The 109593-nt window shown below is 64.7% G+C and carries 113 protein-coding genes and 2 pseudogenes (2 of these 115 only partly in view); 58 read left to right on the top strand and 57 right to left on the bottom strand.

What is annotated here, in order from left to right:
* The 5 genes from nosZ to ACJ7IV_RS15790 form a co-directional block, all read right to left on the bottom strand.
* Positions 1-128: the 5' end (the start) of a TAT-dependent nitrous-oxide reductase gene (gene nosZ / locus ACJ7IV_RS15810; RefSeq protein WP_483865181.1), read on the bottom strand. 1768 nt of this gene lie to the left of the window's left edge; 128 of the gene's 1896 nt are visible here — the first part of the coding sequence; it begins with the start codon at positions 126-128; its stop codon lies off the left edge, out of view.
* Positions 129-131: 3 nt separating this feature from the next.
* Entirely contained in the window at positions 132-2261 is a 2130-nt protein-coding gene (nosR, locus tag ACJ7IV_RS15805) for a transcriptional regulator NosR (protein WP_483865180.1), read from the bottom strand.
* 112 nt (positions 2262-2373) lie between these two features.
* Entirely contained in the window at positions 2374-2688 is a 315-nt protein-coding gene (locus ACJ7IV_RS15800; protein ID WP_483865179.1) for a c-type cytochrome, read from the bottom strand.
* A 241-nt stretch (positions 2689-2929) separates the two neighbouring features.
* Positions 2930-3382, bottom strand: coding sequence for an Rrf2 family transcriptional regulator (locus ACJ7IV_RS15795; RefSeq protein WP_483865178.1), 453 nt, complete (start codon positions 3380-3382; stop codon positions 2930-2932).
* A gap of 36 nt (positions 3383-3418) precedes the next feature.
* Positions 3419-3832, bottom strand: coding sequence for a YbaN family protein (locus ACJ7IV_RS15790; RefSeq protein ID WP_483865177.1), 414 nt, complete (start codon positions 3830-3832; stop codon positions 3419-3421).
* 88 nt (positions 3833-3920) lie between these two features.
* On the opposite strand from ACJ7IV_RS15790, the gene ACJ7IV_RS15785 reads away from it, so the two are divergent.
* Positions 3921-5063 carry an NnrS family protein gene (locus ACJ7IV_RS15785; protein ID WP_483865176.1) on the top strand — a complete coding sequence of 381 codons (1143 nt, stop codon included), beginning with the start codon at positions 3921-3923 and terminating at the stop codon, positions 5061-5063.
* Between the two features lie 113 nt (positions 5064-5176).
* Positions 5177-6562, top strand: a complete 1386-nt coding sequence (hemN, locus tag ACJ7IV_RS15780) for an oxygen-independent coproporphyrinogen III oxidase (RefSeq protein WP_161431850.1) — start codon at positions 5177-5179, stop codon at positions 6560-6562.
* A gap of 188 nt (positions 6563-6750) precedes the next feature.
* On the opposite strand, the gene ACJ7IV_RS15775 is transcribed toward hemN, so the two are convergent.
* On the bottom strand, positions 6751-7668 hold the full coding sequence (locus ACJ7IV_RS15775; RefSeq protein ID WP_483865175.1) for an AEC family transporter: 918 nt from the start codon (positions 7666-7668) through the stop codon (positions 6751-6753).
* Positions 7669-7775: 107 nt separating this feature from the next.
* Here ACJ7IV_RS15775 and ACJ7IV_RS15770 point away from each other — a divergent pair, with 107 nt between their 5' ends.
* On the top strand, positions 7776-8288 hold the full coding sequence (locus ACJ7IV_RS15770; RefSeq protein WP_483865174.1) for a hypothetical protein: 513 nt from the start codon (positions 7776-7778) through the stop codon (positions 8286-8288).
* Complete coding sequence (locus tag ACJ7IV_RS15765) at positions 8285-8875, top strand: SCO family protein (RefSeq protein ID WP_023004186.1); 591 nt, start codon at positions 8285-8287, stop codon at positions 8873-8875. Before ACJ7IV_RS15770 ends, ACJ7IV_RS15765 begins: the two co-directional genes overlap by 4 nt.
* Before the next feature lie 26 nt (positions 8876-8901).
* Here ACJ7IV_RS15765 and ACJ7IV_RS15760 read toward each other — a convergent pair whose 3' ends face one another.
* The 7 genes from ACJ7IV_RS15760 to ACJ7IV_RS15730 all read right to left on the bottom strand — a co-directional run bounded on the left by ACJ7IV_RS15760 (position 8902) and on the right by ACJ7IV_RS15730 (position 15162).
* Positions 8902-9978, bottom strand: coding sequence for a poly(3-hydroxybutyrate) depolymerase (locus ACJ7IV_RS15760; RefSeq protein WP_483865173.1), 1077 nt, complete (start codon positions 9976-9978; stop codon positions 8902-8904).
* Positions 9971-10690, bottom strand: coding sequence for a BamJ family beta-barrel-assembly machinery protein (gene bamJ / locus ACJ7IV_RS15755; RefSeq protein WP_483865172.1), 720 nt, complete (start codon positions 10688-10690; stop codon positions 9971-9973). Before bamJ ends, ACJ7IV_RS15760 begins: the two co-directional genes overlap by 8 nt.
* Before the next feature lie 300 nt (positions 10691-10990).
* On the bottom strand, positions 10991-11434 hold the full coding sequence (locus ACJ7IV_RS15750; RefSeq protein ID WP_483865171.1) for a universal stress protein: 444 nt from the start codon (positions 11432-11434) through the stop codon (positions 10991-10993).
* 17 nt (positions 11435-11451) lie between these two features.
* Positions 11452-12735, bottom strand: a complete 1284-nt coding sequence (locus tag ACJ7IV_RS15745; RefSeq protein ID WP_483865170.1) for a TRAP transporter large permease — start codon at positions 12733-12735, stop codon at positions 11452-11454.
* Between the two features lie 30 nt (positions 12736-12765).
* Positions 12766-13344 (bottom strand): TRAP transporter small permease, encoded by a 579-nt coding sequence (locus tag ACJ7IV_RS15740; RefSeq protein WP_483865169.1) that lies wholly within the window; start codon positions 13342-13344, stop codon positions 12766-12768.
* Between the two features lie 164 nt (positions 13345-13508).
* Positions 13509-14531, bottom strand: coding sequence for a TRAP transporter substrate-binding protein (locus ACJ7IV_RS15735; RefSeq protein ID WP_483865168.1), 1023 nt, complete (start codon positions 14529-14531; stop codon positions 13509-13511).
* Between the two features lie 94 nt (positions 14532-14625).
* A complete protein-coding gene (locus ACJ7IV_RS15730; protein ID WP_483865167.1) occupies positions 14626-15162 on the bottom strand; it encodes a TIGR02444 family protein in 537 nt (178 codons plus the stop codon).
* Positions 15163-15212: 50 nt separating this feature from the next.
* Here ACJ7IV_RS15730 and ACJ7IV_RS15725 point away from each other — a divergent pair, with 50 nt between their 5' ends.
* Positions 15213-17156, top strand: coding sequence for an ATP-binding cassette domain-containing protein (locus ACJ7IV_RS15725; RefSeq protein WP_483865166.1), 1944 nt, complete (start codon positions 15213-15215; stop codon positions 17154-17156).
* On the opposite strand, the gene dtd is transcribed toward ACJ7IV_RS15725, so the two are convergent.
* The 4 genes from dtd to thiD form a co-directional block, all read right to left on the bottom strand.
* Positions 17153-17590, bottom strand: coding sequence for a D-aminoacyl-tRNA deacylase (gene dtd / locus ACJ7IV_RS15720; RefSeq protein WP_483865165.1), 438 nt, complete (start codon positions 17588-17590; stop codon positions 17153-17155). The two genes, ACJ7IV_RS15725 and dtd, sit on opposite strands and share 4 nt — an antisense overlap.
* Positions 17591-17641: 51 nt before the next feature.
* The gene (locus ACJ7IV_RS15715) at positions 17642-18211 is read right to left on the bottom strand and encodes a chalcone isomerase family protein (RefSeq protein ID WP_483865164.1); all 570 of its coding nucleotides are present in this window, start codon (positions 18209-18211) and stop codon (positions 17642-17644) included.
* A 78-nt stretch (positions 18212-18289) separates the two neighbouring features.
* Entirely contained in the window at positions 18290-19135 is an 846-nt protein-coding gene (locus ACJ7IV_RS15710) for a universal stress protein (protein WP_483865163.1), read from the bottom strand.
* 90 nt (positions 19136-19225) lie between these two features.
* Positions 19226-20038, bottom strand: a complete 813-nt coding sequence (gene thiD, locus ACJ7IV_RS15705; protein ID WP_483865162.1) for a bifunctional hydroxymethylpyrimidine kinase/phosphomethylpyrimidine kinase — start codon at positions 20036-20038, stop codon at positions 19226-19228.
* 66 nt (positions 20039-20104) lie between these two features.
* On the opposite strand from thiD, the gene ACJ7IV_RS15700 reads away from it, so the two are divergent.
* Positions 20105-20536 carry a YqaA family protein gene (locus ACJ7IV_RS15700; protein ID WP_483865161.1) on the top strand — a complete coding sequence of 144 codons (432 nt, stop codon included), beginning with the start codon at positions 20105-20107 and terminating at the stop codon, positions 20534-20536.
* Between the two features lie 14 nt (positions 20537-20550).
* On the opposite strand, the gene ACJ7IV_RS15695 is transcribed toward ACJ7IV_RS15700, so the two are convergent.
* The 5 genes from ACJ7IV_RS15695 to ACJ7IV_RS15675 form a co-directional block, all read right to left on the bottom strand.
* Positions 20551-21966, bottom strand: coding sequence for a TRAP transporter large permease (locus tag ACJ7IV_RS15695; protein ID WP_483865160.1), 1416 nt, complete (start codon positions 21964-21966; stop codon positions 20551-20553).
* Positions 21966-22511: a TRAP transporter small permease subunit gene (locus ACJ7IV_RS15690; RefSeq protein ID WP_483865159.1), complete on the bottom strand. Its 546-nt coding sequence runs from the start codon at positions 22509-22511 to the stop codon at positions 21966-21968. The genes ACJ7IV_RS15695 and ACJ7IV_RS15690 overlap by 1 nt, the downstream gene beginning before the upstream one ends.
* Before the next feature lie 80 nt (positions 22512-22591).
* Complete coding sequence (locus ACJ7IV_RS15685) at positions 22592-23392, bottom strand: endonuclease/exonuclease/phosphatase family protein (protein ID WP_483865158.1); 801 nt, start codon at positions 23390-23392, stop codon at positions 22592-22594.
* A 25-nt stretch (positions 23393-23417) separates the two neighbouring features.
* A complete protein-coding gene (locus ACJ7IV_RS15680) occupies positions 23418-24050 on the bottom strand; it encodes a thiol:disulfide interchange protein DsbA/DsbL (protein ID WP_483865157.1) in 633 nt (210 codons plus the stop codon).
* Positions 24051-24212: 162 nt separating this feature from the next.
* A complete protein-coding gene (locus tag ACJ7IV_RS15675; protein ID WP_282040572.1) occupies positions 24213-24833 on the bottom strand; it encodes a c-type cytochrome in 621 nt (206 codons plus the stop codon).
* 233 nt (positions 24834-25066) lie between these two features.
* On the opposite strand from ACJ7IV_RS15675, the gene yihA reads away from it, so the two are divergent.
* Positions 25067-25687 (top strand): ribosome biogenesis GTP-binding protein YihA/YsxC, encoded by a 621-nt coding sequence (yihA, locus tag ACJ7IV_RS15670; protein ID WP_483865156.1) that lies wholly within the window; start codon positions 25067-25069, stop codon positions 25685-25687.
* On the opposite strand, the gene ACJ7IV_RS15665 is transcribed toward yihA, so the two are convergent.
* The 7 genes and pseudogenes from ACJ7IV_RS15665 to argH form a co-directional block, all read right to left on the bottom strand.
* Positions 25670-26428, bottom strand: coding sequence for an HAD family hydrolase (locus tag ACJ7IV_RS15665; RefSeq protein WP_483865155.1), 759 nt, complete (start codon positions 26426-26428; stop codon positions 25670-25672). The two genes, yihA and ACJ7IV_RS15665, sit on opposite strands and share 18 nt — an antisense overlap.
* Complete coding sequence (locus ACJ7IV_RS15660; protein ID WP_483865154.1) at positions 26425-27342, bottom strand: tyrosine recombinase XerC; 918 nt, start codon at positions 27340-27342, stop codon at positions 26425-26427. Before ACJ7IV_RS15660 ends, ACJ7IV_RS15665 begins: the two co-directional genes overlap by 4 nt.
* Complete coding sequence (locus tag ACJ7IV_RS15655) at positions 27335-28051, bottom strand: DUF484 family protein (RefSeq protein ID WP_232912162.1); 717 nt, start codon at positions 28049-28051, stop codon at positions 27335-27337. The genes ACJ7IV_RS15660 and ACJ7IV_RS15655 overlap by 8 nt, the downstream gene beginning before the upstream one ends.
* Before the next feature lie 39 nt (positions 28052-28090).
* A complete protein-coding gene (gene dapF, locus ACJ7IV_RS15650) occupies positions 28091-28924 on the bottom strand; it encodes a diaminopimelate epimerase (protein ID WP_483865153.1) in 834 nt (277 codons plus the stop codon).
* Positions 28924-30210, bottom strand: coding sequence for a diaminopimelate decarboxylase (gene lysA, locus ACJ7IV_RS15645; RefSeq protein ID WP_483865152.1), 1287 nt, complete (start codon positions 30208-30210; stop codon positions 28924-28926). Before lysA ends, dapF begins: the two co-directional genes overlap by 1 nt.
* Positions 30211-30308: 98 nt before the next feature.
* Positions 30309-30425: pseudogene (gene lptM, locus ACJ7IV_RS15640) on the bottom strand (LPS translocon maturation chaperone LptM); the annotation flags it as partial.
* Positions 30425-31843 carry an argininosuccinate lyase gene (argH, locus tag ACJ7IV_RS15635; protein WP_161431822.1) on the bottom strand — a complete coding sequence of 473 codons (1419 nt, stop codon included), beginning with the start codon at positions 31841-31843 and terminating at the stop codon, positions 30425-30427. The gene argH and the pseudogene lptM, both read right to left, overlap by 1 nt.
* Before the next feature lie 266 nt (positions 31844-32109).
* Between argH and hemC the strand changes: the two genes are divergently transcribed.
* Genes hemC through ACJ7IV_RS15615 form a run of 4 tightly spaced genes read left to right on the top strand, consistent with a single transcriptional unit; the run spans position 32110 to position 36554 of the window.
* Positions 32110-33051, top strand: a complete 942-nt coding sequence (gene hemC, locus ACJ7IV_RS15630) for a hydroxymethylbilane synthase (RefSeq protein WP_161431821.1) — start codon at positions 32110-32112, stop codon at positions 33049-33051.
* A gap of 5 nt (positions 33052-33056) precedes the next feature.
* Entirely contained in the window at positions 33057-33848 is a 792-nt protein-coding gene (locus ACJ7IV_RS15625) for a uroporphyrinogen-III synthase (protein WP_483866604.1), read from the top strand.
* 7 nt (positions 33849-33855) lie between these two features.
* Entirely contained in the window at positions 33856-35298 is a 1443-nt protein-coding gene (locus ACJ7IV_RS15620) for a uroporphyrinogen-III C-methyltransferase (RefSeq protein ID WP_483865151.1), read from the top strand.
* Positions 35295-36554: a heme biosynthesis HemY N-terminal domain-containing protein gene (locus tag ACJ7IV_RS15615; protein WP_161431819.1), complete on the top strand. Its 1260-nt coding sequence runs from the start codon at positions 35295-35297 to the stop codon at positions 36552-36554. Before ACJ7IV_RS15620 ends, ACJ7IV_RS15615 begins: the two co-directional genes overlap by 4 nt.
* A gap of 147 nt (positions 36555-36701) precedes the next feature.
* Here ACJ7IV_RS15615 and ybiO read toward each other — a convergent pair whose 3' ends face one another.
* Positions 36702-39074, bottom strand: coding sequence for a mechanosensitive channel protein (ybiO, locus tag ACJ7IV_RS15610; RefSeq protein ID WP_483865150.1), 2373 nt, complete (start codon positions 39072-39074; stop codon positions 36702-36704).
* A gap of 244 nt (positions 39075-39318) precedes the next feature.
* On the opposite strand from ybiO, the gene ACJ7IV_RS15605 reads away from it, so the two are divergent.
* Entirely contained in the window at positions 39319-39699 is a 381-nt protein-coding gene (locus ACJ7IV_RS15605) for a fluoride efflux transporter FluC (RefSeq protein ID WP_483865149.1), read from the top strand.
* A complete protein-coding gene (locus tag ACJ7IV_RS15600) occupies positions 39696-40088 on the top strand; it encodes a fluoride efflux transporter FluC (RefSeq protein WP_483865148.1) in 393 nt (130 codons plus the stop codon). The genes ACJ7IV_RS15605 and ACJ7IV_RS15600 overlap by 4 nt, the downstream gene beginning before the upstream one ends.
* On the opposite strand, the gene ACJ7IV_RS15595 is transcribed toward ACJ7IV_RS15600, so the two are convergent.
* A complete protein-coding gene (locus ACJ7IV_RS15595; RefSeq protein WP_483865147.1) occupies positions 40085-40603 on the bottom strand; it encodes a hypothetical protein in 519 nt (172 codons plus the stop codon). The genes ACJ7IV_RS15600 and ACJ7IV_RS15595 overlap by 4 nt on opposite strands.
* 197 nt (positions 40604-40800) lie before the next feature.
* Here ACJ7IV_RS15595 and ACJ7IV_RS15590 point away from each other — a divergent pair, with 197 nt between their 5' ends.
* Positions 40801-42132 (top strand): IS200/IS605 family accessory protein TnpB-related protein, encoded by a 1332-nt coding sequence (locus tag ACJ7IV_RS15590; RefSeq protein WP_483865146.1) that lies wholly within the window; start codon positions 40801-40803, stop codon positions 42130-42132.
* Here the strand turns inward: ACJ7IV_RS15590 and ACJ7IV_RS15585 are convergent.
* The 9 genes and pseudogenes from ACJ7IV_RS15585 to ACJ7IV_RS15545 form a co-directional block, all read right to left on the bottom strand.
* Entirely contained in the window at positions 42078-42866 is a 789-nt protein-coding gene (locus tag ACJ7IV_RS15585; RefSeq protein WP_483865145.1) for an amino acid kinase family protein, read from the bottom strand. The two genes, ACJ7IV_RS15590 and ACJ7IV_RS15585, sit on opposite strands and share 55 nt — an antisense overlap.
* 147 nt (positions 42867-43013) lie before the next feature.
* Positions 43014-44180, bottom strand: a complete 1167-nt coding sequence (gene nspC / locus ACJ7IV_RS15580; RefSeq protein ID WP_483865144.1) for a carboxynorspermidine decarboxylase — start codon at positions 44178-44180, stop codon at positions 43014-43016.
* Between the two features lie 3 nt (positions 44181-44183).
* On the bottom strand, positions 44184-45383 hold the full coding sequence (locus ACJ7IV_RS15575; protein ID WP_232912151.1) for a saccharopine dehydrogenase family protein: 1200 nt from the start codon (positions 45381-45383) through the stop codon (positions 44184-44186).
* Between the two features lie 319 nt (positions 45384-45702).
* Positions 45703-46872, bottom strand: a complete 1170-nt coding sequence (locus ACJ7IV_RS15570) for a M20 aminoacylase family protein (RefSeq protein ID WP_483865143.1) — start codon at positions 46870-46872, stop codon at positions 45703-45705.
* An 85-nt stretch (positions 46873-46957) separates the two neighbouring features.
* Entirely contained in the window at positions 46958-47620 is a 663-nt protein-coding gene (locus ACJ7IV_RS15565; protein WP_483865142.1) for an MFS transporter, read from the bottom strand.
* A gap of 19 nt (positions 47621-47639) precedes the next feature.
* A pseudogene (locus ACJ7IV_RS15560) lies at positions 47640-48784 on the bottom strand (IS3 family transposase).
* 120 nt (positions 48785-48904) lie between these two features.
* Positions 48905-49345, bottom strand: a complete 441-nt coding sequence (locus ACJ7IV_RS15555; protein ID WP_483865141.1) for a DUF411 domain-containing protein — start codon at positions 49343-49345, stop codon at positions 48905-48907.
* Positions 49342-49494, bottom strand: coding sequence for a hypothetical protein (locus ACJ7IV_RS15550; RefSeq protein WP_172977657.1), 153 nt, complete (start codon positions 49492-49494; stop codon positions 49342-49344). The genes ACJ7IV_RS15555 and ACJ7IV_RS15550 overlap by 4 nt, the downstream gene beginning before the upstream one ends.
* Before the next feature lie 73 nt (positions 49495-49567).
* Entirely contained in the window at positions 49568-49870 is a 303-nt protein-coding gene (locus ACJ7IV_RS15545) for a hypothetical protein (RefSeq protein ID WP_152478298.1), read from the bottom strand.
* Positions 49871-50078: 208 nt separating this feature from the next.
* On the opposite strand from ACJ7IV_RS15545, the gene ACJ7IV_RS15540 reads away from it, so the two are divergent.
* The 11 genes from ACJ7IV_RS15540 (at position 50079) to ACJ7IV_RS15490 (ending at position 61131) form a co-directional block, all read left to right on the top strand.
* Complete coding sequence (locus ACJ7IV_RS15540; RefSeq protein ID WP_483865140.1) at positions 50079-50579, top strand: cupredoxin domain-containing protein; 501 nt, start codon at positions 50079-50081, stop codon at positions 50577-50579.
* 8 nt (positions 50580-50587) lie between these two features.
* Positions 50588-51253, top strand: a complete 666-nt coding sequence (locus ACJ7IV_RS15535; RefSeq protein ID WP_483865139.1) for a response regulator transcription factor — start codon at positions 50588-50590, stop codon at positions 51251-51253.
* Positions 51234-52565, top strand: coding sequence for a sensor histidine kinase (locus ACJ7IV_RS15530; RefSeq protein WP_483865138.1), 1332 nt, complete (start codon positions 51234-51236; stop codon positions 52563-52565). The genes ACJ7IV_RS15535 and ACJ7IV_RS15530 overlap by 20 nt, the downstream gene beginning before the upstream one ends.
* 71 nt (positions 52566-52636) lie before the next feature.
* Complete coding sequence (locus ACJ7IV_RS15525; RefSeq protein WP_483865137.1) at positions 52637-54406, top strand: copper resistance system multicopper oxidase; 1770 nt, start codon at positions 52637-52639, stop codon at positions 54404-54406.
* A 27-nt stretch (positions 54407-54433) separates the two neighbouring features.
* Positions 54434-55186: a copper resistance protein B gene (locus ACJ7IV_RS15520; RefSeq protein ID WP_483866603.1), complete on the top strand. Its 753-nt coding sequence runs from the start codon at positions 54434-54436 to the stop codon at positions 55184-55186.
* Between the two features lie 200 nt (positions 55187-55386).
* Positions 55387-56208 carry a prolipoprotein diacylglyceryl transferase gene (gene lgt / locus ACJ7IV_RS15515; RefSeq protein WP_483865136.1) on the top strand — a complete coding sequence of 274 codons (822 nt, stop codon included), beginning with the start codon at positions 55387-55389 and terminating at the stop codon, positions 56206-56208.
* A gap of 45 nt (positions 56209-56253) precedes the next feature.
* Positions 56254-56451, top strand: a complete 198-nt coding sequence (locus ACJ7IV_RS15510; protein ID WP_483865135.1) for a DUF2933 domain-containing protein — start codon at positions 56254-56256, stop codon at positions 56449-56451.
* Positions 56452-56481: 30 nt separating this feature from the next.
* Positions 56482-56820 (top strand): cation transporter, encoded by a 339-nt coding sequence (locus ACJ7IV_RS15505; RefSeq protein WP_483865134.1) that lies wholly within the window; start codon positions 56482-56484, stop codon positions 56818-56820.
* Between the two features lie 87 nt (positions 56821-56907).
* A complete protein-coding gene (locus tag ACJ7IV_RS15500) occupies positions 56908-57342 on the top strand; it encodes a hypothetical protein (RefSeq protein ID WP_483865133.1) in 435 nt (144 codons plus the stop codon).
* A 109-nt stretch (positions 57343-57451) separates the two neighbouring features.
* A complete protein-coding gene (locus ACJ7IV_RS15495; protein ID WP_483865132.1) occupies positions 57452-58816 on the top strand; it encodes an APC family permease in 1365 nt (454 codons plus the stop codon).
* Positions 58813-61131, top strand: coding sequence for a heavy metal translocating P-type ATPase (locus ACJ7IV_RS15490; protein WP_483865131.1), 2319 nt, complete (start codon positions 58813-58815; stop codon positions 61129-61131). The genes ACJ7IV_RS15495 and ACJ7IV_RS15490 overlap by 4 nt, the downstream gene beginning before the upstream one ends.
* A gap of 141 nt (positions 61132-61272) precedes the next feature.
* Here the strand turns inward: ACJ7IV_RS15490 and ACJ7IV_RS15485 are convergent, their stop codons facing one another.
* Genes ACJ7IV_RS15485 through ACJ7IV_RS15475 form a run of 3 tightly spaced genes read right to left on the bottom strand, consistent with a single transcriptional unit; the run spans position 61273 to position 63256 of the window.
* On the bottom strand, positions 61273-62073 hold the full coding sequence (locus tag ACJ7IV_RS15485) for a hypothetical protein (RefSeq protein WP_483865130.1): 801 nt from the start codon (positions 62071-62073) through the stop codon (positions 61273-61275).
* 15 nt (positions 62074-62088) lie between these two features.
* Positions 62089-62823: a HupE/UreJ family protein gene (locus ACJ7IV_RS15480; protein ID WP_483865129.1), complete on the bottom strand. Its 735-nt coding sequence runs from the start codon at positions 62821-62823 to the stop codon at positions 62089-62091.
* A gap of 52 nt (positions 62824-62875) precedes the next feature.
* Positions 62876-63256, bottom strand: coding sequence for a hypothetical protein (locus ACJ7IV_RS15475; protein WP_232913292.1), 381 nt, complete (start codon positions 63254-63256; stop codon positions 62876-62878).
* Positions 63257-63387: 131 nt separating this feature from the next.
* On the opposite strand from ACJ7IV_RS15475, the gene ACJ7IV_RS15470 reads away from it, so the two are divergent.
* Entirely contained in the window at positions 63388-63663 is a 276-nt protein-coding gene (locus tag ACJ7IV_RS15470) for a metal-sensing transcriptional repressor (protein ID WP_483865128.1), read from the top strand.
* Between the two features lie 34 nt (positions 63664-63697).
* Here ACJ7IV_RS15470 and ACJ7IV_RS15465 read toward each other — a convergent pair whose 3' ends face one another.
* Both ACJ7IV_RS15465 and ACJ7IV_RS15460 read right to left on the bottom strand, forming a co-directional pair.
* On the bottom strand, positions 63698-64153 hold the full coding sequence (locus tag ACJ7IV_RS15465; protein WP_483865127.1) for a hypothetical protein: 456 nt from the start codon (positions 64151-64153) through the stop codon (positions 63698-63700).
* Positions 64154-64182: 29 nt separating this feature from the next.
* Positions 64183-65346: an MFS transporter gene (locus ACJ7IV_RS15460; RefSeq protein WP_483866602.1), complete on the bottom strand. Its 1164-nt coding sequence runs from the start codon at positions 65344-65346 to the stop codon at positions 64183-64185.
* A gap of 1080 nt (positions 65347-66426) precedes the next feature.
* Here ACJ7IV_RS15460 and ACJ7IV_RS15455 point away from each other — a divergent pair.
* The 5 genes from ACJ7IV_RS15455 to ACJ7IV_RS15435 all read left to right on the top strand — a co-directional run bounded on the left by ACJ7IV_RS15455 (position 66427) and on the right by ACJ7IV_RS15435 (position 72506).
* Complete coding sequence (locus ACJ7IV_RS15455) at positions 66427-68850, top strand: type I restriction-modification system subunit M (protein ID WP_483865126.1); 2424 nt, start codon at positions 66427-66429, stop codon at positions 68848-68850.
* Positions 68843-70132, top strand: a complete 1290-nt coding sequence (locus ACJ7IV_RS15450) for a restriction endonuclease subunit S (protein WP_483865125.1) — start codon at positions 68843-68845, stop codon at positions 70130-70132. The genes ACJ7IV_RS15455 and ACJ7IV_RS15450 overlap by 8 nt, the downstream gene beginning before the upstream one ends.
* A gap of 238 nt (positions 70133-70370) precedes the next feature.
* Positions 70371-70961 (top strand): DUF6932 family protein, encoded by a 591-nt coding sequence (locus ACJ7IV_RS15445; RefSeq protein WP_483865124.1) that lies wholly within the window; start codon positions 70371-70373, stop codon positions 70959-70961.
* A complete protein-coding gene (locus ACJ7IV_RS15440) occupies positions 70958-71884 on the top strand; it encodes a hypothetical protein (RefSeq protein WP_483865123.1) in 927 nt (308 codons plus the stop codon). Before ACJ7IV_RS15445 ends, ACJ7IV_RS15440 begins: the two co-directional genes overlap by 4 nt.
* 4 nt (positions 71885-71888) lie before the next feature.
* Positions 71889-72506: a hypothetical protein gene (locus ACJ7IV_RS15435; protein ID WP_483865122.1), complete on the top strand. Its 618-nt coding sequence runs from the start codon at positions 71889-71891 to the stop codon at positions 72504-72506.
* Between the two features lie 112 nt (positions 72507-72618).
* Here the strand turns inward: ACJ7IV_RS15435 and ACJ7IV_RS15430 are convergent, their stop codons facing one another.
* The gene (locus ACJ7IV_RS15430; protein ID WP_483865121.1) at positions 72619-72783 is read right to left on the bottom strand and encodes a hypothetical protein; all 165 of its coding nucleotides are present in this window, start codon (positions 72781-72783) and stop codon (positions 72619-72621) included.
* 86 nt (positions 72784-72869) lie between these two features.
* Here ACJ7IV_RS15430 and ACJ7IV_RS15425 point away from each other — a divergent pair, with 86 nt between their 5' ends.
* Both ACJ7IV_RS15425 and ACJ7IV_RS15420 read left to right on the top strand, forming a co-directional pair.
* Positions 72870-76247, top strand: a complete 3378-nt coding sequence (locus tag ACJ7IV_RS15425; RefSeq protein ID WP_483865120.1) for a type I restriction endonuclease subunit R — start codon at positions 72870-72872, stop codon at positions 76245-76247.
* Positions 76244-76945, top strand: coding sequence for a YgjP-like metallopeptidase domain-containing protein (locus tag ACJ7IV_RS15420; protein WP_213311301.1), 702 nt, complete (start codon positions 76244-76246; stop codon positions 76943-76945). The genes ACJ7IV_RS15425 and ACJ7IV_RS15420 overlap by 4 nt, the downstream gene beginning before the upstream one ends.
* Before the next feature lie 7 nt (positions 76946-76952).
* On the opposite strand, the gene ACJ7IV_RS15415 is transcribed toward ACJ7IV_RS15420, so the two are convergent.
* Positions 76953-77618 carry a hypothetical protein gene (locus ACJ7IV_RS15415; RefSeq protein ID WP_213311302.1) on the bottom strand — a complete coding sequence of 222 codons (666 nt, stop codon included), beginning with the start codon at positions 77616-77618 and terminating at the stop codon, positions 76953-76955.
* Between the two features lie 456 nt (positions 77619-78074).
* Between ACJ7IV_RS15415 and ACJ7IV_RS15410 the strand changes: the two genes are divergently transcribed.
* Positions 78075-78743: an SOS response-associated peptidase gene (locus tag ACJ7IV_RS15410; RefSeq protein ID WP_483865119.1), complete on the top strand. Its 669-nt coding sequence runs from the start codon at positions 78075-78077 to the stop codon at positions 78741-78743.
* 120 nt (positions 78744-78863) lie between these two features.
* Complete coding sequence (locus tag ACJ7IV_RS15405; RefSeq protein ID WP_483865118.1) at positions 78864-79316, top strand: META domain-containing protein; 453 nt, start codon at positions 78864-78866, stop codon at positions 79314-79316.
* Between the two features lie 138 nt (positions 79317-79454).
* On the opposite strand, the gene ACJ7IV_RS15400 is transcribed toward ACJ7IV_RS15405, so the two are convergent.
* From ACJ7IV_RS15400 to ACJ7IV_RS15390, 3 genes are read right to left on the bottom strand one after another with little or no spacing between them, the layout of a single operon-like run.
* Positions 79455-80177, bottom strand: a complete 723-nt coding sequence (locus tag ACJ7IV_RS15400) for an anaerobic ribonucleoside-triphosphate reductase activating protein (protein ID WP_483865117.1) — start codon at positions 80175-80177, stop codon at positions 79455-79457.
* 57 nt (positions 80178-80234) lie between these two features.
* A complete protein-coding gene (gene nrdD / locus ACJ7IV_RS15395; RefSeq protein ID WP_151441750.1) occupies positions 80235-80396 on the bottom strand; it encodes an anaerobic ribonucleoside-triphosphate reductase in 162 nt (53 codons plus the stop codon).
* Between the two features lie 49 nt (positions 80397-80445).
* Positions 80446-82170 carry a ribonucleoside triphosphate reductase gene (locus ACJ7IV_RS15390; RefSeq protein WP_483865116.1) on the bottom strand — a complete coding sequence of 575 codons (1725 nt, stop codon included), beginning with the start codon at positions 82168-82170 and terminating at the stop codon, positions 80446-80448.
* A 185-nt stretch (positions 82171-82355) separates the two neighbouring features.
* Here ACJ7IV_RS15390 and ACJ7IV_RS15385 point away from each other — a divergent pair, with 185 nt between their 5' ends.
* On the top strand, positions 82356-82556 hold the full coding sequence (locus ACJ7IV_RS15385; RefSeq protein WP_483865115.1) for a hypothetical protein: 201 nt from the start codon (positions 82356-82358) through the stop codon (positions 82554-82556).
* Positions 82557-82565: 9 nt separating this feature from the next.
* Here the strand turns inward: ACJ7IV_RS15385 and ACJ7IV_RS15380 are convergent, their stop codons facing one another.
* Together ACJ7IV_RS15380 and ACJ7IV_RS15375 are read right to left on the bottom strand one after the other, a co-directional pair.
* On the bottom strand, positions 82566-83846 hold the full coding sequence (locus ACJ7IV_RS15380; RefSeq protein WP_483865114.1) for a Y-family DNA polymerase: 1281 nt from the start codon (positions 83844-83846) through the stop codon (positions 82566-82568).
* Positions 83847-83848: 2 nt separating this feature from the next.
* Positions 83849-84289 carry a LexA family protein gene (locus tag ACJ7IV_RS15375; RefSeq protein ID WP_483865113.1) on the bottom strand — a complete coding sequence of 147 codons (441 nt, stop codon included), beginning with the start codon at positions 84287-84289 and terminating at the stop codon, positions 83849-83851.
* A 540-nt stretch (positions 84290-84829) separates the two neighbouring features.
* On the opposite strand from ACJ7IV_RS15375, the gene ACJ7IV_RS15370 reads away from it, so the two are divergent.
* Together ACJ7IV_RS15370 and ACJ7IV_RS15365 are read left to right on the top strand one after the other, a co-directional pair.
* Positions 84830-85378, top strand: coding sequence for a hypothetical protein (locus ACJ7IV_RS15370; protein ID WP_483865112.1), 549 nt, complete (start codon positions 84830-84832; stop codon positions 85376-85378).
* Positions 85379-85380: 2 nt separating this feature from the next.
* Complete coding sequence (locus tag ACJ7IV_RS15365) at positions 85381-86376, top strand: GmrSD restriction endonuclease domain-containing protein (protein ID WP_483865111.1); 996 nt, start codon at positions 85381-85383, stop codon at positions 86374-86376.
* A 182-nt stretch (positions 86377-86558) separates the two neighbouring features.
* Here ACJ7IV_RS15365 and ACJ7IV_RS15360 read toward each other — a convergent pair whose 3' ends face one another.
* Positions 86559-87800, bottom strand: a complete 1242-nt coding sequence (locus ACJ7IV_RS15360; RefSeq protein ID WP_483865110.1) for a hypothetical protein — start codon at positions 87798-87800, stop codon at positions 86559-86561.
* Positions 87801-88083: 283 nt separating this feature from the next.
* On the bottom strand, positions 88084-88458 hold the full coding sequence (locus ACJ7IV_RS15355; RefSeq protein ID WP_483865109.1) for a histone-like nucleoid-structuring protein, MvaT/MvaU family: 375 nt from the start codon (positions 88456-88458) through the stop codon (positions 88084-88086).
* Between the two features lie 275 nt (positions 88459-88733).
* On the opposite strand from ACJ7IV_RS15355, the gene ACJ7IV_RS15350 reads away from it, so the two are divergent.
* A complete protein-coding gene (locus ACJ7IV_RS15350; protein WP_483865108.1) occupies positions 88734-89693 on the top strand; it encodes a LysR family transcriptional regulator in 960 nt (319 codons plus the stop codon).
* Between the two features lie 14 nt (positions 89694-89707).
* Here the strand turns inward: ACJ7IV_RS15350 and ACJ7IV_RS15345 are convergent, their stop codons facing one another.
* The 3 genes from ACJ7IV_RS15345 to dctP form a co-directional block, all read right to left on the bottom strand.
* The gene (locus ACJ7IV_RS15345) at positions 89708-91018 is read right to left on the bottom strand and encodes a TRAP transporter large permease (RefSeq protein ID WP_483865107.1); all 1311 of its coding nucleotides are present in this window, start codon (positions 91016-91018) and stop codon (positions 89708-89710) included.
* Positions 91015-91533, bottom strand: a complete 519-nt coding sequence (locus ACJ7IV_RS15340) for a TRAP transporter small permease (protein WP_483865106.1) — start codon at positions 91531-91533, stop codon at positions 91015-91017. Before ACJ7IV_RS15340 ends, ACJ7IV_RS15345 begins: the two co-directional genes overlap by 4 nt.
* A 64-nt stretch (positions 91534-91597) precedes the next feature.
* On the bottom strand, positions 91598-92608 hold the full coding sequence (gene dctP, locus ACJ7IV_RS15335; RefSeq protein WP_483865105.1) for a TRAP transporter substrate-binding protein DctP: 1011 nt from the start codon (positions 92606-92608) through the stop codon (positions 91598-91600).
* A gap of 122 nt (positions 92609-92730) precedes the next feature.
* On the opposite strand from dctP, the gene ACJ7IV_RS15330 reads away from it, so the two are divergent.
* The 19 genes from ACJ7IV_RS15330 to phnK form a co-directional block, all read left to right on the top strand.
* Positions 92731-94146: an aminotransferase-like domain-containing protein gene (locus tag ACJ7IV_RS15330; protein ID WP_483865104.1), complete on the top strand. Its 1416-nt coding sequence runs from the start codon at positions 92731-92733 to the stop codon at positions 94144-94146.
* Positions 94147-94166: 20 nt separating this feature from the next.
* Entirely contained in the window at positions 94167-95426 is a 1260-nt protein-coding gene (locus ACJ7IV_RS15325; RefSeq protein ID WP_483865103.1) for an NAD(P)/FAD-dependent oxidoreductase, read from the top strand.
* Between the two features lie 232 nt (positions 95427-95658).
* On the top strand, positions 95659-96717 hold the full coding sequence (locus ACJ7IV_RS15320; protein WP_483865102.1) for a TRAP transporter substrate-binding protein: 1059 nt from the start codon (positions 95659-95661) through the stop codon (positions 96715-96717).
* Between the two features lie 72 nt (positions 96718-96789).
* Positions 96790-97296 (top strand): TRAP transporter small permease, encoded by a 507-nt coding sequence (locus ACJ7IV_RS15315; RefSeq protein WP_023007508.1) that lies wholly within the window; start codon positions 96790-96792, stop codon positions 97294-97296.
* A complete protein-coding gene (locus tag ACJ7IV_RS15310) occupies positions 97293-98570 on the top strand; it encodes a TRAP transporter large permease (RefSeq protein ID WP_483865101.1) in 1278 nt (425 codons plus the stop codon). The genes ACJ7IV_RS15315 and ACJ7IV_RS15310 overlap by 4 nt, the downstream gene beginning before the upstream one ends.
* Positions 98571-98574: 4 nt before the next feature.
* Positions 98575-99333, top strand: a complete 759-nt coding sequence (locus tag ACJ7IV_RS15305) for a M15 family metallopeptidase (RefSeq protein WP_483865100.1) — start codon at positions 98575-98577, stop codon at positions 99331-99333.
* Between the two features lie 140 nt (positions 99334-99473).
* Complete coding sequence (locus tag ACJ7IV_RS15300) at positions 99474-100331, top strand: ABC transporter substrate-binding protein (RefSeq protein ID WP_483865099.1); 858 nt, start codon at positions 99474-99476, stop codon at positions 100329-100331.
* A 61-nt stretch (positions 100332-100392) separates the two neighbouring features.
* On the top strand, positions 100393-101061 hold the full coding sequence (locus ACJ7IV_RS15295) for an amino acid ABC transporter permease (protein WP_231664657.1): 669 nt from the start codon (positions 100393-100395) through the stop codon (positions 101059-101061).
* Between the two features lie 19 nt (positions 101062-101080).
* Positions 101081-101821, top strand: coding sequence for an amino acid ABC transporter ATP-binding protein (locus ACJ7IV_RS15290; RefSeq protein ID WP_483865098.1), 741 nt, complete (start codon positions 101081-101083; stop codon positions 101819-101821).
* Positions 101822-101824: 3 nt separating this feature from the next.
* Positions 101825-102493, top strand: a complete 669-nt coding sequence (locus tag ACJ7IV_RS15285; protein WP_483865097.1) for an amino acid ABC transporter permease — start codon at positions 101825-101827, stop codon at positions 102491-102493.
* A 482-nt stretch (positions 102494-102975) separates the two neighbouring features.
* The gene (gene phnC / locus ACJ7IV_RS15280; RefSeq protein WP_161431785.1) at positions 102976-103803 is read left to right on the top strand and encodes a phosphonate ABC transporter ATP-binding protein; all 828 of its coding nucleotides are present in this window, start codon (positions 102976-102978) and stop codon (positions 103801-103803) included.
* A 51-nt stretch (positions 103804-103854) separates the two neighbouring features.
* Positions 103855-104880 (top strand): phosphonate ABC transporter substrate-binding protein, encoded by a 1026-nt coding sequence (gene phnD, locus ACJ7IV_RS15275; protein ID WP_483865096.1) that lies wholly within the window; start codon positions 103855-103857, stop codon positions 104878-104880.
* Positions 104881-104943: 63 nt separating this feature from the next.
* Positions 104944-105729, top strand: a complete 786-nt coding sequence (gene phnE / locus ACJ7IV_RS15270) for a phosphonate ABC transporter, permease protein PhnE (RefSeq protein ID WP_483865095.1) — start codon at positions 104944-104946, stop codon at positions 105727-105729.
* Between the two features lie 23 nt (positions 105730-105752).
* On the top strand, positions 105753-106496 hold the full coding sequence (gene phnF / locus ACJ7IV_RS15265) for a phosphonate metabolism transcriptional regulator PhnF (RefSeq protein ID WP_483865094.1): 744 nt from the start codon (positions 105753-105755) through the stop codon (positions 106494-106496).
* Positions 106493-106948, top strand: coding sequence for a phosphonate C-P lyase system protein PhnG (gene phnG / locus ACJ7IV_RS15260; protein WP_483865093.1), 456 nt, complete (start codon positions 106493-106495; stop codon positions 106946-106948). Before phnF ends, phnG begins: the two co-directional genes overlap by 4 nt.
* A gap of 2 nt (positions 106949-106950) precedes the next feature.
* Positions 106951-107586, top strand: a complete 636-nt coding sequence (gene phnH, locus ACJ7IV_RS15255; RefSeq protein ID WP_483865092.1) for a phosphonate C-P lyase system protein PhnH — start codon at positions 106951-106953, stop codon at positions 107584-107586.
* Entirely contained in the window at positions 107571-108725 is a 1155-nt protein-coding gene (locus ACJ7IV_RS15250) for a carbon-phosphorus lyase complex subunit (protein WP_483865091.1), read from the top strand. The genes phnH and ACJ7IV_RS15250 overlap by 16 nt, the downstream gene beginning before the upstream one ends.
* On the top strand, positions 108722-109576 hold the full coding sequence (locus ACJ7IV_RS15245) for an alpha-D-ribose 1-methylphosphonate 5-phosphate C-P-lyase PhnJ (protein ID WP_483865090.1): 855 nt from the start codon (positions 108722-108724) through the stop codon (positions 109574-109576). The genes ACJ7IV_RS15250 and ACJ7IV_RS15245 overlap by 4 nt, the downstream gene beginning before the upstream one ends.
* On the top strand, positions 109573-109593 hold the start of the coding sequence (gene phnK / locus ACJ7IV_RS15240) for a phosphonate C-P lyase system protein PhnK (RefSeq protein ID WP_161431778.1). Its footprint extends 768 nt past the window's final position; the window shows 21 of its 789 coding nt (coding positions 1-21); its start codon is at positions 109573-109575; the stop codon falls past the right edge of the window. Before ACJ7IV_RS15245 ends, phnK begins: the two co-directional genes overlap by 4 nt.

Here is a 109593-nt window from a genome sequence, read left to right as displayed (position 1 = left end):
CTGCCGCCGAGCAGGGTGCCGGCGCCGAAGCCACCGGCCAGGCCCGCCCCGGCCACGCCGGTCACCGCGCTATTGCGCAGGAAGTGGCGGCGTCCGAGATTCTCGATCGTTTTCTTCTTGTCACTCATGGTTCACTCCTCCTGGTAGGTCGGAATCCGCTGCAGCCGTGCGCTGGCGGGGTCATGGGTCTCGACGCCTCCCTTGCCACGGGAGAGCCGCGACGCCTTCTCGAAGCGCTTGCGCCGCTTGATCATCGGCGGACAGCGCTTGTCGTCGTGGTAGGTGATCTGGCAGTCGAGACAGTAGTGGCACTCGTTGGCATTGATGCGACCATCCGGGTGGATGGCGGCCACTTCGCATTCGTTGGCGCAGATCTGGCACGGGGTGCCGCAGTCACCGCGGTGCCGCTTCAGCCAGTCGAACAGGCGCAGGCGGGCGGGGATCGCCAGGCCGGCGCCCAGCGGGCAGACGTAACGGCAGTAGAACTTGTGGTTGACGGCGGAGATCGCCACCAGCACCAGGGCGTAGAGCAGGAAGCCCCACTCGCGCTGGAAGCGCAGGGTGATGGCGGTCTTGAAGGGCTCCACCTCGGCATAGCGCTCGGCGGTGCCCAGCGAGTGCAGCGAGACTGCGAACAGCCCCAGCAGGATGATGTACTTCAGTGCCCAGAGCCGCTCGTGGAGGCCGAAGGGCGGCTCGTACTGCTTCACGCCGAGCTTGCGGGCAGCCTTGTTGACCAGGTCCTGGAGGGCGCCGAAGGGGCACAGCCAGCCGCAGAACACGCCGCGGCCCCACAGCAGCAGGCTCACCGCCACGAAGGACCAGAGGATGAACATCATCGGGTCGATCAGGAAGGAGCCCCAGCTGAAGTCGGTGATCAGGGCGTTGGTGAAGGTCAGGATATTGACCACCGAGAGCTGGGCCAGGGAGTACCAGCCGATGAACACCAGGGTGTAGACCAGGAAACCCAGGCGCAGCGGGCGCAGGATGCGCGGATGCTTCACCAGCACGTCCTGGAACAGCATGATGCCGGTGAGCACGATCAGGCCGGCAGCGAGCACGGCGATCTGGAAGGCCTTGTCCTTCCACACCTCGACCCAGATCGGCACCTCCTTGGGCGGCTCGGGACGCTCGATATACGCCTCGGGCACGCTGTAGTCGGCGCTGAAGCGGCTGAACTCGGTGTCCAGGGGGCCGGAGGCGCGGCGCACCAGCAGCTCCAGCTGCCACGGCTGGCCGGGATCGAAGGCGGCCGCATCGCGAATGATGAAGATATCGCGCTCGTCGAAGGGCGGGGCGCCCTCGATGCCGAGGTTGCCCAGGCGGATATGGTCGCGGTCGTGGAAGCTCACGGTGTTGCCGTTCTGGGAGAGCTCGATGCGGTCGAAGATGCCCCCGCGCACGTAGCCGGAGCCCTTGAATGAATAGTCGCCGCGTCCCATCACCGCGATGGCATGCTCGCCCTCGTCGAGCCGCTCCATCAGCTGCTCGTAGCCGGTGTCGCCGAGCAGGTTGCGCCCGGCGGTGGGCGGGTTCAGGTAGGTGTAGAAGAGCTCGATGAAGGTGCGCTCCGCCGGCTGCGGCGTATGCATGTAATCCTCGGCCGGGGTGCCCACGAAGGAGTCGTCCACCTCGCCATGGGTCAGGTGCAGGCGGCGGATGGTGCCGTCGCCGGTGAGCGTCGACCAGTCCGCCGCCTCGAAGACATCCTCGCGCACCGTTGCCGCCGGGGCGGCGGAGGGGTCGGCGATCAGCCCCTGCTCGGCGGCGACCAGGCGGGCGGCGCGCATCACGGTGTCGCTGACCACGATGACGGTCACGGTGGCACCGGAGATGGCGTCGAGGTTGCCACCTACCTTCATGCGGTCGTTGACGTGGGCGCCGACGTGGTCGTCGGCGAAATCCTCGAGCTTCTGCTCGGGAATGCCCACCAGCATGATGGGCTCCTCGTGGCTGATCACGTCGGCCTGGACGATGTTCCCCTCGAGGTCGAAGGCCACCCGCATGTTGACCGGCTTGCCGGAGTAGGCGGGAATCGGCGCCATCTCGACGCTCTCGAAGGCGTAACCGAGCAGTTCGTCGCCGGCCATGACCCGGCTGACCGGCCACTGGGAGTCGGCAGGCTCCAGGCGGTCCGCCGTGGGGAAGCCTTCGCGCACCTGCTCCGGCTCCATGGCGTGCAGCGGCAGGGAAACCAGCAGGAAAATAAGCGTCAGCAGCAGGCCGACAAAGCCAGCCGGCCGAAGGGATGATTCGGGCATGGGGAGGTCCTTGGGGGCGTGAGCCTAGGCGGCACGGGCGGCATCCCGGCCGCCACCCATATGCAGCAGGGCCGGCGCTGTGCCGGCCCGAGCCGTCATTGCTGACTGGCGGTCATTCCTGGCTTGAATAGTAGGCGGCGATGTCGGCGATATCCTCATCGGAGAGGCCCTGGGCCATGGGCGTCATCAGCATGGCATTGCCGCCCTGGCGCTGGCTGTCACGATAGGCCTTGAGGGCGCCCTCCAGATAGGTGGCGGACTGGCCGTTGAGGTTCGGGTAGATGGGGGCCAGGCCCTTGCCGTCGGTGCCGTGGCAGGCCACGCAGGTGCCGATCTTGTCCGCACCGGCCTCGGCGTCACCCGCGGCCTGGGCATCCATGGCCAGGAGGGTGCCACCCAGCATGGCGGCTGCGAGAATCAGTTTCATAAGGAACCTCCGGAATGCATCTTAAATTGCCTAGAAAAGCCCGGTTGCGACAATCGACCTCACCGGGCAGCTGTTGCCATCATGCCAGGCAACGTGCATGCGCGGCTTGACGTGGGTCATCTACAGCCTAGACACATGTGCCCAAAAGGCAATAGCAAAGCCTAATAGAGCACAGCGGCCGCGCCGGGGAGGGGATTGTGCGGCGAGCGCAAGTCGGGGTAATTCAAGAACATACGCGGGGTCAGGCGGCGGGCGGAGTCTCGTCCAGCTGCAGCAGTTGGATCAGCGGCTGGCGTCGTGCGCCCAGCAGATCCTCCAGCGTGTAGCCGTCGAGTACCGCCAGGAAGGCGTCGAGGGCCTCGGTGAGGATATGCTTGAGCCGGCAGGCCGGGGTGATAACGCACTCGTTGCCGTCGCCGAAGCACTCGACCAGGGCCAGGTCACGCTCGGTGCGACGTATCAGTTCGCCGAGAACGATGGTGTCCGGTTCGCGCCGCAGCAGCAGGCCGCCGTTCTTGCCACGGATGGAGGTGATATAGCCGTGGTGGCTGAGGTCCTGGACCACCTTCATCAGGTGGTTGCGCGAGATGTCGAAACGTTCGGCGATCTCGGTGATGGTGGAGCGACGCTCGCCCTTGACCGCCAGGTAGAGCAGCACACGCAGCGAGTAGTCGGTAAAGCGAGTCAGGTGCATGGGTAAAAGCGTCGCCTCTTGGTGTCGTGGAGCGGATCAGCGCCGGGCCCAGCTGTGGGGCGCCTCGCTGACATGCCGGACGGTATCGCTGGGGCGGCTCAGCACATAGCCCGCCACCCCGATAAACAGAATGGCCGTGGCCACCAGCCCCAGGGAGGGCACGCCACTGGCCCACAGCATCGCCCAGCTGGCCGCCAGCAACAGCGGTGCCAACACCTTGGCGCGTCGCGGTATGGCGCGTCGCTCGCGCCACGCCAGCAGGCTGGGGCCGAAGCGCGGATGGTCATGCAGCCAGCGTGCCAGCCGTGGTGACCCCTTGGGTGCCGCCCAGGCCGCCAGCAGCAGGAAGGGGGTGGTCGGCAGCAGCGGCAGTACCATTCCGGCGGTGCCGAGCCCGATACAGCCATAGGTGAGGCCGCACCAGGCGAGACGCGAGGCGGATCCTGACATGTGGTGACCTCCCGTGCTCGAGGGCGTAGACTGTTAAGTGGCAAATTACATGCATCTTAGCACTGCGGGAAAGGTGGGAGTTTGCGCCATGTCAACGAAAGCCGACATCTCACACCCCACGCTGCCGGCCTGGCGGCTGTTCTTTCCCCTGGCGGCGGTACACGCGGCGGTGATGGTGCCGCTGTCACTGCTGGCATTCTACCATGCGGCCCCCCTGGGATTGATCGACTCCCCTGCGGCACACGGTCGCGAACTGCTGTTCGGTTTCGCCCTGGCGGTGATCGCCGGCTACCTGCTGGGGCCGCTGCCACGACGCTGGCTGCTGGGGCTGGCGTCGCTGTGGCTTGCCGCGCGGGGCGGCGGGCTGGCCTGGCCCCAGGCGCTGCCCGTGCTGCTGGCCGATGGCCTGTTCGCCGCGTTGCTCGCCTGGCGGCTGGTGCCGCGCTTCCTGGCCGCCAAGAAGTGGCGCAACCGGCTGCTCTCGCCGCTGCTGGGCCTGCTCTGCCTGCTCGCCATTGTCAGCCTGGTTGGGCGCCTGGTGCAGCACGGCATGCTGAGCCCTGCACTGATGCGCCACGCCGTGCTCTGGCTGGTGCTGCTGATGACCTTCATGGGGGGGCGCGTGCTGGCGCCGGCGATCAATGGCCACCTGATGGCCAGCCGGCGCCAGGCCGGGGCCGGAGTCCAGCCGCGCCTGGAGGCGGTGCTGATCGTGCTGCTGGGCGCGACTCCGCTGCTCGCCCCCTGGTCAGCCACGGCAAGCCTGGCAGCGCCCCTGACGGCGGCGGCGGGGCTGCTGGTGCTGTGGCGGCTCTGGCGCTGGCGCCCCTGGGCCTGCCGGCAGCGCCCCGACCTGCTCGGCCTGCTGCTGGGGTATGCCTGGCTGGGGTTCGGGCTGCTGCTGGCGGCGCGTGTCCTGTGGCTGGGCCAGCCGCTGGGTGGTGTGCTGCACGCCTTTACCGTGGGGGCACTGGGCACCCTGGCCAGCGGCATCATGCTGCGTCAGGCCATTCTCCGGGCCAAGGGGTGGCCCGAGCGAGAGCCGCTGCTGTTGCCGCTGGCACTGCTCTTCACCGTGGCCGCCGTGCTGCGCATGGTGGCCTATCCGGCCGGCGCCGCCTGGCTGCCCCTGCTGTGGGCTTCCGCCCTGGCCTGGAGCCTGGCCTGGCTGCTCACCGCCTGGCGACTGCTTGGCTGGTCACGACGCGTGCCGAGTCGCACGAGGATTTGACCGGCGTCAACTACCACCACAAGGGTACCGACGCGCCGGCCCCAGGCTGGCATACTGCCCAGCATTCGGCAGCGCCGCGGCGCTGCCAGAGCTTTCAACGAGGCCGTTTGATCATGCAAGACCATCTGCTCTTCAATCGCCCGCTGGTCGAGAAGTACGACCGCCCCGGGCCGCGCTACACCTCCTATCCCACGGCGCCCCAGTTCCATGCGGCCTTCGCCGAGGATGACTATCGTGCGGCGGCCGAGCGCAGCAACCGCGCCGAGACCCCCAAGCCGCTGTCGGTCTATGTGCATATCCCCTTCTGCAAGAGCCTCTGCTACTACTGCGCCTGCAACAAGATCATTACCCACAACACCGAGCGTGCCGCGGAGTACCTGGCCTGGCTCCAGCAGGAGATCCGTGTGCAGGGGGCGCTGTTCGACGAGACCCGGCGCATGACCCAGCTGCACCTGGGCGGCGGCACCCCGACCTACCTGAGCAATACCCAGCTCGGCGAGCTGATGGCGAGCCTCGATGACGCCTTCCACTTCGCGCCGCCCGAGGAGCGCGAGTTCTCGCTGGAGGTGGACCCGCGCACCGTGACCCCCGAGCAGATCCATGAGCTGCATGCGCTGGGCTTCAACCGCCTGAGCTTCGGGGTGCAGGACTTCGACCCCGACGTGCAGAAGGCGGTCAACCGCGTGCAGAGCGAGGAGGATGTCATCTCCCTCGTCCACGCCGCCCGCGACGCGGGCTTCGAGTCGGTGAGCGTCGATCTCATCTACGGCCTGCCGCTTCAGACGGTGGCCAGCTTCGACACCACCCTGGACAAGATCATCGCCCTGCGCCCGGACCGCATCGCCACCTACAGCTATGCCCACCTGCCGGAACTGTTCAAGGCCCAGCGCCTGATCCGCCCCGAGGACATGCCGCCCCCCGAGCGCAAGCTGGAACTGCTGGAGCTGACCATTCGCCGCCTCACCGAGGCCGGCTACGTGTACATCGGCATGGACCACTTCGCCCTGCCCGAGGACGAGCTGACCCTGGCCCGCGAGAATGGCACCCTGCAGCGCAACTTCCAGGGCTACTCCACCCATGCCGACTGCGACATGATCGGCCTGGGCATCACCTCCATCGGCAAGGTAGGTGACACCTACAGCCAGAACGTCAAGGAGACCGCCCAGTACCAGCATCGCCTGCAGGAGGGCCGCCTGGGGGTGTTCCGTGGCTACCGGCTCAGCGACGACGATCGCCTGCGTCGCGACGTGATCAACGCCCTGATGTGCCATAACCGCATCGACTTCGCCGTCATCGAGGCGGAGCATGGCATCGTCTTCCGTGACTACTTCGCCGATGCCCTGGAGGAGCTTCAGGAGATGGCCGACGACGGCCTGCTGGCGATCCGCGATGCCGAGATCGAGGTGCTGCCCGCCGGTCGGCTGATGATGCGCAACGCCGCCATGGCCTTCGACGCCTACCTGGCCCACAGCAAGGGGCGCTATTCGCGCACGGTGTAGAACGAAAAAGGCCACCCTCGGTGAGGGTGGCGCAAGACCGTGACTAGCAATGAGGAGGGAGAAACCAGGCCAGGAGACTGGCGGGCCCTGGCCGGTGACGGCGCCTCATCAACGCCGACAACTGAAGAGTAATCGTTCTCGTTTGTCTCGTCAACACAAATGCGAGCGTTTTTTATTTGCAGTGCGAGTCAGGTGCCCGCCAGTCGCAGCCACAGCGGCAGGGTCACCATGGCCAGCAGGGTCTGGCCGGTGATCAGCGCCGCCATCATCTCGGCGTCGCCGCCCAGCTGGCGGGCCAGGATATAGGCCGAGGTGGCGGTGGGCAGGGCGGCAAACAGCAGCACCACGTCGCGGCTCACCGAATCCAGTCCCAGCAGCAGCGCCAGCGCCAGGGCCAGGGCTGGCATCAGCCCCAGCTTCACCAGATGGCTGGCCCAGATGCCACGGTCGCGGCGCACCAGGGCCGCGGGGCGCAGCGCCACGCCTACCGCCACCAGGCCCAGGGGCAGGGCGGCACGCCCCAGCAGTTCCACCGTCGCCGCACTCCAGCCCGGCAGGCCGATGCCGCTGACGTTCAGGCCAATACCGACCAGGCAGGCCAGGATCAGCGGGTTGCGGCCCAGGGCGGCCAGGCTCTTGCCCAGGCTGCCGCTGCCCAGCGTTCCCGCGGCGATGAAGCTGGTCACGCAGAGCACGTTGACCACCGGGACCATCAGCGCCACTGCCACCGCGGCCACGGTGGCCCCCGGCGCGCCGTGCAGTGCCGCGGCGCCGGCCACCCCCACGTAGGTGTTGAAACGCAGTGCGCCCTGGAAGGCCGAGGTGAAGGCCGCGGGTTCCATGCCCATCCAGCCGCGCAGCGCCCACAGCAGGGCGGCGAACACTCCCATGGCGCCGAGCAGCGCCACCGCCACTCGGGTCACCGGTACCTGGCTGACGTCGGCGGTGGCCAGGGTCGAGACCAGCATGGCGGGGAACAGCAGGAAGTAGATCAGCCGCTCAAGCCGTGGCCAGAAGTCGCCCCCCGGCAGACGCAGCCAGTCCAGCACACAGCCCAGCAGGATCAGCAGGAACAGGGGCCCCAGGGCCCCCGCGATATCCGCCATGTCGGTCTCCTTGGTCTCGTTGCCTGCGACATCGCTCCGCAGTCTGCCACAGACGAATACTGATAAGCTTGCCGGCATAGCCTCTCACCGTGAGGATCATGTCCTCCATGCCCGACTCTTCCAGCCACGAAGCGACCATTCCCCGCCCGCCGCTGTTGCGCCTGCTGGTGCTGTTTACCCTGGGCACGGTGGCCGTGGCGTTATGGTTCCTGGCCAGTCACCTGCTGCGCGATGCGGGGCAGGTGCATTGGTACCCCGAGGCGCCCGGCTGCGAGCTGAGTGCCGGGCCCTGCCTGGCCGAGCTGGGCAACGAGCGCCGCCTGGCCCTCGACCTCGGCGTGCGTGGCGAGATCCGCGCCCTGCAGCGCCTGCCCCTGGAGGTCGCCCTTGATGGCGTGGATGCCGAACGCGTGGTGGTGGACTTCGTGGGCCGCGATATGGACATGGGGTTGCATCGCTACCCCCTGACCCTGGGTGACGATGGCCGCTACCACGGCGAGGGTCAGATCCCGATCTGCACCGATGCGGTGATGCCGTGGCGGGCGCGTGTCATCGTCGAGACGGCCGATGGTAAGCTGGGCAGCGGGTTCGATTTCGATGTGGAGAGAGACGCGCCATGAAACGCAAGGGAGTCTGGGCCGGTGTTGTCCTGATCGTGCTGCTGCTGGCGGTGGGTGGTGTCGGTTGGTACCAGCAGCAGCTGGCTTCCGGGGGCGATGGCGGCCCGGTCGGGGGGCCGGTGGAGCTCCCCTCGACCCAGGGGGAGTTCAGCCTCGAAAGCCTGGGCGACGACCAGCTGGCGGTACTCTTCTTCGGCTATACCTACTGCCCCGACGTCTGCCCGATGAGCCTGGCGGTGGTGCGTCAGGCGCTGGCCGAGCTCGAGCCCGCCCAGCGCCAGCGCGTGGTGCCGCTGATGGTCTCGGTGGATCCGGAGCGCGACAGCCTCGAGCGGCTGGAGGAGTATCTGGCCTTCTTCGGCGAGCGCTTCATCGGCGCCACCGGCAGCCAGGCCCAGCTCGAGGAGCTGGCCGAGCGCTACGGCGTGGTGTGGCGCAAGGTCGAGGCGCCGGATTCGGCCATGGGCTACACCATCGACCATAGCTCGTCGCTCTATCTGGTCGATCGTGAGGGGGAGATCCAGCGGCGGGTGCTCTACTCCCCCTCCCACCAGGGGCTGCTCGCGGCGCTGCGCGAGACGCTCTAGGTACCCCCTGGCCTTACTACCGGCGATCAGCGTGGCGAGGCGTCTTCCTGCAGGCGCTCCAGCATCGCCATCAGCGCGCGGGCCTGGGTGCCCTGGCGGCTGTCGTGTAGGGGGTCGAGCTGCCAGGTGCTCTCCGCATAGCCCCACCAGTCCCAGCACCCCTGGGGGTTGCCCAGGCGGGTCTCGGTCTGGGGATAGAGCACGATGCGCCGGTTCTCCGCCGCCCAGGCATTGAGCCCGGTGTGGCGCACGAAGGCCTCGTCGATCTGCTCGGCGGCCATGCTGCAGCCGTGCAGTGCCATGCTGACCGCACAGCCACCCGCCTCGCACCCCTCTGGTACGAACAGGTAGCCGGTATCGGCCAGTCCCTTGGCGTCGAAGTCGCCCTGATCGAAACGTAGCAGCTCACCGTCCAGCCCATCGCTGGCGGGTGGTGCCTGCTCGCCGTGGAGCCAGGCCAGGGCATCGCCGGCGATATCCAGATCGCAGGCCAGCAGGTGGGGGGCACCCCCCTCACGGCAGTCGGCAAGCTCGCCGGCGTCGGACGGGATCATCGCCGCATCCACGGGCCAACCGTGACCCGTTTCCGCGTCCTGGCGTAACTGCAGCTGTGACGGATCGCCGAGCCAGCCCTGGAACTGTTCGGCCAGCGCCGCGCCCAGGCGTGGCTCGACCACCGTATCGGCGTCGCCGTGCCAGACATAGACCCTGAGTGCCTCCAGCGCCTCGGCCTCGCCTACCAGTTCGCGCTTGCGGTAGTCGGCCAGGCGTTGCTCCAGCGCCTGCAGGTCTGGCATGCCGCGCCGGGTGGTCATGCACTGGCCCAGCGCCAGCCCCAGCGAGCCCTGGGCACACGACCAGGGGCCGGCGGCCAGCACGCCGAGTCCCGCGAAATGTTCGGGCCAGGCCACCGCCAGCTGGGTGGCCATATAGCCTCCCGATGAGACGCCGAGCACGCTGGCGCCCGCGCTGCTTGCGCCCAGCGCGGGGAGCCGTTGGGGTGGGGTATCGGCAGGCGGTGAGGTTTCGGCAAGCAGCGCAGTCGAGGGGAGTGCCGCGAGCAGCGCGGCGGCCACCCAGGCGCCTCGCTGCGACTTACTCATCGTCCTGGCTGTCGCCGGAGGAGGCTTCCGCGTCGTCGATACCGAGTAGCTCGACCTTGAAGGTCAGCGTCTCGTTGGGGCCGATGGGGCCCTGACCCTGGGCACCATAGGCCAGCTCGGCGGGGATCACGATCTCCCAGGTGTCACCTACGCTCATCAGCTGCAGGGCCTCCTGCCAGCCCTCGATCACCTGGTCGACACGGAAGCTGACCGGCTCGCCGCGCTCATAGGAGCTGTCGAAGACGGTGCCGTCGATCAGGGTACCCTCGTAGTGCACCTCGACGCTGTCCTGAGCGCCGGGGGTGGCGCCGTCACCGGATTCCAGTTCGCGGTACTGCAGGCCGGAGTCGGTGGTCTCGACGCCATCGCGTTCGGCGTTCTCGGCCAGGTAGGCCTCGCCCTCGGCGCGGTTGGCCTCGGCGGCGGCTTCGGCCTCCGCCTGGCGAGCGGCGGCGGCCTGCTGCTGGAAATTCATCAGCGCCTCGGCCATCTCCTCGTCGCTTAGCGCGAGATCGTTGCCGGCGAAGACGTCCTGGATCGCCTGGGTGAAGGCGTCGACATCGAGGTCCTCGACGTCCTGCTGGATGCTCTGGCCCAGGGTCACGCCCAGGCTGTAGCCGAGTTTCTCGTCGTCACTTTCCATGGCGCCGAATGCCAGGGGGGCGGCACCCAGCAGGGCGGCGAGAGAGGCGGTGGTCAGCAGTCGTTTCATGGAAGTCCCTTGTGGTTCCGGCGCCGTCGGGCGCCTGGGTGAATGCGAACCTTGGGACTCTAACAGGGCCGGCCCGGTTCCGCAGCAGCGCGAAACCGGGCCGGGGGAGTCGCAGAGGGATGGCAACATCGCTCAAGGCTTTTCCGGAGACAGGCCTGCGAGGGGGCGCTGTAAACCCGTCCCTGGGCGCTACCGATGCCATCCCTGGCATAGGACCCCCTCTACAACCTGTCCCCGGCGCCTTTCGCTACCGAGACCGGGCTAACTGCGATAGCCCCTGGCATGGGCCGGGGGGCGGGGTCAGACCACCAGGGTGGGGCAGTGGGCAGAGCCCGCCACACGCTGGGAGACGCTGCCCAGCAGCAGGCTCTTGTCGCCGTTGGTGCCCTGGGCGCCGATCACGATCAGGTCGCACTCGCGCTTGCGGGCGAAGCGCACGATGGTGCGCGAGGGACGCCCGCCCTTGACGAAGGCGCGCAGCTTGTCGGCCGGCACTCCCATCTCCATGGCCTGGTTCTTGGCGTGAACGGCGATCTCGGTGGCGTACTCCTTGAGGGCGTCGTCGGGTATCTCCAGCTTGTCGGGTCGCACCATGGAGAGCGATGCCTCGAGCAGGCTGTGGTGCTTGAACACGCACAGCAGGTAGAGCTCCGCGCCGGTCAGCAGCTGCAGCCCCACCCCCTTCTCGAGTGCCTTGAGCGCGCCCTTGGAGCCATCCACCGGGACCAGGATCCGATTGAACATGGTTCACTCTCCTTGGATCAGTTGAACGCCACGTCGCGCAGGAACAGGGCGATCTGCGGGAACATGATCAGCAGCGCCGCGGCCAGTATCAGCATGAAGATGAAGGGCGGCGTGCCCTTGATCACGTCCAGGTAGGGGCGCTTGAAGATCGCGATGGCGGTGAAGATGTCACAGCCGAAGGGTGGTGTGGCCGAGCCGATGGCGACCTGCAGGGTGATCAGGATACCCACCAGCACCGGGTCGAGGCCGGTATCGGCGATTGCCGGGGCGAAGATCGGCGTCAGCACCAGGATCACCACGATGGGGTCGACGAACATGCAGGCCACGAAGAAGGAGATGCAGATCGCGATCAGCACGCCGGTGGGACCGGCCTCGTTGATGCCCACGGCCTCCAGGATCGCCTGGGGAATCTGCGCGAAGGAGATGATCCAGGAGAAGCCGTTGCCCGCCGCTACCAGGATGAACACCACCGCGGTGATCAGTCCGGTGGACTTGGCGATGGCGTAGATGTGCTGCATCTTCAGCGAACGGAAGATGACGAACTCCAGGAAGACCGCGTAGAGCACGCAGGCCGCGGCGGCCTCGGTGGGGCTGAAGACGCCGCCGTAGATGCCGCCGACGATGATCACCGGGAAACCCAGCGGCCACAGCGCCTGGCGTACCGCGGTGAGGCGTTCACTCCAGTTCGCCCTGGCCTCGGTGGGGACGTCGCGGATCACGGCGTAGGCGATACAGTAGGCGGAGAACATGGCCAGGATCATCAGCCCCGGGCCGATGCCGGCGATGAAGAGCTCGGCGATGGAGGTCTCGGAGATGACCCCGTAGATGATCATGCCGATGCTCGGCGGGATCAGGAAGGCGATATCACTGGCGTTGATGATCAGCGCCAGGGTGAAGGAGTCGGAGTAGCCGGCCTTGAGCATCTTGGGGCGCAGGGGCGAGCCCACCGCCACCACGGTGGCCTGGGTGGAGCCCGAAACGGCGCCGAACAGGGTGCAGGAGGTGGCGGTGGAGACCGCCAGGCCGCCCTTTATATGGCCGATGAAGGACATCACCATGGCGATCAGGCGATCGGCCGACTGGCCGCGGGTCATGATGTCGGCGGCGAGGATGAACATCGGCACCGCGATCAGCGACGCGGGCCGGATGCCGGCCATCATCTGCTGGATCAGGGTATCCATCTGGCCGAGGCCGTTGAACATCATGTAGAAGCCGATCACCGCGGCGGTGATCAGCGGGATCATCATCGGAAAGCCCAGCAGCAGCAGGGCGATCATGGTGCAAACCATTATTGTGGTCATAGTGCGTTCCCCCGGGCGTAGCGCCCTGCGTCAGACTTCCGTTTCCGTGTCCTTGTAGCCGTCCACTACCCCGGTCGACAGGTAGACGTCTTTCGAGGTCATGTTCTTGATGGCGGTGAGCAGGTACTGGATGCCGGTGATCAAAAAGCCCAGTGGCGCCCAGACATAGATCAGCCAGATCGGAAAGCCCAGCGCCGGCAGCACCCGACCCTTGGACTGGAGGTCGAGGATATAGATGAGCGAGTAGTAGAGCAGGAAGAACATCACCAGCGAGGTGAACAGGGCGATGAAGATCATCAGGGCGCGGCGGCCACCCACCGGCAGTGCATCGTAGATGGCCGACATGCGGATATGCCGGCCGTGGCGCGCCGCATAGCCGATGCCGGCGAAGGTGATCATGATGATCAGGATGCGGTTGATCTCGCCGGTAAAGAAGATGCTGTCGCCGATCACGAAGCGGGCGATGACGTTGGCGATGGTGTTGATGGCCATCAGCAGCACGCCCATGGCCAGCAGCACCGCCTCCAGCTTGCTTATCAGGGTATCGATGACGCCCAGCGGGCCGGGCAGGCCCGAGCGATAGGCTTTTTCGGCTTCTTCATCTGTCATGGCTGCACTCCCTTCAGCATGCAGTGGATATGAGACGGTACTCGACTGTCAGGATACGGCCCGTGAGCCCCCTAGTGTGGTCTGAGGGTCAACGCTGGGTGCACGCAACGAACAAGGGGGTGACCCGATATGGGCCACCCCCTGTCATGGCGACGGGAAGTGAATTACTCCTCGTCGGAGGTGACGGCCTCGAGGTCGGCCTTGAACTGCTCGAGCAGCTCGGCGCCCTGGTCGCCGGCCATCTCGACGAACTTCTCCTCGACCTGCGGTGCCTGCTCCTTGAGCTTGGCGATCTGCTCGTCATCCAGGCGAGTGACGGTGCAGTCGTCGCAGGCTTCCGTGATCTTGTTGAGCGACTCCTCGGCCAGGCCCTGGATATGTTCGATGGTGTGGTCGTAGGCCGCCTCGGAGGCCTCGCGCACCAGTTCCTTGTCTTCGTCGGAGAGGCCCTCGAAGAAGTCCTGGTTGGCCATCATGGCGGTGGTGAACCAGCCGTGGCCGGTGAAGGTCAGGTGCGGGGAGACCTCGTAGAGGCCGCCGGACTCGATCCAGAAGATCGGGTTCTCCTGGCCGTCGAGGATGCCGGTCTGCAGGCCGCCGTAGACCTCGCCCCAGGGCAGCGGCGTGGGCGTCGCGCCGAAGGCGTTGTAGGTCTCGGAGAGCAGCGGGTTGGTCATCACGCGGATCTTCTTGTTCTGGAAGTCATCCACGGATTCGATGGGCTCGTCGGTGGTGATCACCATCTCGCCCTCGGGATACATCTTGAGCAGCTCCAGGCTCTGCTCGGAATAGAGCTCCGGGAACATCTCGTTGATGGCCTTGCTCTCGTCGAAGAACTCGAGCACCGTCTCCATGTCGGTGGGCAGCAGATAGGGGATGAAGAAGATCTGTGCCGACGGGATCAGCGAGCCGGTGAAGCCCGGCGACTGGTTGACGAACTGCAGGATGCCGTTCTGGGTCTGCTCCATGATGTCGTCGGATTCGCCCAGCTCACCGAAGCGGTAGATCTGCACGCTGTGATCGGAGTTCTCCTCGACATACTCCTTGAAGGCCACGGCGAAGACGTCCTGCACGTCGCCCTCGTACTCCTCGTGGGCATAGCGCCAGTTGTCCGCCATGGCGGCGGAGGTCATGCCGAACATCAGTGCGCCGATACCGGCGGTGGTCAACAGCTTGTGTGACTTCATTCTTGTGGTCCCTCTGCAGGTTTTGCCCCGGGGCGGCGCAAGCGCTCGCCACGCGACATCTGGTGAATTCACATTCACACGGCTGATTTTCAGGCTAGCGTGGCCCCCGGGGAGGGTCAAGGCGCATCACCAGGCTATTGAGCGTTGAAAGATGGGCTTTTTTCTTCAGTTGCAGGACATTCGAAAGAAGTTCCTGCGGCGCCGGGTCGCCTGCAGCGAGCGGGCGCAGCGGCCGGGTCATCGCCACGGCTTCCAGGCGTGCGAGCGTCTCGCGCTCGGCCTGCAGCTCGGCCCGCTTGAGGGTCTCGCGCAGCTGGGCCACGCCATGGTGCTCGGCGGCGTCGGCCTTGAGCTCGCGGCGCAGCCGGCGCAGCGGGGCGGTGACCTCGCGCTGCCAGCGGCGCACCTCGCCGAGGGTCGTCTCGCTGCCCGGCTCCGGGATGGCACCATGGTGAAGCAGCCAGCAGCGCCACAGCAGCTCGCAGACGTCGACGCCGGCCTCATCCTGCAGTTGCAGGCAGGCGGCCTCGACGCCCGGGCGTGCATAGAGCGCCAGGGCGAAGGGCCAGAGCGGCGACTCGGCGAGTCGGCACCGCAGGGTGGCCAGCATTTCGGTAGAATCGTTGGTCATGGTTTTTTCGTCGCCGCGTCGAGCGGCGGCCGCATCTTCGTGGAGCCCGCATGATCGCACTGCGCCAAGTTTCCCTGCAACGCGGCACCCAGGCCCTGCTGGAGGGCGCCGACCTTACCCTGCATGCTGGCCACAAGGCGGGCATCGTCGGCCCCAACGGGGCCGGCAAGTCGAGCCTGTTCAAGCTGCTGCTCGGCGAGCTGGCGCCGGATCGTGGCGAGGTCGAGATGAGTGGCGGCCAGCGCATCGCCCATATGGCCCAAGAGGTGGAGGCGCTGGACCGCTCGCTGCTCGATCACGTCCTCGACGGCCATGCCGAGCTGCGCCGGGCCGAGGCGGCCCTGGCGACCGCCAGGGAGGCGGGCGACGACCATCGCGAGGCGGAGCTGCACGGCGTCATCGAGGCGCTGGACGGCTACAGCGCCCCGGCCAGGGCCGCCCAGCTGCTGGTGGGCCTGGGCTTTTCACAGGCGGACCTCGACCGCCCCCTGGCGTCCTTCTCCGGGGGCTGGCGGATGCGTGTCAACCTGGCGCGCACCCTGTTCATGCCCTCCGACCTGCTGCTGCTCGACGAGCCCACCAACCACCTCGACCTCGATGCCCTGCTGTGGCTGGAGCAGTGGCTGACACGCTATCCCGGCACGCTGCTGCTGATCTCCCACGACCGTGACTTCCTGGATGCGGTATGCGACTGCATCGTGCACTTCGATCGCCGCTCGCTGGTGCTCTATCGCGGCAACTACACCACCTTCGAGCGCACCCGGGCCGAGAAGCTGGCCCTGCAGCAGGCCGAGGCCGCCAAGCAGCAGGCGCGACGCGAGGAGATCGAGCGCTTCGTGGCGCGCTTCCGAGCCAAGGCCACCAAGGCGCGGGCCGCCCAGAGCCGTCTGAAGATGCTCGAGCGCATGGGCGATATCGCCGTCGCCCACGCCGACTCGCCCTTTCACTTCACCCTGCCCGCCGCGGAGAAGACCTCCCACCCGCTGCTGGTGCTGGACGAGGCGCGGTTGGGCTATCGTGACGCTGCCGGCCATGAGGCGGTACAGCTCGACAATGTCAGGCTGACGCTGCTGCCCGGGCAGCGCATCGGCCTGCTGGGCCCCAACGGCGCCGGCAAGTCGACCCTGATCAAGTCGCTGATCGGTGAGCTGCCGCTGCTCGCCGGCAAGCGGGTGGCCGGCGAGCACCTCAAGGTCGGCTACTTCGCCCAGCACCAGCTCGAGGGGCTGGATCTCGCCTCCACCCCCTTCATGCATGTGCAGCGTCTCTCGCCCACCGCCAGCGACCAGGAGATCCGCAACTTCCTGGGCGGCTTCGGCTTCCCTGGCGACGATGTGTTCGGCGAGGTGGGGCGCTTCTCGGGGGGCGAGAAGGCACGCCTGGCGCTGGCCCTGGTAGCCTGGCAGAAGCCCAACCTGTTGCTGCTCGACGAGCCCACCAACCATCTGGATCTCGAGATGCGAGAGGCGCTGACCGAGGCCCTGGCGGGCTTCGAGGGCACGGTGATCATCGTCTCCCACGACCGCCACCTGCTGCGCGCCAGCGTGGACGAGTTCTGGCGGGTGGCCGACCATCGGGTGGAGCCCTTCGACGGCGACCTGGAGGACTATCGCCTGTGGCTCAAGGCGCGCCTGGAGGGCGAGCGGCGCGAGGCCCGCGGCGACAAGGAGGAACGCCAGGCCGAGGAGGGCGCGCCGAAGGAGGATCGCAAGGCGTCGCGTCGTGCCGCCGCCGAGCAGCGCGAGAAGCTGCGCCCGCTGAAGAAGCAGCGTGATCGCGTCGAGCAGGCCATGGACAAGGTCCAGTCACAACTCACCGAGGTGGAAGCGCTGCTGGGTGATGCCGGGCTCTACACCGACTCCGCCCGCAAGGAGGAGCTCACCACGACCCTGGCCCGCCAGGGCGAGCTCAAGTCGCGTCTCGACGACCTGGAGGCGGAGTGGCTATCCGCCGAGGAGGCCCTCGAAGCGATGCAGGCCGAATTGGGCGGCTAGCTTTCCAGCAGGAAGGTCACCGGCCCGTCGTTGACCAGCGCGACCTGCATGTCGGCGGCGAACTCGCCGCTGGCAACCTTGGGCCAGGCCGCCTCGGCGCGCGCCAGCAGCAGGTGGAAGAGGCGGTCGCCCTCGGCGGGCGGCGCGGCGCTGGAGAAGCTGGGCCGCAGCCCCTTGCGGGTATCCGCGGCCAGGGTGAACTGGGAGACCAGTAGCAGGCCGCCATCGACCTGCTGCAGGTTGAGGTTCATCTTGCCATCGGCATCGCTGAACACGCGGTAGTGCAGCAGCTTGTGCAGCAGGCGCTCCACGGTGGCCTCGTCGTCGCCCTTCTCTACCCCGACCAGGGCCAGCAGGCCGTGGTCGATGGCACCCACGGTACGTCCCTCAACCTCCACGCTGGCGCGGGTCACGCGCTGGATTAACGCCTTCATCCTGAGTCTCCCGACGATCTCAAACGCGCGCAGGGTAGCACGCGGCGAGGCTCAGCCGCGCCCCAGCAGGGCGTCACGGAAATCCTCCTTGAGCGGCGACACACCCAGCCAGATGGCGAAGAGCGCCTCGGCCAGGGCCGGGTCCCCGCCCCGGTAGAGCTCCTCGTCGTTCAGTGCCAGGCTGAGACCTTCGTCGCTCCAGGTCAGGGCGTAGCGGTCACCGGGTTCGACGCTGCGGTAGGCGCGGGTGAAGGCGTTGAGCCCCGCCAGCAGCTCGCGGTAGCCGGCCTCGCCGAGGTTCTCGCGGACCCGGTTGCGGGTGACGCCAGCGAAGTCGTCGGCCTCGATGGCGTGGAAGTACTCTAGCTCCAGGCGCCGCGGGATCTCGTCCAGGGGGGCGGGCGTCCGGCTCTCCGGCGCCTGGTAGTAGGCCCCGGCATAGGCGTCCCAGATCATGTAGCGGAACAGGCCGTGGCCGACCAGGTGGAAGGGCTGGCCGTCGACCTCGAGTTCGGTGGTGAAGCGGGCGCCGTTGACCTCCACGCGCTCGCTGGCCTGGGCGCTGGCCGAGGGGGCAAGCAGCAGGAGCGCCAGCAGGGAGATAAGGGGAAACAGGTGCATGGCAGTGCCTCCAGGGGAAGGGGATCTTCCTATGCAGACAATGCCATCATGTATAAGTTCTGTCTATTTATTTGCTCGCTACCAGGCGCGACACAGCATGATGTCGCAGTGGGGCTCGGCCAGCAGCGACTCGGTGATCTGGCTGTGGCGACCCAGCTGGCCGCGGCTGCCCAGCGCCAGCAGGTCGGGCGGCTGGCGACGCAGGCGGTTCATCAGCACCTCCAGGGGCGCGCCCTGCTCCAGCACCAGTTCCACCTCGGGCACGTCGTCGAGCTCGGCCATCAGGCGTTCCACCTCGGCCTCCAGCTGGCTCTGCAGGCGTGCCACCTCGCGGTCGCGCCAGCGGGCGAAGTCGCCGCGGGAGCCAAGCTCGCGTTCACCGGGGATATCCCAGGCGTGGAGCAAGGTCAGGCGGGTGTCGGGGAAGCGGCGCAGGGTCTCGCGCAGGGTGTGGCGTGAGGTGAGCGAGAAGTCCATGGGCAGCAGGATCTCTTCCCAGCCCTGACTGGCGGTGTGGCTCACCGAGAGCACCGGGCAGGGGGCGCTGCGCAGCACCCGGGCCAGGGTGGTGCCGGCCACCAGATCGGGTTGGCCGCGCTTGCGGTGGGCCCCCAGCACGATCATGTCCACCTCGCGTTCGTGGGCCTCGCGGATGATCTCGGCATAGGGGTTACCGGTGACCGTCTGCATCAGCACCCGCGGCTCGGGCAGGGCGTAGTCCTCGCGGATATCGGTGAGGGTTGCCTGCATGTCGGCTACCACGGCCTCTTCCAGGTCGTGGAGCACGCGGCGTGGCAGGTAGGGGTCGAGCACGTGGATGACATCGAGACGCGCGCCCTGCTCGGCAGCCAGGCGAACCGCCCTGGCGAAGGCGGCGCGGTTCTCGGCCGAAAGGTCGCAGGCGAACAGCAGGGTCGGGGTCATGACGGCTCCTCGGCATGGTGCCACGGCGGTGTAGACCTTCAGCATGGGAGGCGCCGGCCGGGCCTGCAAGGCGGGATGCGCGAAAGGCCGCTACCACCAGGCGTGGAAGTGGTGCACCGGCCCGTGGCCGTGCCCCACATCCAGCCGCCGGCTGGCGGCCAGCGCCGACTCCAGCCAGTGCTTGGCCGCGGCCACCGCCTCCTCGAGGGCATCGCCCCGGGCGAGACGCGCGGCGATCGCCGAGGAGAGGGTGCAGCCGGTCCCGTGCAAGTTGGCGGTGTCGACCCGCGCCCCCTCGACCCAGCTGGCCGCCTCGGCGGTGATCAGCAGGTCGGGGCACGCCTCGCCGTGCAGGTGGCCGCCCTTGAGCAGGGTGGCCCCGGCGCCCAGCTCACGCAGCGCCGGGGCCATCGCCAGCATGCCGGCGCGGTCGGTCGGCGCCGGGGTGTCCAGCAGCACCGCCGCCTCGGGTAGGTTGGGGGTCACCAGGTCGGCCAGCGGCACCAGCACCTCGCGTACCGCGCGGATGCCGGCGTCGTCCACCAGGATATCGCCGCTCTTGGCCACCATCACCGGGTCGAGTACCACCCAGCGCGGCCGGCGTCGTGCCAGGGCGTCGCGGATCACCTCGGCGACCTCGCGGCTGGCGACCATGCCGATCTTGACGGCATCGATGCGCACGTCCGCAAGCAGGGTCTCGAGCTGGACGGCGATGAAGTCGGCGGGCACCGGGTGTACCCCAGCCACGCCGCGGGTGTTCTGGGCGGTCAGCGCGGTGATCACGCTGGTAGCATAGGCGCCCAGTGCCGAGAAGGTCTTGAGGTCGGCCTGGATGCCGGCGCCGCCACTGGGATCGGAGCCGGCGATGGTCAGGGCGTTGGGAATCGTGTCGGGGAGGGTCATCGCGGTCATGTCTTCATGGGATCAACGGAACTGCATCAGCCTACTGCAGGGGCGGAGGGTGCTGCCATGCTGAGTCTCTTCCTGGTGGCCCTGGCCAGCGCCACCCTGCTGCCCGGTGGCTCCGAGGTATGGCTGGCCCGGCAGTGGTGTCTGGAACAGCCCGCTCTGGCCCTGTGGGCGGTGGCCACCGCCGGCAACACCCTGGGGAGCCTGGTCAACGTGGCCCTGGGCCGCTATGCGCGCCATTTCCAGGGGCGTCGCTGGTTTCCCGCCTCGCCGGCGAGCCTGGCGCGGGCCGAGCGTTGGTACCTCCGCTTCGGCGAGTGGAGCCTGCTGGCCTCCTGGGTGCCGGTGGTGGGCGACCCGCTCACCGTGCTGGCCGGCCTCTTCCGGCTGCCCTGGTGGCGGGCCATCCTGCTGATCGGCGTGGCCAAGGCGGCGCGCTATGCGCTGGTGCTGTGGCTTGCCGAGGCGTGGCTGGCGCCGCTCTGCCAGTAGCTCGCCGCGCGTGGCTAGAGCACCCCAGGCAGCCAGGTGGCCAGCCCCGGGAACAGCGCCAGCGCCCCCAGCATGCCGAGCTGGATCAGGATGAAGGGGATTACCCCGCGGTAGATCGCCGAGGTGGGTACCGACTCGGGCGTCACCCCACGCAGGTAGAAGAGCGCGAAGCCGAAGGGCGGTGTCAGGAACGAGGTCTGCAGGTTCACCGCGATCATGATGCCCAGCCAGATGGGGTCGAGCCCCATGGCCAGCAGCACCGGGCCGACGATGGGCACCACCACGAAGGTGATCTCGATGAAGTCGAGGATGAAGCCGAGCAGGAAGATCACCAGCATCACCACCAGGGTGGCGCCCACCACGCCGCCGGGCAGTGCCTCGAACAGCTCGATGACCAGCTCCTCGCCACCGAAGGCGCGGAACACCAGCGAGAAGAGCGCGGCGCCGATCAGGATCAGGAACACCATGCTGGTGACCTGGGCGGTGGAGTGAACCACCTCGCGCAGCATGCGAAGGTTCAGACGGCGGTTGGTCAGGGCCAGCAGGAAGGCGCCGGCGGCGCCCACCGCCGAGGCCTCGGTAGGCGTGGCGAAGCCGCCGAGGATCGAGCCCAGCACGGCCACGATCAGCAGCACTGGCGGCAGCAGCCCCTTGAGCAGCAGTGGCCAGAGGCTGCCGCGGTGGCCGAGCTCCTCCATCAGCGCCTGGCGATCCACCGGCGGGGCCAGGCTGGGGCGCAGCCAGGCAGTCAGGATCACATACAGGATATAGGTGGCCACCAGCAGCACGCCCGGGACGAGCGCGCCGATGAAGAGGTCGCCCACCGAGAGGGTCTTGGGGCTCCATACACCCATCGCCAGCTGGGCCTGCTGGTAGGCGTTGGAGAGCACGTCGCCGAGCAGCACGAGGGCGATGGAGGGCGGGATGATCTGGCCCAGGGTACCAGTGGCACAGATGGTGCCGGTGGCCAGCGAGGCAGAGTAGCCGCGCTTGAGCATGGTGGGCAGTGACAGCAGCCCCATGGTCACCACGGTGGCGCCGACGATGCCGGTGGAGGCCGCCAGCAGCATGCCGACCATCACCACGGCGATGCCCAGCCCGCCGCGCAGCGAGCCGAAGGCCAGGGCCATGGCGTCGAGCAGGGTCTCGGCGACCCGTGACTTCTCCAGCAGCACCCCCATCAGCACGAACAGCGGCACCGCCAGCAGGGTCTGGTTGGTCATGATGCCGTAGAGGCGGTTGGGCATGGCGCTGAGGTAGCCCGCCTCGAAGGGGACGGGAATCCCCAGGTGGGTAAGCGCAAAGCCCATACCGGCGAAGATCAGGGCGGTGCCCGCCAGCGACAGTGCCACCGGATAGCCCAGCATCAGCACGCCGCAGATGGTGGCGAAGAGCACCAGGGGCATCAGTTCGAGCAGCGTGGCCAGCATCACAGCTTCTCCTCGTGGGTCGGCGATTCGGAGGAGAGGCGGCCCTTGAGGATCAGCGTCTGGCGGATCAGCTGGGCGATGCCCTGCAGCAGCAGCAGCGCCGCCATCACCAGGATCAGGCTCTTGAGCAGGAACACCGCGGGGATGCCCCCATCCGGAGAGCGCTCGAGGATCGCCCAGCTGCTGCCAACGTAGCCGAGGCTGCCGAGCAGGATATACAGGGTCACCGGAATCAGCAGGAAGAGGGTGCCGAACAGGTCGGTGGCGGCACGGCCCCGGGGCGAGCGCTTGCGATAGAAGATGTCGACGCGCACGTGGCCGTCATGGTGCAGGGTCCAGGCGGCCCCGAGCATGAACACCATGGCGTGCATGTACATCACCGACTCCTGCAGGGCGATGCTGTGGACGCCGAAGATGTAACGCATCACCACGATGGCGAACTGCACCGCCATCATGGCGAGTACCAGCCAGGCGGTGGCGCGGCCGACAAGGTCGGTCACGGCGTCGAGGCCCCTCAGCAGGCCCAGGTGGCGAGGGTGGGGCATGTCTCCTCCGCTGCCAGTTGATCCGGAGGCGCATCTTCGCCGATTCCCCGGCCAGCGTCACCTATCCGCGGCCAACGCGGTCACTCCTGGTGGTCCTTGAGGCGTGGGGTGAGGGCCTGCAGGCAGGCCTCCGGCAGGCGAATATCCACGGCAATCGGCAGGTGGTCGGAGAACAGGTGGTCGAGCACGCGAACCTCGTCGGCCTCCAGGGAATTGGAGAGCAGGATATGGTCCAGGGCACGGCGCGGCTGCCAGGAGGGGTAGCTCAAGGGGGGGCGTACCGGGTGCAGCGGCAGGGAGGCGCAGAAGCGCTGGTGGCCGTGGAGCTGCTCCGGGGTACAGTTGAGGTCACCCATCACCACCACATGGCGCAATGGCTGGATGATCTCGGAGAGATAGTCGAGCTGGCGCACCCGGCCGCGATGGCTCAGCGCCAGGTGGGCGACGAACAGATGAAGCGCGTCGGGGCCCTCGCCGAAGCGGGCGTGGATGGCGCCGCGTCCGGGTAGCGTGCCGGGGAGCTGGTGCTCCTCGATGCGGGCGGGAGGGAGTCGCGACAGCAGGCCGTTGCTGTGCTGGGCGATGCGGCCCAGATTGCGATTGAGCTGCTGAAAGTGATGGGGGAAGCCGCCATGGGTGGCCAGGTACTCCACCTGGTTGACCTGGCCGGAGCGGAAGCTGCCACCGTCGGCCTCCTGGAGGCCGACGATGTCGAAGCGCCCCAGCACCTCGCTGACCATGTCCAGGCGGTGCTGTCGCCGGGGGTGAGGCAGCAGGTGCTGCCAGCTGCGGGTCAGGTAGTGGTGGTAGGCCGAGGTCTGGATGCCCACCTGCAGGTTGAAGGTGAGCAGCTTGAGATGGCCACCCTCAAGGGGCGGCATCCTTGCCTCGGCCAGGTGAGACATCTCAGTCTTCACGCTCCTCGCGGACCTTCCCGACCAGCGCTTCGGCGATCTGCGGCATGTTGGCCAGGCTGCCGGCGCTGCTCGGGCTGACCAGGTAGCGGCCATCGACGATCAGTGCCGGGACGCCCATCAGGCGCATCTTGCGCATGCGGGAGTTGGCCTGGTTGACCTGGCTCTTCACCGCGAAGGAGCCCAGCGCCTGCTGTGCCTCCTCCTCGCTCACGCCGTAGTCGCTGAAGAACTCGGCGATCTCGGCATTCCCGGTTAGGCTGCGGCCCCCCTCGTGAATGGCGTGGAAGAAGTCGTCATGAATGGCGTCGAGGATGCCCAGCTCCTCGGCGGCGTAGAAGGCGAGGGCGTGCTGGTTCCAGTCGCCGCCCATGGTGGCCGGCATACGCTGGAAGCTGACGTCGTCGGGAAGCTCGGCGACCCAGGCGTTGAGCGGCTCCTCGAGGTTGTAGCAGTGGGGGCAGCCGTACCAGAAGGCCTCGGTGACCTCGATCTGGCCCTCGTCCACGCGGGTCTCCACCGGCTCGGGCAGCACCTCGTAGTGCTCACCCTCGACCAGGTTCTGGGCCGAGGCCAGGCCCGGCAGGGCGAGGCCGGCGAGCACGAGCATCAGGGGTTTCAACATGGGCATCTCTCTCCTTGGGATGAATCGCGTCCCGGCGAGCCGGGTGTCGCTGCCTTTGAGCGTGTCGTCGGGCTCGGGTTCCCCGCGCGCGCTACAGCAAATATGCCAGGGGCGGCCCGAAGGCCGCCCCGACTGTGTGCAAGTGCGCTGACCGAGACGGCCTCAGTGCAGGCCCAGCACGTAGTTGGCCACGGCCTCCATGTCGGCATCACTCATCTTGGCGGCGATGTCGCGCATTATGTTGGCGGGATCATTGGCGCGGTTGCCGGCGGCGAAGTCCTGCAGGGTGGCCAGGGTGTACTCGGGATGCTGGCCGGAGAGCGCCGGATAGACGGCGGTACCGATGCCCTGGCCGGTCGGCGTATGGCAGGCGGCGCAGGCCGGGATGCCCTTGGCCATGTCGCCGGCACGGTAGAGTTCGCGACCGCGCTCGACCAGCAGCTCGTCGGGATCCGCCTGGCCCAGGGCCGCGTCCTTGTCGGCATAGAACTTGGCCACGTCCCAGGCATCCTGGTCGGAGAAGTTGTCGACCTGGCCGGCCATCTCCGGCACCACGCGGTTGCCGTCGCGGATGTCCATGATCTGCTTGGCCAGGTAGGAGGCCTGCTGACCCGCCAGGTTGGGGAAGGCGCCGGTGGGACTGATGCCCTCCTGGCCGTGACATGCCGCACAGGCGGCGGCCTTGTCGCGACCCGCTGCCGCATCGGCATCGGCCTCGAGGTCTGCGTGGGCGGCGCCGACGGCGCCCATGGTGATTGCCAGGCTTGCCAGTAACTTTCTCATCGCTAATCCACTATGCCGTTACGTTGTTGACCGGTACGTACCCTGGGTGTCGCCCGGATCGCGACGCCGGCCAGCCTATGGGTTATCGAGCGGGCCAATCGCGGACGTCGTGGGCGCGGTGGTACACTAGCGTGCCCCGGGTCGCAGACAAAAGACACTGTATTATACCGAATCACCCCGCCGGCGGGAATGCAAGCCGCCAGGCCCTTGATCAATGTCAGGAATTCTTGCCCATGGCGCGACTCAACTACCAGACCGCCCGCTTTCTTATCAGCGCTCCGACCCTGGCCAAGTGCCCGGCGGACGACGGTGCCGAGGTGGCCTTCGCCGGCCGCTCGAATGCGGGGAAATCAAGCGCAATCAATACCTTGACTCGACAGAATGCGCTGGCGCGGATCTCCAAGACGCCCGGGCGGACTCAGCTGATCAACTTCTTCTCGCTGGGTGACAACCTCGACCGGCGCCTGGTGGACCTGCCCGGCTATGGATACGCCAAGGTGCCCGAGTCGGTCAAGCTGGAGTGGCAGCGCCACCTCTCCGACTACCTGCAGCGCCGCGCCTCGCTCAGGGGTCTGGTGCTGGTGATGGATGTGCGCCACCCGCTATCCGAGTTCGACCAGACCATGCTCGGCTGGGCCGATGCCCAGGAGATGCCGGTGCATATCCTGTTGACCAAGGCCGACAAGCTCAAGCGCGGCCCCGCGGCGAGCGCCCTGCAGCAGGTGCGCTCGCGGCTGCGCGAGTGGGAGGATCTGGTGAGCATCCAGCTCTTCTCGTCGCTCAAGGGGCAGGGCATCGAGGAGCTCGAGGCGCGCCTCGACGGCTGGCTGCTCGAGTCATCTGCTGATGATTGAACAGGGTTCTCGGCGCCCCTTGGCCTTCTCTATCCACTGAATCAGCTCCGGCAGCTCGCGCACATGCGCCAGGCGGTGGATGCCCTGGGGCAGCGGGCGGTCGTCGGGGCCGATCCACGCCGCCCGCATGCCCAGGCGACGGGCGGGCAGGGCATCCTCCTCCCAGGAGTCGCCCACGTGGAGTGCTCGCGCGGGGTGTACGCCCAGGCGTGACAGCGCCAGCAGGAAGGGGCGCGGGTCGGGCTTGGGGGCGAGCAGCTCACCGGCGGCGACGGCCACCGGGAAGTGGCGGCCCAGCGGCAGGCGCGTGACCTCGACGTTGCCGTTGGTGATACTGGCCAGCCGAAAGCGCCGGCCCAGCGCCTCGAGCAGCGTCTCCACCTCGGGGTGCGGTTCCACCTCGTGCCTGAGCGCCATGAAATGCTCCATGGCCCGGTCCGCCCAGTGTTCGGCGTGGTCATGCGTCAGCCCATACTCCCCCAGCAGCTCGGCCAGCGCCCGTCGGCGCAGCCAGGTGAAGTCGCCGCGGCGTGGCGGATGGGCGGTGGCCAGGGCCTGGCGGCGCGCCACGAAGGCCTCCAGCGGGAAGCGCGCGGCGAAGCGGCCGCTGGAGGCCTCGGCCGCCTGCTCGGCCAGCGCCGCGTCGAGCCAGGCGTAGTGGCCCTGCTCGGTGCGTGTCATCACGCCGCCGTTGTCCCACAGGGTGTCGTCCAGGTCGAAGGTGATCGCCTCGAGGCTCATGTCGGGGTCTCGTCGTTGTGTCGACGCCGCGCCCGGGGGTGGGCGGCATCGTAGCTGGCCGCCAGGTGCTGCCAGTCGAGGTGGGTATAGACCTGGGTGGTGGAGAGGTTGGCGTGGCCCAGCAGCTCCTGGACGGCGCGCAGGTCCTGGCTCGACTCCAGCAGGTGGCTGGCGAAGGAGTGGCGCAGGCGGTGGGGGTGGAGGTGTTCGTCGAGCCCGCGGCGCCGGGCGATCAGCGCCAGGCGCTGCTGGATGGCGCGATGACCCAGCCGGGTACCGCGCTTGCCCACGAACAGGGCGGTCTCGCCGGGGGCGGCCATGGCCGCGCGCACACCGGTCCAGGCCTGCAGCGCCTGGCGGGCACGCGATCCCACCGGAACCTGGCGCGGCTTGCCGCCCTTGCCCAGCACCCGTACCCGCTCGTCGCGCAGGTCGTCGAGGTCGAGCCCCGCCAGCTCCGCCAGGCGCAGGCCGCTGGAGTAGAAGAGTTCGAGCATCGCCTGGTCGCGCACCGCCAGGGGGGAGCCGTCGTGGGGCGTATCCAGGAAGTTCGCCAGGCGATCCACGTCCACCGGGCGTGGCAGGTGGCGGGGCTGACGCGGGCTGCGCACCAGTGCCACCGGGTTGTGGTCGAGGTGGCCCGCGGCGAGCAGGTGGTCGGCCAGGCGCGAGCAGGCCGAGCGACGCCGGGCCAGGCTGCGTGGCGCCAGGCCCCGGGCCCGCTCGCCGCCCAGGAAGCGGCGCATCACGCCGGCATCCAGCTGGCGCCATGCCGTCACCTCCTGCTCCTCCAGGAAGTCGAGCAGGCGGGCCAGGTCGCGCCGGTAGGCGTCCAGGGTGGCGGGGCTGGCGGTGCGCGCGAGCCTGGCCAGGAAGGCCTCCACCTCGGCGGCGAGCGGTCCGGGGCTAGGCATGCTCGGGGCCGAGGCGTATCAGCAGCCGCGCCACCACGTCGCCCACATATTCGGTGAACAGGGTGTCCATGCTGGCCCGGAAGTGGTCGGGATCGGGGCTGGCCAGCACCAGGTACCCCAGCGGCTCGCCCAGGCTCAGCCGGGTGATGGCACAGGAACCCGAGCGGCGCGGTGCGCTGGTGTGAGGCAGCAGGCGCTTCCAGTCGGTGGGTGTCAGTCGGGTACAGCGGCTGGTGCGGCCGTCGAGCAGCGCCGCCAGGCGTGACCCGGCATGCTCGTCGAGCACCTGGCGCGGGGCCTGGGGCGGGTGCGGCTCGGCATCGGAGAGGCTGGCCGGGCACCACAGCGCCACCGCGGGCGTGGCGAAGTGCTCGGCGAGGTGGGTGGCCAGCGCCTGCCCCAGGGCATCGCGGTCCTGGGCCTCCACCAGCGCCAGCACCAGCTCACGGGTGCGCCGGTACTGGGCCTCGTTGTGACGCGCCGACTCCAGCAGCTGCTCCAGACGCCATTCGGCCTGCTCGGCGCGGGTCCTCAGGTCGTGGACCAGGCGCTCGAGCAGCGAGGTGGCGCCGCGCGCCTCGGGGTGGGGCACCTTGAGCTGCTGCAGCAGGCCTTCGCGGCCGACGAAGAAGTCGGGATGGGTGGCCAGCCATTCGGCGACCCGGTCCGGGTCGAGGGTCTTGCGCGGTTCTGGGGCGGCTCGTGACATGCCATCTCCTCGCGGGGTCGCGGAATCGGGTTAGCTCTCTCAGTAAAGCACCAGGCGGCCATCGAAGACGCGCTCGGCGGGGCCGGTCATGAACAGGGAGTGGCCAGGGCCGGCCCATTCGATGGTCAGCTCGCCCCCCGGCAGATGCACGTTGACCGGGCTCTCCAGCACCCCCTGGCGGATGCCGCTGGCCACCGCGGCGCAGGCGCCGGTGCCGCAGGCCAGGGTCTCGCCGCTGCCCCGCTCGTAGACGCGCAGGCGGATCTCGTGCGCCGATACGACCTGCATGAAGCCGGCATTGACGCGCCTCGGGAAGCGCGGGTGGGCCTCGATGGCCGGCCCCAGACGCTCGACGGGAGCCGTGTCGACGTCGTCGACCCGCAGCACCGCATGGGGGTTGCCCATGGAGACCACACCCACCTCGAGGCGTTCGCCGTCGACGTCCAGGGCGTGCAGTACGCGGTCCTCGGTCGCCTCGAAGGGCAGGGCCTCGGGGGCGAAGCGCGGCTCGCCCATGTCGACCCGGATACGGCCGTCGTCCTCCACCTTCAGCACCAGGGGGCCGCCGGCGGTCTCCACGTGGATCTCGCGCTTGTGGGTGAGGCGTTGGTCGCGCACGAAGCGGGCGAAGCAGCGCGCGCCATTGCCGCAGTTCTCCACCTCGCTGCCGTCGGCGTTGTAGATGCGATAGCGGAAGTCCATGTCCGGGTCTCGGGGCGGCTCGACCACCAGCAGCTGGTCGAAGCCGACACCGAAGCGACGGTCGGCCAGGCGGCGCACCTGGGTGTCGGTGAAGTGGGCGCGCTGGGTCACCAGGTCGACCATCATGAAGTCGTTGCCGAGGCCATGCATCTTGGTGAAGTGCAGCAGCATCAGCGCGCTCCCTCCGGCAGCGTCTCTTCCGGCAGCAGGGACTCACCCGCCCACAGGTCCTCGAGGCGTTCGCGACGACGCACCAGGTGGGCCTGGTCGCCATCCACCATCACCTCGGCGGGGCGCGGGCGGCTGTTGTAGTTGGAGGCCATCACGAAGCCATAGGCCCCGGCGGAGCGCACCGCCAGCAGGTCGCCGGGGGCGATGGCAAGCTCACGCTCCTTGCCCAGGAAGTCACCGGTCTCGCAGACCGGGCCTACCACGTCGTAGGTGGCGCTCTGCCGCGCATGGCGCGTGTCCACCGGCAGGATCGCTTGCCATGCCTGATAGAGCGCGGGACGGATCAGGTCATTCATGGCGGCGTCGACGATGGCAAAGTTCTTGGTCTCGCCGGGCTTGAGGAACTCCACCCGGGTCAGCAGCACCCCGGCATTGGCGGCGATGGAGCGGCCCGGCTCGAAGAGTAGGGTCAGGCGCTCGCTGCCGGGCCAGCTCGAGAGCCGCTCGAGCAGGGCGGTGGCGTAATCGAAGGGCGCCGGCGGATGCTCATCGCGGTAGGGCACGCCGAGGCCGCCGCCCAGGTCCAGGTGCTCCACCTCGATGCCGCGCTCGCGCAGGGTCTCGAGCAGCACCAGCAGGCGGTCCAGGGCGTCCAGGAAGGGCGAGAGCTCGGTGAGCTGGGAACCGATATGACAGTCCAGGCCGGTGATGCGCACGTTGGGGAGCGCGGCGGCCAGCTCGTAGACCGCCAGCGCCTCGTCCACTGGGATGCCGAACTTGTTGTCCTTGAGCCCGGTGGAGATATAGGGGTGGGTGCCGGCGTCGACGTCCGGATTGACCCGCAGCGACACCGGGGCGACCTTGCCGAGCCGCCCGGCCACGGCGTCGAGACGCTCGAGCTCGGGGCGCGACTCCACATTGAAGCACTTGATGCCCACCTCCAGCGCCCGGGCCATCTCGGCCTCCTGCTTGGCCACGCCGGAAAACACCACCCTGGCCGGGTCGCCGCCGGCGGCCAGCACCCGCTCCAGTTCGCCCATCGAGACGATGTCGAAGCCGGCGCCCAGGCGGGCCAGCAGCCCCAGCACCGCCAGATTGGAGTTGGCCTTGACCGCATAGCAGATCAGGTGTGGATGGCTGCCCAGCGCCTCGGTGTAGGCGCGGAAGTGGCGCGCCAGGGTGGCCTTGGAGTAGACGTAGCAGGGCGTGCCGAACTCCTCGGCGATGCGTGTCAGCGGGACCTCCTCGCCATAGAGCACGCCGTCGTGGTAGTTGAAGTGGTCCATGGCTACTCCTCGCTCTCCCGGGGTTTGCTGCCCTCGCGCTCGGCGTCGTCGCCCGCGGCGCTTTCCTCTTCGCTCTGCGCGGCCTCGCGGGGGCCGTACTGCTCGGCGGCCTGCTCGTCATCGGGCAGATAGAGCGGGCCCTTCTGGCCACAGCCGGCGAGCCCCAGGGCCAGGAGCAGCGCCAGACCGAGCGCCGGGGCGGCACGTCGGGCCATCAGGCACCTCCTGTCAGGGCAGCGAGGGCCTCGCGGGCCCGCTGGGCGGCGGCGCGCACCTGGTCGGGGGCGGTGCCGCCGATATGGTTGCGGGCGGCTACCGAGCCCTCCAGGGTCAGCACCTCGAAGACGTCCTGCTCGATGGTGTCGGAGAACTGCCGAAGCTCGTCGAGGGTCATCTCGGAGAGGTCCTTGCCTTCGCGGATGCCGAAGGCCACCGACTCGCCGACGATCTCGTGGGCGTCGCGGAAGGCCACCCCCTTGCGCACCAGGTAGTCGGCCAGGTCAGTGGCGGTGGAGAAGCCGCGGCGGGCCGCCTCGGCCATGCTGGCCTTCTTCGGCTCGATGGCGGGGATCATGTCGGCGAAGGCCTTGAGGCAGTCCTTGACCGTGTCCACGGCGTCGAACAGCGGCTCCTTGTCCTCTTGGTTGTCCTTGTTGTAGGCCAGCGGCTGGGACTTCATCAGGGTCAGCAGGCCCATGAGGTGGCCGTAAACGCGGCCGGACTTGCCGCGCACCAGCTCGGGCACGTCGGGGTTCTTCTTCTGCGGCATGATCGAGGAGCCGGTGCAGAAGCGGTCGGGCAGGTCGATGAAGTCGAACTGGGCACTGGTCCACAGGACCAGCTCCTCGCTCATCCGTGACATGTGCATCAGCAGCAGGCTGGCGAAGGCGGTGAACTCGATGGCGAAGTCGCGATCGCTGACCGCGTCGAGACTGTTCTCGGCGGGACGCTCGAAGCCCAGCAACTCGGCGGTGACATGCCGGTCGATGGGGTAGGTGGTGCCGGCCAGCGCCGCCGCACCCAGCGGCATCACGTTGACGCGCTTGCGGCAGTCGAGCAGCCGTTCGTGATCGCGGGCCAGCATCTCCTGCCAGGCCAGCAGGTGGTGGCCGAAGGTCACCGGCTGGGCGGTCTGCAGGTGGGTGAAGCCCGGCATGATGGTGTCGGCCTCGCGGTCGGCGAGCTCGATCAGCCCTTCGCGCAGGCGGGCCAGCTCCATGGCCACCTGGTCGATCTCGTCGCGCAGGAAGAGGCGGATATCGGTGGCCACCTGGTCGTTGCGCGAGCGACCGGTATGCAGCTTCTTGCCGGTGATGCCGATCTTCGCGGTCAGGCGTGCCTCGATGTTCATGTGCACGTCCTCTAGCTCCACGGACCACGGGAACTCGCCGCGCTCGATCTCGCCGCGCACCTCGTCGAGCCCCGCGATGATGGCGTCACGCTCGGCCTCCTCGAGTACGCCAACCCGGGCCAGCATGGTGGCATGGGCGATAGAGCCCTGGATGTCGTGGAAGGCCAGGCGGCGGTCGAAGGCCTCCGAGGCGGTGAAGCGGGCGACGAAGGCGTCGGTGGGCTCGCTGAAGCGGCCCCCCCAGGACTGGTTGGTGCCGGGGCTGGAAGAGTTCGAGGTCATCGGCTTGGGATCCTGCATGACGGGTTGCGGTTGGCTGGGGGCGAGGGCCCCCCGCGGCCGCCGGTCTCGCGGCGGCAGGCTCGACATGGCAGGAGTGTACCAGAGTCGCCGAGGCAGGCGAGGGGCGCCTGGCCGCCCGGGGCGTGGATTTTTCCTCCTTGGCCGCGTGCTTTATGATGAGGGTAACCGTGCGTCACGCATGCCAACTTCACCGGGTGTCGGCGCTGGCTCGCCGCCAGCGAGGAAACCGGTACAGGGAGAACTTCGTGCAAGCCATCACCAAGCTGCGTATCGCCACGCGCAAGAGTCAACTGGCCATGTGGCAGGCCGAACATGTCCGCGATCGTCTGCTGGCCCTCCATCCCGGCCTCGAAGTGGAGCTGGTGGCCATGTCCACCCGCGGTGACAAGATCCTCGACACGCCGCTGGCCAAGGTGGGCGGCAAGGGGCTCTTCGTGAAGGAGCTCGAGGAGTCGATGCTCGACGGCCGCGCCGATATCGCCGTGCACTCCATGAAGGATGTGCCCATGCACTTCCCCGAGGGGCTTGGCCTCTCGGTGATCCTGGCCGGCGCCGAGGCCACCGATGCCTTCGTCTCCAACCACTACGCCAGCTTCGATGAGCTGCCCGAGGGGGCCCGAGTGGGCACCTCCAGCCTGCGTCGCGGCCTGCAGGTCAAGGAGGCGCGCCCGGACCTGGAGATCCTCAGCCTGCGTGGCAACGTCCAGACCCGGCTGGGCAAGCTCGATGACGGCGAGTTCGATGCCATCATCCTGGCCACCTCCGGCCTGCGTCGCCTGGAGCTGGACGCGCGCATCGCCCAGGAGCTGCCGCCCGAGGTGTGCCTGCCGGCCTGTGGCCAGGGCGCCTTGGGCATCGAGTGTCGCCTCCACGACCCCGAGCTGATCAACCTGCTGGCGCCGCTGGATGATCCCGATACCGCCACCCGGGTGCGCGCCGAGCGCGCCATGAACACCCGCCTCGAGGGGGGCTGCCAAGTACCCATCGGCGGCCACGCGGTATTCGAGAACGATGGCCAGACCCTGTGGCTGCGCGCCCTGGTGGGCACCCCGGATGGTGCCAGGGTGCTGCGCGCCGAGGGGCGCGGCTCGATCCATGAGCCCGAGGCGCTGGGTATTCGCGTCGCCGAGGAGCTGCTGGAGATGGGCGCCGGGGAGATTCTCGCCGAGGTCTACGGCGCCGGCTGATGGATATGCAGCCGCCGGTGGTGATCACGCGTCCCGGTGAGCGTGGTGCCGTGCTCGCCGCAGCCATCGAGGCGCGCGGCCTGCCGGTGGCGCGCCTCGAGGCGATGCGCGTCGAGGCATTGCCCGAGACCCCCGAGCAGCGCGCCGCCTGGCTCGACTTCGACCACTTCCGGCGCGTGGTGGTGGTCAGCCCCTTCGCCGCGGAGTGCCTCGCCGAGGCGCTGGACCGCTACTGGCCCCAACTGCCACTGGGCATCGACTACTACGCCGTGGGGGCGGCTACCGCCGCCGTCCTGCATGAGCGGCTCGGGGTGCGCGTCCATGTGCCGCCGACGGTCGCCGGCGAGGATACCAGCGAGGCGCTGCTGACCCTGGGCTCCCTGCGCGCGCTGCACGACGAGAAGATCCTGCTGGTGGCCGGCGAGGGCGGGCGCACCCTGCTGGCCGAGACGCTCACCGAGCGCGGTGCCCGGGTGACCCGCTTGGCCGTCTACCGACGCACCCTCCAGCCCCCCGCGCCGGCCATGGCCGACTGCCTCGCGGCAGGCAACTTCCGTGCCCTGGTGGTGAGTAGCGGAGAAATCCTCGAATATCTGGCAAGATGGTGTTCAGGCGCCGCCTTGAACCAACCGCTAATCGTATCCAGCGCCCGGTTGGCTACACTGGCCGGCAAGCTGGGGTTTCGCGACTCCGTGGTGGCGCGTGGCGCCACCCCGATGGCGCTGGCGGCGGCCGTGGCCGATGCCTGTGACCCGCAGGAAGCCGATGTCGATCAAGACGATCTCGAAAAGGGCTAGCGACAAGATGAGCAAGCAACCACACGAGCAGGAAGAACAGAAGGCGTCTGACGGCGCACAGTCGGCGACCTCGGGAGACGAGGCAAGCAGGGGCAACGCCTCCGGCAGACGTCGTTCGCGCCGGCACGACAAGCCCAGCCAGGGCGGCGGCACCGCCAGGAACGAGGCCACCAAGCCCGCCCAGAGCCAGGCGCAGGCCGAGTCGTCGACAGCCGGTCAGTCCTCGGGCGGCAAGCAGGAGGCCGACAAGCCGGCCGACCAGAAGGCCACCGACCAGAAGGGCGCTGCAAGCAGGCCGACGCCGGCGAAGCCCGCCGCCGACAAGGCCGAATCGACCCCGTCCCAGGCTGGCAAGTCCCAGCCGGGCGGGAGTGGTGGCAAGCCCGGCACGCCCGCCGCTGGTGGCGGCGATGGCAAGGGGGGCAAGGCCGGCATGGTGGCGATCGTGCTGGTCATCCTGCTGGCCATCGCCGCCGCGCTGTTCGGCTGGCAGGCCTGGCAGAAGCTGGATGCCCAGCAGGCGCGCATCGCCGAACTGGAGTCCCAGACCAGCCAGTCCGCCACCGCCAGCGATCTGGACCAGCTGCAGTCACGCTTCGAGGAGGCCGAGGGCGAGCGCCAGGCGGCCCTCGAGGAGGCCGTGGCCTCCCTCGAGAGCGACTTCAGCGACTACCGTGGCGAGGTCGACGAGACCCTCGACCGGGTGCTGGCCGAGCTCGCAAGCGAGCAGGAGACCGACGAGCGCGACTGGCTGCATGCCGAGGCCGCCTACCTGCTGCGCCTGGCCAACCAGCGCCTGCAGCTGGAGCGTGATGTTCAGGGTGCCGCGGCGCTGCTGCGCACCGCCGATGCGCGCCTGAAGGAGGCCGACAACCCGGCGCTGGTACCGGTGCGCCGCGAGATCGCCAGCGAGCTCTCCGCCCTGGAGGCGGTGCCGCAAGTGGATCGCACCGGCCTGTGGCTGGCGCTCAACGCCCAGCAGGAGCAGATCGCCGGACGTCCGCTCTCCCAGGACATCGACGAGATCACCGCCAGCTCCGGCATGCAGGAGGCGCCCAGCGGCTCCTGGCAGCAGCAGCTGTCGAGCTTCGGCCAGGAGCTCAAGGACCTGGTCACGGTTCGCAAGCATGACGAGGCACTGGAGGCGCTGATCTCGCCCGAGCAGGAGTCCTACCTGCGCCAGAGCGTGCGCCTGGTGATCGAGCAGGCCCAGCTGGCCCTGCTCAAGGAAGAGGAGGAGCTCTTCGAGGCCAGCCTGGAGAAGGCGATCACCCTGATCGAAGGCTACTACGACACTGATGACAGCGGCGTGCAGTCGGTCCTCGCGCGGCTGGGTGAGCTGAAGGGCGAGGCGGTTCGTCCCGAGCTGCCCGATATCAGCGGCTCCCAGCAGGCCCTGGCCGAATTCATCGAGCGCCGCTTCGAGTCGCGCCAGGGAGATGAGGCATGAGAAAGCTGATACTGATCATCGTCCTGGGCCTGGCCATCGGTGCGCTGTTCGGGCAGCTGATGATGTCGGTGCCCGGCTACTGGCTGGTGCGAGTGGGTGACACCTCCTTCCAGACCTCCTTCTGGTTTGGCCTGGTGCTGCTGCTGGCGGCCTTCCTGGTGCTGCACTTCGCGCTGCGCCTGCTGATGCGCCTGTCTCGCCCGGTGTCGCGCTTCAAGGTGTGGAACAGCCGCTCGCGCAACCGCACTGCCATGAAGCGCACCGTGCGCGGCCTGGTGGCGCTGGCCGAGGGGCGCTGGAAGAAGGCCGAGAAGTCGCTGGTCAAGGCGGCGGACGACTCCAGCACCCCGCTGGTCAACTACCTCTCCGCGGCGCTGGCGGCCCACTATCAGGGGCGCTTCGACCAGGCCGATACCCTGCTCAAGCGGGCCCATCTCAGCACCGAGGGCGCCGATACCGCGGTGGGCATGATGCAGGCCCAGCTGATGCTCGACCGTCAGCAGTACGAGGAGGCGCTGGCCATCCTGACCCGCCTCGACCGCCAGCTGCCCAACCACCCCCAGGTGCTCAAGCAGCTCAAGCAGGCCTACCTCAGCGTCAGCGACTGGGATGGCCTGCGCCGCCTGATGCCGCGCCTAGGCGCCCAGCAGCTGATCTCCCGCGAGGAGCGCGACCAGCTCGAGCGGCGCGCCTACCGCGAGCTGATCGTGCGCGAGGCTCGCGAGGGCAGCGACATCGAGACGGTGCGCAGCCTGTGGGCGGACATGCCCGACCACTTGCGTGGCGATGTCGAACTGATCGTGCTCTATGCCGAAGCGCTGGTGCGCGGCGGCCAGGAGCCCATCGCCGAGCGGCTGCTGCGCCACTCCCTCAAGGAGAGCTGGGACAGCCGCCTGGTGCTGCGCTACGGCCTGCTCGACGTGGATGCCTCGCGTCAGCTGGTCACCGCCGAGAAGTGGCTGCAGGAGCGGCCCAACGATCCCGACCTGCTGCTCACCCTGGGTCGCCTGGCGCTGCGCAATGCCTACTGGGGCAAGGCCCAGGAATACTTCGAGGCGAGCCAGCGCCAGCGCCCGAGCGGTGTGGTGTGTGCCGAGCTGGCACGACTCTTTGCCAACCTGGGCGAGCACCAGAAGAGCCAGCTCTACTACCGCCAGAGCGTGGAGCTTCTCGACAAGTCGTTGCCCTCCCTGCCCCAGCCCAGCGAGGACAAGGACGTGCTTGGAGAGGGCAAGGAGGCGAAGAAGGCTTCCTGACGGCAGCCTGATTCTTTCCAACACTCGACCTCACCACACCACTCCAGGGGGCGCTTCGGCGCCCCTTTCGTGTATCCGGGGCAGAAACAAAAACAGCGAGGCCGCCCGAAGGCGGCCTCGCTGCGTGGTGCGGCTGAGTCGTCGGGCTCAGGGCTCGTCGGGCTCGTCCACGTCGTCACCGCTGGGCTTCTCGTGCTCCGGGTTGCTGATCTGCTGGCCACTCCCGGTACTGGTCGTCTTGCCCGACTTGTTCGGGGTATAGCGGTCATCTGTGATCTGCTTGCCCGACTTGGGCTGACCCGCGGGGCTGCCGTCGATGGTGAAGTCCTGCTGCATGACGCGCAGATTGGCAGGCGGTGCCGAGCCGGCCTTGTCCTGGCCGAAGTAGAGGGTGGTGTGCGGGAAGGGGATCTCGATGCCGGCCTCGTCGAAGCGCAGCTTGACCAGGCGGTTGTAGGCACGCCCCACCGCCCACTGGTCGCCGGGGGTGGTCTTGATGATCACCCGGATATTCACCGAGCTGTCGGCCAGGGCGATGACGCCGGCCACATCGAGCGGCGCCAGCAGCTTGTGGCCATGCTCGTCGCTGGCCTTGAGGTCCTCGAAGGCCACCTTGAGCTGCTCGATCGCTTCGTCGATATTCTCGCGGTAGGCGATGCCGTACTCGCCCACGTGGTTGCCGAACTCGCGCATGTAGTTGGAGACGGTGTCCACGCTGGAGAAGGGCACCACGTGGTAGGTGCCGGAGAGGTCGCGGATGCCTACCGAGCGGATACTGAGCTTCTCGGCGGTACCGGTGACGCCGCCCACCGTGACCACGTCGCCGGTGTTCATGGCGTTCTCCACCTGGATGAAGATGCCGGTGATGATGTCCTGCACCAGCTTCTGGGCGCCGAAACCGATGGCCAGGCCCAGCACACCGGCACCGGCGATCAGCGGCCCGATATTGATGCCGATCTCGGCCAGCACGATCATCGCCGTCATGGTGATCAGGGCGATGGCCAGGGCATTGCGGAACAGCGAGAGCAGGGTCTGGGCACGCGCCGAGGGCACGCCGCCGCCGGTCTCGGGGTTGAGCTTGTGCTCGATCAGGCTGGCCAGCGCCAGCCAGACCATGACCGCGATGGCCAGGATCATCGCCACGCTGACCAGCTTGCCGACCAGGCCCCGTCCCGCTTCGGAGGCGTACCAGGCCGCCAGGTCAAAGGCGCCCCAGGCGTTGAGCACCACCATCACCACCAGCACCACGATCACCGTGCGGATGACCCGTAGGGCGTTGGGCACGTAGCTGTTGAGGCGTGGCTCGAGGAGCGGCAGCTTGCGGCGCAGGTCGTCGGAAAGGCGGATGCGCCGGCCGATGGTCTGGGTCAGGAAGCTGGAGGCCAGCAGCCCCACCACCACCGCGGCGATGGTCTTGAGGGTGGCGAAGAGCACGTAGGGCAGGGCGTCGGCGGGGCGCGTCAGGGTCAAGACCAGGACCATGACGAAGTAGGCCAGGGCGAACAGGTGCCAGGTGCGCGCGAACAGCTGCAGCGAGACCCGGCTGGCCGCCATGGTGGCCTGGCTGGCCTTGGCGTTGATGGCGTCGCGCAGGCGCTTGCGGTTCTTGAGCACCACCACCACGGCATAGAGGAAGGCGCCGATCATGATCAGGGTGCCCAGGCCCTGGCCTACTGCCGGTGACACGTAGGCGTTGACCAGAGGCACCACCACCATCAGCCCGTAGCCCACCAGGCCAATCAGCCGGGCGATCCAGCGGTTCCAGTAGGAGGCCTCGTCGGAGCCGATGGGCAGCAGCCGCAGCCCCTCGTAGCGGGAGGCAAACAACATGCGCACCCCGGCCTTGAGCAGCTCGATCACCAGGAAGGCGTTGAGGAACAGCGAGGCACGGGTGGAGAGCTCACCGGTCTCGCCGATGGCGAAGGTGGCGATCAGGTTGCCACCCAGGTAGGCGAAGGCCACGATCAGGACGTCCACCACGGCGGCCAGGGCCACGCAGATGATCAGGCGCAGGATCGGGGTCAGCCCGCTGCCGTTGAGCGACCACTGGCTGATGCCGGTGAACAGCGGCCGAGCCAGGCGACGGACGACAGCGAACACCACGAAGGTCGCCAGGATGACCAGGCCCAGGTTGATAGCGGCGCTGGTGAAGGCCGCCATGTTGAAGGTGCTCTCCAGGTCACTGGCGAACATGCCGCCGATGGCGGAAGCGATGGCGTCGAACTGCTGGCCGATGTCGCCGGCGACGCGGCTGGTCAACTCCGCCAGCTGACGCGGCAGGGAGGGCTCGGCGGCGGCTTCCTCGGCGGGGGCCGATTCGGCCACGTCGCCGGCCATGCCACGCAACTGGTCGATCAGCTCCTGGCGGGTCTGTTCATTCTCGAGCAGGTCGGCCAGGGTGGAGTAGGCTGGCGGTTCTCCGCCGCCGCTCTCTTGCTGCGCCTGGGCAGGACCCGCCAGCGCCAGCAGGACAAGCAGCAGCCAGCCGAGCATCAGGGGTAGGACTCGCTTGGGGTTCACGCGGTGACCTCCGTCTCTTGGCGTGTGGGGCGATGAGGTGTCAGGTCGACATGATACGGGCTTTGCCGTGAGGCCACGACCCCGGGGCCTGTCACGGCACATACATGTACATTAATTGTACATCCTGATCTGTTTGTGCCATCTTTGTCCTGTCGGCGGCGCCTCCTGCCGTCGGCGCGGCAAGCATGCGATACTCTTTCGCCACCCTCGGGTGGCGTTTTTCGTTTCAGGGAGACGGTCAGGCATGCTGGAACTGCTGTCGGTACTGCTCGGCGGGGCGCTGGGAGGCATGGTGCGCCTGGCTCTCGGCAACGCCGTGGGCCGGCAGCTGGGAGCCCATCTGCCCTGGGGTACCCTGGCGGTCAACCTGAGTGGCGCCCTGGCCATGGGGATGCTGGCCGGTGTGCTCGGCCTCCCCGCCCCGGGGGTGTCGAACACCGCCTGGTCCCTGCTCGCCATCGGCCTGCTGGGCGGCTACACCACGGTGTCGTCGCTCAGCCTGCAGGCTGTGACGCTGTGGCAGCAGGGCCGCGAGACGGCGGCCATCGGCTACATGGCGATGACCCTGGTCGCCGGGCTCGCCGCCCTGGCGCTGGGTTTCTGGCTGACGGGAGGCCTGGCATGAGTGCCTGGCGGGCCTACGCCGCAGTCGGCCTGGGCAGCGGGCTGGGCAGCGTGCTGCGCTATCAGCTCGGCGCATGGCTGGCGACCCCCGACTTTCCCTGGGCGACCCTGGCGGTAAATCTGGTGGGGTCTGGGCTGATCGCGCTGTTCGCCGCCTACGCTGCGGGCCGTGCCCATGGCCGGGTGGCACGCTGGCAGCCCTTCCTGGTCGCCGGCTTCTGTGGCGGTTTCACCACCTTCTCGCTGTTCGGCCTCGAGACCCTGGCGATGCTCAGCCAGGGACGCTCCGTGACGGCCCTGGGCTATGTGGCACTGAGCCTGGTGGCCTGGCTCGGCGCTGCCTGGGCCGGCCATCATGCTGGGCAGAGATTGGCCACGCGGCGCGCCTAGTCCGGCAGGTGCCAGGCAGTCGGGCAGGCGTCGGAGGGGAAGAGCCGCTGGGCGGTGGTGAGGCTGCATTGCTCGGCGACGACCGGCATGTCGCCGCTCAGCTCCTGCAGCAGGCCGTCGCCGGGGTGGCGGATGGTCAACAGGGTCAGCCCCTCCCGGCACTCGACCCGGTAGTCCCCTTGCAGGTCGGCGAGCAGCGCGGCGCACTTGGCGGCATCGTCATTGATGGCCAGTCTCAGGCGCATCGCCTCGCACGCGAGGTAGTTGGCGTGCAGGCCATGGCGGGCCAGGCCGCCGAGCACCTCGCCCAGGCACGCCTCGTCCATGAAGCGGAAGTCCGCGGGGCTGATGTCGAGCAGGCGCTGGTCGTCGCGCAGGATGCAGGCGGGCTGGCGGTCGCCGTCGCCGGGCTCCGGGCCGATGCGGCTGGGGGTGGCTCCGGGCTCGAGGAAGGAGCGCACGGTGAGCGGGATCGCCTTGCGCTGCAGCGGGGCCAGGGTGCGGGGGTGGATCACCTTGGCCGTGCCAGCTCTGCTCCACCGCCTCAGCGTAGCTCAGGCGCTCGAGCTGGCGGGCGTTGTCGAAGCGCCCGGGGTCGGCGTTGAACAAAAATCTGCCGCATTCTGCGATTCATTCTCCGAATGAATCGACAGTTAAGGCAGAGCAAGGCGTCAGCCTTGCAGGTATAGCTGGATAGATATATAGTTAATTCATGGCCATTATTCGCTCCGACACCCTCACCCTTCAGGTCACCGGCGCCGATCAAAAACAGGCGTTGGCGAATACGCTCGCGCTGTATCGGCGGCTGGTGCGCGATCTGATGACCGTCGCCTATACCCACTGGCCAGCGGTGGGGGCAACGCAGGGCAATGAAGCGGTAAAGGTCATTGAGGCGCTGATTCACCCAACGGCTAAACGACCGCACGTTCGCTACACGTACTTTGCCAAACGCTACTACAAGTTCCCTTCGTATCTCCGGCGTGTGGCGCTGATGGATGCGGTCGGCCAGGTGCGTTCCTTCGTCACGCGGTTCGATCAGTGGCGATGTGGCCAGCGCAAGCACCCGCACGCCAAACCACCGCGCCTAACGGCCAGCACGAAAACCTTCCCCAGCCTTTACGGCAGCCAGTGTGCCAAGCTCAACACCGATGCCAGCCATGCCTTTATCAAGGTGCATTGGCAGAATGACTGGATTTGGATGGGATTTGGGCTGAAAGGCACCTGCCGGTTTCGAGGGAAAGGCAAGGCCAAGTCGCCACTGTTAACCACTACTGGGCGGCAGTGGCAGCTATCGTTGCCTGAGCAATTCGAGCCACCGAAGCCGGTAAAAGGTGCTCCTGAGCGGGTGTTAGCGGTGGATGTAGGCATTAATACGGCGGCCACCTGGGCGGTGGTCGATACTCAAGGCACTGTCCATGCGCGCGGCTTTATCTCGCGCACAGATAAAGACCGGGAGTATCGGCTGATGGCCCGCATTCGCCAGACCGCCAAAAAGCACGCGCGGCACGGAAGCCGGCTGTCGCCCGGCTTCTGCCGCCGCGACCACCAACGGCTAACCCATCTGGCAGACAATCAAGCCCACCAGATCAGTCGGCAGTTGGTCAACTTAGCGCTCGACCATCATTGCCAGGCGATTGCAGTCGAAAACCTGAAGGGCTGGCGACCCAAAGCGGGTAAAAAACGGACACCGATGAAGGCGCGGTTTCACCGCTGGTTTCATCGCCAGCTCGTAACACGCATTGGCAGCAAGGCCGTCGAAGTGGGGCTGCGTTGTGTCGCGATCTATGCCCGTGGTACGTCCAGCCAAGCGTTTGATGGCTCAGGACGGGTAAAACGAGATAAGGACAACTACAGCCAATGCACGTTTTCAACCAAGAAGCGCTATCACGCCGATCTGAATGCTGCTTACAACATCGCCGCCCGCGGCCATGTACTTTTCCAGGGAGGTCAGCGTAAGCCGACCGCCCGTATGAGATCGCAAACGCCGACTCATACACCGCGAGCCCCGGTCACGCTCTCCACGCTTTGGCCACAAAGCGCGTGAGAGTGATAAGAATCCGCGATTCTATTCTTTGAATGAATCGTCGGAGGGTTCAAGACCCCGGTGACGTCCTTCCAGATGGTCAGGCCCGGCGCATCCAGGCAGTGGGCGAGGATGGCGGCGCTGAAGTCGGAGCCCTCGCGCCCCAGGGTGGTCATGGCACCCTCCGGGGTGGCGCCTATAAAGCCCTGGGTCAGCAGCAGCGCCTCCTCCCGGGCGGCCAGTGAGCGCAGGCGGTCGCAGATCTTGCTCCAGTCGATCCCGGCGGCCTGGTGGCGGTCGTCGGTGACGATCAGCTCCCGGGCGTCACACCAGCGGGTGGGAAGGCCGATCTCGTTGAGCCAGGCAGCCACCAGGGTGGTGGAGAGCAGTTCGCCGAAGCCCACGGTCTGGTCGTAATGAAAGGCGAAGGGCGCCTCCCGGTGGGTGCGGTGGGCGATGTCGAGGGCCTCGAGCAGCCGCTTCAGGTTCGCCGCGGTGGCGGAGTCGGCACCGAACAGTGTCTGGGCCATGCCGAGGTGATCGTCACGGATTGCCGCCAGCCGCTCCTGGTAGGCGCCGCGTTGGTCGCCGCGGGCGGCCTCGAGCAGCGCCTCCAGGGCGTTGGTGGTCTTGCCCATCGCCGAGACGACCAGGGCGCGAGGATGCAGGTCGTGGTGGGACAGCAGCTCGCCGAGGCGGCGGATGGCCGCGGCGTCCTTTATCGAGGCGCCGCCGAACTTGTAGATCTCGGACATCACGGGCTCCCTGTGGCAGTGGCTTTCCCTCACCATAGAGCCCGCGGGGGGAGTGGTGAAGGGGCAGGCGTTCCGCGCCCACCCTGAACCATCACGAAAAAGCCCCCGTGAGGGGGCTTCGCGAGGCCGGCGGCAGGGCAGGGAGGCTCAGCTCAGCCGCTGCATATAGTCCACATAGCCGAAGGTCCTGACCGTGCGCACCTGGCGGCTCGCCTCGTCGATCCGGCAGATCGACGGCAGGCGGATGCCGTTGAAGGTGGTGGTCTTGACCATGGTGTAGTGGGCCATGTCGGTGAACACCAGGCGGTCGCCGATCTGCAGGGGCGCGTCGAAGGAGTAGTCGCCGATCACGTCGCCGGCCAGGCAGGTCTGGCCCCCCAGGCGGTAAGTGTGGCCCTTCTCGTTCGGCTTGCCGCCGCCGATGATGTGCGGGCGGTAGGGCATCTCCAGCACGTCGGGCATATGCGCCGTGGCGGAGGTGTCGAGGATGGCGATGGGGCCGTCATTCTCGACGATATCCAGCACCGTGCATACCAGGTAGCCGGTATTCAGGGCGATCGCCTCGCCCGGCTCGAGGTAGACCTCGAGATGCGGATGGCGAGCCTTGAAGTCGCGGATCACCCGCACCAGCCGCTCGACGTCGTAGTCGTCACGGGTGATATGGTGGCCACCGCCGAAGTTGACCCACTTCAGGCCGGCGAGATGCTGGCCGAACTTCGCCTCGAAGGCCACCAGGGTCGACTCCAGGTCGTCGCTGTTCTGCTCGCACAGGGTATGGAAGTGCAGCCCCTCGAGCCCTTCCATCACCTCCGACGTCAGGTCCGCTGCCCGGGTGCCGAGCCGCGAGCCCGGCGCGCAGGGGTCGTAGAGAGGCACGTCGCCCGTGGAGTGCTCGGGGTTGACCCGCAGGCCGCAGGAGACCCGGCGGGGCGCCGCCGTGATCGTCTCGCGGAAGTGTTGCCACTGGCCCGGGGAGTTGAAGCTGAGGTGGTCGGCGTAGTGCAGCACCACCCGCATCTCCTCCTCGGTGAAGGCCGGCGAGTAGCAGTGCACCTCGCCGCCGAAGGTCTCGGCGCCCAGGCGTGCCTCGTCCTGGCCGCTGGCCGTGGTGCCCACCAGGTACTGGCGTACCAGCGGAAAGGTGTCCCACATGGCGAAGCCCTTCAGGGCCAGCAGGATCTTCGCCCCGCTGCGCTTCTGGACCTCGCCGAGGCGCTCCAGGTTGCGGCGTAGCAGGGCGTCATCCACCACATAGGCCGGGGAGGGGCAGGCCTGGACGTTAAAGCCCAGGCCCTGCTCGCGTGCGTTCGCCATGGCTCAGGCCAGGGGGTCGTGGTCGGGGTCGAGCTCGACCACCTGCCAGGGCAGGCCCATCTCGCCGATGCGCTCCATGAAGGGGTCGGGGTCGAGCTGCTCGACGTTAAACACGCCGTCACCCTTCCAGATGCCTTCCAGCATCAGCATGGCGCCGGTCACCGCCGGCACGCCGGTGGTGTAGGAGATCGCCTGGGACTGCACCTCGGCGTAGCACTCCTGATGGTCACAGATGTTGTAGATGTGCACCTTGCGCCGCTTACCGTCCTTGATGCCATCGGCGATGATGCCGATGTTGGTCTTGCCCTTGGTGCGCGGGCCCAGCGAGGCCGGGTCGGGAAGCACCGCCTTGAGGAACTCCAGCGGGGCGATCTCGGTATCGCCCACCTTGATCGGCTCGATGCTGGTCATGCCGACGTTCTCGAGCACCTTGAGATGGGTGATGTACTTGTCGGAAAAGGTCATCCAGAAGCGGATGCGCTCCAGGCCCTTGATGTTCTGGCTGAGGGACTCGAGCTCCTCGTGATAGAGCAGGTAGAGGTCCTTCTCGCCGATGCCGTCGAAGTCGAAGGTGCGCTTCACCGCCAGCGGGTCGGTCTCCTTCCACTCGCCCTTCTCCCAGTAGCGGCCCTTCGCGGTGATCTCGCGAATGTTGATCTCCGGGTTGAAGTTGGTGGCGAAGGGGTAGCCGTGGTCGCCACCGTTGGCATCCAGGATGTCGATGCGGTGGATCTCGTCGAACAGGTTCTTCTGGGCGTAGGCGCAGTAGATGTTGGTCATACCCGGGTCGAAGCCGCAGCCCAGGGTGGCCATGTTGCCCGCGTCCCTGTAGCGCTCCTGGAAGGCCCACTGCTCCTTGTACTCGAACTTGGCCTCGTCCGGATGCTCGTAGTTGGCGGTGTCCAGGTAGGGCACGCCGGTACGCAGGCAGGCCTCCATGATGGTCAGGTCCTGATAGGGCAGGGCCACGTGGATCAGCACGTCGGGCTTGAACGACTCGATCAGGGCGACCAGCGCCTCGACGTCGTCAGCATCCACCCGGGCGGTCTGGATCGGGCGATCCAGCTGGTCGGCGATGGCCTTGCACTTCGCCTCGTTGCGGCTGGCCAGCATGATCTCGCTGAAGACCTCGGGATGCTGGGCGCACTTGTGGGTAACGACGCCGCCGACGCCGCCGGCGCCGATAATCAGGACTTTGCTCATGGGGTTCGAATCCAGATCGGGAAATGTCAACAGTGGTAGGGTCTTATCGGTAGTGAAGCGCCGCAGCACTCCCGACCCGATGCCACCCCGGTCTTGGCCTCGCTCGACCACCCTGGCAGGGGGGGAGGCGAGTGGGCGCTGATGATGGCGCCCCTTGAGGCTGGCCGCAAGCGGTTTTCGCGTCAAGCCTGCGACCTTGGTCGTAGCGCTGCTGCCGATGCCTGGGCGGTGTCTCTGCGCCGTCGTCTAGCGTGAAGAGGCCGTCCACGACAAGGCGCCACGGGGCGGAATCGCCCCGTGGCGCAGCGGGTGCCGAGCCTCAGCCCTGCTTGGGCAGGTAGCCCTCGGTGAGCGCTACCCAGTAGGCCGCGCCGATGGGCAGGATCTCCGGGTTGAGCACGTATTCCGGGTGGTGGACGAAGGGGGTGTCGCCATTGCCAAGGAAGCAGTAGGTGCCCTTCTTCTGCTGCAGCATGAAGGCGAAGTCCTCGGAGCCGAGGTAGGTGGGCCCCTCCTCGAACACCAGCTCCTCGCCGAAGGCCTGACGGGCGATGGCGGCCGCCTTGCGGGTCTCCTCGGGGTCGTTGGTCAGCACGGCGCCCGGCACGCCCTCGCGGATCTCGGAGGTGCAGCCGAAGGATTCGCTCTGCTGCTGGATGAGGCGGCGGATATTGCCCAGCACCATCTCGCGGTCCTCGGGGGTGGTGGTGCGGATGGAGAGGCGCAGGATGGCGCTGTGGGCGATCACGTTGCCCGCCTGGCCGGCCTGGAAGGCGCCCACGGTGACCACGGCGCGGTGGGCGGGGGCCACATTGCGGGCGACCACGCTCTGCAGGGCCATCACCAGCGAGGAGCCGGCGACCACCGGGTCGATGGCATGCTCCGGGAAGGCGCCGTGGCCGCCCTTGCCGGTGATCTCCACCTCCCAGTTGTCCACCGCGGCCATGGTGTCGCCTTCCGTGAAGTAGAGCTTGCCGAGCTCCAGTCCCGGCATGTTGTGCATGCCGAACACTGCGTCCATGGGAAAGCGCTCGAACAGGCCGTCGGCGATCATCGCCGGACTCCCCTCCATGGTCTCCTCCGCCGGCTGGAAGATCAGATGCACGGTGCCGTCGAAGTTGCGGGTCTCGGCCAGTTGCCTGGCGGCGGCCAGCAGCATGGTGGTATGGCCGTCGTGGCCGCAGAGGTGCGAGACACCAGGAGTTTCCGAGCGATAGTCAAGATCATTGGTTTCCTGGATCGGCAGGGCGTCGAAGTCGGCCCTCAGCCCGATGGCCCGGTCGCTGTCGCCGACCTTCAGCGAGGCGACGATGCCGTGCTTGCCGACGCCGGTCTCGATCTCATAGGCACCCAGGCTACGCAGGGTCTCCTCGATGTACCTGGCGGTCTGCGACTCCTGCATCGAGAGCTCGGGATGACGGTGCAGATGCTCGAACCACTCACGGAGCTGGGTTTCGTTCTGCTTGATTTCCTTGACGATGGCATTCATGTCTCTTTCCTCTTCAATCTAAGGGCGGTTCCAGCAACGTTCGGCTGACGCCCACCGGCCGCTCGGCCGGTGAGCCGTTATGGCATCAGGCATTGTCGGCCGGGCGGCCCTTGGGGATCGTCAGCACGATCGAGGCGATGGCGACCAGCAGCATGATCAGCATGACCAGCAAGGCGAAGAAGGCGGCTTCCCGGGAGGCCAGGTTGGTCTGGTTGCCGACGAAGCTGATGACCCCTTCGATCCAGCGGATGCCGGCGTTGTTGCCCGCGATGGCGGTGTAGATCGCCGAGGAGATCGCCACGCCGAAGGAGGCGCCCAGGGAGGAGGCCATCTTGTAGATGCCCGCGCCGGCACCTGACTGGTCGGCGGGCAGGTTGGAGAGTGCCGCATCGGTAGAGGGAGTGGCGTAGAAGGCGAGGCCGACGCCGAACAGCGAGAAGGCGATAACGGCGAGGATCTTGTAGCTGCCCAGCATCAGGTTGGTGGGCATCAGCAGCACGATGGCCAGGCCGACGATATAGCAGCCCCACAGCATCGGCTGGCGCGGACCGAAGCGCTGCAGGAGCCGCTCGCCAACGCGGATGAAGGCCAGGATGGAGATCGCGTAGCCCAGCGTCAGCAGGCCGGCTTCCTGGGCCGAGATACCGCCACCCTGCTGCAGTACCAGCATGGCGACGATGATGATGCCGGCGGTGGCATTGAGCAGCATGTTGGAGATGGTAGCACCGGTGTAGGTTGTTCTGGTCAAGTCGTAGCGGACACTTTTATTAAGCTGCTTCCGCGATTTTCTCGATCTCCCTCGGCGCGTGATAGCCAAGGGTTGAGTGGAGCCGGCAGCTGTTGTACTCCATCTCGATAGAGGTCACGACGTCGCGCCTCGCTGACAGGCGGGTCCAGTACCGCTGCCCCTCCAGCCATTCGCTCTTCAGAGAGCCGAAGAAGCGCTCCATGACCGCATTGTCCCAACAGTTCCCCTTGCGGCTCATGGAGGCCAGGAACCCGTGTTTAACCAGTCGTTCGCGATACGTACGAGAGGCGTACTGGCTGCCGCGATCGGAGTGGTGTAACACCCCCCGGGGAGGTCGCCGACGGCCAATTGCCATCTCCAGGGCGTCCAGAGTGAGTGACGTCTTCATATGGTCGGCCATGGCCCAGCCGATGACCTGTCGGTCGTAGAGGTCCAGCACGGCCGCCAGGTACAACCAGCCTTCCAGGGTCCAGATGGCAGTGATGTCGGCCACCCACGCCTGATTGGGCTCAGGCACCGTGAACTGCCGCTTGAGCAGATTGGGAGCCACTGGCAACCCGTGGTCGCTGTCCGTCGTATGTCGGTAGCGGCGACGCTGTCGGCAGGCGACAGCGGCTTCCTGCATCAGGCTACGCGCCTGATAACGACCGACCGTATGACCTCTGCGACGGAGTTCCTTGGCCATTCGCCGGCTCCCATAGCTACCACGTTTCTGACCGTGGATGTCCTTGACCTCCCGGTGCAGGCACTGGCGCTGCTCATCGGGTTCACGCTGACGCCAGGCATAGAAGCCACTGCGGCTGACGTCCATGACACGGCACAGCACCGCCACTGGGAAGGAGGCCTTCTCCGACTCGATAAACCGGTATCTCAGCTCGACTCTCTCGCGAAGAAGGCCGTTGCCTTTTTTAAAACTTCCTTTTCAATCCGTAACTTACGAACTTCTTCGCGAAGCTTCCTGATCTCGGCATCCCGCTCATCTGCCTGGTCGTCAGTCACACCATCCTCCCGGTCACGTTGCTGGCGACACCAGCGATCCAGCAGGCTGCGATCAATATCCAGCCGCCTGGCAGCCTCGGAGATGGCATAACCCTCTCCTCGAACCATGTTGACCGCCTCAGCCTTGAATTCGTCGGAGTGCCGACGTCGCGTCTTCTTGGTCATGAACACCTCCAATGCCTCCAGTATGAGGCTTACCGGGGTGTCCGCTCCAATTAGACCAGTTCACAATGAGTTTCTGCCCGGGTGAGACATCACCCGGGCAATTACCATTACCTAAAGACGTTACAGCGTCATGTATGGCTGGGCTTCTCCAGCGCGAAACTGGTAGACATTCCAGTCATCCTGCTTGGGTCCAGGCATACCCGGGGTGCCGATGGGCATGCCCGCCAGGCCGATGCCGTCGGTATCGGGGTACTCCTCGAAGAGTTTCTCTACGGCCTCAAAGGGCACGTGACCCTCGATGATGTACTCACCCATTTCGATGGTGTGGCAGGAGCCCAGACCGTAGGGAAGTCTGGCACGTTCCTTGACCTGGCCGACCGGCACGTCGTCGACGATAGTGACCCCGACGCCAAGCGCTTCGAGTTGGCGGGCATATTCATCGCAGCAGCCGCACTGGGGGTTCTTGTAGAGCGTCGCCGCATTGGGCAAGGCCGCCTGGGCGGTGCCGGCACCGATCAGCAGTGCAGAGGAGGCAAGCAGAGTGGGGACAAGGCGTTTCATGAGCGATCCTCCCGGGAACGACGAGACGTGAAGAGATACTTGACGAGAGTAGCGATGCCGAGGCCGAGCAGAAGCATGACACTCAGAGGCATCAGCCAGCCCATCCAGCCCATTGAACCCATCAGGGCAAAGCAATCGTTGGCGTACATGATGTGACTCCTGACGAAAGTTAGGGAGCACCGATAACGAGCCAATATGTCGTTACCGGGAAGTCGAGCGACGTCAGGATCTGGGAGGTTCTCGGGGTGGTGCAGCGATGAACTCAACCACGGCCGGGTCGGCCAGGTCGGCAAGAGCGTCTGGAGGGACGCGGGGGACAGTCGGCGTGGCGGTCAATGCCGCACAGGCGCCGCAATCGGCGTTGGCGTGATCGAGCATCTCGACCTGGGAGGTACCGCAGTCGACGGCGCAGTCATCCATAGACGCATGACCGGGCAGGCTGGCGACCAGCAGCAGAGCCGCGAGCAGCAGCGCCAACAGGCGTACTCCTCGGAGGTGCAGCAGGCAGCGAACATTGCAGGTCATTCGGTCATCCTCATGGTCGAGTCCCCATTCTGCCTCGGTGGCCGTGTTGTCCAACATGATCCAGGACAAGGGATTCGGCATGGTCTTTATCAGAGCCTTGGATGCTACAACCTACGTGTAACACAAGGGTCAAGGGGTTTCGAGTTCAGTCTCATTTCAGGTTGCTGCAGTATAACCAAGGCTCCACTGATACGATCAAAGAGGTTCTATGATGCGTAAGTCACTGCTGGCCATCACCCTTGGCCTGGCCGCCACTTCCGCCCTTGCTGCCGGTGAACATGGTGGCTCCCACTCCACCACGCCTGATGCCGAGGTCGACCGCACCATTCAGGTCGAGGCGGGCGACATGTGGTTCGATCCCGAGGAACTCAGCATCTCCGCCGGAGAGACTGTGCGCTTCAAGGTAGTCAACACCGGCAACCTGAAGCACGAATTCGTGATCGGCGATGCCGCAGCCCAGGAAGCGCACCGCGAGATGATGCAGGCTATGGGAGACAGTGGTCATGGTGACGGCCACGACGGCCATGGCGGCCATGACATGGCGGAAGGTGCCCATGGCGGCGAGATGCCGGCGGTGACCATCGCCCCCGGCGACACCGCAGAGCTGGTGTGGACCGCCCCCGCTGACGTGGAGTCGCTCGTCTATGCCTGTAATATCTCTGGGCACTACGAATCCGGCATGGCCGGGGAGATCCAGCTAGGCAAGTGAGCCGACGCATGAAGCTCTTGCTACTCGAAGATGACGACTTGCTGGCCGAGAGCCTCGCCGAATCCCTCAAGGACAACGGTTACCGGATCGACCTAGCCACGTCCCTGAGAGACGCCGAGGCACTTACGACGACCGAAACCTACGCGCTGGCGATCATGGACCTGGGCCTTCCCGATGGCTCGGGTCTCGACCTGCTCAAGCGGTGGCGCCAGTCGGGTCGCGACCTGCCGGTGCTGATCCTGACGGCTCGGGACGCCTGGGAAGACAAGGTCGTCGGGCTCGAAGGCGGCGCAGACGACTACCTGACCAAGCCCTTCCACGAAGCCGAGCTTATCGCCCGGGTAAAGGCGCTGCTGCGCCGCCAGTCGGGGCGACTCTCCGGTGAGCTGACACTGGGGGGCGTGTCCCTGGACGAGGCCAACCAGTGCGTCCGTGTGGCCGATGGCCCCTGGCACCCGCTGACAGGCACCGAGTTCGTGCTGCTGCGCTACTTCATGCATCATCCGGGGCGCGTGCTCTCCAAGGAGCACCTCCTCAACCAGCTCTACGCCCTGGAGCAGGACGCCGCGGCCCCCAATATCATCGAGGTCTATATCGCGCGGCTGCGTCGTCACCTGGGCAAATCGAGTATCCAGACCCGTCGCGGCCAGGGCTATGTCTTCGTTGCGGATTGATCGTCGCAGCCTGCGTATCCGGTTGCTGGCCTGGCTGTCGGGTATCGCCCTGCTGGTCACCGGGTTGACCTGGCTGTTGCACGGCATCCTGCTCAACGACCTGGCGCGGGACTTCCTGGGGGAAAGGCTCGAACGCGAGGCCGATCACGCCATCGAGCAACTTCGACGCGACCACCTGGCCACCGCCAGGGTCCTGGATTCCGCCAGCCGCGGTTTCGAGATTTTCCATCACCTCTATGTGCTGCGCCTTGGCGATGAGGTCTCGGCTTCTCATCCACGCTGGCAGGAGGCGCTGTTGTCACTGCTGGATAGTGACGAGTCGCTGGCCGAGGTGCGTGAGGCGGGTCAGCACCTGCTGGTCTTTCGCCAGCCCTTCACCCTCGACAATCAACCCGGGGTGCTGCTGATCGGGGAGGATTTCTCCCAGGTGGAGGCGGGCCTTCATCGTCTGCACTGGTGGGTCGGCGGCATCGCCGCCAGCCTGCTGCTGCTGCTGGTGGTACTCAACCTGCTGGCCGTCAGCCGGGGCATGGTGCCGCTATCGCGGCTGCGCGACCAGCTCGGTGAGTTGCAGGCCGGCAAGCGCGATCGCCTCTCTCTGGACGTCCCCTCCGAGCTCGACAGCCTGGTCGGGCAGCTCAACCGCTTCATGGACGAGATCGATGGCCGCCTGCAGCGCTCCCGGGAGTCGGTCGCCAACCTCTCTCACGCGCTGAAGACGCCCCTGGCCGCGGTCATTCAGGTACTGCGCGGTTCTCGCCCCATCGATGAGTCGCGTCGCCAACGTCTGGTGGAGCGCCTGGAGGAGATTCATGCCCAGCTCGATGTTGAGCTCAGACGCTCGCGCATCGCGGGTCCCAATGCAGGTCGCCTCGCTGATCCGTGTCGCGACGCCAGCCGACTGGTCGACATGTTCCGGACCCTTTACCCGAACAAGCGCTTCATCCTGAAGATGCCCGAGTGCACGGGACAGCGCATTCCCGTCGAGTCCCAGGACCTCTCGGAGATGATCGGTATCGTGCTGGACAACGCCGGCAAATGGGCGACGAAGGAGGTTCACTGCGAGATTGCCCTGGAGGGCAGCCTCAGCCTGCGGGTCGAGGATGACGGTCCCGGGGTAGCAGATGATGACCTCTCTCGTCTCGGTGAGCGCGGTTGGCGCCTGGACGAGTCGCATCCCGGCTATGGATTGGGCCTGTCGATCCTGAGCCAGCTCTTGAGGCGCTATGCCGGGAAGGTCCGCTTCGGACATAGCACACTGGGCGGTCTGCATGTGGAGATTCACGTGCCCTTCGCGCAGGACGCTTTGTAACCCGGCCTTTTCAGCCCCGATTCAGCTTGTCCCGTCATGATATCGCCTTCAGACATCGACGGGAGTCACAGATGGCACGTTCCAGCGTCATCACGCATCCGCTGTCGCGCCGGCGGCTGCTCAAGGGCGGGGCCGCCCTGGGCATCGGCTCGGCAGCCGCCCTTGGCCTGCGCCCGGCCTGGGCCGACCCATGGGGGGAGACCAACGTTTACGCCAAGGGGGTCGAGGAAGGCCCGGAAGTTGCCCTGGCCATCCGTCGCGAGTCGCTTGACATCGATGGCCAGGCGGCGCGGCCGTTCACCATCAACGGCGAGAGCCCCGGGCCGATGATTCGGCTCAAGGAGGGCCAGAATGCCGTGCTCAAGGTGACCAACCTGCTCGACGAGCCGACCTCCATCCACTGGCATGGCCTGATCCTGCCGCCCGACCAGGATGGCGTCCCCGGGGTGAGCTTCCCAGGTATCGCCCCCGGCGAGACCTTCACCTACCGTTTCCCGGTGCGCCAGAACGGCACCTACTGGTACCACAGCCATTCCGGGCTGCAGGAGCAGCTCGGCCATGCCGGTCCGCTGATCATCGATGCCGCCGAGCGCGAGCCCTTCCGCTACGACCGCGAGCACGTGCTGCTGCTCACCGACTGGACCTTCGAGGATCCCATGACGGTGTTCCGCAACCTCAAGACCGCCGAGGGATACTACAACTTCCAGGAGCGCACCATCGCTGACTTCTTCGCCGACGTACGCGATAAGGGCTTCGCGGCGACGGCGGAGATGCGCGGCATGTGGGAGAAGATGCGCATGAGCTCCCGCGACATCGCCGACGTCACCGGCAGCACCTACACCTACCTGCTCAATGGCCATTCCCCCGAGGAGAACTGGACGGCGCTGTTCAAGGCCGGCGAGCGGATCCGCCTGCGGGTGATCAACGGCTCGGCGATGAGCTACTTCGACGTACGCATCCCCGGCCTGAAGATGACCGTGGTGGCAGCCGACGGCCAGCCGGTGCAGCCGGTGCCGGTCGACGAATTCCGCATCGCGGTAGCCGAGACCTACGACGTGCTGGTCGCCCCCGAGGACGACACTGCTTACACGATCTTCGCCGAGTCGATGGATCGCAGCGGCTATGCGCGTGCCACCCTGGCGCCGCGCGAGGACATGGCGGCCGAGATTCCCGAGCGGCGCAGGATCGCCGACCGCGGCATGGAGGCCATGGGCGCCCATGACATGGGGGACATGGATCACGCAGGCATGGAGGACATGAACGACGCTGATGACATGGGGAGCATGGATCATGCCGAGATGGAGGGCATGGACCATTCCGATATGCAGCCGGGTGCTAGCAACGCGGCGGGCATGCTCGCCCCCGGCAAGGCCCAGCCAGGCTCTCGCTATGGCCAGGCCGGAATCGGCATAGACCCTGACGCGCGTCGCACCCTGGTCTACCGCGACCTCAAGGCCTTCACCCCCTGGCCGGATCGTCGCCCTCCGGGCCGCGAGCTGGAGCTGCGCCTGACCGGCAACATGGAACGCTACATGTGGTCCTTCGACGGCAAGAAGTTCAGCGAGATGACCGGCCCCATCCACTTCGAGAAGGACGAGCGCCTGCGCCTGATCCTGGTCAACGAGACGATGATGGAGCACCCCATCCACCTTCACGGCATGTGGATGGAGCTGGAGAACGGCCAGGGTGAGCTGATACCGCGCAAGCACACCCTGAACATCAAGCCCGGCGAGCGCGTCTCGGCGCTGATCACCGCCGACGCCGAGGGCAGCTGGGCCTTCCACTGCCACCTGCTCTATCACATGGATGCCGGCATGTTCCGGGTCGTCAAGGTCTCGTAAGGAGAAGGCATGAATACCAGAATCCCGATGATCGCCGCCGGTGCCCTGCTGGCCACGACGCCGCTCTCCGTCGTCCAGGCCGAGGACGGCTACGATGCCCCGGCGGACTGGCCCGCCCCAATGACCGAACACAACATGGCCATGGCGCTGTTCGACCGGCTTGAATATGCCGTGCCCGACAAGGGTCACGAGGAGCTGGCCTGGGACTTCCAGGCCTGGTACGGCGGCGACGTCAACCGGGTCTACCTGAAGTCCGAGGGCGAGAACGTCCAGGGCGATGGCAAGGATGCCGAGTTCGAATCCCTGGAGCTGCTCTACAGCCGGCTGATCGCCGACTTCTGGGAGCTGCAGGGCGGTGTCGGCTACCAGGGCGGCGTCTTCTCCGATGACCACGCCGAGCGCGGCTACGGGGTGATCGGCCTGCAGGGGGTGATGCCATACGGCATCGAGACCGACCTGGCGCTGCAGGTCAGCGACGAGGGTGACGTCTCGGCGAGCCTGGAGGGCGAATACGACCTGCGTCTGACTCAGCGGCTTTACCTGCAGCCGCGTACCGAGATCGCCGTGGCCGCCAGCGAGGCCGAGACATTCGGTGTCGGCGAGGGGCTCAACTCGGTCCGCGTCGGCATGCGCCTGGGCTACGAGGTAACACGCCGTTTCGCGCCCTATGTCGGCGCCTACTGGCAGAAACAATACGGCGATACCGCCGACATCGCCCGCCACCATGGCGACCCCACCGAAGATACCGGCGTCGTCGCTGGCGTCAGGCTGATGTTCTGACCCGCCGCTGGCCCAACGTGCTATCGACGCCACCGGGCGGTGGCGTCGTCGTCTCTGACGATCGTCACATGGATTGCCCAGGATCAATCGCCTCTGGCAGCACATTCAGCCTGGATTCAGACAGCGCCGCCACACTGAGAGCCAAAGGAGCCATCGCCGCGCGATCGACGATGGACGGTAAGTCACCTCAGGAGCGTTGCATGATCCCCTATCCTCAGATCGACCCGGTGGCACTTGCGGTCGGCCCCCTGCGCATCCACTGGTATGGGCTGATGTACGTGGTGGGATTAGCCGCGGCATGGTGGCTGGGTAGGCGGCGCGCCCACCGGCTAGGCCTCACCCATGACGATATCGGCGACCTGATCTTCTACGGCGCGCTGGGGATCATCCTCGGCGGTCGACTGGGGTACGTGCTCTTCTACGGTCTCGATCAGCTATCAGCCGATCCACTGTGGCTGTTCAGGCTCTGGGAAGGCGGCATGAGCTTTCATGGTGGCCTTGCCGGCGTGCTGGTCGCCGCCTGGTGGTTTGCTCGCCGCCATCGCCTCGCCTTCCTGCAGCTGACCGACTTCATCGCGCCGCTGGTACCGATCGGCATGGCGGCCGGGCGACTGGGCAACTTCATCAACCACGAGCTACCCGGGCGCGTGAGCGACGTCCCCTGGGCGATGGTCTTCCCGTCCATGATGGGGCTGGGTTCGGCGCCCCGTCATCCGTCCGCTCTCTACGAGTTTGCCCTGGAGGGCGTGGTGCTGTTCGTCGTGCTGTGGTGGGTCTCCACCCGACCGCGCCGACGCGGCATCGTCTCGGGACTCTTCATGATGCTCTACGGCGTCTTTCGCTTCGCGGTCGAGTTCGTGCGCCTGCCCGACCCCCAATTGGGCTTCATCGCCTACGACTGGCTCACCATGGGGCAGTTGCTGTCCCTGCCGATGATGGCGGCAGGACTGCTCCTGCTGCTCGCAGCCCAGCGCCGAGACCCGCTGGACGCGGTGGCCGGAGAAAGTCGACCATCGACGTGACGCCGATACGATTCCCCTCACACCCCAACCCACCGGGAGGTCGCCATGGAGAAGAGAGCACAATGCCGCCTGATGATGGTCTGGCTGCCGCTGGCGGGCATCCTCGCCGTGGGCGGCTACCTGCTGGTGACCGGCCAGCGATTACATCTTTACCAGGCGCTGCTGCTACTCGCTTGCCCGCTGATGCATCTCTTCCTCCATCGCCACAACGGTGGCCAGCAGGATCGTGGCGACGATGACTGACTATCCGCAAGCAGAGAAGGGAGGTTGACCATGTCACATCACGACCATCGCCCCGGCGTTTCACAAGCGTCCCTGGTCACTCGCTCGCTTAAGGTAACGTCCGAAGCGTCAGGGCATATCGCGGCGGCAGTGACCGAGATCGACGCGCTGTCCGGCCTCGACGGAGTGACCTACGATCCGCAGCACCGCAAGCTCCACCTGGCCTACGATGCCAAGCGGCTGTGTATCGACGATATCGAGGCGGTATTGGCACGGCATGGCGTAGACATCGGCGCCGGACGTTGGAACCGGATCAAGGAGGACTACTACCGCTTCATCGACCAGAACGTGAAGGACAATGCCAAGCAGAAACCCTGGAGCTGTCATTGAGCTCGGGGCTGGCGTGTCATTGCCACAGAGCGCGGCATGACGCCTGACCGACCGCCTGGGCGATGGCTCCTGTGGCCAGAATGGCATGTGGCCCTGTTCACGTTCCTGCTCAACGTGCCCTGGGAGTTCCTGCAGGTGCCCCTATACCAGGACATGCCCTCGATGCCGCACTGGACCGCAGTGAAGGCGTGCATGCAGGCAGCGGCCGGTGATGCGCTGATCGGGCTGGTCGCCTACTGGGTGGTGGCTCTATGGCGACGCCGCCGTGGCTGGCTGTGGCGCTATGGGCTCAAGGAGTGCGCCGCCTTCGTACTGGCAGGACTGATCATCACGGTAGGCCTGGAGTGGCACGCCACCGCCATCGCCCAGCGCTGGAGCTACGCGCCGGTGATGCCCACCCTGCCATGGCTGGGTACCGGCCTCACCCCACTGCTGCAGTGGCTGCTGCTCCCGCCGCTCTTCCTGTGGATCGCTTCACGCCACCTCGCCGGTACTGCGGCCCTCCAAACACGTGGACATTGACCCTTGGGTAACACAATGGTTCTAGGGTAAAGCAAAACCGGTTGCCCCTGGCACAGCACGCCTGGCAGTTCGATGCCTCACTCGCCCATATCGACACGCAAGGAGATGCATGGACAGGTCGCCTCAGTACCAGAAGAACAGCCTCTCCCTCGTCGGGGCCATCGCCCTGGGAACCGGCGTGATGATCGGTGCCGGGATCTTCGCGCTGACCGGACAGATGGCCGAGATGACCGGCGAGCTGTTTCCCCTGGCCTTCCTCTCGGCGGCCATGATCGTCAGTTTCAGCGCCTACTCCTACGTCAAGATGTCCAATGCCTACCCGTCGGCCGGCGGCATCGGCATGTACCTTCACAAGGCCTATGGGCCCACCCTGCCCACGGCCTTCCATGCGCTGCTGATGTACTTCTCCATGGTGATCGCCCAGAGCTTCCTGGCGAGAACCTTCGGTTCCTACACCCTGGAGCTGTTCGATGGTGGTAACCGGTCGCTGCTGGTGCCGTCACTGGGTGTCGGCCTGCTGATCGCGGCCTTCCTGATCAACCTCTCCGCCAACAAGCTGATCCAGGGGGTCGCGTCGGTACTGGGGGTCATCAAGATCGGGGGCATCATCCTGTTCGGCGTGGTGGGCGTGCTGGTGGCCGACACCATCGGCATCCAGGCGACCACCGAGGCACCGGCACCCAGCGGGTCCGGGTTCCTTGGGGCCACCGCGCTCGGCATCCTCGCCTTCAAGGGGTTCACTACCATCACCAACAGCGGCGCCGAGATTCGCGATCCGCACCGTAACGTCGGCCGGGCCATCATCGTCTCGATCGCCCTGTGCGTGGTGATCTATGCGCTGGTGGGCCTCGCCGTCGCCAGCAATCTGTCGCTGACGGAGATCATCGCGACGCAGGACTACTCACTGGCCGCGGCCGCACGGCCCGCCCTGGGCGAGGCCGCCGTCTGGTTCACCGTCCTGCTCGCCATGCTGGCCACGGCAGGCGGCATCATCGCTAGCGTGTTCGCGGTGTCGCGGATGCTGGCGATGCTGACCGAGATGAAGCTGGTGCCCCATCGCCATTTCCATATGCCCGGCAGCATCCAGAAGCACACCTTGGTCTATACCATCGTGCTCGGCCTGCTGCTGACGGCGTTCTTCGACCTGAGCCGCATCGCGGCACTCGGCATCATCTTCTATCTGGTGATGGATATCGCCATTCACTGGGGGGTGTTGCGGCATCTACGCGATGCGGTGGCGGCCCGCCCGGCCATCCTGCTGACCGCGATCGCCCTCGACCTGGTGGTGCTGGCAGGCTTCCTCTGGGTCAAGGCCACCACCGACCCGCTGGTGCTCTACGTTGCCGCCGCCGCGATGGCCGTCATCCTGGTGGCGGAATACGCCTTTCTTTCCCGGCGATCCGAGCAGGACGCCGACCACCATGCTCATTCGCATGACGCGAGTGGCAGCCACAGCAGGGAGGATGGAGCATGACACAGGACCACACCCATGAGGTCACGGACCCCGTCTGCGGGATGACGGTCGATCCTCACCATACCGACCACCGCGCCTCACACGCTGGAAAGACCTGGTACTTCTGCTCAGCCAGGTGCCAGCAGAAGTTCAAGCGGGACCCTGACGCCTACCTGCAGTGCGACGACACACCGGCCGAGCCAGCGCCGCCCGGCACGATCTACACCTGCCCGATGCACCCCGAGATCCGCCAGGAGGGGCCGGGGGACTGCCCGATCTGCGGCATGGCCCTGGAGCCCGAGACGGTCACCGCCGATAGTGGGCCTTCCGAGGAACTCAAGGACATGACCCGGCGCTTCTGGATCGGGCTGGTCCTGGCGCTGCCGGTGCTGGTACTGGAGATGGGTGGCCATGTGTTCGGCCTCGACCACCTGATCGCCCCCCAGGTCTCGAACTGGATCCAGCTGCTGCTGGCCACCCCCGTGGTGATCTGGGCAGGCGCGCCCTTCTTCGTGCGCGGCTGGCGTTCCATCGTGCGGCGCAGCCTCAACATGTTCACCCTGATCGCCATCGGCACCGGGGCGGCGCTGATCTACAGCCTGCTGGCGACGATCGTGCCGGGCATCTTCCCCGCGACCTTCCGCCAGGCCGATGGCTCGGTGGCGGTCTACTTCGAGGCGGCGGCGGTGATCGTGGCGCTGGTGCTGCTCGGACAGGTGCTGGAGCTGCGTGCCCGGGAGAAGACCTCCGGGGCGATCCGCGCCCTGCTCGACCTGGCGCCGGCCACCGCACGCCGCCTGGACGACGACGGCCAGGAGGAGGAGGTCTCCCTGGACCAGGTCCAGGTGGGTGATCGCCTGCGCGTGCGCCCCGGCGACAAGGTGCCGCTGGATGGCGAGGTGCTGGAGGGGCGCTCCAACATCGACGAGTCGATGGTCACCGGCGAGCCGCTGGCGGTGCGCAAGGAGGCCGGCGATAACGTGATCGGTGGCAGCATCAACGGCCAGGGCTCGTTCATCATGCGCGCCGACAAGGTGGGCCGCGACACCATGCTGTCGCAGATCGTGCAGATGGTGGCCAGCGCCCAGCGCAGCCGGGCGCCCATCCAGGGGCTGGCCGACAGGGTGGCCGGCGTCTTCGTGCCGGCGGTGATCCTGGTGGCCGTGGTGGCCTTCATCGCCTGGTCGCTGTGGGGACCCGCGCCGCCCATGGCCTTCGGGCTGATCGCCGCCGTCAGCGTGCTGATCATCGCCTGTCCCTGTGCCCTGGGGCTGGCCACCCCCATGTCGATCATGGTCGGCGTGGGTCGTGGGGCCCAGGCCGGTGTATTGATCCGCGACGCCGAGGCCTTGGAGCGCCTGGAGAAGGTCGACACCGTGGTGGTCGACAAGACCGGCACACTGACCGAGGGCAAGCCGCAGGTGACCGAACTGCGGCCGGCCGAGGGCTTCGATAAGCAAGAGCTGCTGCGGCTTGCCGCGGGACTGGAGCGCGGCAGCGAACACCCCCTCGCCCAGGCCATCGTGGAAAGGGCCAAGGAAGATGGCGTGACGCTCTCGGAGGCCACGGACTTCGATTCGCCCAACGGCAAGGGGGTGACGGGGCGCATCGACGGTCATCGTGTGGCGCTCGGCAATCGCCTGCTGATGGAGAGTGAGAGCGTGGCCCTGGCCGAGCAGGAAGACGAGGCCGAGCGGCTGCGCGGCGATGGCGCCACCGTGATCTTCGCCGCGGTGGACGGGCGCCTGGCGGGTCTGCTGGCGATCGCCGACCCAGTCAAGGAGACTACCGAGGAGGCCATCCGCGCCCTGCAGGCGGACGGCATACGGGTCGTCATGCTCACCGGCGACAACCGCACCTCCGCCGAGGCAGTGGCGCGCCGCCTGGGCATCGACGAGGTGGAGGCCGAGGTGCTCCCCGAGGATAAGGGGCGCGTGGTCCAGCAGCTGCGTGACGAGGGGCGCGTGGTGGTTATGGCCGGCGACGGCGTCAACGACGCCCCCGCCCTGGCCACCGCCGACGTCGGCATCGCCATGGGCACCGGCACCGACGTGGCCATCGAGAGCGCCGGCGTAACCCTGCTGCGCGGTGACCTGACCGGTATCGTCGAGGCGCATCGGCTGTCGCGGGCCACCATGCGCAACATCCGCCAGAACCTGTTCTTTGCCTTTGTCTACAACGCCGCGGGAGTGCCGATTGCCGCGGGCATCCTCTATCCCTTCACCGGCATACTGCTGTCGCCGATCATCGCCGCCGCGGCGATGTCGCTCTCATCGGTGAGCGTGATCGCCAATGCGCTGCGCCTTAGGCTGGTGAAGTTGAAATCATTAGACTGACAAACCAGAGAGTCGGATCGACTACTGACTGCAAGGGTAGAGGCGTACTTTCGGTAAAGAGCTCGTTTTGGTGCGGTAAGCACCGGCAGGAAAAGCGTCGCCCCGGCCTGGCGGCCGAGGCGACATGGGCGATGCCCGGTCTCACATCATGCGCTTCAGCTCCCCGTAGTCACCGCCGATGCGCAGCACCACGGTCACCTCGGTGTCGTTGCGGTTGCGGAAGAACCAGCCGTGGTTGCCGGTGAAGGCCGCTTCCAGTTCCCCTTCGTCCTCGGGCACGCCACGGCCCTTCTCGTAGCTGATCGAGTTGCCGTTGCCGTCACCGTGGGTGTCGAAGTTGATCGGTCCGCCGTCGGACGACCAGGCGAACGTCGCGACGGCGCCCTCTTCCATGGTCAGCTTGTACTCGGTGCCTTCGCCCGGGGTCAGGGTGAAGCTCACCTCATCACGCCAGGTGGCCGCTGCCTCGGGAGCTTCCGAGGCCTCTTCCTGGGACGAGGAGGCGTCAGCCACCGCCTGGCTGGCCTCGGGTTGCGGCTCCTCCTGGGCGGGTGCTGAAGCGGCCACCGGGTCAGCCTCGCCGCTTGAGGTTGAGGCGGTCGCCGATTGCTCTGGGGTTACCTCGGGCGAGGTGTCGTCGGTGGCTTGGCGCTCTGCCACGGCCTGGGGCGCCGGCTCTGTGACGACCGGCGACGCCTCGTCCGCGGCGGCCTGTGAGGCTTCCCGGTCGAGTTCGGCCTCCTCAGCCAGCTGCTGCTTGATTTCCCCCATCTCGGTGAGGCCCAGCAAGCGCCCGGCGCCGGTGGGGTCGATGGCGTACTCCGCGGGCAGCACCACGGTCACCAGCAAGGCGGCGGCCACCACGGCGGCCACCAGGGTGGAACGGATCAGCTTGCCGGTCGAGGGCAGCTCGGCACGGGTAGGTAGATCAGTGTTGTACATCGTGGACTCCCTGAATCAGGCGACGAAATAGCCGGTGAGCTGATAGCCGATCAGCACGAAGCCGGCGCACATCATGGCGACGTTGGCGGTGTAGGCGTGGCGCAGGAATCCGGCGGTGCGACGCCAGAAGCCCATGACGATGAGGATGGCACTCAGGGCCAGCAGCTGGCCGACCTCTACCCCGACGTTGAACGCCAGCAGGTTGGCCAGCAGGCCGTCAGGCGAGATCTCGTACTCGATGATCTTGGTCGACAGGCCGAAGCCGTGGAAGAAGCCGAAGACCAGCGTCGCCGCCTTGGTGTTGGGCTGAACGCCGAACCAGCGCTGGTAGGCGCCGATGTTGTCCAGCGCCTTATAGACGACGGAGATCCCGATGATGGCATCGATGAGATAGCTATTGATGCCGATGTTGAAGTACACCCCCAGCAGCATGGTCGTGGAGTGACCGATGGCGAAGAGGCTGACGTAGATGGCGATGTGCTGCATCCGGTAGAGGAAGAAGATCACCCCCAGCAGAAACAGGATGTGGTCGTACCCGGTCACCATGTGCTTGGCGCCGAGGTAGACGAACGAGATCAGGTGAACGCCATAGATCTCCTGGATGTAGCCCTTGTCGCCTTCGGCGACGGCATGGGCAAGGGCATCACCGCTGGCTCCCAGGAGCATCACCAGCAGCGTAAGCAGGGTCAGGGTATGGCGTCGGGCCTTGTCAGGCACGCCGAACGCCTCCCCCATTCGGGATGGGAACATGAAACCTCCACGGGTCTGTCTTGGGTATCGGCCGTGCGGTGGACGGCCCCGGTCATCCAGCGATGACCGACCGTGGAGGGCGCTCCAGGCGATAGACGCGGCGCAGCGGAACGCCGTGCCGGGCGCCGATCCGCAAAGCGTCACGGAAGCGCGGTGCCAGACTCACGCCTGCCGCGAGACGGTCCGCCGTCTCGTGGAAGTGGCTGCCACTCTCGTGATGCAGGTGGCGACCGTCCCCGTGGTCGTGGCCATGGACATTGGCATGGGAGTGCCCATGGTGTTCCCCTTCCACCGCCTGGTACGCCGCCTCGCTCGCTGCCGTGCTCAACGGCCCATGGGCACGCGACTCGCCGGCACTGGTCAGCACCAGGCCCGGAACGATGAGCAGCAGCAGGAGCAGGTAGCCGAGACGATGGCGCAGCCGATGGAGCATGAATAGCCAACCAGGATGACAAGGGAAACCGGGGCGCAGGTGCCGGGCCGCGACGGGCGGCATTGGCACGCTGCCGGCAAGAGCCTAACATCCTCCCTAGGGGGATAGGAACAACGACAGGGAGCCTAAACATGCCACCACATATTCACGAGAGCCACCCCGACATCATCAAGCGGCTCAACCGCGCCCGGGGCCATCTGCAGAGCGTCACCCAGATGATCGAGGAAGGTCGCCCCTGCCTCGACATCGCCCAGCAGCTGCATGCCGTAGAGAAGGCCATCCAGCAGGCCAAGCGGACCCTGGTGCAGGATCACATCGACCACTGCCTGGACGCGGCCATTGGTGCCAGGACGGAGGGCCAGCAGGCCCAGATCGAGGACTTCAAGGCCATCGTCCGCTACCTGTAGCGGCGTGGTATCGCAGTGGTGAGATCGGAGCCGCCTACTTCACCTTGTCCTTCCACATGGCGTGACAGCTGACGCAGGCGGTATCCAGCTCCTGCAGTGACTGACTGGCGGCGGGCCAGTCCCGCTCCGCCGCCGCCTCGGCGGTGCTCTCGGAATACTGATCCAGCAGCTTGTCGAACGAGACCAGGCTGGACTTGAAGCCGACCTGGTCCTCCTCGGCCATGATCGCCCAAGGATCGTGGCTCGGTGCCGGGTGGGTGAGAATGATATTGGCCCCGCTCTTCACCATCTGCGGGTTCTGCCGCAGGATGCCTTCGTGCATCAGGCCGGAGGCGCCGCCCATGACCTCCATCAGCTCGCGATAGGTCATGTCGGCCCGCTCCATGCCGGCCACCAGGCCTTCGGCGGTGCCCTCCTGGGCCTGGGCTCCGCCCGCCAGCAAGGCCAGGGTGCCAACGATCAGCGATGTTTTCCTGACAAAGGGTGTCATCGGCCTATCTCCTCGGTATGACGGCATGCTCAGGCACATGCTGCTGTCGTTTCCGCCGGCCATAGCCTCGCGGCCAGCAGGGTGGCGGCCAGGGCCAGGATGGCCAGGACCGCGAAGGCGGGCATCATGCCCAGGGTACTCCCCAGCCAGCCGGCCAGCGGATAGGCCACCAGCCAGCAGGCGTGGGAGAGCGAGAACTGGGCGGCGAACAGCGCTGGGCGCTCCTCGGCCGCGCAGGACTGCTTGAGTAACCGGCCGGTGGGGGTCATCACCATCGAGGCCTCGGCGCCCAGCACGAACCACAGCAGCAACAACGTCACGAAGCCGGGTCCCATGAGGCCCGCCAGCAGGCTGGCACTCATCAGCAGGCCGCCCGCCAGCATCACGGGCCGCTGGTCCAGGCGCTCCAGTATCTTTGGCAGGGTAAGGGCAACGACCATCGAGCCACCGCCCGCTGCCGCAAAGGCGATGGCCACCTGTGTCTCCCCCAGGCCCAGCGCGTGGCGCACATAGACCACCGTATTGACGATCTGCATGGCGCCGGCCGCGGCCACCGCCATGTTGAGAGCCAGCAGGCCGCGCAGCCGCGCGGTGCCCAAATAGTGATTGATGCCCCGAGTCAGCCTGGCCCAGACACCGCCGCCGGCCGTCTGCGGATGCGGCGAGGGCAGCGATACGCTGACCACCAACAACGCCGAGAGCAGGAAAGCCGCCGCATTCAGCACGAACAGCAGGTTGAAGGACATCACCACCAGCAGCAGGGCGGCGAGCAGCGGGCTCAGCAGGTTCTCCAGGTCATAGGCCAGGCGCGACAGGGAGAGCGCCCGGGTATAGCGGCGCTCGTCCTCGAAGATGTCGGGAATCGTGGCCTGGAACACCGGCGTGAAACCCGCCGAGCATGCGTTGAGCAGGAAGATCAGCAGGTAGATCTGCCACACCTCTGTCACGAACGGCAGGCTCACCACCACCGCGGCGCGCAGCAGGTCGAGGGTGACCAGCAAGGCGCGCCGTGGCAGCCGGGTGGCATAGGCGCCCACCACGGGGGCGATGCCCACATAGGCGATCATCTTGATGGCCAGCGCCGTACCCAGCACCTCACCGGCACGCTCCCCGGCCAGTTCGCTCGCCAGCAGCGCCAGGCCGACCGTGGTCAGCCCGGTGCCGATCAGGGCTATCACCTGTGCGGAGAACAGGTGGCGATAGCGACGGTCGCGAAACAGCTCCCTACCGCTCCTCTTGTTGACGCGGGGTGACCCGAGGCCATCAGGCCTGTCAATTCACATCCCCCCCAGGGGGATATAGGAAGACTAGCGCCTGCGGTTCAGGAGGACAATTGATGTTGGGCAACTCATGACGAGATCGCGCATCATGCAGAGAGGGCAAAAAAGCCATACCGGGCACGACACAAGGAGTGGTGTATGAAGACACTGTATCGAGCCGCCACCTCACTGCTGGCGGTCACCGCGCTCTCAGGTTGTGCGGTCTACGCCGATGGCTACGGATATGAAAACGAGTATCCGTGGTACGAACGCAGCCAAGGAGTATCAAGCGGCCACCTACCACCTCCCGGGGAATGCCGGATCTGGTACCCAGACCGGCCGGAGGGCCAGCAGCCACCGCCGGGCGATTGTGATGAGCTTCGTTATCAGGTTCCACCTGGCGCACGGCTCATCCGTGGCTGACCCAGGCAGGCTTCAACATACCTTGGTGGTCTTTACATAGTTCCCCGAAATGAGGGACCAGGCCAGATCTGCCACCCTGGTGGTCTTCAGGGCATCGATACGGCGACACATGGTCCCGGCAATACTTCGCCGTTGAGGCGGCGTCCCGCTAAAAGCATCGACAAGAATTTGATTTTTCAGTTATTTCTATTTTTTTGTTTTATTGGTACCCCCACAGGTACCCCCGCTATTTTTTGCTTAGTAGGCATCGGTGGTTCAGCAGAATCGGGAGATCTGAAAATGCCGATCAATAGATAAAAATAATCAAGACTCTGGTTTTTGATAGCTTTAATGATTGGTCGTGCGGCTGCGGTCTCGCTGCTGTACGTCACCCTGTCGAGAAGGCTGTTTGGTGGAGAAACCCTCCACTGGTGCCCGCGTCCACCTGCCGACATTAATAAGTGAAAGGGCGCCACTCACCCAGTGATGGCTACCGAAACATTGTCGCATAGCCACCCTATCGTGGCCTTCCCGACCCAAGTTTGGTGAGATAGGCGTCTGTCACCAAGGTCGCCTGCTGCGGCCGGCTCATCGCAAAGGGAACCGCTGTACATGATCCTCACCCTCAACCAGCTGGAACGGCACCTGTTCAAGGCGGCCGACATCCTGCGTGGGCGGATGGACGCCTCAGAGTTCAAGGAGTACATCTTCGGCATGCTCTTCCTGAAGCGCTGCTCGGACGTCTTCGAGCAGCGCCAGGAGGAGGTGAGGGCGCAGCTCGCCCAGGCCGGCAAGAGCGAGATCGACATCGCTCAGGTGATCGAGATGCCGAGCTGGTACAAGGCCACCTTCTACGTGCCCGAGCAGGCGCGCTGGGGCTACCTGCTGAGGGAGGCCCACCAGGGCGTCGGCAATGCGCTGAACAAGGCGCTGGCCGGCCTGGAGGAGCACAACCCCAGCCTCGCCGGGGTGCTCGAGCATATCGACTTCACCCGCAAGGTGGGCTCCACCACCCTGCCGGACAAGAAGCTCCGGGACCTGATTACCCACTTCAGCGAGTACCGCCTGCGTAACGAGGACTTCGAGTTCCCCGATCTGCTCGGCGCCGCCTACGAGTATCTGATCCGCGACTTTGCCGACTCCGCGGGCAAGAAGGGTGGCGAGTTCTACACCCCGCGCCCGGTGGTCCGCATGATGGTGCGGCTGATGGACCCCCAGGAAGGACACAGCGTTTACGATCCCTGCATGGGTTCCGGCGGTATGTTGATCCACGCCAAGGAGTACCTGGAGGAGCAGGGCGGCGATCCGCGCCGGCTCAACTTGTTCGGCCAGGAGGCCTCCGGCTCGGTGTGGGCCATCGCCAAGATGAACATGCTGCTGCACGGGGTGAGCAGCGCCGACCTGCGCAACGACGACACCCTCACCGACCCGCAGCACGTCGAGGGCGGCGAGCTTACGCGCTTCGACCGCATCCTCACCAACCCGCCGTTCTCCATCGGCTACACGCCGAGCCAGAACTTCCCCGAGCGTTTCCATTACGGCAGCGTGCCCGAGGGCGCCAAGAAGGCCGACCTGATGTTCCTGCAGCATATGGTCGCCTGCCTCAAGTCGGATGGCCGCCTGGCCACCGTCATGCCCCACGGCGTGCTGTTCCGCGGCGGCGACGAGAAGCGCATCCGCGCCGGCATGCTCGAGGACGACCTGGTGGAAGCGGTGATCGGCCTGGCCCCCAACCTCTTCTACGGCACCGGCATCCCGGCCAGCATCCTGATCCTGCGTGCCAAGGGCGCCAAGCCCGAGGCGCGTCAGGGCAAGGTGCTGTTCATCAACGCCGACCGCGAGTTCTACGAGGGCCGCGCCCAGAACCACCTGCTGCCGGAGCACATCGAGAAGATCGCCAGCACCTATGAGGCCTTCGAGGAAGTGCCCGGCTTCGCCCGGGTGGTGCCCATCAAAGAGCTGCGCGACAACGACTACAACCTCAACATCCGCCGCTACGCCGATAACACCCCGCCGCCGGAGCCCCAGGATGTGCGCGCCCACCTCAAGGGCGGTGTGCCGGTGGCCGAGATCGACGCCAGGCGCCCGCTGTTCGACGCCCAGGGCCTCGACCCCATGGTGCTCTTCACGCCCCGGGCGAACGACCCTGATTACGTGGACTTCGCCGAGCCCCTGAGCGAGAAGCGCGACCTCAAGCCCGCCATCGAGGCCGACGCCGGCCTGCAGCAGAAGGAAGCCAGCGTGATGGCTGCCTTCGAGGCCTGGTGGGCCGAGCACGGCGCCAGCATCACCGGCCTGAGCGGCAATGGCGGTCGCCTCACCCGGCTGCGCGACGAGCTCCTGGGCAGCTTCACCGCGGCGCTGGAGCCCACCGCCATGCTCGACCGCTTCGCGGTGCGCGGCATCATCGCGGGCTTCTGGTTCGACAACAAGAACGAGTTCCGCACCCTGCAGGCGCGCGGCTGCCTGGGCGTGGTAGACGCCTGGCGCACCAGCATCAACAGCCTGCTGGAGGACGAGCAGAGCAAGACCAACCCCCTCGACCACCGCCTGGTCCACTTCTTGCTGGAGGACTACGTCGCCGACCTGGAAGAGCTCGCCGCCCACAAGGCGGAGCTGGACGCCCGGATCAAAGCCGCCGAGGCCAAGCCCGAGGGTGACGACGGTGACGAGGCCGAATCCGACAGCGGCGAGGACGACGACGCCCCCACGCCGGCCGAGATCAAGGCCTGGAAGAACCAGCGCACCCAGTTGCGCAAGGCCCACAAGGCCAAGGTGGCCAGCTTCGAGACCCACCTCAACGCCGCCGTGGACGCCCTCGACGAGCCCGCCGCCGCCGAGCTGGTCGGCACCATCCTGCACAACGAGCTCAAGGGTATCCTCGAGCGCTATATGCGCCAGCAGCGCCAGCAGGTGATCGCCGCCTTCGAGACCTGGTGGGACAAGTACCGGGTAACGCTGGCCGATATCGAGGCCGAGCGGGACGCCGCCGCCAGGGAGCTGCAGCAGTACCTGGAGGGGCTGGGGTATGTTTGAACTTTCAGCACTCGGCTCGCTCGTTGAAAAACAGCAAGGGGGAGGCACTCCTCCACGCAATGATCCTGCTTTCTGGAACGGGGATATTCCTTGGGCGTCCGTCAAGGACTTCAAGGATGATCAGCTAGAGCTGCAGGCTACCGAAGAAACCATTACGAGTTTGGGGTTGAGATCAAGTACTAGCAGCCTCATTCCCCCCGGCACCCCTATGGTCTGCACCAGAATGGCTGTTGGGAGGTGTGCTGTTAGCGAACTGCCTACGGCAATTAATCAGGATGTCCGGGCTCTCTACCCCAAAAAAGGGGTCAACCCACGATATCTTCTTCGTTTGGTTGCAAGCCTTCAGGGAAAGGCTGAAAGCCTGTCAGTTGGCTCGACAGTTAAAGGGATACGGTCATCCGACTTCCTGGCAATAAAAGCCCATGTCGCTCCTGAGAATGAGCAGGGCGTAATCGCCCATATTCTCGACACCCTCGACACCCAGATCCAGAAGACCGAGGCGCTGATCGCCAAGCTGGAGAAGGTCAAGGAGGGTCTGCTCCATGACCTGCTGACCCGCGGCATCGACGAAAATGGCCGGCTCCGCCCAAGCCCCGAGCAGGCGCCGGAGCTCTACAAGGAGTCGCCGCTGGGGCTGATTCCGAGGGAGTGGAGTGTAGGCCCACTGGGTGATCTGTCAGAAATTGTTAGCGGCGTTACGCTCGGAGGTAAGTCAGGAAGTAGTGCCTGGCCTAGGGTGCCTTACCTGCGGGTGGCAAATGTTCAGGATGGCTACCTCGACCTCGCGGATATAAAGCGAATCAGAGTAAGCCCTGCCGATATTGAGAAGTACCGGCTCTTTCCCGGTGATGTGCTCATGAATGAAGGAGGAGACTTTGACAAGCTCGGCAGGGGGGCTTTGTGGCAGGGTCAGATAGATATTTGCCTTCACCAAAACCATGTTTTCCGTGTTCGCACGACCCCTGGCTTGCTGAGCCCACATTTCCTTGCCGCTTTCTCATCATCAGCTGCTGGCAAGCGCTACTTCATCCGCTCTTCGAAGCAAAGCACCAACTTGGCTTCAATAAACTCAACTCAATTGAAAGCTTTTCAGGTTCCTCTCCCCTCAAGTGACGAGCAAATGCTCATCGTCAAAGAGCTGCAGGCAATGGCCTCAAGAATTGAGGCTGAGAAGGCCCACTTGGATAAGATGATCATCCAGAAGTCGGGACTGATGGACGATCTCCTGACCGGCCGCGTCCGCGTCACCCCGCTCCTCGACCAAGCCACCACCCCGGCATAGACCGGGCTCTTACAACAACACCACAGCATCAGGATCACATCGCACAGGGAACCGCCATGACCATCTTCGACAGCGCTATTTCAACGCCCAGGCGCTCGCTGCCCCCTCTTTACAGAAGGTCGGGCTCAAGGACATCACCGCCAAAAAGATCCCGGTGCTCAGGCGACACATGGCGGGCTATCGACCGGGCAACTAAGCTAAGAGCGATAAGTCAAATGAGTGAACGCAGGGAAGCCCCATGATTAGCGTACCGATTCCTGACTGGACCGAAGAAGGCGTGCTGCCGCCGGTGGATGCGAACAGCCCGACATCGCCGGCTCGCTCCCCTTACGAGGTGTCGCTGGTCGATCTCGTCCAGCGCTTCGGCACTTCACAGGAGCGCATCAGGATACTCGATGGCTTTCTGCGCTACCGACAGGGCCTGCATGATGCCGGGTTGACCCAGGGGTTCCAGTGGCTGGATGGAAGCTATATGGAGCACGTTGAGGCACTTGAAAAACGGCCTCCGAATGACATTGATGTGGTTAGCTTTATCGAGTTTCCCGAAGGAATGGACGAGCGAACAATTCGAGATCGTTTTTCTGATGCGATTGGCTTATCAAGAAGCAGCCGAACTCTCGTCAAAAAGTCATTCATGGTGGATGCTTTCATGGTCCCCCTAAGTTCCATATCTGCGGGCGAGCTGGTGCAGCTTAGCACCTACTGGTATGGCGTCTGGTCTCACCGTCGAGATAGAGCATGGAAGGGGTTTCTTCAGGTCTCACTTTCGCCAGTTCATGAAGCGAGGCAATGTCTTGATGCCCTAGCTGCTCAGGAGGACGGCTCATGAATCGTCAGGAATATATTGACCTTCAAGCCGAATGCAACACGCTCAAGGGGATGCTGGCAAGGATACCTGAAGAACGTGTGCTCTCAAGGGCCAGCCTGGAAATTCGACTTGAAGAACTCGAAGAAAAACTGGCAGATGCCCCTTCCCTCGAGTACGAGCCTGCCAAGGCGGTGCTGACATTCAACGGCCGCCCTGTCACAGGGTCAGAGGGAATTCTGGCTGCTTTCGCTTCCAAGGCACTGTCTTCGTTTTCGGAGGCAATTACCGCTGTCGGCGCCTCGCTGCACGCCACGCTGGCAGCCACGGGACCGGTGCCTAATCGTGACCAGTATCAGATGATGATCACCGGTACCGCTCGTGGCTCATTTGGCTTTCAGCTTCAGGACGCTACAGCACAGCTAGCATTTGATGAGGACAGCACTGTCGCCAAGGCTCTGGAGGCAACGCGCTCCTTGCTTGATGGAAGTATCGGCGTAGATGATGAGCAGCTGGCAGAAGCTGCCGCCGATATGGACCAGCGGGCTCTGGACAAAATCCGGAGCTTTGTCAGTGTCCTGAATGACTATGAGGCTGTCTGTTCACTCAAACACGCCGACAAATCATTCCGCTTCAGAGATTCTAGCCAGGTCAAGCGCAGCCTCGAACGACTGAGCACGGAGTATCTATCCGAGAGCGAACAGGTGCTCTCCGTAGTATTTGGCGGCGCCCTTCCGCACAGAGGAAGCTGTGAATTCAAGATTGAAGAAAGTAAGGAGTGGCTGACGGCCAAGATAGGCCCAGGCGTTGAAGCTCCCGATTCCATCAATGACCATCGCGGTCAGGTGGTCAATGCGAAGATGCTGGTGACTCAGGCCGGGCGCGGCCGACCGCGCTACAAGTTGCTGGAGCTGCCTGCATGGCCAACAAGTCAGCTGTCGGAGTGAACGCGTGAGCGAACGCTCGACTATCGCGACTCTACCGCACGCCTTGCTGGCGGAACTGATTCGCCGCTACTGGGTGCTGGGTATCGAGTGCTCGCTGCTGGAGGTTCAGGGCCTTGCCTGGCTGCTGGCCCGCCAATGTCGGCGCCATCAGCTACCAGCCCCCTTTGATGCCACCTTCCAGGCCCAGCGCTACGGGCCTTATGCCGACGCATTGAGAGAGAACATGATCGATGTGGACGGCAACCTGCTTTGCGGCGAAGGCGAGAGAGGCTCTGACACCGTTATCGTTTGGCTGGACCAAGAGCGCCTGGCGGATCTCGCCGCCAGATTGGCAGCGTCCGATGCTGAGCCTTATCGAGCTCCCATCGAAGCTATCGACCGGCTGATAGACGGTTTCCAGTCACCGCTAGGGATGGAAGTGCTAACTACCCTGGACTGGCTGATCAGCCAGGAGCACGTCGAGCCGACCGTCGAAGCCATCAAGGAAGGTCTGCAGCATTGGCCGGATGATCTCGATGGCCAGCGCAAGCTGCGGCTCTTCTCGGACCGCCTGATCGCGCTGGCGCTGGAACGCCTTACCGGTGAAGCGATGCAGCCTTACCCACAGATCGCCGAAAGGTAAGCGCACCACTTCGGACGTCATTCCCGAGAGAGGCCCTGGCCTCCTGTGATGGCCGGTGCCACAGCCCATCAGGCGAGGCTGGCCGGCGACTATGCGCCGATGGTGGAGCGGGTCAGGCCAGCGCGAGGGACTTGAAGCGGGACTTGCCGGCGCGAAGCCGGGCTTCGATGCCGCGGCTGGCCTCGCCGGTCTCCACGGCGGTGGAGGAGGCGACGCTCTTCAGGAGGGCGTCACGGCTCACCGTACGGCGCTTCTTGGGGGAGCGGGATGTGGTCATGCCGGTCTCTCCTTGCTGATATGCTCATTTTACGCGCATACCGCGTCCCCTGTATCAAACACCCTACAGCACCTTGGAGCCACGGCATGGCAGGACCCGAGTACACGGACGTCGAGAAGCCCTTCATCGACCAGCTGGTGGGGCAGGGCTGGGAGTTCCTGGCCGGCTCGGTGGAGTACCCCGCCGTGACTCACCGCGAGAGCTTCGCCCAGGTGGTGATGGAGCCCCTGCTGCGTGAGCGGCTGCGCGAGATCAACCTGCGTAATGGGCAGCCCTGGCTGGATGAGGCGCGTCTGGATCAGGCGGTGGCAGCCATCACCCGGCTGCCGGCTAGCAAGGTGCTGGAGGCCAATCAGCAGGCCACCGAGCTGCTGCTGAACGGCCTGCCGGTGGAGGGCCTCGAGGGCTGGGACGGCGGCCGCGGCCAGACCCTGCGCTATATCGACTGGGACGAGCCCGCCAACAACGTCTTCACGGTGGTCAACCAGTTCAAGGTGAAGTGCCCGCCCGGCCACGATGGTGCCAAGGGCCACGTGATCCCGGACCTGGTGCTGTTCGTCAACGGCATCCCGCTGGTGGTGGTGGAGTGCAAGAGCCGCACCGTGCCGGAGGGCCTCAGCCAGGCGGTGGATCAGCTGCGCCGTTACCACGACCAGCGCTTCTTGGAGAACGAGGTCGGCGAGCACGAGGGGGCGCCGGCGCTGTTCGCCACCAGCCAGTTCCTGGTGGCCAGCAACTTCGACGAGGCCCGCGTCGGCACCATCGGCGCCCGCTTCGCCCACTACCTGAGCTGGAAGACGGTGGCACCGCTGCGCGAGGCGGAGGTGGCCATCGACCTCGGCGTGTCGGACCTCTCCGCACAGCAGCGCCTGGTCGCCGGCATGCTCACCCGGGCCAACCTGCTCGACATCGTGCGCCACTACACCCTGTTCATGAACGTTGGCGGCCAGACCATCAAGCTGGTGTGCCGCTATCAGCAGTTCCGCGGCGTCACCCGGGCCGTGGAGCGACTCAAGAACGGCAAGACGCGCCGCCAGGACGGCGAGAGCGACCGCCGCGGCGGCATCGTCTGGCACACCCAGGGCAGCGGCAAGAGCCTCTCCATGGTCTTCCTGGTGCGCAAGCTGCGTACCGACCCGGCGCTGCGCCGCTTCAAGGTCGTGGTCATCACCGACCGCAAGGACCTGCAGGCCCAGCTCTCCGCCACCGCCGAGCTCACCGGCGAGAGCGTCGAGAAGGCCGGCAACACCACCCAGCTCAAGAAGCTGTTGGGCCGCGACGGTCCCGGCCTGGTGTTCGGCACCATCCAGAAGTACCGCGACCCGGACGCTGAGGGGGAAAGCGAGGCAGGGCAGGAGCCGGATGAGGCTGGCGGCGGTGGCGGGCTCGACAGCGGCCGGCGCGATGCCGCCGAGCCACGCGACTCAAGTGGCATTGGCACACCAAAGAAACCGACGCTGAGCGAGCCCTTCGAGGTACTCAATACCAGTGAGGACATCCTGATCCTGGTGGACGAGGCCCACCGCACCCAGGCCGGCGACCTGCACGCCAACATGATGCGCGCGCTGCCCAACGCCGCCCGCATCGGCTTCACCGGCACGCCTATCATCATGGGCGACAAGAAGCGCACCCACGATATCTTCGGCGAATACATCGACCGCTACACCATCAAGGAGGCGGAGCAGGACGGTGCCACGGTGCCGATCCTCTACGAGGGGCGCACCGCCAAGGGCGCGATCAAGGACGGTGCCAGCCTCGATGGCCTGTTCGAGGACCTGTTCCGCGACCACAGCAAGGAGGAACTGGAGGCGATCAAGAAGAAGTACGCCACCAAGGGGCAGATCTTCGAGGCACCACAACTGATCCAGGAGAAGGCCCAGGACATCCTGCGCCACTACGTCACCCATATCCTCCCCAACGGCTACAAGGCGCAGCTGGTGGCCTACAGCCGCCGGGCGGCCCTGCGCTACTTCGAGGCCCTCGAGCAGGCCAAGGCCGAGCTGCTGGAGGAGGCGCTGGCGCTCTCCCCCGAGGAAAAGGCGCTGGAGGATGGCGAGTTGCTCCTGCGCCCGCCCCGGGTCAAGGCAGCGATCCAGGCCTGGCGCTACCGCGACGTGCTGCGCCAGCTGGAGTTCGCGGTGGTATTCAGCAGCGGCAACAACGACGACCCCACCTGGGCCAGGTGGAGCGAGCGTGCCGCCGTCGAGAACCACATCAAGCGCTTCAAGAAGCCGCTGCCGCCGCTGGATGGGGTACCCCCCAAGGACCCGGCCAAGCACGACCCGCTGGCCTTCCTGATCGTCAAGAGCATGCTGCTCACCGGCTTCGATGCCCCCATCGAGGGGGTGATGTACCTGGACCGCTCGCTGCGCGAGGCGGAGCTGCTGCAGGCCATCGCGCGGGTCAACCGTACCGGCCACGGCAAGACCCACGGCATCGTGGTGGACTACTTCGGCGTGGCCAACCACCTCAAGGAGGCGCTGGCCGCCTACAGCGAGGAGGACATCGAGGGCGCCCTGCAGAGCCTCAAGGACGAGATCCCGCTGCTGCGTGACCGCCATCTGCGGGTGATCGACGTGCTGCGCGGGCAAGGGGTGGACGACCTGGATGATGCCGAGGAGGCGGTGCAGGCGCTCGCAGACGAGCGTGTTCGGGCCGAGTTCGTGGTCAAGCTCAAGGAGTTCAACCGCGGCCTGGACGACGTGCTGCCGCGTCCCGAGGGGCTGGAGTTCGTCAACGATGCCAAGCGGCTAGCCTATATCCATGCCCTGGCCCGCAACCGCTACAAGGACACCCCGGAGCTCGGCCGCGATATCGGCAACAAGGTGCGCAAGTTGGTCGATGACTACGTGATCTCGCTCGGCATCGACCCGCGCATCCCGCCGGTGCAGCTCACCGATGCCGAGTTCGACGAGCACCTGGGCCGACAGGTGGGCGACCGCGCCAAGGCGTCGGAGATGGAGCACGCGGTGCGTTCCCACGTGCGCAAGCACCTGGACGAGGACCCGGTGAAGTACGGCCGGCTGAGCGAGCGCCTGGAGGAGCTGCTCGACCAGCTCGATGGCCAGTGGGCCGAGCAGGTGGAGGCGCTCAAGACGCTGATTGAACAATTGCGTGATGGGGCGATCGATCCGGGCGAAGGCATTCCAGATATGCCTGCCCACGCACAACCCTTCTGGCGCGAGTTGGTGGCCAGCGCCGGCCTGGAGGTGGAGAAGATGGACGCCGCCACCGCCCAGACCTTGCTCGACGCCACCGAGGAGCTGGTGGCCACGATCCAGCAGGAGATCGCCATCCCCGACTTCTGGAAGCCCTCCCATATCCCCGACCAGGAGCGCCTCAAGCAGGATCTGTTCGAGCAGCTGATGATGGGCGGCCTGGTGCCTATGGATCAAGCTGTGGCCGTGTCAGAACGGCTCTTCGATCTGGCGCGCAGCAACCACCACAAGCTAGTGAACGCATGATGCAGCTCGCCGTGGACGATCTTACCTTCGAGGTGCGCGAGAGCTCGCGCCGCAAGACACTCGAGATCACCGTGGACCGCGACGGTGAGCTGGTCATCGCCGCGCCGACCGGCACCGAGGAGTGGCTGCTGCGCGACTTCGTGCTCGAGAAGCGGCTATGGATCTACCGGAAGCTGGCCGAGAAGGCTGAGCGTCGCCGCCGGCTCCCGCACAAGGAGTACGTCAACGGCGAGGGCTTTCTCTACCTGGGCCGCAGCTACCGGCTCAAACTGGTGGCCACTGAGGCCCAGGGCGCGCCGCTCAAGCTCGTCGCCGGGCGCTTCCAGCTACGCGAGGACGCCCTGGCCGACGCCCGGGAGCACTTCGTCCGCTGGTACAGTGCCCGCGCCAGCGACTGGCTTACCGCCAGGGTGAAGGAGCACGCCCGACGGATGGGCGTCGAACCCGCCGGGGTGACGGTCCAGGACCTCGGTTATCGCTGGGGCTCCTGCGGCAAGGGCAACCGGGTCTACTTCCACTGGAAGACCATCCTGCTGCCCCGGCATATCGCCGAGTACGTGGTCGTCCACGAGCTCGTCCACCTGCACGAGCCCCACCACACCCCCGCCTTCTGGCGCCGCCTGGAGCGCGCCATGCCGGACTACGAGCAGCGCAAGGGCTGGCTCGCCCGGCATGGGATCGAGGTGGAGGGGGTGTGACGCAGGATCACCGGCCGGCTGGTGGGTCTCGACGCTGCTCCATCTTGCGGCGGAACTCCTCGGCGGCGTCGGTATCCGTCTCGGCCCGCTCGAAATACTCCTCGGTAACCGTCATGCCGGCGGGCATCTCGTTGTGAGGAAAATCCACGGTCCGCTCGGCATCCTCGTCTCTTGCCTTGGCCTTGAGCGTCTCGCTCCATCGATCCGCTTCACTGGCGGGCGAAGCCGGCGCTGATGCGGCAGTGGACGCTGCAGTCACCGCCGCACCGGCCGGGGCCGCCTGGTACTGGGGGGACGGGGAACTGCTTTCTGTCTCGACCGAAGGCGCCCGCATTACAGGTTCGTAGGGGCGATCGCCGGCACCGCAGTGCGGGCACCAGGAAGCCGACGGATGCTTGGGGGCCATGCACTTGGTGCAGCGGCGCAGCTTGCCGCTCCGGATGGCGCGCTCGTCCAGCACCTGCTGGTTGATTGGCTGAGCGATCACATAAAGCAGTCCGATCAGCGGCGTGCCGAAGAGCCCGATAAAGGCAGCCCCCAGCATGGAATTGCCTCGATCGTGAGCGGCGGCGATCACCGCGATCCAGGGCACCAGAAAGAGTCCGATTACAACGATGAACCACAAGCTAACTCCGCCCAACACCGCGCCGACTGCATCTGCATTCTGCTCCATGGATCCACCTCCCTGTTAAGTTCCCTGAGCCGCAGAATAGGCCGAGCCTACGTCGCCGACCAGCGACAACCTGTGCGATTCCGCCGATAGTGGCCATATCGAGCACCACGCTTACAAGTAATGTCAGCAATCTCCTACAGCAGCCCTTTCGCCGGTGGGCCAGCCTGATGGCAGGGTGTCGCCGGAAGTCTTCGACCCGGTCGTCCTATAGCTCGCGGCACCCTGGGCTTCCAGGGAGTGTCACTGCCAGGGAAGGCAGCGTTGATCGACACGGGTAGTTATCGTTGTCAGGCGTTGACCGGAAGTCTTCTCTGTGTGGAAGGTACCCGCCAGAATGGAGCATATCTCTACCCAAGCCGAGAGATGTGCTACTGCTTGTAGTTACAGACACTCCCGCTAAAGGGTGCTATGGATGACAATGCTCCAAGACGCGGATCATTGGCAGATTCCTCATGAATGGGTTGTAAAATGTGCGGTCGCTTCGCCCTTTACACCGATTTCCCCAGCCTGGCAACCTCCCTTAAGTTACCTATTTTCGAGTGTGCGTTTACGCCCCGCTATAACGTCGCGCCGGGCACTTGGATTTCGGCGGTGCGTCGGCATGAGGACGGTGGTCAGCTGAGCCTTGATGCGCTCTGGTGGGGTTACCGGCCTCACTGGGCGGATGACAAAGCTCCGCAGCCCATCAATGCCACCGTCGAGAAGGTCGCCACCTCACCTTACTTCCGCGGTGCCTTCGCCCATCACCGCTGCCTGGTGCCGGCAGACGGTTGGTACGAGTGGCTGGCCGTGGACGGTCGCAAGCAGCCCCACTACCTTTCCCGCGGCGACGGTGAGCCGCTGTGGTTCGCCGGCATCTGGACGGAGCGACCGGATGGCAAGCCCGGTTGCGCCATCCTCACCGAGCCCTCCCGTGGTGTCGCCAAGGCTATCCACCCGCGCATGCCGCTGATCCTGGATCAACAGAGCCTGGAGCCCTGGCTCGATCCCGAGCTGACTGATCGCGAAACCATCCGCCACCTGGTTCACCACCTCCCACACGATCGGCTGACCCACTGGCCGGTGAGCACCCGGGTCAACCGGCCGGTGGAGGATGATCCTGCGTTGATCGAGGCGGAGCGATGAAACGTGATCGTGTGCAGGTGGCGGGCATCTTCAGCGGGCTCGATATTTCATCATCAGCCTCGGAACCTTATGCTGCCGGATGGTCTGATAAGGCTCATGAATGGCAATGGAGTGACCACGATGAAACAGAAGTATTCGCTTGCGGCTCTGCTGGTCGGCACCCTGGCTCTCGCCGGTTGCGCCGGGTTTGATGCGACCACGGGTGGCGATACCGCCAATGAGTCGCTGGAGAATACCTACTGGAAGTTGGTGACGATGGGTGAGCGCCAGGCGGTGACCATCGATGAGGTGCGAGAGGCGCATCTGGTGCTGCATGCCGAGGACGCCCGCCTCGCAGGCTCCACTGGTTGCAACCGCATGATGGGTGACTATGAACGCGACGGCGATCGGTTAATTTTCGGTCAGCTTGCCACCACCATGATGGCCTGCCCTGGCGAAGTGATGGAGCTCGAAGGAGAATTTCTCGATGCGCTCGGCGACATCACCAGCTGGCAGGTTGAGGGCGAAAACTTGACGCTCGTCGGTGAAGAGGGCGAGGCACTTGCCCGCTTCGAGGCGGTGCATCTCCAATGAGCTGAAGTGGCTCCCGCCACTCGGGTCAGATGCCAAGGTATTTTCAGTCGAGGTGTTTAGCCCCTAGGTGTAGGGTCCCGTGTAATTGCCCATGGTACGAACCATTGGCCGAGAAGGATCCATGGCTCAAGTCCTTCATCAACGCAGTTCGAGACGCCGGAAGGCGGGCTGCAGGCGCTCCACGAGCGCCTGCAGATGGGCAGTCGAGGGGGCCCGCATCACTGGGCGAGCATAGGCCTCGTCCAGGCACTGCCCCGTGCGTGCTACCTGGATGGCATAGTGCTCCACGCCCTGTGAGGCGAGGTCCAATGCCAGGCCGTCCAGGTCTTCCAGATCGAGGTCGCGCCAGTGGACCGTGGTGCGACATTCGAATGTGATGCCACTCGCCAGCAGCTGGGCCAGGCTCTCCTGGTGGGCGGCGCCCATGCCGATTCGACCGACGATGGCGTCGAACTGCGTGGCAGGTCCCTTCACGTCCAGCCCCACCCAGTCGAGATGGGGCAGCATCGCCGCCAGGCGCCGAGGGTAGACACCGGCGGTGTGCAGCCCGACCTTGAAACCTAGGGCGCGAACCCGCGCGGCGGCCAGCGGCAAGTCGGCGTGCAATGTGGGCTCGCCACCGCTGAACACCACCCCTTCCAGCAGGCCCTGGCGCGTATCCAGGAAGGCCTCGACCTCCGCCCACTCATCGGGCTTGGCCTTTCTCGGTTCGAGCATTTGCGGGTTGTGACAGTAGCCGCAGCGCAGGGGACAGCCCTGCAGGAAGATCACGCAGGCCAGGTGGTCGGGGTAATCCAGGGTGGTCATAGGGGTCAGGCCCGCCACGGGCAGCTGCGGCAGGCGTAATTCGGGATCAGACATTGGTGCTTTCCAGGCAGGCGCCCCGGGCTTGGCGGGGCGCCAGGGGTGGCGATGGCGTTATGCGTGGGCGGTCGACTCGCGGAAGTGCCGACGCTCGCGGTGCTCGGCCTGCTTGCCGTGGTTGAACTGGCTGACCGGGCGGTGATAGCCCATTACCCGGGTCCAGACCTCGCAGCGCTGGCGCTGTTCGGTGGGCAGGGTCTCGACGGTATGGCGCATATGATGCTCCTTGTGCTCGGTGGTCGGGTGTGACGAGGGATAATGTGCCTCAGGCCGTGGCATCGGACACCGAGGCGTGCTGTGCCAGAAGTGCCTCGTCGCACTTCGGGCAGAACTCGTGTTCGCCGGCCAGGTAGCCGTGCACCGGACAGATCGAGAAGGTCGGCGTCACGGTCAGGTAGGGCAGGCGGAAGCGGGACAGCGCGGTGTGCACCAGCTGCCTGCAGGCTCTGGCCGAGGAGAGCTTTTCGCGCATGTAAAGGTGCAGCACGGTGCCGCCGGTATAGCGCGTTTGCAGCGGGTCCTGGTGAAGGAGGGCCTCGAAGGGGTCGTCGGTGTGGCCCACCGGCAGCTGGCTGGAGTTGGTGTAGTAGGGCGCCTGCGGTGTGCCGGCCTGAAGGATGCCGGGGAAGCGCTTGAGGTCCTCCTTGGCGAAGCGGTAGGTGGTGCCCTCGGCGGGGGTCGCCTCCAGGTTGTAGAGGTGGCCGGTGTCCTCCTGGAACGCCCGCATCCTCTCGCGCACATGCTCAAGCAGTTCCAGGGCGAGCTGCTGCCCCTCGGGGTCGGCGATATCGAAGCGGTCCTCGAAGAAGTTGCGGACCATTTCGTTGAGCCCGTTCACGCCCAGCGTGGAGAAGTGGTTGCGCAGGGTCCCCAGGTAACGCCGGCTGTAGGGGTAGAGGCCGTCGTCCATCCACCGCTGGATGCAGTCGCGCTTGATCTCCAGGCTGTCACGACCCAGTTCGAGCAGCCGGTCCAGTTCGGCATAGAGCCCCGTCTGGTCGCCGGCGAAGCGATGCCCCAGGCGCGCGCAGTTGATCGTCACCACGCCCAGCGAACCGGTCTGCTCGGCGCTGCCGAACAGACCGTTGCCGCGCTTGAGCAGCTCGCTGAGGTCGAGCTGCAGCCGGCAACACATGGAGCGCACCATGTGGGGTTCGAGGTCCGAATTGAGGAAGTTCTGGAAGTACGGCAGCCCATACTTGGCGGTCAGCGCGAAGAGCCTTTCGGCGTTGTCGCTCTCCCAGTCGAAGTCATGGGTGATGTTGTAGGTGGGGATCGGGAAGGTGAACACCCGGCCCTGGCAATCTCCCGCCTCCATCACCTCCAGGTAGGCGCGGTTGAGCAGGTCCATCTCGGCCTGCAGCTCGCCGTAGGTGAAGGGCTGCTCCTCGCCGCTGATGACCGGGACCTGGTCGCGCAGGTCCGCCGGACAGGTCCAGTCGAAGGTCAGGTTGGTGAACGGCGTCTGGCTGCCCCAGCGTGACGGCACGTTGAGGTTGTAGATGAACTCCTGCACTGCCTGCTTCACCGCCGGATAGTCGAGCCGGTCGCGACGCACGAAGGGCGCCAGGTAGGTATCGAAGGAGCTGAATGCCTGGGCGCCGGCCCACTCGTTCTGCAGGGTGCCGAGGAAGTTGACCATTTGCCCCAGTGCGCTGCTGAGGTGGCGGGGCGGGGCGCTCTCCGCCCGGCCCGGCACCCCGTTGAAGCCCTCGACCAGCAGGGTGCGCAGCGACCAGCCGGCGCAGTAGCCGCTGAGCATGTCCAGGTCGTGGATATGCAGGTCGCCCTCGCGATGGGCCTCACCCACCGCAGCGGGGTAGACCTCGTCGAGCCAGTAGTTGGCGATCAACTTGCCGGAGGCGTTGAGGATCAGCCCGCCCAGGGAGTAGCCCTGGTTGGCGTTGGCATTGACGCGCCAGTCGGCACGCTGCAGGTATTCGTTGACCGTCGATGCCACGCTGACGGTGCCGGACTGCAGGCTTCCCATGGAGTACCCCTTCATTGTGCGTATCACTATATGTGGTGAAATGTAGATCCATATACACCATATGTTGTGCCAATGAAGGGTAAGCGCCCTACAGCCACGACGAAATGACCCAGGTCAGGAAAAGGGGATCCTGGTTGCTGCTCGTCCTGCCGGTGGCGATGTCTCCTAGGTGAGATTCCGGTAACGTGACCGATGATTCCGGCATCGTGACCGCGGATTCTGGGAAAGAGGCTGAAATCGGTCACGATGAAACGGAATGGCCGGTCACGAACGATTGGAACGGGCGGTCACGACGGCGCGGAATACGCAGCCTGAGCATGCTCGGCCCCAGAGGACTGATCGGCCGCTATGGTGAGGTGTTTAGCGGTGCCGCGGTCGAGATCTGAGGCGCTTCGCTACTTGGCCTTCGCGCTGGGCAGCTCCGGCCAGCGGGTGCTCCACCGTGGCGAGCGATTGGCACAGCGCAGGTGCCAGGCCGCGTTGGGGCTGGGCATCCCGAGTTTGACGGTGCCACGCCCCATGCGCTGGTTGAGGGCATCCAGGGTCGCCATCAGTTTCTCGCTGCGCTCCCGCTCCGCGGCACTCTGATGTGTGTCGAGCAGCGACATCTGCTGACGGTTGGCGTCGATCAGGTCGATCAGCATCACCCCTGCCTTCATGAAGCGGTAGTGGGTCCGATAGATGGCAGCGAAGGCCTGGCTGACGGCGTGCAGGACCTCGCGGCTGTCGTCGGTGGGCCGCGTCAGCTCGACCACGGCTCCCGGCGAATACTGTGGCAGGTCGGGGCGGTGCCGGTTGGTCTTCAGGAAGACGTAGACGGCACGGGCCAGGCTATCCTGGCCACGCAGCTTCTCGGCACCGCGCTGGCCGAACTGGCGCAGCGCTTCGTGGATCTCGGCCCGGTTGTCGGTCAGCTTGCCGAAGGAGCGCGAGGTCATGATGCGCTGGCGGGGCTCGTCGGCGTCATTCATCTCGATGCAGGGAATGCCACGCAACTCCAGAGCGGTGCGCTCTAGGGTCACCGAGAAGCGCCGGCGAATCTCCTTGGGGTCGGCCTGCGCGAGATCCCAAGCCGAGCGGATCCCCATCAGAGCCAGCCGCTCCACCAGCCGGCGGCCCACACCCCAGATGTCACCCAGCTCGGTATGCCGCAGCAGGTTCTCCATCGCGGTGCTGCCCACCGATAGCACGCATACACCCCGATAGGCCGGCACCTTCTTGGCTGCCCGGTTGGCCAGCTTGGCTAGGGTCCGTGTGGGGGCTACCCCAACGCTCACCGGAATGCCGGTGAATCGCCGCACCTTGCAGTGAAGCTCCCGGCAGTGGGCCAGCAGCTGGTCGTGGCCAAAGCCGTCGAAGCGCACGAACATCTCGTCGATCGAGTAGGGCTCCACCCCGGCAGAGAACTCCTCCAGCACTGACTGAACGCGGGCCGACATGTCGCCATACAGCTCGTAGTTGGACGAGAGCAGACGGATGCGCCCCTGTTGCAGCAACGCCTTCAGCTCGAAGGCCGGGGTGCCCATCTCCACCCCCAGCGCCTTGAGCTCGTTGGAGCGAGCGATCACACACCCATCGTTGTTCGATAGCACGCCGACCGGTAGCCCCTCCAGCCGGGGCTGGAAGACCCGCTCACAGCTGACGTAGAAGTTGTTGCAGTCGATCAGGCCGATCATGGCTACACCGGGTACTCGTGGATGACCGAACGCACCACTCCCCATACCTGGCAGTCGAGGTCTTCCAGCGGGATCGGCGGATAGGCCGGGTTTGCCGAGCAGAGATAGTGCTGCCGACCCTTCAGCTGGTAGCGCTTCACGGTGATCTCGCCCTCTACGAGCGCCACCAGGATGTGACCTGGCCGGGGCTCGATGGAGCGGTCGATCATCAGCAGGTCGCCGTCGTGGATGCCCAGGGAGTCCATGCTGTCGCCGGTGACGGTCATGAAGAAGCTGGCCGAGGGTCGCTTCACCAGGCGCTCGTTGAGGTCCAGGGTCCGCCCCTCGTAGTCCTGGGCGGGACTCGGGAATCCGGAGATCCCGGCCCGCGTCAGCGCGAGCGGGTGTGGCAATGCCATTGGCGGCGGTGCCGGATCCGCGGGGGTGAATTTGGTGTGTGGCATGGTGGGCTCCTTTTGATACCTGATATTCATACAGTATCAAGCAGGCGGCCCGACCTGCCAAGCCCATGCACCACGAAGGTCGCGAGCAGGCTCAGCATGATGCTGCTAACCTGACTGAGGGTTAGGCATAGCAAGGGAATGCGAAATGGAATCTCATACTCGCTGTTGTAAAACCACTTTACTGGTTCCGGTGGTATGTCAGCTCACGACCCTAAGCGGACATGTCGTAAAAGGCTGCCGGGTGTGCTGTATAATATTGCTGAACGCGAAGACGTGTTCATTTAATATCTGAGCGTAAGGGCTGATAAATTTTAGCTGCTAGGAGTGTGCGATGCGATGTTCGATAGTCGTGAAAATGCTTTATGAATTAGCGATTCTGTGTTGGGGTTCTGTCAAGCCAACAGAAGTTTCGCTTGCCCGTGATATAGAGAAGTTCCTTAGTTTGGTTAGCCCGATTTCTTGGTTTTCAGGAGGCCTCAGCGGGTTTGTCGCGATGCGCGAGCCTCCAATTTCACTGTAAAGACGTATGCTGGATGTGACATGACCGTCGAGAAATTTAAGGGCGACCTCGCCACGTTGGATTCCAATCAAATGGTTGACCGTTGGCTCCTCACAGGCTCGTGTTCGGTCATCGACGATGGCACAACACATTCCATTGCTGACGCTATCGCCAAACATTTTGGTGTTGAGTACACCAGCATTGTAGTGGTCGGCTCAGCTCGTCTGGGGTTCAGTATTAAGCCCACTAGGCGCTATGAACCGTTCAGTGAGGAATCGGATATCGATGTGGCTATAGTATCTACCGAGTTGTTCGAACGCGTGTGGAAAGAAGCCTATGAATACGATCGATCAGGCGCGTTTTGGGCTGATAAAGGAAGTTTTCGAAAGTACTTGTCGAGGGGGTGGATTCGTCCGGATCTGCTCCCTTCGGAAGAGACTTTTGAGTTTTCGAAGGGGTGGTGGCCTTTTTTCAATAGCCTCCAACTTACAGAGTGTCCTTACAAAATTGCTGCCGGCATATATCATTCAACTTTCTTTCTGCGTGCCTATCAGAGAATATGTGTAGAACAATGCAAAATGGAGCTGTGATCATGGACACATCGGCATCTAATCGCAGGCTGCGAACACTTCTAATGGGTATCCGTGATGGCACTCTTGTGCCACGCCCGGATTTTCAAAGGAGACTGGTGTGGACCAATAAGGACAAGGCGCTTTTCATACAAACTGTACTGGAAGGTCTGCCTTTTCCAGAAATCTACATTGCTGCAGGTAAGGTGGATGCCAAGACAGGCGAGGGGACAGAGGTATTGGTTGATGGCCAACAACGCATGACCACTCTTTTTCAATACTTTACTGGTTCAAAGGATCTGAAGCTGTCACCAGGTCTGAAACCCTACTCATCACTGCGAGAGGAAGATCAGCTTCAATTTCTTGAGTATAAAGTGGTTGTACGAGACTTGGGCGCCCTACCGCTTGACCAAATCAAGGAAGTTTTTCAACGGATTAATTCTGCGTCATATGGCCTCAATGCCATGGAGCTGCATAACGCGCGGTACGCTGGCGCTTTCAAGCAGCTTTCTGAGTATGTGGCTTCCAACCCGGCAATTGAGTCCCTCGGCATCTTTTCTGCCAATGATATCCGTCGGATGAATGACGTTCGTCATTGCTCTGCTATGTTGGCGAGTGTACTTGGACCATACTTCAATCGGGATAAGGAGATTGAGTTCTTTTTGTCACGGTACAATGAAGAAATCCCTAACGAGGAGGCCATTCGCAGGCGCGCCGATGAGGTGCTTGAGCTGGTTTCTAAGTTAAATTTTCCTCGTGAATCCAGGGCTACCAAAAAGGCTGATTTCTTCACTCTTTTTGTAGAACTATACAAAGCCTTGGAGCGCGGAATGAAGCCGGAGTTGGAGCGACTGAGGAGAAAGCTAGATGAGTTCTATTCCCGGGTCGACGCGGCAGGTATCGATGAACAATCAGACGCCGGCAAGTACTACCGTGCATCGTTGCAGGCCAGCAATGATCGCAGCAGCCGAGTGCTCAGGGGCGAGTTGATTTCCACGATTATAGAGGCGAGCAGCTAAAAATAGCTTCGAGTCTGACGGCTTGCCCTTCCACTTCGCGTCAAGGCAAGCCGCGGCTCAAGCAAAGCGTATATCAGCATGACCTCAATGTCCGCTTGTGGCCGTTAACTGCCATGGTGTCTTAGGGTGAACTTGAAGCGACTGGCAGATTGTTGTTCAAGGTGGTTTATTGATGCTTGAAGTTAAAATCCCATATCCATAGAGTTAAAACTTTTTGGCCACTCTCCTTTCAAGGCTTCTATCTTTTCATCATATTGTGGGTCTATATAACCCCTTATTTTTGCCTCATGCAGTAGTTCTTGTGCTTCGTTCTCTATGATTGTTCTCTTGTCGAACTCTATTATATTCATTGCGATAGCGATTACACTGGGCTCTTGAGTGAGCAAAGTGGATACCAATTCGTCATTCTGGATCGGTCCTTCTTCATCAAGAACTTGGGCAATAAAAGGGTTTGAGAATTTATTGTTCTCATAAGTAGTTATTTCAGCACGCTCAATGGCGTGCATGGCTTCAGGGTTTTTCTTGTAAGTGTCTCTCAAATAACTGATGCATATTTCCCTTTGCTCAAGAGCCTGTTTGGCTATGTTGATAGCCTCGCCATCTACCGCCATAGCCTTCTTCATGATATCTTCTAGTCCCTCTTTAATGTAAATCGCCTCTCTAAAAGAGGGTCCATCCCCCATAAGTAGAGGCTTGATTTCCTCTCTAGTAAAGCGTTCCATATTTTTCAAGCATTGTAGATACCTGAGCTTATCAAGCTCTTGCATTGTCTTTAGATCATCTTCTGTAATAGCTTGATTAATATGGGAGAAGTATGGGCTTTCCAAGCGTCTTTTTAAGTGCTTTTCGTAAGCTCCAGGGCTTTCTGACCATGGGAGTTCCTTCCAGTCCATACTACTCAGTTTCTCATCACTGCCTTCCTGCGTTTTTTCGATTTTGTATGAGCCTTTCTTTTTATCTTCTTTATCAGCAGTCCATTCGTACAATAAGTCACTGTCGCATCCTAGATTTAGCTGGATGGCGACCAGCGCAGCAGGGAGATTTTTCTTGTCTCGAGTTTCACGAAGTTTTTCAACTTTTTCGACCTTGCTTCTTATAGTGTGGGTGTAACTGCCTTTATAGCTGATTATTGATTTTTTCCTTGTGTTTTCCCAACCTTCAGGGTCTTGGTTATATGATTTGGCGTGCTCAAGGATGCGTGCTGAGCTTGATTCTAGTTCTTTCTCGCCCTTGAGGGCGTAGATTGACCTGGCAAATGCGGTTGCCGAATCTTCTCCGTTGCGGAAAGGGCCTTGCACTGCCCAGATGTAGGATGTGTCACGAACAGATTTCCTTTCTTTTTCTTTATTCTTGATGTGGATTTGCCATGCTATAAATATAGCTACACACGCAAAGCCAACGATAACAAAAAACCATGCGCCCATATTTTTGAACTCTTAAAAACTTTCATGCTGACTTGAATATGGTTGGAGATTGTGATTAACTTTATCTATGCTTATTATTTTAGATTGGGTGGTATGAAAAATCAAATATTTTCAATATTCAAAAATTTTAAATATTCATATAGCCTAGCTTGTGACTGATGTCTTGACATTCGCGATATTTTCGCCGCGTTTTTTCTTGATTGTTTGTCAATATGCTCCGGACGTCCGCTTCTGGCCGAAAGCAGACTTGCCCACCGGAATCCGGTGGGCAGGAGTGAGTGTCTCAATCTTCAGTTCTTACCAACCAGCTCTCTACGGTGTCGGCACCGTGCTCCTCTTTCCAGGCTTTTAGGGTTTTCTGGTTGCCGCCACGGGTTTCGACTACCTCACCCGTATTCGGGTTCTTGTAGATCTTGAGCTTCCGCTTGGCGCGACCTGAGGCCTTGGTGCTGCTTGATGACTTGTTGGCTGTGGGCGTCGGGTCGAGCAGCTTGATGACGTCGGAAGCCGACTTGTCGAACTCCCGCATCAGAGTCTCAAGATGGTTCTTGAAGTCGAGCTCGGCCTTGAGTCGCTCGTCATTCTTCAGATTGTCCAGCTCTTCCTGAAGCTGCTTGAGCTGCTGTTCTTTCTGCATGTAGGTGTTCAGTAGTGACATGGAGTGATCTCCGGGCTGTGCCCAATCGTTGCTGTCTGTCGTGACCACCATTTCTGGTGAGGGTATGAAAAGTATGCTTTACCTTGATATCTTATTACTTAATGGCTATCCCTTCAATGCAACAGATAGCACACAGTAGGCATTAACCTAATTTTCTTGGTTTGGAGTCGCTTTATGTCAGGTCATAAAGTTAAATGAGCTGAGGTGGTGGAGTATGGCCTCGGGCAGGGTGGTATCGTGTAGGGCACCCACGATCGAACAGGCGCTTCTCTACCATGTTGAACTTTCGGGCGCTCGCTTATCTCAGCGAAGTGATGCGGCGCGGCTCGCTGCGTCAGGCCGCTACCTATCTGAACATCGATGTGGCCGCTATCAGCCGCCAGATCTGTCAATTGGAGGAGGTTGTCGATGCCCAGGTGATGGAGCGTCATGCGGGTGGTGTCCGGCTCACCGAGGCTGGACGCCTGCTGGTGGAGCACTTCCACGCTCAACATGATGCCGAGGCGGCGGTGATCTCCCGACTATCGGCTCTGCAGGGTCTGGTGAGTGGCCAGGTCCGTATCGCGGTGGGGGAGGGGTTTATCGCCGACCTGATTTCGGCGCCGATGCAGACCTTCATGACCGCCTACCCGGGCATCCAGCTGGAGGTCATTATGGCGGGAGTCAACGAGGCCATGGCGCTGGTTAAGCAGCGTGACGTCGACCTGGCCCTGCTCTATGCACCGCCGGTGGACACTCAGCTGGATTGCCATGTCGAGACACGACAGCCCCTCGATCTGATCGTGCCCGCCGGCCACCCGCTCACCTCAACAGAAGCGCCGGTGACGCTACAGGAGCTCAGCGACTGGCCCATCGGGCTGATGGACAGCCCCTTCGGGATGCGCCAGATGGTGGACGCCGTGGCACACCAGGAGCGTCTGGCCATCACCCCCCGCCTGCATACCAACTCCGTGGCGGTGCTCAAGAACTTCGTACGCTCGGGGATCGGCATCACCTTCATGCCCGAGCTGACGGTCGCCGAGGAGATCCGCCAGGGTGACATCGCCGTTCTGCCGATGGCCTATCCGGTCCTCAGCGAGGCCCGTGCGCAGATCGTGAGCATGGCCGGGCGCGAGCTCACCGTGGCGGCCAGTGCCTGCCTCGACCACCTTCGTCGCGGGATGCGGTTCTTCAATGCCGACGCCCCGCGATTGCTTGAGAGTAGACATGCTCAGCGGCGAGGCAGCCACTGCTGAGCATACTCCTGCCTCTACTGCCCGTAACCCAGCACCCAGGTGGGTAATGTCAGCGACAACGCCGGAATGAAGGTGGTCAGCAACACCACCGGCAAGTAGGCCCCTATCAGCAGCACCAAGGTAGGCCGCAGCATGCGGCTCAGGCTGCTGCCGCCAACCAGCGCACCAAAGTAGAGAATCGGCGCCGTAGGCGGGGTGATGAGCCCCATGCCGAGGTTGGTGGCGATGATCGCAGCAAACTGTACCGGGTCGATCTCCAGCGCCTGCACCAGCGGCATCAGCATGGGTGTAGCCAGCAGAATGCCACTGACATCCTCCATGAACATGCCGATCAGCAGCAGGAAGAGGTTGAGCAACAGCATCAGCAACAGCGGATTCTCGGTGACGCTGAGAAACCCTTCCAGCACCATCTGAGGCACATTCTCCATGGTCAGCATCCGCGCCAGCATGGCCGAAAAGAACACCAGCACCAGCAGCGTGCCAGCAGTCTGGCCCGCACGCCACAGCACGTCATGCAGGTCGGCCAGGCGCAGCTCGCGGTAGTACCAGATACTGATGGGGATGGCGTAGAGCACGGCGATGGCCGCGGCCTCGGTGGGCGTGGTCACACCACCGTAGATGCAGCCCAGGATGATCATCGGCATGGCCAGGCCCAGCGCCGCACGGCGCGTCTGACCGGCGATATCGCGCATGACCACCGGCAGCGGAGCCGGTTCGGGCTTCTCCAGCGGCATGTGGCGAGTCAGCACGCGGTTCCAGAAACAGAACAGCAGCACCAGCAACACCCCAGGCAGCACCGGCGCCAGGAAGGACGCGGTGACCGAAGTGCCCGACACCCAGCCGTAGATGATCATCGAGGCGCTGGGCGGGATCAGCAGCGCCAGCACCGCCGAGGTGGAGACCAGCGCCGTGGCATAGCCGCGGTCGTAGCCGCGCTCCACCATGCGCGGGATCATGATCTTGCCTACCGCGGCTACCGCCGAGGAGGCCATTCCGGAGATGGCGCCGAACACCGCGGTGGTCATGATCACCACCACCCCGAGCCCACCATGCAGACGCCCGAAGACGGCATCGGCCAAGCCCACCAGGCGATTGGCGATGCCGCCCTGCCCCATCAGGTTGCCGGCGATGATGTAGAGCGGCAGAGCCACCAGGATCAGCGACGACATCTGGCCGAAGCCTGCCCCGACCAGGAAGGAGGCGCTGCCGAAGTCGCCGACCAGAAACAGCAGCAGGACCGCCGCCGCGAAACACAGCGGCACCGGCACACCGATCAGCAGCAGTGCCACCAACAGCAAGACATCCAGCACAATAATGACGTTCACGCGACCTCCTTGTCACACACCAGGCGGCGCAGGTTATCCGCGCACTCCACCAGCAGGTAGAAGGTCATCAGGCCAAGCCCGGCGGGAATGCTGGCCTGGATCAGCCACACCGGCACACGCAACTCGGTGCTGCGCATGTTCATCTGCCAGGACCACTCCACCAGGCCGATGGCCCACCAGGTCATCCAGGCGCAGATAATCACCGCCAGCAACGAGGCGAACCAGTGCACCCAGCGCTTGAGGGTCTCGCCGATGGCCAGCACGTCCACCAACGAGGCAGAGATATGCTCGCGCTGCTCGGCACCCAGGGCAGCCCCCAGGAAGTAGAACCACACGGCGAGATAAAGAATCACCTCCTCGATGCCGAGGATCGAGGTACGAAACAGGTAGCGGCTGGCGATCTGCACCAGGATGGCCAGCGTCAGCAGGCCCCCGGCCGCGGTCACGATCCCGCGCAGGAGCCGCACCTTGAGACGCCAGATGGCTCGCCAAGGCGAAGACAGGGGTAAGGACATGAGGCGTCTCCCGCAGCTGCATGATACTGGCCACCCTGCACAGGGTGGCCAGCATGACGACGCCTCACTCCGCGGCGACGGCCGCCTCGAGACGCTCCATCACCTCCTCGCCGAGCTCATCGCCGATCTCCGGCCACACCTCCTGGCGTACCACGTCGGCGAACTGCGCCAGCTCCTCATCGGAGAAGGTCACCACCTCGATGCCCGCCTCGCGCATGGCGTCGAGTTGCGCCTGGTCGGCCGCCTGTACCTCGTCGAAACGCTCCAGGGTGATCTCCTGAGCGACGTCGCGCACCACCTGCTGGTGTTCCGGCGCCAGGCGGTCCAGCGACTGCTGATTGATGACGATCCAGGCAAGCTCCAGGTGATCGTTGTACTGCACCCAGGTCTCGGTGATATCGGCGAAGTTGGCCATCGCCATCTCCGCGGTGCCGCCGATCTGGCCATCGACCACACCGGTCTGCATAGAGGTGTAGAGCTCCGCCCAGGGCACGGTGGCCACCTCGAAGCCCAGTCGCTCCATCATCGTGCGATGGGTGGTGCCGCCAGGCCAGACGCGAATGCGCAGCCCCTGCTCGGCGTTCGGGTCCTTGGGAGCCGGCACCTCGGCAGCGAAGCCAGCACCGCCCATACCAGCCGGGTATACCCCCAACAGGGCCATGTTCTGTTCACCGATCATGTCGCCGACGAGCTCGGCAACATAGCCATCGGCGCTGTACGCCTCACGCGCGGCAGCATAGGTAGGTGCCAGGTAGGGAAACCAGGCGATGGCCATCTGCGGGTTGACGTTGGTCGACAGCGGCTGGATGGCCATGTCCACGGCACCCTGCATCAGCTGGGCATGCACCTCGGTCCAGTCGCCGAGCTGGCTGGCGGGGTAAACATCGATGGTGACCTCGCCCTCGGTGCGCTCGGCGACGCGCTCGGCCATGGCCTCGGCGGCCTGGGTCCCGGACTCGTCCGGCGCGAACAAGGTCGACAGCCGCAGGCTGGTAGCCGCCTGAGCGCTGAGCGAGGCGCCTCCAAGTGCCACGGCCAGGGTGAGCGGCAACCAGCGGGAGGGAGACATTGTCATGATTGTTATCCTCTTTGATGGGTGTCAAGGCCACAAATCCGGCCTTGCCATTAACTTGTAATGCATTAATATGGATTGTCAAGCCACATTGTATGGCCATTGTATGGCAACGAGACCGCCCCATGCCCGACACGCCGCCCCTGCAACGCCTGCTGGATGACCTTCGCCTGAACCGCGAAGGCGATACCCCCCTCTACGAACAGCTGGCCGAGTACCTGTCCACACGCATCGAGAAGGGCACCCTTCCCGCCGGGACACGCCTGCCGCCGCACCGTGACATCGCCAGCCAGCTGGATATCAACATCACTACCGTGACCCGCGCCATCGCCGAGCTGAAGTCACGCGCCCTGGTGGAGAGCCGGCCCGGCCGCGGCACTCGGGTGGCGGCCATGGAGTCCCCAGGTACCGACTTCCAGACCGCCCCCATCACCAACCAGAACGTGATCGACCTGAGCGTCAACCGTCCAGCGCTGGATCTCTACACCGAGACATTGAGCGCCATCCTGGCGACGCTCGCCGACGATCCACGCTATGCCGACATCAAGGATTACCAGCAGCCGGTGGGACCGGGATGGGCGCGTCATGCTTATGCGACCTGGTGGCAGGCCCAGGGGCTCAGCCTCGACCCCCAGCGGCTGACGCTGGTCGATGGCGCTCAGCATGGACTGTCGATGATCCTGCGCAGCGTGACACAGCCTGGCGAGATCATCCTCGCCGACAGCGTGACCTATCAGGGCATCAACGCCCTGTGCCACACCCTGGGCCGCGAGTTGATAGGCGTGGAGGGAGACGATCAGGGCATGTCACCGGAACACCTCGAAGCCCTCTGCCAGAGCCACGCCCCGCGCATGCTGTTCGTGGTGCCCTGCCTGCACAACCCCACCACCCGCACCCTCTCGCATGCGCGACGCGAGGCGATCGTGGCGATCGCCCGCCGCCACGACCTGCTGCTGATCGAGGATGACGTTTATCGTCCATTGCAGCAGAGTGCGCCCCCGCCGCTGCTGGACCTGGCTCCCGAACGCACCTTTCACGTCAGCGGATTCTCCAAGTGCGTGGCCCCGGGGCTGCGCTTCGGGGCGATCGCCTCGCCGCCCGACTATCACCATGATATCGCCGCGGCCATGCGCATCGACTGCTGGAGCGGTTCGCCACTGACCGCGCTGATTGCCACCCGGCTACTGGAGAGCGGCGACATGACGCGCATCATCCAGGCCCAGCATGCCGAGCTGGCGGCGCGCCATGACATCCTGATCGAACGGCTGGGCCGACAGGTACTGTGGAGCCAGGCCGGTGCCACGCACGCCTGGCTGCTGCTGCCCGAACCGTGGCGCGGCACCGATTTCGTCAAGGCCAGTGCCGAGCAGGGCGTGAGGCTGCTGCCGGCCTCGGCCTTCACCCTGCGCCAGGTGGTGCCGCCGGCAGCGGTGCGTATCAACCTGGCCGCGGCACGCTCGCGGGAGGCCCTCGCCGAGGCGCTGACCCGCCTCGACCTGCTGGCCCGCCGTGGCCATCACTACATGCACGACATGGCCTGACCCCCGTCACGGAGAGACTCATGCGGCCCCACAACAACGACACCACACCGCGCCACCTTATCGTCATCGGCGGCGGCATTATCGGCCTGGCCACGGCACTGACACTGCGCCTGGAAGGCCATGAAGTCACTCTTCTGGAGCGTGATACCCCAGGGCATGGCGCCTCGCTGGGTAACGCCGGCACCTTCGCCACCTACGCCATCACCCCGCTTGCCCAGCCCGCCCTGCTGCGTCAGACCCCGCACCTGCTGACCTCGCGAGACTCGCCGTTTCACCTGCGCTGGCGGCACCTGCCACGCCTGCTACCCTGGCTGCTGCGCTTCGTGGCCGAGGCGCGCCCCGCGCGCGTGCGCCACAACATCGAGCACCTGAGCCACCTGATGTCCCGCGCTGATGCTGACTGGCAGCGCCTGCTGGTCGCCGCGGACGCCGCCTCCCTGGTGACCCGACGCGGCTGTCTATATACCTTTCAGACCCTAACAGCCTGGGAACAGGCCGTGCATGAGCATGAGACGTTGGGCCGCAACGGTATTGTTTACCGGGTGCTGAACGAACAGCAGACGGCGGACCTCGAGCCGGCTCTGGCGGGCAAGGTGAGGGGTAGCATCTGGTATCCCGACGCCAGCCATGTGGCGGATCCGCTGACGTTGTGCGAGCGCCTGCGCCAGGCCTTGGAGACGCTGGGCGGGACACTTCATACACCGAGCGACGTCGAACGGGTGTCGGCCCATGACGCCGGCGTGGTGATTACCACCAACGCGGGTCAAACGGTGTGCGACCATGCCGTGATCACTGCGGGCATCGCCACCCGCGAGCTTGCCGGCACGCTGGGAGATCGCATGCCACTGGAGGCAGAACGCGGCTACCACCTTGAATACGCCATGGAGGCGCCGCTGCTGCAGCGCCCCTGCTGTATCGCCGAACATGGCTTCTACATGACACCCATGACAGGCCGCCTTCGGGTGGCCGGCACGGTGGAGCTGGGGCGCGCCAGCGACCCCGCCAATCCTGCACGGTACCGCTACCTCACACGCGCCATGGACAAGCTGTTTCCCGAGCTTGGTGCTCCCACCGCTTACTGGATGGGCTGCCGCCCCTCGCTGCCCGACACACTGCCGATCATCGGTGCCTCCGCACAGACTCGCCGGGTGCATTATGGTGTCGGCCATGGCCACCTGGGGCTAACCCTGGCTGCCACCACCGGTGCCCTGATCGAGGCCGACATCCACCGCCAGGCCCCAGACTGGTTAGCTGCCCTCTCCATCGACAGGTTTCGCTGAATATGCCCCGCGCGCCTGGCCGGGCGAGAGCTTACCGTGGCAGCCAGTGCCTGCCTCGACCACCTTCGTCGGGGGATGCGTTTCTTCAATTCCGACGCCCCGCGATTGCTTGAGAGTATATGTTGATAAAATATCAATGCAGCCAGGTTTGAATAGTCAACGCGTCAACGCCTAATCTGCTGATATACCGGCGTCGCCGGGTCTTCACCAACAACAAGCCATGGAGATCAGCATGACCCTGTTTGCCCGCAAGCCTCTCGCCTCTCTGGGCCGCTCCTTCGCTGCCGTTCCGCTTCTGACGGCCTGTCTTGCCGCCGCTTTTGCCAGCAGCGCTCAGGCCGCCACCACCGTCAACATCGGCTACAACGGCGCGCCGGATCCCGAGAAGAATGCCGTGCACGTTTTTGCCACCAACCTGAAGCAGCTGGTCGAGGAGAAGACCGAGGGCGAGATCGAACTGAAGCTCTACGCCAATAGCCAGCTAGGCGAAGAGCAGGAGCGCATGGAGCAGGTGATGAACACTCCCAGCCTGAACATCGCCTCCTTCGCCGGCATGTCGCCGGTGGTGCCTGAGATCTTCGTCAGCGCGATTCCCTTCCTGTTCGATGACTTCGAATCGGCCCGGACCTTCTTCGACGAGGGCCAGTACTGGCAGGCGGTGGAAGACGCACTACGTGAGCGTACCGGCCTGGAGTTGCTTGCTGTGGTGGAGGAAGGTGGTTTCCTGGCCTTTACCAACGACGAGCGCCCGATCTCTTCTCCCGAGGACTTCGAGGGGCTCCGCTTCCGCGCCATGGACCCCAGCCAGGTGGCTCTCTACGAGGCCTTCGGGGCCTCAGGCACCCCGATTCCGTGGACCGAGGTCTACATGGCGCTGCGCACCGGGGTTGCCGATGGCCAGATGAACCCGCCCATGTACATCATCCTGGGCAGCCTCTACGAGGTGCAGGACTACCTGACCCTGGCCAACATCCAGTACTCGGACCAGTTCCTGGTCGGCAACGGCGCGATGATCGATGGATGGGACGAGGAGATGCGTGGCGCCTTCCTGGAGGCCGTCGAGGAAGCTAACCAGATGGCCCGTGAGCACAACGAGGCCAAGGTGGATGAGCGTATCGCCTACCTCGAAGAGCAGGGCATGGAAATCATCCGTCCCTCGGAAGACGAGCTGGAGGCATTCCGTGAGCTGGGCCAGCCTGCCTACCTGGAGTGGCTGGGTGAGCGTGACATCGAGCCACGCTTCATCGAGATGGCCCTCGAAGACGCCGGCATGACCCACCTGGCCGAGTAGTCATCGCCATCCCACGGGGCAGGCCTCCGTGCCTGCCCTGGGTCTCAAACCGCGACAATCCCGGAATTCTTCATGTCATCCCTCAACGCTCGCGTGCTGGGTATCAGCCGCCGTGTGTCATTGTCTGTGGCCAGCACACTGCTGCTGATCGATCTGGCCATCATTCTGTATGGCGTCTTCATGCGCTACCTCGCCGGCGGGGCGCCCATCTGGACGGATGAGCTGGCCCGCTACCTGATCATCGGCAGCGTCCTGCTGGCCGCCGGCGCCGTGTGGGTCGAGGGTGGCCATATGCGAGTGGCGCTGATCGAGCGGCTGCTGCCGGTGTCACTGCGACGCCTGCTCAACCTGTATCAATGGCTGCTCACGCTCAGCATCGCCATCGCCGCGGCGATCTTCAGCTATCGCTATGCGCAGTCGGTCTCCATGTTCACCAGCCAGGGGCTGGGGATCAGCCGCACGGTGCCGATGATGGCGATGCCGATAGGTTTTGCGCTGCTGGCCTGGCAGGCGCTCTGGTACGGACCGGCTCCACTAAAGGAACTGTCGGAGACGGCGGAGACGGAGGAAGCGTCATGACCCTGACCATGCTCGCCGTCTTCCTGGTACACGTGCTGCTGGGCTTGCCGTTGTTCGTCTCCCTGCTGGCCACCTCGCTGGTGGGCTTCCTGTTCGTCGACCCCAGCATGATTCCGCGCATGCTGCCGCAGCAGTTTTTCGGCGGCATCAATGCCTTCTCGTTGATGGCCATCCCGCTGTTCATCCTGGCCGGCAACCTGATGAACGTGACTCGCCTCACCGATCGCTTGATGGCCTTTGCCAAGCTGCTGGTGGGCCACCTGCGAGGGGGCATGGGACACGTCAACGTGGTGTCCAGCGTGTTCTTTGCCGGGGTCAACGGCTCGGCGGTCGCCGATACCTCGGCGCTGGGCTCGCTGCTGGTCCCGCCGATGCGCAAGGAAGGCTACTCCACCGCCTTCGCCGCCGGGCTCACCGCTGGCAGCTCGCTGATCGGGCCGATCATTCCGCCGAGCATCTTCATGATCCTCTATGCCTCGCTGACCAACACCTCGGTGGGCGACCTCTTCCTGGCAGGCGTGATCCCTGGGCTGCTGCTGGGGGTGGCGTTCATGGGGATGAACGCCTGGTATGCCTGGCGCGTCGGCATGGAGAAGCGGGGCGGGCTGCCCAGCTCACGGGAGCTGCTGGTCACCGCGGTGGGGGCACTCCCGGCCCTGGTGGCGCCCTTCATCATCGTGGCGGGTATCGTGCTGGGGTTCGTCACGCCGACCGAGTCCGGTGCCCTGACCGCCCTCTATGTCGCGCTGTGCGGTGCCGCACTTGGCAACCTGCGCTTGGCCGACCTGTGGAAGGCCATCGTCGATACCACGCGCCTCACTTCGGCCATCTTCCTGATCATGGCCGCCTCGGCCACCATCAGCTGGCTGCTCTCCTATGCCCAGGTGCCCAACCAGTTCGTCGAGCTGCTGGCTCCGTACATCGAGCAGCCGGTGGTGATCCTGCTGATGCTGAGCCTGATCACCTTCGTCACCGGCATGTTCATGGAGGAGGTGTCGGCACTGATGCTGCTGACACCGATCTTCTCCCCGGTGGCGATGATGGCCGGGATCGACCCGGTGCACCTGGGCGTCATCATCACCCTCAACATCACCATCGCCTTGATCACCCCGCCCATGGGCGCCTGCGTGTTCGTTGCCGCCGCGGTCAGCCGCCTGGAAATCGTGTCGCTGTTCCGGACCATCTGGCCCTTCGTGCTGACGGCGGTGCTGGTGCTGTTGCTCCTGATCCTGTTCCCGGGGCTGACGCTCTGGCTCCCCACACTGCTTGGATAGTGCAATGACGGATTCCCTTTCTCAGCTGACTGCCACCCCAATCGTCGAGAGGCCCGAGCCGGACTGGCCGGTGCTGAGCCGGATCCCCATACAGGGCAGCGACGAGCCGCTGGTGCCGCTAAGCCTCGCGCCGGCGCCGATCAAGGTATTCCCCGTGTATGCAAAGCAGAGCGTGCCGGGGGCGGTGAACGAATGCTACGTTCGGGAAGGGGTGTATCGCCGTCTGCTCAGGGTGGCGCGTTCGCTGCCCGAGGGAATGGGTCTGATCATCCTCGACGGCTGGCGACCCTGGCGAGTGCAGCAGTACCTGTTTGACACCCTCCAGGAGGCGATTCGCGCCCACCACCCTGAGCTCGACCAAGAATCGTTGTTGACCCGCACCCGGGAGTTCGTCTCGGTCCCCAGCCGGGAACCGGAGGCCCCCAGCCCCCACCTGACCGGTGGGGCAGTGGATGTCACTCTGAGCGATGCCGATGGGTTACCGCTCGACATGGGCACTCTCTTCGATGAAGCCGTGCCGGCCTCGCACACTGCCTACTTCGAGACCCTGGAAGACCTAACAGAGACGCAGCGTCAGATACGCGACAACCGACGACTGCTCTACACGGTGATGCACGAGGCGGGATTCACAAACCTGCCCAGCGAGTGGTGGCACTATGACTCCGGTGACCAACTCTGGGCTCATTACGGGCAGCACGAACGGGCGATCTATGGCCCTGCCGAGCTGGAAACGGTCGAGAGTCGGTGGAGGAGGCAACTGTAATTGCATTGGTGGTTTACAGGCGTTAAGAAGGTGTCCGAGAAACACGCAAATATCCATAAGAGGCTTTGACAGCTCAGGAAGTCGTCGTTCATATTAGTTGTGCGGAAAACAAATTCACCAAGAAAAACGCGAGAGATACCATGAAACTAGCAAAATCAATTATCCCTGCTGCCGTCATGGGAACTGTCATGCTGAGCGGTGGTTTTTCTACGATAGCCTTAGCGCAAGAGGAAGCCTACACGGTCGGGGTCGAAGCATCCTTTCCTCCGTGGGCTTATGTGGAAGCTGGTGAGTTCAAGGGTATTGCCATCGATGCCATGGAAGCCATCGCAGAGGAAATTGGCATTGAAATCGAATTTCAGGATATGCCATTCCCCTCTTTGATTCCCGCTCTAGCTGCGGAAAAGATCGACATTTTGGCAACAGGGCTCACAGTGACGGAAGAGCGAAGCCAGAATATCGACTTCACCATTCCTTGGTGGGAAACCAATGACGTTGTCTTGGTGCCTGAAGACTCAGACCTCAATGTGTTTACCGCTGTTTGTTGCGGTGCTCGTGTCGGTGTTCAGGGTGGGTCATCCCAGCAGGCCTGGATGGAAGAAAACGTCGTAAATTCCAGTGATATCGATGTCGAGCTGGCGAAATACGATAACTATGTCACCGCTGTGGATGACATGGCAATTGGTAGAATCTCTTCCGTTATTGTCGATGACACCTCAGCTCAAGAATATATCAATGCCGGAAAGCCAGTGAAGATGGCGGGCAAGATCTATATTCGCGCACCGCTGGCCCTAGCAGTTTCCAAGGATGATCCCCAAGAAATTTTGGGAGACCTGAATCAGGGTATTCTGGCGATTTATGAATCAGGAGAGTGGGGCGAGATAGTCGATGAGTATATTCCCGGTGTGTCGATTCCTACCATTCCTGGACATATGCCTGATTTCGTAGATACCTACCAGAAACCTGTCGCAGGCCTTCCAGAGTTGGGTAACGAGTAAGTCGCGTTGACGTCGAGCGCCTTCCCTTTGGGGTGGCGCTCGTCCTATCAGGGAAGTGGGTATGGATATCTACGACGTACTATTGCGAGATTTTCCCTTTTTGCTGAAGGGGCTTGGCGTTGCCATCGTACTGTTGGCAGCCCTATTACTGATCGGGTTTGTCATTGGTATGGCTATCTGCCTTATCCAGTTGTATGGCCCCAAGTCGCGTCTTGTTCAGTGGCCGTTGAAGCTCTATGAGCGAGTCTTCAGGGGTGTGCCGATTATTATCATGTTGTTTATATTTTTTTATGGAATATCAGGCGTATTCGATATATCGGCGTTTGGTGCGGCCATTCTTGCCATGGGGTTGCGCTCGGCAGCCTATCAATCACAGATCTTCCGGAGTGCTTTCCAGTCAGTGCCGTCGGGCCAGATGATGGCTGCCCGTGCGATGGGCATGTCAAAAATCAAAGCAATACGCCATATCATTTTTCCGCAGGCAGCTCGACATGCCATTGGACCATGGACGAACGAGTTCTCCTCTGAGATAAAGGAAACGTCCCTTGCCTATGTCATCGGTGTTGTCGAGCTGACTCGACAAGCTCACTACATTATTACCAGCACGCAAGGTAATGTGTTGACAGTATTTGCTGTGGTGGCCCTCATGTACTTTGTCCTGAATCGTACAGGGAATAGCTTGCTTTACGCCTTTGAACGCAAGCTGGCCGTGCCGGGCTTCGAAAAATAATCCGATAGGACCGTTAATAATGGCCGATAATCTTATCCTCGACGTGCAAGATGTGAAAAAGTCCTATGATGGTCTTGAAGTATTGAAAGGTATCGGGTTCGGGTTGCAAAAGGGAGAAACCAAGGTGCTGATTGGTCCCTCCGGTTCAGGGAAAAGCACCTTGCTACGATGTATCAATTATCTCACCGTTCCAGACGCCGGGCGCATCTACCTCAATGGTGAAGAAGTACTAGATAAAAACATAGATAACATGCGCGCCCGCATGGGCTTTGTCTTTCAAGACTTCAATCTGTTCACGCATTTGACAGTGCTAGACAATGTACGAATCTGCCAGATTAAGGTGAGTGGTGTCGACAAGGATACCGCGACTCAACGAGCACTTCGTGAGCTTGAGAGGGTTGGGCTTGGTGATAAGGCGGCTGCCTATCCAGCTGAACTTTCCGGTGGCCAGCAGCAGCGGGTTTCTATTGCCCGAGCTCTGGCTATGGATCCCGACGTTCTCCTCTTCGATGAGCCGACCTCTGCTCTGGATCCCGAGCTGACCGGGGAGGTGGTCAGGGTCATGCAACAGCTCGCTGCCGAGGGAATGACCATGGTCGTGGTGACGCATGAGATGAGCTTTGCGCGCCAGGCTGCTGACGAGATCATCTTTATGGAGAAGGGGCACATCGTCGAACAGGGCACGCCCGATGTTCTCTTCAATTCTGCTGCCAATGAGCGCACCAAGGCGTTTCTCAATGTCATCGCGGAGCATGGGTGATCCATGAGAGAGTTTATCGAGTTTGGTATCGAGTGGTTGCCTGAGCTTCTCAAGGGGGTCCCGGTGACCTTGGCGCTATGGGTGATAGCCATTACCTTGGGTTTCTTTCTGGGGCTGGTGCTTTGTTGGGCCAGGGTCTATGGAAACCGGCTCTTCTACTGGCTTAGTACTTGCTATGTGGAACTGTTTCGTGGCACGCCTATGTTGGTGCAGATGTTTTTCATTTACTTGGGCTTGCCGCATGTCGGAATTGTCTTTGATGCTTTCACTGCGGCGGTGATCGCAATCACCTTGAATAGTGCCGCCTATCAGGCGGAATACTTCCGCGGCTCGGTACTCTCCGTTCCCAAAGGGCAGCTAGTAGCCGCGCGGGCATGTGGCATGACCCAATGGCAAGCAATTCGCCATATCATGCTCCCTCAGGCATTGAGACGTGTAATTCCGCAATGGTCGAATGAGGCAATCATCGAGCTGAAGTTTACTTCAATCGCCTATACTATCGGTGTTGTGGAAATTACCTCCATTGCCTCGGATGTCGGCTCGCGCACATTAGATTTCTTCCTGGTTTTCCTGTGGGCGGGAATTATTTACCTTGTTCTAACCTCAACCGTCGCGAGTCTGCTTGGCCTTCTTGAACGGCGTACCTACGTTCCTGGTGTGACAAATATCTAGTTTTCAATAGAAGTTTATTTCAGCCAGTGCTTGGTGATAAATTAGCGGCCACTTCGGTCCTTTAAAACTGAAAAACCCGGACCAGCTGGCAATGCCAGTTAGGTTCGGGTTTTTTTATTCTTTATCAAAAGTCAGTGCCCAAATTTCCACATAATCTTGGTTATGATGAATTTAGCTGGAGCTCGGCTCGGGGTCTGGCCTACTGCTCAAGATTCTACTTTACGACCTCCCATCTACCAGATGGCGAGTGATTCAGTGCCACCTGCTCTTGAATACTGTCTTCCGTGACACTTTGCCGTCATTGTAATTACGGTTCCATGACCCTCCTTCTCTAACTCATTGATTCTTCCAAGCTGCTCTTCTTTTCTTAGTGAGTCTCCCCCCGTCGACGGTGACGCACTGTCACGAGATCATCATTGTCTAGACAACTGCCGTTAACCTGACACCGCGACACTGATGCCATTCCCAAGAGGAGAGGCGTCATGTCGATTCACAGCATCCTGGTCGATCGGGTCAGCAAGACCTTCGGCCAGCACCCGGTTCTTCGCGAGGTCGGCTTTTCCGTATCTCCCGGCGAAATGGTTGCCCTGGTGGGCCCGTCGGGCTCCGGCAAGTCCACCTTGATGCGCCACATGGCCGGGCTCACCCGCGCCAACCGTGATAGCCACAGCCGCATCGAGGTACTCGGTCGCGACATCCAGAGCGCTGGCCGCCTCACTCGCCGCACCCGCGCCGAGCGCTGCCGTACCGGTTACATCTTCCAGCAGTTCAACCTCGTCGGCCGTCTGAGCGTGCTTACCAATGTGCTGATCGGCCGTCTGGGCAGCATGCCGCGTGGCCGCTCCTTGCTGGGTCGCTTCACCGCCGAGGAAACCGATCAGGCTCTGCGGGCACTGGCCCGCGTCGGCATCGATTCCCTGGCCCATCAGCGCGCCAATACCCTTTCCGGCGGCCAGATGCAGCGTGTGGCCATCGCCCGCGTCCTCATGCAGGACGCGGACATCATCCTCGCCGATGAGCCCATTGCCTCACTGGACCCGCGTAGCTCCCGTGAAGTGATGGAGATCCTGGCCCGTATCAACGCCGAGGACGGTCGCACTGTGCTGGTCACCCTGCATCAGGTGGAAGTGGCTCGCCGCTTCTGCCCGCGAACCATCGCGCTGAAGGAGGGCCGCCTCTACTTCGACGGTCCCACCAGCGACCTTACCGATGCTCGCCTCGAGGCGCTTTATGCCAATGCCGGCCTGGATGAGCTGCGTGCCAAGCCGGCTCCCCAAGACATCGGCAATGCCATCGGTGCTTTGGGGTAACACCCAGTCCACCCACTTGACGCTAACTCGACATCCCAAGGAGACCTGTCCATGTCCCGCTTCCCGTTTCGTCGTTTCGCACTGCCGCTGGTCGCCGGCGCCAGCCTGTTCGCCAGCCAGCTGACCCTGGCCGCCGAGACTCTCAACTTCGGCATCATCTCCACCGAGTCCAGCCAGAACCAGGCTGATCAGTGGCAACCCTTCCTGGATGACATGTCCCGCGAACTTGGCCGTGAGATTAAGCCCTTCTTCGCCACCGACTACGCCGCCGTTATCCAGGCCATGCGCTTCGACAAGGTCGACCTGGCCTGGTACGGCAATAAGTCTGCCATGGAAGCCGTGGACCGCGCCGGCGGCGAGATCTTCGCCCAGACCGTGGCTGCCGATGGCTCGCCGGGTTACTGGAGCCTGCTGATCACTCACCGCGACAGTGACGTGGAAAGTGTAGAGGACATGCTGAGCCGTGCTGACGAGCTGATCTTCGGCAATGGCGACCCCAACTCCACCTCCGGTTATCTGGTGCCGAGCTACTACGTCTTCGCGAAGAACGGCGTCGATGCCTCCACCGCCTTCAAGCGCACCATGAATTCCAGCCATGAGACCAACGCGCTGTCCGTGGCCAATCAGCAGGTCGATGTGGCCACCTTCAACACCGAAGGTATGGAGCGTCTAGAAATCACTAACCCTGAGAAGGCCGAGCAGCTCAAGGTGATCTGGAAGTCGCCGCTGATCCCTTCCGATCCACTGGTCTGGCGTACGAACCTTCCGGAAGAGCTGAAGGCGGAGCTCCGTGAGTTCTTCTACGCCTACGGCGAGACCGAGGCTCAGCGCGAGATCCTAGAGCCGCTGCAGTGGGCACGCTTCGATGAATCCAATAACGACCAGCTGCTGCCGATTCGCCAGTTGGAGTTATTCAAGGAGCGCGCTCAGGTCGCAAATGACGACAGCCTCTCCACCGAGGCGCGCGAAGCCCAGCTGGCCGAGCTGGATGCCCAGCTCGACGCCCTCAACGAGCGCATGGACGAACTCCAGGCCAGCGCCGACGACGCGCCGGCCACGGCCATGACCAGCCAGTAACCCACGACAGTCTAGCGACATCACGAGGGGCCACGACGGCCCCTCATCGGGAGTCACTTCAACATGCAACAAGCCACCTTGGATGCTCAGCCGCCGCGACGCCGCTGGAGCACGCTGATCGGCTGGGGCCTCACCCTGGCGGTGCTCAGCTGGGCCTGGCAAGGCGCCGAGATGCAGCCGGGCCAGCTGGTCGCCAACGCCGACAACATGGCCGAGCTCGCCGGCGACTTCTTCCCGCCCAGCTTCGGCAATCTGAGCCACTACATCGAGCAGATGCTGGTCACCATCCAGATCGCCATCTGGGGCACGCTGCTGGCGGTGATCTGCGCGGTGCCTTGCAGCTTGCTCTCGTCCGAGAACCTCGCCCCCTGGTGGGTGCACCAGCCGATGCGCCGGCTGATGGATGCCTGCCGCGCCATCAACGAGCTGGTGTTCGCCATGATCTTCGTGGTGGCCGTGGGCCTGGGGCCCTTCGCCGGCACCCTGGCGCTTTTCATCCATACCACCGGGGTGCTGTCGAAGCTCTTTTCCGAGGCAGTGGAGGCCAGTGATGCCGGCCCCATGGAAGGCGTACGCGTGACCGGTTCCGGGCGTATCGAAGAGATCATCTTCGGGCTGGTTCCCCAGGTGCTGCCGCTGTGGATCTCGGTGAGCCTCTACCGCTTCGAGTCCAACATCCGCTCGGCCACCGTGCTGGGAATGGTCGGCGGTGGCGGCATCGGTGTCGCGCTATGGGAAACCATGCGTGGTTTCCAGTACACCGAGACAGCCACCATCTTGCTGGTGATCATCGTCGCCGTGACGCTGCTCGACATGATTTCGCAACAGGTTCGCAAGCGCTTCATCTGAAGCGCTTCTTTTCAGGAGCCAACATGTCTAGACAAGCGCTTCGCGAGCCCCGCTACCAGGCACTGGCCGACACCCTGGCCCAGGAGGTGCGTACGCACTTCCAGCCCGGCGAATGGCTGCCGGGTGAGACCCACCTGGCCAGGCGTTTCGGCGTCAACCGCCACACCGTGCGCCGGGCGCTCGACGAGCTAGTACGGGCGGGTCTCGTCACCCGCCATCAGGGCCTCGGTACTCTGGTCGTCGACCGCCGACTCGACTACGCAGTGAGTGCCGCCAGCAAGGTCACTCACCATCTGGCCGAGCGCGGCATCGCCTCGCGCACCGAGTGCCTGCACCAGGCGCTGACGCCAGCACCCGAAGGTGTCGCCGTGCGTTTCGGCCTGGCCGCCGACTCACATTTGATCGCCGTGGATACCCTGCGCTGGGTGGACGATGCGCCTCTCATGCGCCTGCGCCACTGGTTCGACCCCGAGCGCGTTCCTGGTTGGCTTGAGCGCTATCGCGGTGGGTCCACTAGGGCCCTGCTTGATCAGCACTATGGCTTGCGACTGCACCGCAAGCGCGTGCGCATCGAGGCCAGCAGCGCCGATCGCGAGGATCAACGCCTGCTTTGCTATGCCCATCAGGCGCCGCTGCTCCAGCTGACCAGTGACAACGTGGATGCCGACGGCAGCCTGGTCGAGGTCTCGATCAGCCGCGCCCGGGCCGATCGGCTGGCCTATCACATCGATTTCCCTGACTCACTGACTGACGAGGTGTCTGCATGACCTCTGCACGACGTCAGCGCATTCTCGCGCTGACCCCCCGTGAGCGCCTGGCCGAGCAATGGGCGCGGTTGGGCATTACCCCCGACTACCGCTGCGTGCGCGGCCCCGAGGTAGGCATGGCCATGGTGCGCGGCCGCATGGGCGGCACCGGCAACGCCTTCAACCTGGGCGAGATGACTCTGACCCGGGCCAGCGTCCAGCTCATGAATGACGGAGTGGCTACCGACGCCGACACGGAGCTGGGACATGGCTGGGTGAAGGGGCGTGACACTCGTCATGCCGAGCTCATTGCCCTAGTGGATGCCTGTGCCAAGCGCCGTGAATGGCAGGCCGACATCGAGGAGGGGCTGGTGGCTCCGCTGGAGCAAGCGCTTGACGCCGAACGCCATGAACAGGCCCGACGCGCCGCGGCGACCCGGGTCGATTTCTTCACCATGGTCAGGGGAGAGTAACCATGCGCTGGAACGCCTTCGACACTCCGGTGCACGACAGCCAGCGGGTCTATCGCCAGCTACTCTCGGCGATGGCCGAGCCCGGCACCTTCGCCGAGGTGAGCGGTGCCCCGCTGGCGCCGCCTGGAGCCGCCATCGGCACCGCCTGCTGGGCTACGCTGCTGACCCTGTGCGATCTCGACACCCGGGTCTGGGTGTCCCCCGAGCTCAATGCCGCCGGCCTCGGCGAGGCCCTGACCTTCCACACCGGCGCGCGGCAGACCGATCGTCCCGAAGAGGCCGACTTCGCCCTGGTTATTCCCGCCACCCTGGAAGGGAGTGCTGAGTGTGAGGCGCCCGCCTTCCAGGAAGGCAGCGACACCTATCCGGACCGCAGCACCACCCTGTTGGTAGTGCTCGACTGCCTGGATGCTGCGGGACCGTGGACCCTGAGTGGCCCCGGCATTCCCGGTCGACGGCGACTGGATGTGGGGCAGGGTGGTGAGGCGCTGATGATGCGGCTCGCCGCCAATCGCGCCCGTTTCCCGCGCGGGCTCGACGCCATCCTCACCTGCGGCACCCGACTTGCCGCCGTCCCCCGCAGCACCCGTATTACCCGTTCTGCTTCAGAGGAGGTCGACGTATGTATGTCGCCGTGAAGGGGGGCGAGCAGGCCATCGCCAACGCCCACCGTTGGCTCGCCGATCGCCGCCGTGGCCCTCGCGATACGCCGGAGCTTGAAGTGCCCCAGGTCGAGGGGCAGCTGCGCTTGGCCGTATCACGGGTGATGGCCGAAGCCTCACTCTATGATTCCGAGCTCGCCGCACTTGCCATCAAGCAGGCCAGCGGTGACATGGTCGAGGCGGTCTTCTTGCTGCGCGCCTACCGCACCACGCTGCCGCGCCTGGCCGAGACAGTGCCGCTGGACACCGCCGCGATGCGCATCGAACGTCGTATCAGTGCCACCTACAAGGACATTCCGGGTGGTCAGGTACTGGGGCCGACCTACGACTATACCCACCGCCTGTTGGACTTCCTGCAGCTGGCCAACGCCGAGGTGGCGCCGCCGACGGAGGCCGAAGAGACCCTGGCTGGCTGCCCCCAGGTGCTGGAGATGCTCGACGCCGAGGGGCTGATCGAGCGCGAGGAGGATGACGGCGCCGAGCCCTACGACATCACCCGTGATCCCCCCGACTTCCCGGTGGACCGCGCTACCCGTTTGCAGATGCTGGCTCGCGGCGACGAGGGCTACCTGCTGGCACTCGGTTACTCCACTCAGCGAGGTTATGGCCGCAACCACCCCTTCGCCGGCGAGATTCGCCTGGGCACCGTGGAGGTCGAGATCGCTGTCGAGGAGTGCGATGCGCCGTTGTGTATCGGCGAGATCGAGATCAGCGAGTGCCAGATGATCAACCAGTTCGGCGGCTCGCGGGAGACCGCGCCCCAGTTCACCCGTGGCTACGGCCTGGCCTTCGGTCACAACGAGCGCAAGACCATGGCCATGGCGCTGGTCGATCGCGCACTGCGAGCCGAGGAGCTGGGCGAGACGGCCACCGGCCCCGCCCAGCAGGCGGAGTTCGTGCTCGCCCACGCCGACAGTGTCGAGGCGGCGGGTTTCGTCTCCCACCTGAAGTTGCCGCATTACGTCGACTTCCAGTCAGAGCTGGAACTGCTGCGACGGCTGCGCCGCGAGCACGCCACGCGCACCGAAGTTGCCGGCAGCGACGTCGACACCCAGGCCGATAACGTCACCCCACGTGCCTCTCACAACGATCCGGTCAAGGAGCAGCAAGCATGACGGCGAGCGACCCCACCGCCAGCGGCTACAACTTCGCCTACCTGGACGAACAGACCAAGCGCATGATCCGTCGGGGCCTCCTCAAGGCGGTGGCGATCCCCGGCTATCAGGTGCCCTTCGGCGGACGCGAGATGCCGATGCCCTATGGCTGGGGCACCGGTGGCATGCAGCTGACCGCCAGCGTCCTGGGTCAGGACGACGTGCTCAAGGTGATCGACCAGGGCGCCGACGACACCACCAATGCAGTCAGCATCCGCGCCTTCTTCGAGCGTGTGGCCGGTGTCACCACCACCATGGCCACCGGTGAGGCGGACGTGATCCAGACTCGCCACCGCATCCCCGAACAGCCGCTGCGCCAGGGGCAGTTGCTGATCTTCCAGGTGCCGATCCCCGAGCCGCTGCGCTTCATCGAGCCCAGCGAGGAGGAGACCCGGCTGATGCACGCCCTGGAGGAGTACGGGGTCATGCACGTCAAGCTCTACGAGGACATTGCCCGCCACGGCCATATCGCCACCACCTACGCCTATCCGGTCAAGGTGGACGGACGCTACGTCACCGATCCCTCGCCGATCCCCAAGTTCGACAACCCCAAGCTGCACATGAATGAGGCGCTGATGCTGTTCGGCGCCGGCCGCGAGAAGCGTCTCTACGCCATCCCGCCCTACACCCGAGTGGAGAGCCTGGACTTCGAGGACCATCCCTTCGAGGTCCAGGAGTGGGACGACCCCTGTGCCATCTGCGGGGCCCGCGACACCTTCCTCGACGAGGTGATCACCGACGACCGGGGCGGGCGGATGTTCGTCTGCTCCGATACGGACTACTGCCAGTCACGCACCGAGGAGGTGGCATGAAGCGTCCCGACCTTGAT

This window comes from Halomonas sp. C10-5, assembly GCF_057169305.1.
This window is presented reverse-complemented; position numbering and strand designations above follow the sequence as displayed.

Excerpts from the sequence above, each read along its gene's own strand:
- nosR (WP_483865180.1), bottom strand. The coding sequence starts at position 2,261 with ATGCCCGAATCATCCCTTCGGCCGGCTGGCTTTGTCGGCCTGCTGCTG.
- ACJ7IV_RS15800 (WP_483865179.1), bottom strand. The coding sequence starts at position 2,688 with ATGAAACTGATTCTCGCAGCCGCCATGCTGGGTGGCACCCTCCTGGCC.
- ACJ7IV_RS15795 (WP_483865178.1), bottom strand. The coding sequence starts at position 3,382 with ATGCACCTGACTCGCTTTACCGACTACTCGCTGCGTGTGCTGCTCTAC.
- ACJ7IV_RS15790 (WP_483865177.1), bottom strand. The coding sequence starts at position 3,832 with ATGTCAGGATCCGCCTCGCGTCTCGCCTGGTGCGGCCTCACCTATGGC.
- ACJ7IV_RS15785 (WP_483865176.1), top strand. The coding sequence starts at position 3,921 with ATGTCAACGAAAGCCGACATCTCACACCCCACGCTGCCGGCCTGGCGG.
- hemN (WP_161431850.1), top strand. The coding sequence starts at position 5,177 with ATGCAAGACCATCTGCTCTTCAATCGCCCGCTGGTCGAGAAGTACGAC.
- ACJ7IV_RS15775 (WP_483865175.1), bottom strand. The coding sequence starts at position 7,668 with ATGGCGGATATCGCGGGGGCCCTGGGGCCCCTGTTCCTGCTGATCCTG.
- ACJ7IV_RS15770 (WP_483865174.1), top strand. The coding sequence starts at position 7,776 with ATGCCCGACTCTTCCAGCCACGAAGCGACCATTCCCCGCCCGCCGCTG.
- ACJ7IV_RS15765 (WP_023004186.1), top strand. The coding sequence starts at position 8,285 with ATGAAACGCAAGGGAGTCTGGGCCGGTGTTGTCCTGATCGTGCTGCTG.
- ACJ7IV_RS15760 (WP_483865173.1), bottom strand. The coding sequence starts at position 9,978 with ATGAGTAAGTCGCAGCGAGGCGCCTGGGTGGCCGCCGCGCTGCTCGCG.
- bamJ (WP_483865172.1), bottom strand. The coding sequence starts at position 10,690 with ATGAAACGACTGCTGACCACCGCCTCTCTCGCCGCCCTGCTGGGTGCC.
- ACJ7IV_RS15750 (WP_483865171.1), bottom strand. The coding sequence starts at position 11,434 with ATGTTCAATCGGATCCTGGTCCCGGTGGATGGCTCCAAGGGCGCGCTC.
- ACJ7IV_RS15745 (WP_483865170.1), bottom strand. The coding sequence starts at position 12,735 with ATGACCACAATAATGGTTTGCACCATGATCGCCCTGCTGCTGCTGGGC.
- ACJ7IV_RS15740 (WP_483865169.1), bottom strand. The coding sequence starts at position 13,344 with ATGACAGATGAAGAAGCCGAAAAAGCCTATCGCTCGGGCCTGCCCGGC.
- ACJ7IV_RS15735 (WP_483865168.1), bottom strand. The coding sequence starts at position 14,531 with ATGAAGTCACACAAGCTGTTGACCACCGCCGGTATCGGCGCACTGATG.
- ACJ7IV_RS15730 (WP_483865167.1), bottom strand. The coding sequence starts at position 15,162 with ATGACCAACGATTCTACCGAAATGCTGGCCACCCTGCGGTGCCGACTC.
- ACJ7IV_RS15725 (WP_483865166.1), top strand. The coding sequence starts at position 15,213 with ATGATCGCACTGCGCCAAGTTTCCCTGCAACGCGGCACCCAGGCCCTG.
- dtd (WP_483865165.1), bottom strand. The coding sequence starts at position 17,590 with ATGAAGGCGTTAATCCAGCGCGTGACCCGCGCCAGCGTGGAGGTTGAG.
- ACJ7IV_RS15715 (WP_483865164.1), bottom strand. The coding sequence starts at position 18,211 with ATGCACCTGTTTCCCCTTATCTCCCTGCTGGCGCTCCTGCTGCTTGCC.
- ACJ7IV_RS15710 (WP_483865163.1), bottom strand. The coding sequence starts at position 19,135 with ATGACCCCGACCCTGCTGTTCGCCTGCGACCTTTCGGCCGAGAACCGC.
- thiD (WP_483865162.1), bottom strand. The coding sequence starts at position 20,038 with ATGACCCTCCCCGACACGATTCCCAACGCCCTGACCATCGCCGGCTCC.
- ACJ7IV_RS15700 (WP_483865161.1), top strand. The coding sequence starts at position 20,105 with ATGCTGAGTCTCTTCCTGGTGGCCCTGGCCAGCGCCACCCTGCTGCCC.
- ACJ7IV_RS15695 (WP_483865160.1), bottom strand. The coding sequence starts at position 21,966 with ATGCTGGCCACGCTGCTCGAACTGATGCCCCTGGTGCTCTTCGCCACC.
- ACJ7IV_RS15690 (WP_483865159.1), bottom strand. The coding sequence starts at position 22,511 with ATGCCCCACCCTCGCCACCTGGGCCTGCTGAGGGGCCTCGACGCCGTG.
- ACJ7IV_RS15685 (WP_483865158.1), bottom strand. The coding sequence starts at position 23,392 with ATGCCGCCCCTTGAGGGTGGCCATCTCAAGCTGCTCACCTTCAACCTG.
- ACJ7IV_RS15680 (WP_483865157.1), bottom strand. The coding sequence starts at position 24,050 with ATGTTGAAACCCCTGATGCTCGTGCTCGCCGGCCTCGCCCTGCCGGGC.
- ACJ7IV_RS15675 (WP_282040572.1), bottom strand. The coding sequence starts at position 24,833 with ATGAGAAAGTTACTGGCAAGCCTGGCAATCACCATGGGCGCCGTCGGC.
- yihA (WP_483865156.1), top strand. The coding sequence starts at position 25,067 with ATGGCGCGACTCAACTACCAGACCGCCCGCTTTCTTATCAGCGCTCCG.
- ACJ7IV_RS15665 (WP_483865155.1), bottom strand. The coding sequence starts at position 26,428 with ATGAGCCTCGAGGCGATCACCTTCGACCTGGACGACACCCTGTGGGAC.
- ACJ7IV_RS15660 (WP_483865154.1), bottom strand. The coding sequence starts at position 27,342 with ATGCCTAGCCCCGGACCGCTCGCCGCCGAGGTGGAGGCCTTCCTGGCC.
- ACJ7IV_RS15655 (WP_232912162.1), bottom strand. The coding sequence starts at position 28,051 with ATGTCACGAGCCGCCCCAGAACCGCGCAAGACCCTCGACCCGGACCGG.
- dapF (WP_483865153.1), bottom strand. The coding sequence starts at position 28,924 with ATGCTGCTGCACTTCACCAAGATGCATGGCCTCGGCAACGACTTCATG.
- lysA (WP_483865152.1), bottom strand. The coding sequence starts at position 30,210 with ATGGACCACTTCAACTACCACGACGGCGTGCTCTATGGCGAGGAGGTC.
- argH (WP_161431822.1), bottom strand. The coding sequence starts at position 31,843 with ATGACCTCGAACTCTTCCAGCCCCGGCACCAACCAGTCCTGGGGGGGC.
- ACJ7IV_RS15625 (WP_483866604.1), top strand. The coding sequence starts at position 33,057 with ATGCAGCCGCCGGTGGTGATCACGCGTCCCGGTGAGCGTGGTGCCGTG.
- ACJ7IV_RS15620 (WP_483865151.1), top strand. The coding sequence starts at position 33,856 with ATGAGCAAGCAACCACACGAGCAGGAAGAACAGAAGGCGTCTGACGGC.
- ACJ7IV_RS15615 (WP_161431819.1), top strand. The coding sequence starts at position 35,295 with ATGAGAAAGCTGATACTGATCATCGTCCTGGGCCTGGCCATCGGTGCG.
- ACJ7IV_RS15605 (WP_483865149.1), top strand. The coding sequence starts at position 39,319 with ATGCTGGAACTGCTGTCGGTACTGCTCGGCGGGGCGCTGGGAGGCATG.
- ACJ7IV_RS15600 (WP_483865148.1), top strand. The coding sequence starts at position 39,696 with ATGAGTGCCTGGCGGGCCTACGCCGCAGTCGGCCTGGGCAGCGGGCTG.
- ACJ7IV_RS15590 (WP_483865146.1), top strand. The coding sequence starts at position 40,801 with ATGGCCATTATTCGCTCCGACACCCTCACCCTTCAGGTCACCGGCGCC.
- ACJ7IV_RS15585 (WP_483865145.1), bottom strand. The coding sequence starts at position 42,866 with ATGTCCGAGATCTACAAGTTCGGCGGCGCCTCGATAAAGGACGCCGCG.
- nspC (WP_483865144.1), bottom strand. The coding sequence starts at position 44,180 with ATGGCGAACGCACGCGAGCAGGGCCTGGGCTTTAACGTCCAGGCCTGC.
- ACJ7IV_RS15575 (WP_232912151.1), bottom strand. The coding sequence starts at position 45,383 with ATGAGCAAAGTCCTGATTATCGGCGCCGGCGGCGTCGGCGGCGTCGTT.
- ACJ7IV_RS15570 (WP_483865143.1), bottom strand. The coding sequence starts at position 46,872 with ATGAATGCCATCGTCAAGGAAATCAAGCAGAACGAAACCCAGCTCCGT.
- ACJ7IV_RS15555 (WP_483865141.1), bottom strand. The coding sequence starts at position 49,345 with ATGAAACGCCTTGTCCCCACTCTGCTTGCCTCCTCTGCACTGCTGATC.
- ACJ7IV_RS15550 (WP_172977657.1), bottom strand. The coding sequence starts at position 49,494 with ATGTACGCCAACGATTGCTTTGCCCTGATGGGTTCAATGGGCTGGATG.
- ACJ7IV_RS15545 (WP_152478298.1), bottom strand. The coding sequence starts at position 49,870 with ATGACCTGCAATGTTCGCTGCCTGCTGCACCTCCGAGGAGTACGCCTG.
- ACJ7IV_RS15540 (WP_483865140.1), top strand. The coding sequence starts at position 50,079 with ATGATGCGTAAGTCACTGCTGGCCATCACCCTTGGCCTGGCCGCCACT.
- ACJ7IV_RS15535 (WP_483865139.1), top strand. The coding sequence starts at position 50,588 with ATGAAGCTCTTGCTACTCGAAGATGACGACTTGCTGGCCGAGAGCCTC.
- ACJ7IV_RS15530 (WP_483865138.1), top strand. The coding sequence starts at position 51,234 with ATGTCTTCGTTGCGGATTGATCGTCGCAGCCTGCGTATCCGGTTGCTG.
- ACJ7IV_RS15525 (WP_483865137.1), top strand. The coding sequence starts at position 52,637 with ATGGCACGTTCCAGCGTCATCACGCATCCGCTGTCGCGCCGGCGGCTG.
- ACJ7IV_RS15520 (WP_483866603.1), top strand. The coding sequence starts at position 54,434 with ATGATCGCCGCCGGTGCCCTGCTGGCCACGACGCCGCTCTCCGTCGTC.
- lgt (WP_483865136.1), top strand. The coding sequence starts at position 55,387 with ATGATCCCCTATCCTCAGATCGACCCGGTGGCACTTGCGGTCGGCCCC.
- ACJ7IV_RS15510 (WP_483865135.1), top strand. The coding sequence starts at position 56,254 with ATGGAGAAGAGAGCACAATGCCGCCTGATGATGGTCTGGCTGCCGCTG.
- ACJ7IV_RS15505 (WP_483865134.1), top strand. The coding sequence starts at position 56,482 with ATGTCACATCACGACCATCGCCCCGGCGTTTCACAAGCGTCCCTGGTC.
- ACJ7IV_RS15495 (WP_483865132.1), top strand. The coding sequence starts at position 57,452 with ATGGACAGGTCGCCTCAGTACCAGAAGAACAGCCTCTCCCTCGTCGGG.
- ACJ7IV_RS15490 (WP_483865131.1), top strand. The coding sequence starts at position 58,813 with ATGACACAGGACCACACCCATGAGGTCACGGACCCCGTCTGCGGGATG.
- ACJ7IV_RS15485 (WP_483865130.1), bottom strand. The coding sequence starts at position 62,073 with ATGTACAACACTGATCTACCTACCCGTGCCGAGCTGCCCTCGACCGGC.
- ACJ7IV_RS15480 (WP_483865129.1), bottom strand. The coding sequence starts at position 62,823 with ATGTTCCCATCCCGAATGGGGGAGGCGTTCGGCGTGCCTGACAAGGCC.
- ACJ7IV_RS15475 (WP_232913292.1), bottom strand. The coding sequence starts at position 63,256 with ATGCTCCATCGGCTGCGCCATCGTCTCGGCTACCTGCTCCTGCTGCTG.
- ACJ7IV_RS15470 (WP_483865128.1), top strand. The coding sequence starts at position 63,388 with ATGCCACCACATATTCACGAGAGCCACCCCGACATCATCAAGCGGCTC.
- ACJ7IV_RS15465 (WP_483865127.1), bottom strand. The coding sequence starts at position 64,153 with ATGACACCCTTTGTCAGGAAAACATCGCTGATCGTTGGCACCCTGGCC.
- ACJ7IV_RS15455 (WP_483865126.1), top strand. The coding sequence starts at position 66,427 with ATGATCCTCACCCTCAACCAGCTGGAACGGCACCTGTTCAAGGCGGCC.
- ACJ7IV_RS15450 (WP_483865125.1), top strand. The coding sequence starts at position 68,843 with ATGTTTGAACTTTCAGCACTCGGCTCGCTCGTTGAAAAACAGCAAGGG.
- ACJ7IV_RS15445 (WP_483865124.1), top strand. The coding sequence starts at position 70,371 with ATGATTAGCGTACCGATTCCTGACTGGACCGAAGAAGGCGTGCTGCCG.
- ACJ7IV_RS15440 (WP_483865123.1), top strand. The coding sequence starts at position 70,958 with ATGAATCGTCAGGAATATATTGACCTTCAAGCCGAATGCAACACGCTC.
- ACJ7IV_RS15430 (WP_483865121.1), bottom strand. The coding sequence starts at position 72,783 with ATGACCACATCCCGCTCCCCCAAGAAGCGCCGTACGGTGAGCCGTGAC.
- ACJ7IV_RS15425 (WP_483865120.1), top strand. The coding sequence starts at position 72,870 with ATGGCAGGACCCGAGTACACGGACGTCGAGAAGCCCTTCATCGACCAG.
- ACJ7IV_RS15420 (WP_213311301.1), top strand. The coding sequence starts at position 76,244 with ATGATGCAGCTCGCCGTGGACGATCTTACCTTCGAGGTGCGCGAGAGC.
- ACJ7IV_RS15415 (WP_213311302.1), bottom strand. The coding sequence starts at position 77,618 with ATGGAGCAGAATGCAGATGCAGTCGGCGCGGTGTTGGGCGGAGTTAGC.
- ACJ7IV_RS15410 (WP_483865119.1), top strand. The coding sequence starts at position 78,075 with ATGGGTTGTAAAATGTGCGGTCGCTTCGCCCTTTACACCGATTTCCCC.
- ACJ7IV_RS15405 (WP_483865118.1), top strand. The coding sequence starts at position 78,864 with ATGAAACAGAAGTATTCGCTTGCGGCTCTGCTGGTCGGCACCCTGGCT.
- ACJ7IV_RS15400 (WP_483865117.1), bottom strand. The coding sequence starts at position 80,177 with ATGTCTGATCCCGAATTACGCCTGCCGCAGCTGCCCGTGGCGGGCCTG.
- nrdD (WP_151441750.1), bottom strand. The coding sequence starts at position 80,396 with ATGCGCCATACCGTCGAGACCCTGCCCACCGAACAGCGCCAGCGCTGC.
- ACJ7IV_RS15390 (WP_483865116.1), bottom strand. The coding sequence starts at position 82,170 with ATGGGAAGCCTGCAGTCCGGCACCGTCAGCGTGGCATCGACGGTCAAC.
- ACJ7IV_RS15380 (WP_483865114.1), bottom strand. The coding sequence starts at position 83,846 with ATGATCGGCCTGATCGACTGCAACAACTTCTACGTCAGCTGTGAGCGG.
- ACJ7IV_RS15375 (WP_483865113.1), bottom strand. The coding sequence starts at position 84,289 with ATGCCACACACCAAATTCACCCCCGCGGATCCGGCACCGCCGCCAATG.
- ACJ7IV_RS15370 (WP_483865112.1), top strand. The coding sequence starts at position 84,830 with ATGACCGTCGAGAAATTTAAGGGCGACCTCGCCACGTTGGATTCCAAT.
- ACJ7IV_RS15365 (WP_483865111.1), top strand. The coding sequence starts at position 85,381 with ATGGACACATCGGCATCTAATCGCAGGCTGCGAACACTTCTAATGGGT.
- ACJ7IV_RS15360 (WP_483865110.1), bottom strand. The coding sequence starts at position 87,800 with ATGGGCGCATGGTTTTTTGTTATCGTTGGCTTTGCGTGTGTAGCTATA.
- ACJ7IV_RS15355 (WP_483865109.1), bottom strand. The coding sequence starts at position 88,458 with ATGTCACTACTGAACACCTACATGCAGAAAGAACAGCAGCTCAAGCAG.
- ACJ7IV_RS15350 (WP_483865108.1), top strand. The coding sequence starts at position 88,734 with ATGTTGAACTTTCGGGCGCTCGCTTATCTCAGCGAAGTGATGCGGCGC.
- ACJ7IV_RS15340 (WP_483865106.1), bottom strand. The coding sequence starts at position 91,533 with ATGTCCTTACCCCTGTCTTCGCCTTGGCGAGCCATCTGGCGTCTCAAG.
- dctP (WP_483865105.1), bottom strand. The coding sequence starts at position 92,608 with ATGACAATGTCTCCCTCCCGCTGGTTGCCGCTCACCCTGGCCGTGGCA.
- ACJ7IV_RS15330 (WP_483865104.1), top strand. The coding sequence starts at position 92,731 with ATGCCCGACACGCCGCCCCTGCAACGCCTGCTGGATGACCTTCGCCTG.
- ACJ7IV_RS15325 (WP_483865103.1), top strand. The coding sequence starts at position 94,167 with ATGCGGCCCCACAACAACGACACCACACCGCGCCACCTTATCGTCATC.
- ACJ7IV_RS15320 (WP_483865102.1), top strand. The coding sequence starts at position 95,659 with ATGACCCTGTTTGCCCGCAAGCCTCTCGCCTCTCTGGGCCGCTCCTTC.
- ACJ7IV_RS15315 (WP_023007508.1), top strand. The coding sequence starts at position 96,790 with ATGTCATCCCTCAACGCTCGCGTGCTGGGTATCAGCCGCCGTGTGTCA.
- ACJ7IV_RS15310 (WP_483865101.1), top strand. The coding sequence starts at position 97,293 with ATGACCCTGACCATGCTCGCCGTCTTCCTGGTACACGTGCTGCTGGGC.
- ACJ7IV_RS15305 (WP_483865100.1), top strand. The coding sequence starts at position 98,575 with ATGACGGATTCCCTTTCTCAGCTGACTGCCACCCCAATCGTCGAGAGG.
- ACJ7IV_RS15300 (WP_483865099.1), top strand. The coding sequence starts at position 99,474 with ATGAAACTAGCAAAATCAATTATCCCTGCTGCCGTCATGGGAACTGTC.
- ACJ7IV_RS15295 (WP_231664657.1), top strand. The coding sequence starts at position 100,393 with ATGGATATCTACGACGTACTATTGCGAGATTTTCCCTTTTTGCTGAAG.
- ACJ7IV_RS15290 (WP_483865098.1), top strand. The coding sequence starts at position 101,081 with ATGGCCGATAATCTTATCCTCGACGTGCAAGATGTGAAAAAGTCCTAT.
- ACJ7IV_RS15285 (WP_483865097.1), top strand. The coding sequence starts at position 101,825 with ATGAGAGAGTTTATCGAGTTTGGTATCGAGTGGTTGCCTGAGCTTCTC.
- phnC (WP_161431785.1), top strand. The coding sequence starts at position 102,976 with ATGTCGATTCACAGCATCCTGGTCGATCGGGTCAGCAAGACCTTCGGC.
- phnD (WP_483865096.1), top strand. The coding sequence starts at position 103,855 with ATGTCCCGCTTCCCGTTTCGTCGTTTCGCACTGCCGCTGGTCGCCGGC.
- phnE (WP_483865095.1), top strand. The coding sequence starts at position 104,944 with ATGCAACAAGCCACCTTGGATGCTCAGCCGCCGCGACGCCGCTGGAGC.
- phnF (WP_483865094.1), top strand. The coding sequence starts at position 105,753 with ATGTCTAGACAAGCGCTTCGCGAGCCCCGCTACCAGGCACTGGCCGAC.
- phnG (WP_483865093.1), top strand. The coding sequence starts at position 106,493 with ATGACCTCTGCACGACGTCAGCGCATTCTCGCGCTGACCCCCCGTGAG.
- phnH (WP_483865092.1), top strand. The coding sequence starts at position 106,951 with ATGCGCTGGAACGCCTTCGACACTCCGGTGCACGACAGCCAGCGGGTC.
- ACJ7IV_RS15250 (WP_483865091.1), top strand. The coding sequence starts at position 107,571 with ATGTATGTCGCCGTGAAGGGGGGCGAGCAGGCCATCGCCAACGCCCAC.
- ACJ7IV_RS15245 (WP_483865090.1), top strand. The coding sequence starts at position 108,722 with ATGACGGCGAGCGACCCCACCGCCAGCGGCTACAACTTCGCCTACCTG.